This window comes from Pirellulales bacterium, assembly GCA_036499395.1.
Taxonomy (GTDB): Bacteria; Planctomycetota; Planctomycetia; order Pirellulales; family JACPPG01; genus JACPPG01.
Genome location: DASYDW010000063.1, coordinates 173,015 through 288,357 on the forward strand (window position 1 = coordinate 173,015; position 115,343 = coordinate 288,357).

Annotated in this window: 101 protein-coding genes (2 of these 101 running past the window's edge); 40 read left to right on the forward strand and 61 right to left on the reverse strand. The window is 61.0% G+C overall.

The genetic code is table 11. The features are described 5' to 3' along the window. Both polA and VGN12_10010 read right to left on the reverse strand, forming a co-directional pair. Positions 1-464, reverse strand: the 5' end (the start) of a protein-coding gene (polA, locus tag VGN12_10005) for a DNA polymerase I (protein HEY4309771.1). 2,437 nt of this gene lie to the left of the window's left edge; 464 of the gene's 2,901 nt are visible here — the first part of the coding sequence; the start codon lies at positions 462-464; its stop codon lies off the left edge, out of view. A gap of 128 nt (positions 465-592) precedes the next feature. After that, positions 593-1,294, reverse strand: a complete 702-nt coding sequence (locus VGN12_10010) for an NAD(P)H-hydrate epimerase (protein ID HEY4309772.1) — start codon at positions 1,292-1,294, stop codon at positions 593-595. A 193-nt stretch (positions 1,295-1,487) separates the two neighbouring features. Between VGN12_10010 and VGN12_10015 the strand changes: the two genes are divergently transcribed. Further along, complete coding sequence (locus VGN12_10015; GenBank protein ID HEY4309773.1) at positions 1,488-1,718, forward strand: FmdB family zinc ribbon protein; 231 nt, start codon at positions 1,488-1,490, stop codon at positions 1,716-1,718. 91 nt (positions 1,719-1,809) lie between these two features. Here VGN12_10015 and VGN12_10020 read toward each other — a convergent pair whose 3' ends face one another. From VGN12_10020 to VGN12_10045, 6 genes are all read right to left on the reverse strand, one after another. Beyond that, positions 1,810-3,039, reverse strand: coding sequence for a hypothetical protein (locus tag VGN12_10020; protein ID HEY4309774.1), 1,230 nt, complete (start codon positions 3,037-3,039; stop codon positions 1,810-1,812). 7 nt (positions 3,040-3,046) lie between these two features. Then, positions 3,047-4,528: an IMP dehydrogenase gene (gene guaB / locus VGN12_10025; protein ID HEY4309775.1), complete on the reverse strand. Its 1,482-nt coding sequence runs from the start codon at positions 4,526-4,528 to the stop codon at positions 3,047-3,049. Positions 4,529-4,759: 231 nt separating this feature from the next. Next, entirely contained in the window at positions 4,760-5,416 is a 657-nt protein-coding gene (locus VGN12_10030) for a hypothetical protein (GenBank protein ID HEY4309776.1), read from the reverse strand. Positions 5,417-5,446: 30 nt separating this feature from the next. Next, positions 5,447-6,121 (reverse strand): PEP-CTERM sorting domain-containing protein, encoded by a 675-nt coding sequence (locus VGN12_10035; GenBank protein HEY4309777.1) that lies wholly within the window; start codon positions 6,119-6,121, stop codon positions 5,447-5,449. 467 nt (positions 6,122-6,588) lie between these two features. After that, complete coding sequence (locus VGN12_10040; GenBank protein ID HEY4309778.1) at positions 6,589-7,266, reverse strand: class I SAM-dependent methyltransferase; 678 nt, start codon at positions 7,264-7,266, stop codon at positions 6,589-6,591. A gap of 45 nt (positions 7,267-7,311) precedes the next feature. Then, positions 7,312-8,406 (reverse strand): Gfo/Idh/MocA family oxidoreductase, encoded by a 1,095-nt coding sequence (locus VGN12_10045; protein HEY4309779.1) that lies wholly within the window; start codon positions 8,404-8,406, stop codon positions 7,312-7,314. A gap of 416 nt (positions 8,407-8,822) precedes the next feature. On the opposite strand from VGN12_10045, the gene VGN12_10050 reads away from it, so the two are divergent. From VGN12_10050 to VGN12_10075, 6 genes are all read left to right on the forward strand, one after another. Beyond that, the gene (locus VGN12_10050; protein ID HEY4309780.1) at positions 8,823-10,496 is read left to right on the forward strand and encodes a SpoIIE family protein phosphatase; all 1,674 of its coding nucleotides are present in this window, start codon (positions 8,823-8,825) and stop codon (positions 10,494-10,496) included. A gap of 260 nt (positions 10,497-10,756) precedes the next feature. Then, positions 10,757-12,457, forward strand: coding sequence for a prenyltransferase/squalene oxidase repeat-containing protein (locus VGN12_10055; GenBank protein HEY4309781.1), 1,701 nt, complete (start codon positions 10,757-10,759; stop codon positions 12,455-12,457). 2 nt (positions 12,458-12,459) lie between these two features. Further along, complete coding sequence (locus VGN12_10060; GenBank protein ID HEY4309782.1) at positions 12,460-13,386, forward strand: hypothetical protein; 927 nt, start codon at positions 12,460-12,462, stop codon at positions 13,384-13,386. 340 nt (positions 13,387-13,726) lie between these two features. Continuing rightward, positions 13,727-17,344, forward strand: a complete 3,618-nt coding sequence (locus tag VGN12_10065) for a PQQ-binding-like beta-propeller repeat protein (GenBank protein HEY4309783.1) — start codon at positions 13,727-13,729, stop codon at positions 17,342-17,344. 25 nt (positions 17,345-17,369) lie between these two features. After that, entirely contained in the window at positions 17,370-19,742 is a 2,373-nt protein-coding gene (locus VGN12_10070) for an ABC transporter substrate-binding protein (protein ID HEY4309784.1), read from the forward strand. Between the two features lie 41 nt (positions 19,743-19,783). Continuing rightward, positions 19,784-21,208, forward strand: coding sequence for a hypothetical protein (locus VGN12_10075; protein ID HEY4309785.1), 1,425 nt, complete (start codon positions 19,784-19,786; stop codon positions 21,206-21,208). Between the two features lie 16 nt (positions 21,209-21,224). On the opposite strand, the gene VGN12_10080 is transcribed toward VGN12_10075, so the two are convergent. The 3 genes from VGN12_10080 to VGN12_10090 form a co-directional block, all read right to left on the reverse strand. Then, positions 21,225-22,595 carry a serine/threonine-protein kinase gene (locus VGN12_10080; protein HEY4309786.1) on the reverse strand — a complete coding sequence of 457 codons (1,371 nt, stop codon included), beginning with the start codon at positions 22,593-22,595 and terminating at the stop codon, positions 21,225-21,227. Positions 22,596-22,870: 275 nt separating this feature from the next. Next, positions 22,871-23,557, reverse strand: coding sequence for an RluA family pseudouridine synthase (locus tag VGN12_10085; GenBank protein HEY4309787.1), 687 nt, complete (start codon positions 23,555-23,557; stop codon positions 22,871-22,873). A gap of 75 nt (positions 23,558-23,632) precedes the next feature. Further along, positions 23,633-24,295 (reverse strand): DUF1361 domain-containing protein, encoded by a 663-nt coding sequence (locus tag VGN12_10090; protein ID HEY4309788.1) that lies wholly within the window; start codon positions 24,293-24,295, stop codon positions 23,633-23,635. An 87-nt stretch (positions 24,296-24,382) separates the two neighbouring features. Between VGN12_10090 and VGN12_10095 the strand changes: the two genes are divergently transcribed. The 4 genes from VGN12_10095 to VGN12_10110 all read left to right on the forward strand — a co-directional run bounded on the left by VGN12_10095 (position 24,383) and on the right by VGN12_10110 (position 29,905). Beyond that, entirely contained in the window at positions 24,383-24,997 is a 615-nt protein-coding gene (locus tag VGN12_10095) for a Maf family protein (GenBank protein ID HEY4309789.1), read from the forward strand. A gap of 225 nt (positions 24,998-25,222) precedes the next feature. Continuing rightward, positions 25,223-28,069, forward strand: coding sequence for a zinc-dependent metalloprotease (locus tag VGN12_10100; GenBank protein HEY4309790.1), 2,847 nt, complete (start codon positions 25,223-25,225; stop codon positions 28,067-28,069). A gap of 171 nt (positions 28,070-28,240) precedes the next feature. Then, positions 28,241-28,729: a hypothetical protein gene (locus tag VGN12_10105; protein HEY4309791.1), complete on the forward strand. Its 489-nt coding sequence runs from the start codon at positions 28,241-28,243 to the stop codon at positions 28,727-28,729. Between the two features lie 93 nt (positions 28,730-28,822). Next, positions 28,823-29,905, forward strand: a complete 1,083-nt coding sequence (locus VGN12_10110) for an Mrp/NBP35 family ATP-binding protein (protein ID HEY4309792.1) — start codon at positions 28,823-28,825, stop codon at positions 29,903-29,905. A gap of 30 nt (positions 29,906-29,935) precedes the next feature. Here VGN12_10110 and VGN12_10115 read toward each other — a convergent pair whose 3' ends face one another. Continuing rightward, positions 29,936-30,742, reverse strand: a complete 807-nt coding sequence (locus VGN12_10115) for a hypothetical protein (GenBank protein HEY4309793.1) — start codon at positions 30,740-30,742, stop codon at positions 29,936-29,938. After that, positions 30,736-31,506 carry a site-2 protease family protein gene (locus VGN12_10120; protein ID HEY4309794.1) on the reverse strand — a complete coding sequence of 257 codons (771 nt, stop codon included), beginning with the start codon at positions 31,504-31,506 and terminating at the stop codon, positions 30,736-30,738. The genes VGN12_10115 and VGN12_10120 overlap by 7 nt, the downstream gene beginning before the upstream one ends. A gap of 323 nt (positions 31,507-31,829) precedes the next feature. On the opposite strand from VGN12_10120, the gene VGN12_10125 reads away from it, so the two are divergent. The 4 genes from VGN12_10125 to VGN12_10140 all read left to right on the forward strand — a co-directional run bounded on the left by VGN12_10125 (position 31,830) and on the right by VGN12_10140 (position 34,420). Next, positions 31,830-32,591, forward strand: coding sequence for an ABC transporter ATP-binding protein (locus VGN12_10125; GenBank protein ID HEY4309795.1), 762 nt, complete (start codon positions 31,830-31,832; stop codon positions 32,589-32,591). Positions 32,592-32,719: 128 nt separating this feature from the next. Beyond that, complete coding sequence (locus VGN12_10130) at positions 32,720-33,748, forward strand: hypothetical protein (protein ID HEY4309796.1); 1,029 nt, start codon at positions 32,720-32,722, stop codon at positions 33,746-33,748. 25 nt (positions 33,749-33,773) lie between these two features. After that, positions 33,774-34,034, forward strand: a complete 261-nt coding sequence (locus VGN12_10135) for a hypothetical protein (protein ID HEY4309797.1) — start codon at positions 33,774-33,776, stop codon at positions 34,032-34,034. Next, positions 34,010-34,420, forward strand: coding sequence for a hypothetical protein (locus tag VGN12_10140; protein ID HEY4309798.1), 411 nt, complete (start codon positions 34,010-34,012; stop codon positions 34,418-34,420). Before VGN12_10135 ends, VGN12_10140 begins: the two co-directional genes overlap by 25 nt. 40 nt (positions 34,421-34,460) lie before the next feature. On the opposite strand, the gene VGN12_10145 is transcribed toward VGN12_10140, so the two are convergent. The 5 genes from VGN12_10145 to VGN12_10165 all read right to left on the reverse strand — a co-directional run bounded on the left by VGN12_10145 (position 34,461) and on the right by VGN12_10165 (position 39,984). Beyond that, positions 34,461-35,267, reverse strand: a complete 807-nt coding sequence (locus tag VGN12_10145) for a PEP-CTERM sorting domain-containing protein (protein ID HEY4309799.1) — start codon at positions 35,265-35,267, stop codon at positions 34,461-34,463. Between the two features lie 323 nt (positions 35,268-35,590). Continuing rightward, positions 35,591-36,097 (reverse strand): methylated-DNA--[protein]-cysteine S-methyltransferase, encoded by a 507-nt coding sequence (locus tag VGN12_10150; protein HEY4309800.1) that lies wholly within the window; start codon positions 36,095-36,097, stop codon positions 35,591-35,593. 75 nt (positions 36,098-36,172) lie between these two features. Then, a complete protein-coding gene (locus tag VGN12_10155; GenBank protein HEY4309801.1) occupies positions 36,173-37,615 on the reverse strand; it encodes an AlkA N-terminal domain-containing protein in 1,443 nt (480 codons plus the stop codon). A gap of 114 nt (positions 37,616-37,729) precedes the next feature. After that, the gene (locus VGN12_10160) at positions 37,730-38,686 is read right to left on the reverse strand and encodes a TIM barrel protein (GenBank protein ID HEY4309802.1); all 957 of its coding nucleotides are present in this window, start codon (positions 38,684-38,686) and stop codon (positions 37,730-37,732) included. A 173-nt stretch (positions 38,687-38,859) separates the two neighbouring features. Further along, entirely contained in the window at positions 38,860-39,984 is a 1,125-nt protein-coding gene (locus VGN12_10165; GenBank protein ID HEY4309803.1) for a hypothetical protein, read from the reverse strand. A 315-nt stretch (positions 39,985-40,299) separates the two neighbouring features. Here VGN12_10165 and VGN12_10170 point away from each other — a divergent pair, with 315 nt between their 5' ends. The 9 genes from VGN12_10170 to VGN12_10210 all read left to right on the forward strand — a co-directional run bounded on the left by VGN12_10170 (position 40,300) and on the right by VGN12_10210 (position 47,473). Further along, the gene (locus VGN12_10170) at positions 40,300-41,310 is read left to right on the forward strand and encodes a sulfate ABC transporter substrate-binding protein (protein HEY4309804.1); all 1,011 of its coding nucleotides are present in this window, start codon (positions 40,300-40,302) and stop codon (positions 41,308-41,310) included. A gap of 85 nt (positions 41,311-41,395) precedes the next feature. Next, positions 41,396-42,220: a sulfate ABC transporter permease subunit CysT gene (gene cysT / locus VGN12_10175; protein ID HEY4309805.1), complete on the forward strand. Its 825-nt coding sequence runs from the start codon at positions 41,396-41,398 to the stop codon at positions 42,218-42,220. Then, positions 42,213-43,262, forward strand: coding sequence for a sulfate ABC transporter permease subunit CysW (gene cysW, locus VGN12_10180; GenBank protein ID HEY4309806.1), 1,050 nt, complete (start codon positions 42,213-42,215; stop codon positions 43,260-43,262). Before cysT ends, cysW begins: the two co-directional genes overlap by 8 nt. Further along, complete coding sequence (locus VGN12_10185; GenBank protein HEY4309807.1) at positions 43,259-44,335, forward strand: sulfate/molybdate ABC transporter ATP-binding protein; 1,077 nt, start codon at positions 43,259-43,261, stop codon at positions 44,333-44,335. The genes cysW and VGN12_10185 overlap by 4 nt, the downstream gene beginning before the upstream one ends. Positions 44,336-44,478: 143 nt before the next feature. Further along, positions 44,479-44,673 carry a YezD family protein gene (locus VGN12_10190; GenBank protein ID HEY4309808.1) on the forward strand — a complete coding sequence of 65 codons (195 nt, stop codon included), beginning with the start codon at positions 44,479-44,481 and terminating at the stop codon, positions 44,671-44,673. Positions 44,674-44,811: 138 nt separating this feature from the next. Continuing rightward, positions 44,812-45,075 carry a BON domain-containing protein gene (locus VGN12_10195; protein ID HEY4309809.1) on the forward strand — a complete coding sequence of 88 codons (264 nt, stop codon included), beginning with the start codon at positions 44,812-44,814 and terminating at the stop codon, positions 45,073-45,075. A 105-nt stretch (positions 45,076-45,180) separates the two neighbouring features. Next, positions 45,181-45,660, forward strand: a complete 480-nt coding sequence (locus VGN12_10200) for a hypothetical protein (GenBank protein HEY4309810.1) — start codon at positions 45,181-45,183, stop codon at positions 45,658-45,660. Between the two features lie 94 nt (positions 45,661-45,754). Then, positions 45,755-46,891, forward strand: coding sequence for a DUF1559 domain-containing protein (locus VGN12_10205; protein ID HEY4309811.1), 1,137 nt, complete (start codon positions 45,755-45,757; stop codon positions 46,889-46,891). Between the two features lie 351 nt (positions 46,892-47,242). Further along, entirely contained in the window at positions 47,243-47,473 is a 231-nt protein-coding gene (locus VGN12_10210; GenBank protein ID HEY4309812.1) for a hypothetical protein, read from the forward strand. An 83-nt stretch (positions 47,474-47,556) separates the two neighbouring features. Here VGN12_10210 and VGN12_10215 read toward each other — a convergent pair whose 3' ends face one another. Next, positions 47,557-48,975, reverse strand: coding sequence for a DUF1501 domain-containing protein (locus VGN12_10215; protein ID HEY4309813.1), 1,419 nt, complete (start codon positions 48,973-48,975; stop codon positions 47,557-47,559). 247 nt (positions 48,976-49,222) lie between these two features. On the opposite strand from VGN12_10215, the gene VGN12_10220 reads away from it, so the two are divergent. Next, positions 49,223-52,333 carry a hypothetical protein gene (locus VGN12_10220; protein ID HEY4309814.1) on the forward strand — a complete coding sequence of 1,037 codons (3,111 nt, stop codon included), beginning with the start codon at positions 49,223-49,225 and terminating at the stop codon, positions 52,331-52,333. Beyond that, positions 52,330-54,330 carry a hypothetical protein gene (locus tag VGN12_10225; GenBank protein HEY4309815.1) on the forward strand — a complete coding sequence of 667 codons (2,001 nt, stop codon included), beginning with the start codon at positions 52,330-52,332 and terminating at the stop codon, positions 54,328-54,330. Before VGN12_10220 ends, VGN12_10225 begins: the two co-directional genes overlap by 4 nt. A 6-nt stretch (positions 54,331-54,336) precedes the next feature. Here the strand turns inward: VGN12_10225 and VGN12_10230 are convergent, their stop codons facing one another. Next, the gene (locus VGN12_10230; protein HEY4309816.1) at positions 54,337-55,119 is read right to left on the reverse strand and encodes a PEP-CTERM sorting domain-containing protein; all 783 of its coding nucleotides are present in this window, start codon (positions 55,117-55,119) and stop codon (positions 54,337-54,339) included. Further along, entirely contained in the window at positions 55,097-55,333 is a 237-nt protein-coding gene (locus VGN12_10235) for a hypothetical protein (protein ID HEY4309817.1), read from the reverse strand. Before VGN12_10235 ends, VGN12_10230 begins: the two co-directional genes overlap by 23 nt. Before the next feature lie 1,222 nt (positions 55,334-56,555). On the opposite strand from VGN12_10235, the gene VGN12_10240 reads away from it, so the two are divergent. After that, the gene (locus tag VGN12_10240; protein HEY4309818.1) at positions 56,556-58,724 is read left to right on the forward strand and encodes a glycoside hydrolase family 32 protein; all 2,169 of its coding nucleotides are present in this window, start codon (positions 56,556-56,558) and stop codon (positions 58,722-58,724) included. Positions 58,725-58,752: 28 nt separating this feature from the next. Here the strand turns inward: VGN12_10240 and VGN12_10245 are convergent, their stop codons facing one another. Further along, positions 58,753-60,117 (reverse strand): dicarboxylate/amino acid:cation symporter, encoded by a 1,365-nt coding sequence (locus VGN12_10245; protein ID HEY4309819.1) that lies wholly within the window; start codon positions 60,115-60,117, stop codon positions 58,753-58,755. A 207-nt stretch (positions 60,118-60,324) separates the two neighbouring features. On the opposite strand from VGN12_10245, the gene VGN12_10250 reads away from it, so the two are divergent. The 5 genes from VGN12_10250 (at position 60,325) to VGN12_10270 (ending at position 64,436) form a co-directional block, all read left to right on the forward strand. Then, entirely contained in the window at positions 60,325-61,011 is a 687-nt protein-coding gene (locus VGN12_10250) for a DedA family protein (protein HEY4309820.1), read from the forward strand. A gap of 50 nt (positions 61,012-61,061) precedes the next feature. Continuing rightward, a complete protein-coding gene (locus VGN12_10255) occupies positions 61,062-61,457 on the forward strand; it encodes a metallopeptidase family protein (GenBank protein ID HEY4309821.1) in 396 nt (131 codons plus the stop codon). Between the two features lie 67 nt (positions 61,458-61,524). Next, positions 61,525-62,313 carry a methyltransferase domain-containing protein gene (locus VGN12_10260; GenBank protein ID HEY4309822.1) on the forward strand — a complete coding sequence of 263 codons (789 nt, stop codon included), beginning with the start codon at positions 61,525-61,527 and terminating at the stop codon, positions 62,311-62,313. A 164-nt stretch (positions 62,314-62,477) separates the two neighbouring features. Continuing rightward, the gene (locus VGN12_10265; GenBank protein ID HEY4309823.1) at positions 62,478-63,848 is read left to right on the forward strand and encodes a redoxin domain-containing protein; all 1,371 of its coding nucleotides are present in this window, start codon (positions 62,478-62,480) and stop codon (positions 63,846-63,848) included. Positions 63,849-63,935: 87 nt separating this feature from the next. Next, a complete protein-coding gene (locus VGN12_10270; GenBank protein ID HEY4309824.1) occupies positions 63,936-64,436 on the forward strand; it encodes a GNAT family N-acetyltransferase in 501 nt (166 codons plus the stop codon). Here VGN12_10270 and VGN12_10275 read toward each other — a convergent pair. Then, entirely contained in the window at positions 64,433-64,990 is a 558-nt protein-coding gene (locus VGN12_10275) for an NUDIX hydrolase (protein ID HEY4309825.1), read from the reverse strand. The genes VGN12_10270 and VGN12_10275 overlap by 4 nt on opposite strands. 240 nt (positions 64,991-65,230) lie before the next feature. Between VGN12_10275 and VGN12_10280 the strand changes: the two genes are divergently transcribed. After that, positions 65,231-66,457 carry a sialidase family protein gene (locus VGN12_10280; protein HEY4309826.1) on the forward strand — a complete coding sequence of 409 codons (1,227 nt, stop codon included), beginning with the start codon at positions 65,231-65,233 and terminating at the stop codon, positions 66,455-66,457. Between the two features lie 209 nt (positions 66,458-66,666). Continuing rightward, the gene (locus VGN12_10285) at positions 66,667-67,053 is read left to right on the forward strand and encodes a hypothetical protein (protein ID HEY4309827.1); all 387 of its coding nucleotides are present in this window, start codon (positions 66,667-66,669) and stop codon (positions 67,051-67,053) included. A gap of 33 nt (positions 67,054-67,086) precedes the next feature. On the opposite strand, the gene VGN12_10290 is transcribed toward VGN12_10285, so the two are convergent. Together VGN12_10290 and VGN12_10295 are read right to left on the reverse strand one after the other, a co-directional pair. Continuing rightward, positions 67,087-68,697, reverse strand: a complete 1,611-nt coding sequence (locus tag VGN12_10290) for an NAD(P)-binding protein (protein ID HEY4309828.1) — start codon at positions 68,695-68,697, stop codon at positions 67,087-67,089. Between the two features lie 190 nt (positions 68,698-68,887). Continuing rightward, positions 68,888-69,100, reverse strand: a complete 213-nt coding sequence (locus VGN12_10295) for a cold shock domain-containing protein (protein HEY4309829.1) — start codon at positions 69,098-69,100, stop codon at positions 68,888-68,890. Between the two features lie 712 nt (positions 69,101-69,812). On the opposite strand from VGN12_10295, the gene VGN12_10300 reads away from it, so the two are divergent. After that, a complete protein-coding gene (locus tag VGN12_10300) occupies positions 69,813-71,009 on the forward strand; it encodes a DUF1207 domain-containing protein (GenBank protein ID HEY4309830.1) in 1,197 nt (398 codons plus the stop codon). A 107-nt stretch (positions 71,010-71,116) separates the two neighbouring features. On the opposite strand, the gene VGN12_10305 is transcribed toward VGN12_10300, so the two are convergent. Both VGN12_10305 and VGN12_10310 read right to left on the reverse strand, forming a co-directional pair. Next, on the reverse strand, positions 71,117-72,367 hold the full coding sequence (locus VGN12_10305) for a DegT/DnrJ/EryC1/StrS family aminotransferase (protein HEY4309831.1): 1,251 nt from the start codon (positions 72,365-72,367) through the stop codon (positions 71,117-71,119). Positions 72,368-72,595: 228 nt separating this feature from the next. Continuing rightward, positions 72,596-73,891, reverse strand: a complete 1,296-nt coding sequence (locus VGN12_10310) for a lactate racemase domain-containing protein (protein ID HEY4309832.1) — start codon at positions 73,889-73,891, stop codon at positions 72,596-72,598. Between the two features lie 311 nt (positions 73,892-74,202). On the opposite strand from VGN12_10310, the gene VGN12_10315 reads away from it, so the two are divergent. The 3 genes from VGN12_10315 to VGN12_10325 all read left to right on the forward strand — a co-directional run bounded on the left by VGN12_10315 (position 74,203) and on the right by VGN12_10325 (position 80,477). Continuing rightward, positions 74,203-77,718: a hypothetical protein gene (locus VGN12_10315; protein HEY4309833.1), complete on the forward strand. Its 3,516-nt coding sequence runs from the start codon at positions 74,203-74,205 to the stop codon at positions 77,716-77,718. 229 nt (positions 77,719-77,947) lie between these two features. After that, positions 77,948-78,688, forward strand: coding sequence for an MBL fold metallo-hydrolase (locus VGN12_10320; GenBank protein ID HEY4309834.1), 741 nt, complete (start codon positions 77,948-77,950; stop codon positions 78,686-78,688). A gap of 691 nt (positions 78,689-79,379) precedes the next feature. After that, on the forward strand, positions 79,380-80,477 hold the full coding sequence (locus VGN12_10325) for a hypothetical protein (GenBank protein HEY4309835.1): 1,098 nt from the start codon (positions 79,380-79,382) through the stop codon (positions 80,475-80,477). 24 nt (positions 80,478-80,501) lie between these two features. On the opposite strand, the gene VGN12_10330 is transcribed toward VGN12_10325, so the two are convergent. From VGN12_10330 to VGN12_10345, 4 genes are all read right to left on the reverse strand, one after another. Beyond that, on the reverse strand, positions 80,502-81,473 hold the full coding sequence (locus tag VGN12_10330; GenBank protein ID HEY4309836.1) for a glycosyltransferase family 2 protein: 972 nt from the start codon (positions 81,471-81,473) through the stop codon (positions 80,502-80,504). Between the two features lie 274 nt (positions 81,474-81,747). Continuing rightward, positions 81,748-82,689 carry a transglutaminase family protein gene (locus VGN12_10335; protein ID HEY4309837.1) on the reverse strand — a complete coding sequence of 314 codons (942 nt, stop codon included), beginning with the start codon at positions 82,687-82,689 and terminating at the stop codon, positions 81,748-81,750. Beyond that, the gene (locus VGN12_10340; GenBank protein HEY4309838.1) at positions 82,686-85,244 is read right to left on the reverse strand and encodes a circularly permuted type 2 ATP-grasp protein; all 2,559 of its coding nucleotides are present in this window, start codon (positions 85,242-85,244) and stop codon (positions 82,686-82,688) included. Before VGN12_10340 ends, VGN12_10335 begins: the two co-directional genes overlap by 4 nt. Then, entirely contained in the window at positions 85,241-88,582 is a 3,342-nt protein-coding gene (locus VGN12_10345) for a transglutaminase family protein (protein ID HEY4309839.1), read from the reverse strand. The genes VGN12_10340 and VGN12_10345 overlap by 4 nt, the downstream gene beginning before the upstream one ends. 174 nt (positions 88,583-88,756) lie before the next feature. Here VGN12_10345 and VGN12_10350 point away from each other — a divergent pair, with 174 nt between their 5' ends. Continuing rightward, positions 88,757-89,587, forward strand: coding sequence for a 3'-5' exonuclease (locus VGN12_10350; protein ID HEY4309840.1), 831 nt, complete (start codon positions 88,757-88,759; stop codon positions 89,585-89,587). 18 nt (positions 89,588-89,605) lie between these two features. Here the strand turns inward: VGN12_10350 and VGN12_10355 are convergent, their stop codons facing one another. Then, complete coding sequence (locus VGN12_10355; GenBank protein ID HEY4309841.1) at positions 89,606-89,908, reverse strand: hypothetical protein; 303 nt, start codon at positions 89,906-89,908, stop codon at positions 89,606-89,608. Positions 89,909-90,123: 215 nt separating this feature from the next. Between VGN12_10355 and VGN12_10360 the strand changes: the two genes are divergently transcribed. Beyond that, positions 90,124-90,678: a helix-turn-helix transcriptional regulator gene (locus tag VGN12_10360; protein ID HEY4309842.1), complete on the forward strand. Its 555-nt coding sequence runs from the start codon at positions 90,124-90,126 to the stop codon at positions 90,676-90,678. 263 nt (positions 90,679-90,941) lie between these two features. Here the strand turns inward: VGN12_10360 and VGN12_10365 are convergent, their stop codons facing one another. The 29 genes from VGN12_10365 to VGN12_10505 form a co-directional block, all read right to left on the reverse strand. Next, on the reverse strand, positions 90,942-92,543 hold the full coding sequence (locus VGN12_10365; protein HEY4309843.1) for a LamG-like jellyroll fold domain-containing protein: 1,602 nt from the start codon (positions 92,541-92,543) through the stop codon (positions 90,942-90,944). A 54-nt stretch (positions 92,544-92,597) separates the two neighbouring features. Beyond that, positions 92,598-93,080, reverse strand: coding sequence for a hypothetical protein (locus VGN12_10370; protein HEY4309844.1), 483 nt, complete (start codon positions 93,078-93,080; stop codon positions 92,598-92,600). Positions 93,081-93,107: 27 nt separating this feature from the next. Further along, a complete protein-coding gene (locus tag VGN12_10375; protein HEY4309845.1) occupies positions 93,108-95,849 on the reverse strand; it encodes a hypothetical protein in 2,742 nt (913 codons plus the stop codon). 3 nt (positions 95,850-95,852) lie between these two features. Then, the gene (locus VGN12_10380; GenBank protein HEY4309846.1) at positions 95,853-96,716 is read right to left on the reverse strand and encodes a hypothetical protein; all 864 of its coding nucleotides are present in this window, start codon (positions 96,714-96,716) and stop codon (positions 95,853-95,855) included. 49 nt (positions 96,717-96,765) lie between these two features. After that, positions 96,766-97,203 (reverse strand): hypothetical protein, encoded by a 438-nt coding sequence (locus VGN12_10385; protein ID HEY4309847.1) that lies wholly within the window; start codon positions 97,201-97,203, stop codon positions 96,766-96,768. A gap of 127 nt (positions 97,204-97,330) precedes the next feature. Next, positions 97,331-97,750: a hypothetical protein gene (locus tag VGN12_10390; protein HEY4309848.1), complete on the reverse strand. Its 420-nt coding sequence runs from the start codon at positions 97,748-97,750 to the stop codon at positions 97,331-97,333. Positions 97,751-97,762: 12 nt separating this feature from the next. Next, a complete protein-coding gene (locus tag VGN12_10395) occupies positions 97,763-98,152 on the reverse strand; it encodes a hypothetical protein (GenBank protein HEY4309849.1) in 390 nt (129 codons plus the stop codon). Between the two features lie 72 nt (positions 98,153-98,224). Next, a complete protein-coding gene (locus VGN12_10400; GenBank protein ID HEY4309850.1) occupies positions 98,225-98,740 on the reverse strand; it encodes a hypothetical protein in 516 nt (171 codons plus the stop codon). 64 nt (positions 98,741-98,804) lie between these two features. Then, positions 98,805-99,248, reverse strand: coding sequence for a DUF3168 domain-containing protein (locus VGN12_10405; GenBank protein ID HEY4309851.1), 444 nt, complete (start codon positions 99,246-99,248; stop codon positions 98,805-98,807). Beyond that, positions 99,245-99,895, reverse strand: coding sequence for a hypothetical protein (locus VGN12_10410; protein ID HEY4309852.1), 651 nt, complete (start codon positions 99,893-99,895; stop codon positions 99,245-99,247). Before VGN12_10410 ends, VGN12_10405 begins: the two co-directional genes overlap by 4 nt. Before the next feature lie 74 nt (positions 99,896-99,969). Further along, complete coding sequence (locus VGN12_10415) at positions 99,970-100,185, reverse strand: hypothetical protein (protein ID HEY4309853.1); 216 nt, start codon at positions 100,183-100,185, stop codon at positions 99,970-99,972. Between the two features lie 63 nt (positions 100,186-100,248). Beyond that, entirely contained in the window at positions 100,249-100,557 is a 309-nt protein-coding gene (locus VGN12_10420) for a hypothetical protein (protein ID HEY4309854.1), read from the reverse strand. Between the two features lie 148 nt (positions 100,558-100,705). Then, entirely contained in the window at positions 100,706-101,866 is a 1,161-nt protein-coding gene (locus VGN12_10425; GenBank protein ID HEY4309855.1) for a hypothetical protein, read from the reverse strand. Between the two features lie 98 nt (positions 101,867-101,964). Continuing rightward, positions 101,965-102,438 carry a hypothetical protein gene (locus tag VGN12_10430; GenBank protein ID HEY4309856.1) on the reverse strand — a complete coding sequence of 158 codons (474 nt, stop codon included), beginning with the start codon at positions 102,436-102,438 and terminating at the stop codon, positions 101,965-101,967. A gap of 57 nt (positions 102,439-102,495) precedes the next feature. Next, entirely contained in the window at positions 102,496-103,470 is a 975-nt protein-coding gene (locus VGN12_10435; protein ID HEY4309857.1) for a hypothetical protein, read from the reverse strand. A 199-nt stretch (positions 103,471-103,669) separates the two neighbouring features. Continuing rightward, positions 103,670-103,852, reverse strand: a complete 183-nt coding sequence (locus VGN12_10440) for a hypothetical protein (GenBank protein ID HEY4309858.1) — start codon at positions 103,850-103,852, stop codon at positions 103,670-103,672. Positions 103,853-103,973: 121 nt separating this feature from the next. After that, positions 103,974-105,449 carry a phage portal protein gene (locus VGN12_10445; GenBank protein ID HEY4309859.1) on the reverse strand — a complete coding sequence of 492 codons (1,476 nt, stop codon included), beginning with the start codon at positions 105,447-105,449 and terminating at the stop codon, positions 103,974-103,976. Between the two features lie 93 nt (positions 105,450-105,542). After that, entirely contained in the window at positions 105,543-107,234 is a 1,692-nt protein-coding gene (terL, locus tag VGN12_10450; GenBank protein ID HEY4309860.1) for a phage terminase large subunit, read from the reverse strand. Then, the gene (locus tag VGN12_10455; protein ID HEY4309861.1) at positions 107,231-107,677 is read right to left on the reverse strand and encodes a hypothetical protein; all 447 of its coding nucleotides are present in this window, start codon (positions 107,675-107,677) and stop codon (positions 107,231-107,233) included. Before VGN12_10455 ends, terL begins: the two co-directional genes overlap by 4 nt. A 10-nt stretch (positions 107,678-107,687) precedes the next feature. After that, a complete protein-coding gene (locus VGN12_10460; GenBank protein HEY4309862.1) occupies positions 107,688-108,809 on the reverse strand; it encodes a GNAT family N-acetyltransferase in 1,122 nt (373 codons plus the stop codon). Between the two features lie 26 nt (positions 108,810-108,835). Continuing rightward, the gene (locus tag VGN12_10465; GenBank protein HEY4309863.1) at positions 108,836-109,399 is read right to left on the reverse strand and encodes a ParB N-terminal domain-containing protein; all 564 of its coding nucleotides are present in this window, start codon (positions 109,397-109,399) and stop codon (positions 108,836-108,838) included. Positions 109,400-109,486: 87 nt separating this feature from the next. Continuing rightward, positions 109,487-109,891: a hypothetical protein gene (locus VGN12_10470; protein ID HEY4309864.1), complete on the reverse strand. Its 405-nt coding sequence runs from the start codon at positions 109,889-109,891 to the stop codon at positions 109,487-109,489. 152 nt (positions 109,892-110,043) lie between these two features. Continuing rightward, a complete protein-coding gene (locus VGN12_10475; GenBank protein ID HEY4309865.1) occupies positions 110,044-110,646 on the reverse strand; it encodes a hypothetical protein in 603 nt (200 codons plus the stop codon). Positions 110,647-110,649: 3 nt separating this feature from the next. Beyond that, entirely contained in the window at positions 110,650-112,344 is a 1,695-nt protein-coding gene (locus VGN12_10480) for a hypothetical protein (GenBank protein ID HEY4309866.1), read from the reverse strand. Positions 112,345-112,397: 53 nt separating this feature from the next. Further along, entirely contained in the window at positions 112,398-113,294 is an 897-nt protein-coding gene (locus VGN12_10485) for a glycoside hydrolase family 16 protein (GenBank protein HEY4309867.1), read from the reverse strand. An 88-nt stretch (positions 113,295-113,382) separates the two neighbouring features. Then, a complete protein-coding gene (locus tag VGN12_10490; protein ID HEY4309868.1) occupies positions 113,383-114,153 on the reverse strand; it encodes a hypothetical protein in 771 nt (256 codons plus the stop codon). An 80-nt stretch (positions 114,154-114,233) separates the two neighbouring features. Continuing rightward, a complete protein-coding gene (locus tag VGN12_10495) occupies positions 114,234-114,626 on the reverse strand; it encodes a hypothetical protein (GenBank protein ID HEY4309869.1) in 393 nt (130 codons plus the stop codon). A 69-nt stretch (positions 114,627-114,695) separates the two neighbouring features. Beyond that, a complete protein-coding gene (locus VGN12_10500) occupies positions 114,696-115,013 on the reverse strand; it encodes a hypothetical protein (protein HEY4309870.1) in 318 nt (105 codons plus the stop codon). A 214-nt stretch (positions 115,014-115,227) separates the two neighbouring features. Then, positions 115,228-115,343, reverse strand: partial view of a hypothetical protein gene (locus tag VGN12_10505; protein ID HEY4309871.1) — the end only. 730 nt of this gene lie beyond the right edge of the window; only the last 116 of its 846 coding nucleotides appear in the window; the start codon falls outside the window, past its right edge; the stop codon is at positions 115,228-115,230.

A 115,343-nucleotide genomic window follows, 5' to 3' on the forward strand; every position in this document is an offset into this window, starting at 1 on the left:
TGCGGTCGTAGCTCGCTGGGCATTTCGCTGCGCTGCCCCTTGTAGCCGTCATACAACTCGTGGCGAAAGGTCGGGCCTGACATATCGAACGCGCAAAACAAATAGTCGGGCTTCTTCTTTTCGAGCAAGAACAACAGGTCGCGTGTAAAACCGAACACCGCGTTCACCGGCTCGCCGCGCGGACTGGTCATTTCCGGGATCGCGTGAAAGACCTGAAAGATCAGCGAATTGGCATCGATCGCGTAAACGGTCTTGCCTGTCAGGTCCGGCGGCACCGTTGGTCCGTCCGGCGACAGAAGGGAGACCGGGTCACAATCATCTGCGTCAAATGCGCCGTCACCTGTTGCACTCACATCCGCGTCGCTTTCGAACACTGATTGCGGAGCGGTTGTCACTCGCTTCGGCGGCGCATCATCTTCCATTCCTGGTAATGATGCCTGACGTGGAGAACGCGATTTGGCCATGGCAAGTGAATCGAAGGCGGGAAAGGAAAGGCGACATGAACAGCAACCGCGAGAAGCAGTGCCATGCCGTATCGTATGCCTAATCCCGGCGCCCGCCAACCGGGGCAGAAAGGCCGGATGCCGAAGGTTCAATGCGAACGGTTTTCCACTCGCGCCGCGGCCAGGCATTCGTCGATCAATCGGCGCGGGGCGCCAATATCGAGTACGTGAACCTTGCCGGTGTATGCCACGGCACTGGGCTGAAGAAAGCCTGGCTTCTGCGCAACGAATGTGCAGGTGTGCAAACCACGAATGGTATGTCGCGAGGCCAGGCCTGTGTCACAATCGAGTCCGCTTGGTAGATCAACTGCCAACTTCGCGGCCGGATGCGCGTTGAGCTGATCGATCACAGCATCCAGCGGCGGCCTTGGATCACCATGCGACCCCGTCCCCAATAGAGCGTCGACAATCCAGCCCGCCCCTTTGAGAAATGTCGCCAAGCGCCCAGCATCATGAGGGCCAGTAAACACCTCGATCGGTACGTCGCTATGCGCCAAGATCGCATAATTGGCGGCGGCGTCCCCTTGCAGCGTGCCTGGGTCGCACCACAGGCCAACGCGAACCTGATGGCCACGCAGGTCTAGATGTCGAGCGATCACGAAACCGTCACCGCCGTTGTTGCCGCGGCCACAACAGACAACGACCGGGCCCGCGATGCCGATCTGATACAAGACATCAACCACTCCGCGCCCGGCATTCTCCATCAGCACCAGGCCGGTCATGCCATATTCGGCCACGGCGCGGCGATCAACCTCCTGCGACTGGCGGCGATTGAGAGTTGGGATTGGCATGATCGGCATTGTAGCCATTACGGCAACAACACCTACCGCCAGAGCCGATGTACCGCTTTTCGAGCAGCAAATTGCATAGGGGCGCTGACGTTCCTCTGACGGAGCGAGTCGAATTGGCTGCCGCCTGGCGGTCGGCTAAAATACAATCGTCCCCGTTAGAACGGGCGAGAATCCTTTGATCGCGGAGCTAATCATGCCCCTTTACGAATATACCTGCACCGGCTGCGGCGACCATTTTGAGCTGTTGGTGCGTGCCAATGAGAAACCGGCCTGCCCCGATTGCGGTAGCACGCGCGTCGAGAAGCAGCTCAGCGTTCCGGCTGCTCACACAGCGAAGGGGGCGAGCTTGCCAGTCTGCCAACCGCAACCACGCTCGGGCGGTTGCGGCGCGCCATGGTGCGGCACGGGCAGATGTGGGATGTGAAGAAACGCAGAGTGCAAAATGATGAATGATGAGCCGGTGCGATGCAGGGTTCAACCATTCATCATTCTGCAATCATCGTTCTGCAATTCGCTTACGGAACCAGCGCCACGCCTGCTACCCACACGCCGGCCTCGAGCAAGGCACCTCGCAAGCTGATCGGCACCGGCGGGATGATGAACGGAGCACAATCGCCCGGCCGGTAGTAGCCCAGCGGGTAGATGCACTCTAGCGGCGGCTCGACTCCCATCATGTAGGGGAGGATCGGCAGCGTCAGGTAGAACTTCGTAGCCGATATGATCGGCTGCAAGAACGGCGAACAAGTCTGGCCATATCGTTCCAGCTCGACGTCTTCGAAGTACAGCGGCTTGTGGCAAAGCGAGGAAGCTTTCCAGGCGAACAGCGTGCTCTGGAAATTGCGCGGCACGAATTGCTCGTCGCCCAATCCGCACTCGACGGGGAACTCGCCCGGCTCGGCAGCGATGTTCGTGCTGATGTCCGACAGCTTCTTCACGTACTCGCGCGGCGTCGGGCAGTTGTACGGAAGCGCCTGAGCCAGTTCCGTCGGGGGCGTAGGTTCATTGGCCGAATCGCGCTGCGGCGCCAGCTTGGGCACCTGTTCGAGCCGGGGCGCGGCGTCGCCGAACGGATCTTGCACGGCGCTGCGATCCTGCATCGCGGTATGCACCGCTTTTGCACGGGTCGGCTTGCGCACCAGTTCCAAAGTGGGAACCTGATCATCGCCGAACGGGTCGAGTTGCGGCTCGTCGTGCGATGCCAACTTGATCGTGAGGGTGCTGCCATTTCCGCCCAACGTGGTACTTGTTTGCGGCGCTGGCGCGGCATCGGCCAATCGCTGCACTGTCATCGGTTTACGAACGCGAACCGTTTTGATCGGTTTAGCCGCGGGCTCAGCAGGCAGCTCGGCCGGCTCGGTCTTGAAGGACATTTCAGACTGGGACGTCATGGATTTGGACGTTGCTGTTTGGGACATTGCTGTCGTCCCGTTGTCCGCAGATTTTTTCGCGGCGCTCTTCGACACCGGCGCGGCATTCGAGGTCGAACTCGCTTTGGGCGATGCCTTGGCTTCTGCCGTTTTGGGCGCGGCCGGGGCCGCCTCGTCGGCGAACGGATTCAAAATGGCGTTGCTCGAGTCGAGCGTGTCGGTTGTGACCGCCGCTTTGGGCGCTCGCCATTTCAGATTCGAGTTGCTGGATTTGCTAGCGGTCGTTTTCACGGCATCCGGCGTCGTGCCGGCCAGTGTTGGCGACACGGCCAGGGCCAGGGCGGTCACCGCCGCCAGCGGCAGTCGCGCGGCGAGCAACCGCGCGCTAGTTCGAATCGCCCGACGAATACTGGGCGCTGTAGTTCGGTGCTTCCTGCGTAATGGCAATGTCATGAGGATGACTCTCCCGCACACTAGCCGCTGTGACTTGGATAAATCGCGCATCCCTTCGCAAATCCTCGATCCCACGTGCGCCGCAGTAACCCATGCCGGCTCGCAGTCCGCCGATCAATTGATAGACGAACGCGCTTAAGCTGCCTTTGAAGGGGACACGTCCTTCGACCCCTTCGGGCACGAATTTTTCGCTGCCGCGTTCTCCTCCACCTTGTCGGTATCGCTCGCTCGAGCCTTTGACCATGGCTCCCATCGAGCCCATGCCGCGATAAATTTTGAAAGTTCGCCCCTGGTACAGGATCAACTCGCCCGGGCTCTCGGCCAGGCCGGCGAACAATCCGCCGATCATCACCGAGTGGGCGCCAGCAGCGATGGCTTTCGTCATGTCGCCCGAGTAGCGGATGCCACCATCGGCAACGATCGGTATGCCAGCGGCACTAGCAGCCTGGGCAGCCTGATACACGGCCGTGACCTGCGGCACACCGACGCCCGAGATGATCCGCGTCGTGCATATCGACCCAGGACCAATCCCGACTTTGACGGCATCCGCGCCCGCGGCGATCAGATCGTGGCATCCCTCCTTGGTAGCGACGTTTCCAGCAATGACGTCGATGTCCCAACGTTGTTTGATACCGCGGACGGTTTCGACCACGTTGGTCGAATGGCCGTGGGCACTATCAACCACTAGCACGTCGACATCTTTGCTGAGCAGGCTTTCGGCCCGCTCGTACTCGTGAACTCCGATAGCAGCGCCAACCCGTAGCCTGCCTTGCCTATCTTTGCAGGCATTCGGAAACCGGCGCATCTTGTCGATATCTTTGATCGTAATCAGCCCGGTTAGTCTGTTATTTTCGTCAACCAGTAGAAGTTTCTCGACCTTATTTGCCATCAGGATCTTTTCAGCTTCCTCAAGCGTCACATTCCCCGTGGCCGTCACCAGGTGCTGGCTGGTCATGACCTCGGCGATACGCATGTCGCTAGCTTCGAGAAAGCGCAGGTCGCGACGGGTCAGGATGCCGGCCAGCCGGCCCGAGGGTTCGGTGATCGGCAAGCCCGAGACGTTGTGCTGGGCCATGATCTCGCGCGCCTTGCCCACCGTGGCGTCGGGGGGCAGCGTGACCGGATCGAAGATGATGCCGTTGGCGCTGCGTTTGACCTTGTCGACCTCTTTGGTCTGCATGTCGATCGACATGTTCTTATGAATGACGCCCAGGCCGCCCTCTTGCGCCAGGGCGATCGCCATGTCACTCTCGGTGACCGTGTCCATGGGCGACGAGAGCAGCGGGATGTTCAGCTTGATGCGCCGCGTGAGCCGGGTCGAGACATCACACTCACCAGGAATCACTTCGCTGTAGCGCGGCTCGAGCAGGACGTCGTCGAACGTAATCCCTTCGTACTGCAGCTTGTCTTGCATGGCGGCACCTCCAGGATGGTCTACCGGGCACGAAAATCCACCGGAACGACAGCCACAGAGGGGCCTGCGACTGTAGCCCCGTATTATGCGACTTTCGGCGGGATTCGCCTAGGGGCCGGGGCAGTTCCGCCGCCGAACCGCCGTTCGCATCGCGACGGGAAGGCGCCAAGCCTGGGATATGGGCGACAGCTGGCTCGCAATCGGTACGAATTCGCTAGAAGGAATTCTGCGTCACGGGTCAATTTTTAGAAACCCGAAAGCCAAAAGATGACCGTGATGGTCGACGGCGTATGGATATTGCTTCTTTAAGTCCTCAACAAGCGGCAGCGCCAGCTCCCGCTTACGTTCATCACCAACGAGGTAGTGCTTAGCAAGGAGAAAGCGCGCATATGCGCCGACTTGTACGCCATCGCCATAAAAGCAGTCGCTATGCCGACTAATGGCTTGGTTTAGCAGCTTTACCTTCTCGTTCCCAACGGCCATTTGCGCGAGATACAGAACGGCACAGCCTGTGCGATTTAGATCGGGATACTTCTCGACCATTTGTTCCAAACACGCCTTGGCTTCTGGGCTGCGCCAATTCTTGTTGGCAACTTGGTAGAGTTGCTCGGCGGCGAATAACTCTTCCTGCGAATGCTTTTCAATATCCTTCTTCATGCGCGCACGAGCTTCGAGCTGCTGAGCCTCGCGCGCCTTCTCGTTGTCGATCGTCCCATTAGTAGAACCCGAGTCACCTTCGAGCCGTGCAAGCCTCGCCTCAAGATCATCGACGCGTTTCTTCAGAGCCTCGATCTGTGCGTCTTTCGTATCGGGTTGCTGAGCCCAGGCGACACTCTTTGGCAGCGCAAAGGCCAAAACGACAATGACGGCGATGCGCACATGTGACATGAGAGCTCTCCCCTTTTTGAACTGGCTCGATTATCCCACTTTGCACTTTGACGTCTTTCGAAAACGCAGTGCGAGCCCGCCTGCCGCGATGAACGCCAGCAACAGCGTCCCTGGCTCCGGCACCACGCGCATCGAGAGCGTCGCTCCGGCGATATCCGCATCCGCCACGGGGAAAGGCGCCACATTCGGCGCGATCGTGGCGAATGTGTATTGCTCGACGAATACGCTCTGAGCGAAGGGAATTTGCGTCGCGAACGTGATCGGCCCCGCGGCCGTTGCCACCATTTCAATTCGGTCCAACAAATTGGGGCCCACACCCGGTGGACCAACAGGGCCATTCACTGTGACGACAACGGAACCGCCGACCCGCATGTCATCGGGCGTCGGTATCGTCATCCTTTGCATCGTCGGCACCGGATAGGCTACTCCGGGCTGGACGCTTCCGGTGGGCGCGACCTTTGTCGAATCGAACAGAATATCGGTCGCGGCCGACAGCGCGCCGGCGTTGGGTCCCAGGTCAGTCCTCAGATCCAGGATCGAAACATCAAGCCAGAATGTCTGACCGACGACAAGCGGTCCCGTGATCGGCTGATCCGCGTCGTCTGTGATCGCCAGCGACCATGCGACGACAGCGCCGGACGCCCCCGTGGCGATTGTGAACAGCCCCCAAAGAACCAAAATGCCAATTCTCACTGCCTGACGCATGCGCGGCCCCTCTAAGTCACGAAGATATTTCCCTGCTGGCATTCCGACGAAAACTTGCACAAGAGATGCCGTAACGGGTGCGAAGCGGAAGATGACAGAACGGCTGTAGAGCCGCGGCGCGTTATCGAGGAAGGCTTGCTGCAGCCGTATCACGCTTGGAAACCGACCCAAAGGCGTGAAATCAGCGAGAACGAATCAGGAGCAGCGCGGCATTTCGGCTTGCTTCGCTGTCCGACGAGAATCTGACGGCCTCGCAACGCGTGCGCCACGACGCCCCTTGAACACGGGCGCTGGTCCTCTGCTTCCGGTAGTCGCACGCCTACATTAGCGAGCCGAACGGCCGATCAGGCCGCGAAAGAGTGTTAAGCAATTCGACTCGCCGCATCGTAGAGGGCTATTAACGAGCAGTCAACAAAATTTTATGTAACGTGCGGCGTGTCACATTGCGCAAACTGCGACGCCAGAAATCATGTTGCCGCGACTCGCAGCATTTCATGGCCACCCTGCTGAAACTCGTAGGGCACGTTCCGTATGTCTACGCGGTAGCCGGGCGCAGCCAAATGCTCACAGACCGGCGCGACATGCACACTGCGGCGACAGTCAAGGTCCACCAGCGGAAATACTCGCACCTCACGGGCCACCCGCAACATCTCTGCAATCGCCTGGCGATGAAACTCGGCGTCGAAATGCGCCGAATAGAGGAACAAAAAGTGGGAACACAGTGCCACATCGAATGCACGATCTGCAAACGGCAAATTTGGCAGCGCCGCGGCGATGTACCTTTGCTCGGCGCGGCCACGATCGAAATCGGCCAGAAATCGCCGCATCGCCGTCAGGCGATAGTCAACCAGATGATCCGGATCGCGGAAAAAGTCCCAGCGAAAGTTCTGCGGGAGCGCTTTCACCTGCGCAATCATTCCTGGATAGCACTCGTGAACGCGCGACTCGATTTGCGCGCCCGTGAAGGAGTAAATCGGATCGCACGAAACGATCCGATGGCCGAGCACCGTGGCCTCGGCGTTGAAGCTGGCCGGGCCGTCGCCGCAACCGAGAATCCGGCCCGCTAAATCAGTAGCGGTCAAATCGAACATCGCCCGATACTCATCGAGCGATCGTCCCCACGGGATAACGTCGGCGAGCTTCATGACCGCTTCCCGTAATGCGCATTCGATTGATGTAGCGAGTTACTTCTAAGGTCGCCATAAATCGATGGGCTTCTTTGCATCGGTCGTAAACGGCAGTGAGATTTTCTTGCCGCTGCCGGCCGAAGCGTACGCGGCCATGATAATTTCGAGCGTGGCCCGGCCATCTTCGCCGGTGACAATCGGCTGCTTGTTGTCGCGCACGCACTCGACGAAATGGGCCATCTCTTGCGGGAAACCATAATTCCAGTTTTCTTCGTAGATCGTGAAGCTCCAGCCACTGGTCTGGCTGGCTTTCTCCACGGCATAATCGTAGCCGCGTTCGGAGTAGGTATGGATCGAGTTGCCGCGCAGCAGGTCGGCATAGGCATGCCCTTGCGAACCGTAGACTTCGGCGCGATCGTCCATGCCGCCGAGCTTGGCCCAACTCTCCTCGGCCATTCCTACGCAACCGTTTTCGAACTCGACAACGATCAGCGACTCGTCATCGGCGCGCGTCTTGTCGCAATGCATGTACGTACCCATCTGTGCGTAGACACTCGTGGCGCGGGGTCGGTTCGCACAATCGGGGCCGGATAATAACCAGCGGAAGAATTCCACCGCGTGGCAGCCCATGTCGAGCGCGACGCCACCGCCGCTGAGATCGGTGTTATAAAACCAAGGCGTATGCGGCCCGCTATGTTTTTCCATCTGCTTGACAAGATGCGGCTTGCCCAGCGCCCCGGAATCGACGAGTTGCTTCAATCGCGTGTACTTCGGGGCGAAGCAGAGTTCCTCGGCGTAGATCAGCTTCACATTCGCGCGGCGGCAAGCCTCGATCATCTGATCGCATTCGGCCAGGTTCATGGCCATCGGCTTTTCCAGAACGACGTGCTTGCCAGCCTCGGCTGCGGCAACGACCGCCTCGCAGTGCAAGTAATTGGGCAGTCCGAGAACGACGAGCTGGATCTCGGGCATCTGGTACATCTCGCGATAATCGACGAACCAGCGCGGGATGCGGCGTTTCTCGGCAAAGCTGCGGACATGCTCGATCGTCGGCGAGGCCACGGCTAGCACCTCGGCATCCGGCACGTGCTGCAGAGCCTCGTAATGCTGCGTCGTGATGAATTGACTGCCGACCAGGCCGATGCCGATCTTGGCCATGAATGATTTCCTTCCCGGATGAAGCGCCAAGGACGTCGAGCCCCCTCGAACTTTGCCATGAGGGGGACCGATCGGGGCCAAGTCTCACCGTGTGCGGGTCAGCCGTCAAGCTGGCGGTCCAGGCGACGTGTAGTGCAACGACCGCAGCCGCCGCAGAACGTACGTCACGCACTACCGGCTGGCTGACTGCAAAGAGTGGTGCGGCGTAAAGGCAATACGGAAAACCGGGATAGACCGAGGAATGGGTCCAATACCCGACGATTTTCCGGCCCGTTGACGCCCTACGCACGTGCCCCGTAAAATCGCGGGAGATTCTTCCCGCCGGGTTGAACTGGCAATAGATCACGCCGCGGAGATTTCCGTCGCGTGGCGGCCAGCTGCGGGATTACCTGTCGCCTCCGGGCCGCTTTCCCACCATGGCCTCATTACAAGTCCTTAAGGGGATGACACCCGGCGTCCAGTTTCCGCTTGATGGCGATCGCGCCATTCTCGGGCGACATCCGGATTGCGACATCGTGCTCGACGTCGGCGCCGTGAGCCGGCAGCACGCGCAAATCCTGCTGATCGAGGCGGATTTCTACGTCGAGGATCTGAAAAGCCGGAACGGCACGTTCGTGAACGGCCAGCAGATTCACGACCGTCACCGGCTCGAAGATAACGATCGCATCAAGATTTGCGATCTGCTGTTCACCTTCCACCGCGGCAAGCGGGCGGGCGAGCCCGGCGGCGTCGCCCCGGCCCTAGCCGAGGTCGTGGATGACGTGATCGGTACCTCGGGCTCGACCGTGATGACGAAGCTCGAAATGGCCAAGGCCCGCGAATCACAACGATTCTCGGTCAATGCCGAGGCCAAGCTCAAGGCCCTGATCGAAATCAATAACAGCGTCGCCTCGGCCATTTCGGTCGATCAGGTGCTGCCAAAGGTCCTCGACAGCCTGTTCAAGGTGTTCCTGCAGGCCGACCGTGGGTTTATCGTCCTGCAAGAACGCGAGAACGGTCCGCTGATTCCCAAGGCGGTGAAGCATCGCCGCCCCGGCGACGAAGAAACGATTCGCATCAGCCGCACGATTGTCAGCCAGGTGATGCAGGGTAAAGAGGCCATTCTCTCGGCCGATGCCGCCAGCGACGAGCGGTTCGATTCCAGCCAGAGCATTGCCGACTTTCGCATCCGCTCGATGATGTGCGCTCCGCTAGTCGATAGTACCGGACGAGCGCTCGGTGCGATCCAGATCGACACGCTCGATCAGCGCAGCCGCTTTCAGACCGACGATCTGGAAGTGTTAGCGAGCGTAGCCGGCCAGGCGGCCTTTGCGATCGAGAACGCGCAACTGCATGAAGCCGCGATGCGGCAGCAGCAGTTCGAGCACGATTTGCAACTGGCGCACAAGGTTCAGCAAGGATTCTTGCCCAGCGGTCCGCCGCGCGTCGAGGGGTATGACTTCTTCGATTTTTATGAACCGGCCAACCAGGTCGGCGGCGATTATTTCGACTATGTGCCACTGCCCGGCGGACGCATGGCAATGATCCTGGCGGACGTGTCCGGCAAGGGCATCTCGGCAGCTCTGCTGACGGCCAAGCTATCAAGCGAAGCCCGCTATTGTCTGGCCAGCGAGCCAACCCCGGCCGCGGCGGTGACTCGGCTGAACGCAAATTTCAGCGCTAGCGGTTGGGAAGATCATTTCATCACGATCGTCGTGGCGGTGCTGGAACTGGAGACGCACCAGGTATGCCTCGTCAACGGCGGCCACATGGCACCGTTTTTGCGCAGTGCCGAGGGGCGTATTGAAGAAGTCGGCAGCGACGAGGCCGGCCTGCCGATAGGCGTCGACGCCGACTACCAGTATTCGCAATTCCTGTTCGACTTGAAACCAGGCGACTCGCTGACGCTATTCACTGATGGTTTCAGCGAAGCGATGGATGCCACGAACGAGCTCTATGGCATGCCGCGACTGCGGAATCGTCTGGCCGCGCCGGCCAAGGGAGTTCAACAACTGGGCGCCCTCTTGCTGGCCGACGTAAAGACATTTGTCGGCCAGCGGGCCCAAAGCGACGATATGTGCCTGGTCTGTTTCGGCCGGCAAAAAAGCTAGGTTCGGGCCATCCACGGCCGAAGTTCAGCCCTCTTCCGCGCCGTTCGGCAGCGGTTCCTTGACACTCCTCTTCGAGGGGGGCTAGGATCGAAAGAGGTTGCCCATGGCGCGCGCCGTTCGGGCGTTGGCCATACGTCTTTCGAAGCGCCGCGCCGCGGCCTTCGAGTTTTTGGTTTCTTCGTCGCGCTTGCGCGCCGTGAGAGACCGCGCGCGGTTCGGGCAAGTTCGTTGGCTTGTGTCGTCGCGCGTACGAAGGGTTCATGATCACCATGCCTCAGGCCGGCACAAATCGAGACGGCAAACGCTGTTCGGCGACCTGCTCTCGTTGCGCGAAGACCAGGAGCCTGGTTGGGGTTGGCAAATCGTTGCGGCTGCTTCCCGTCGGCTTGCTGGCGATTGTCGTTGCCTACGGAGCGTTACAACCGCAACGGACTCACGCGCAGTTCACGCCAAAATCGCCTAAGGTCATGGAACTGGTCAATTCGGGCGTGAAATTCTTGGAAGAGACCCCCGACTCGCGTGTGGGGGCCGAAGCCTTGATTGGGTTGACGTTGCTCAAAGCCGAGGTGAAGGCCGATCATCCCCTGATTCAAAAGGCGCTAATATCCGTACGGCGCATCCGATCCGATTCGGGCGCCCTGCAAACGCAGGATGTATACACGGTCGGCCTGTGCGTCATTTTCCTGGTCGAGCTCGATCCGGTGGCGTGCAAGGCCGACATCGAAACGATGCTGGCGCACCTGTTGTCGCTGCAAAAAGGGCACGGCGGCTGGGGCTACCCGCAGCGCCCGACCGGCGACACGTCGATGACGCAGTACGGCGTGCTGGCGATGTGGGAGGCCGAGCACGCCGGCTTCAAGGTGCCGCTCGAGCCGTGGGAGAAAGTGGCCAACTGGTTGATGCGTACGCAAGATCCCAGCGGCGCTTGGGGGTATCAAGGAAATGACCCCGGCAATTTCAACCTCGTTACTCAACCCGAGATTCGCCACAGCATGGTGGCCGCAGGACTGGGCAGCCTGTACATCTGCGCGGATCGCTTTCAATATCGGCGAGCAGTGTACGACCCGAACGCCGGCCTGCCGGTGGCGCTGCAACGCGTCAAGAAAACACCGACGCAGCAAGCACCCAAAGCGATCGCCACGCGCATCGATCTGTCGCGCATGGGGCAGGCGCTCGATCTGGGGGACGCTTGGATGCGCGAGCACTACCAGATCGATCCCGGTCAGTACCAGCATTACTTCATGTACGCGTTCGAACGTTATCAGAGTTTTCGCGAGCTATCGGCCACAACGCCGTTTCAGCCAGCGCATTGGTATGACGATGGCGTCTACCTCTTGGAAAGAACCAAAGGGAGCGACGGAGGTTGGACGGGACAAACCGGCCCATCGACGGACACGGCATTTTCCCTGCTATTTCTGCTGCGCTCCAGCAAGAAGAGCATCGAAAAGGCGCATCACCTCGGCCCCGGCACCTTGATCACCGGCCGTGGCCTGCCCGATGGAACCGATATCGAGTTGCGGATGGGCCAGGTGCGGCCGAAGCCGCTTTCAGGTCCGGCCGAGCAGTTGCTGGCCGCGATTGAGGATCCCGGCCATCCAGACTACTTGCGCGCGGTGGAAGGCCTGGAGGACAAAGTCTCGCAGGCGCCCCCGGCCGAATTAGGAAAGCTGGCTTCGAAGCTGCGCGCCCTGGCGGGAGCTGATACGGCCGGTGCCCGGGCCGCCGCAGTTTACACGCTAGGCAAGACTCGCGATTTCGACAGTGCGCCGGTGATCATCGCGGCCCTCTCCGACCCGGATGACGATGTCTTCATCGCGGCCGAAGAGGCGCTAAAATTCATGAGCCGCACGATCAGCGAGCCCAGCGAAGAAGGCATTACCGAAAATCGTCGCGCGAATGCCGTGCGCAAATGGCGCAAATGGTTTACGTCGATCCGTCCCAACGCCCATCTGGACGAATAACCGTGGCCCAGGCAACAACGCAACGCATCCGCAGCCCACGCAAGGAGGTGCGCGTCACGAACTCCACGCTGACGGTGTCGGCCTATGACCGCGTTGCCAGTTTGATTCTGGCGCTGTTGGTGTTGGTCGGTGCTGCCGTGCTGTGCGTGTTCGTGGGCTGGCTTTCCAGCGGCATTTTTCACTATGACAAGCCGGTGCCGGTCGTCATCGAACAATTGGCCAGTGGTGGCGGCTACGAGAATGGCGTCGGCACCGAAGGTCAGCACATCGAAGCCCCGACCGAGAGCGATATCGCGGCCGAAAGCGACATCATGGAGGAAGCGCCCCCCGATACATTGTCGGCCGTGGTCGACGCCGCCGCGACCAGCGACGGCACGCTCGATCGTTTCGACATGCAATTCGCGCGGGGCGAAGGAGTCCGCACCGGCGGCCGCTCGGAAGGGACCGGCAACCATCCGGCCAAGGGGATCGGCGGCGGGTTCGGTGGCGGCGTAGCGCGGCGCACCGATTGGGAGGTGCGTTTTCCGCCAGGCAACACCGTCGAGACTTACGCCAAACAATTGGACTTCTTCGGCATCGAGCTGGGGGTCTTCGGCGCAGGCAACGACATTGTTTATGTCGGCAAGCTGAGCCAGCCGAAGCCGATCGCGCGCACCGGTCCTCGTGCGGCCGAGCAGCGAAAATATATGACCTGGAGCCGGGGCGACCTGGACCAGGCCGACAAGGAATTGTTGCGCGCGGCCGGCATCACGAACCCGGAAGGGCGAACGATCTTTAAATTCCTGCCTCCCGCGGTCGAAACACAACTCACGAATCTCGAACGGCAGTACAAGAATCGCCCGGCGAAGGATATCCGCCGCACCCGGTTCGGCGTCAAAACCGAAGGAGCCGGCTTCGCGTTCTACGTCACGGAACAGACGTACTACTAAATAAACCAGGGTAGACCGTTCCCGGGCCGCGGAGTAACTGCAAAGGCTATCGCCGGAGTCTTGGTTCCGGGAAACAGCACTAATAAAGACCGGCCCTAAAACAGACGGGTTACACAAAACCTGGCGCAACGTGCGGATTTTGCAGGCCGCGGGGACACCCTTCTTTATTTGTGACCAGGACGCCCAGTTGGTAGGCTGGAACGAGGCGTGTTTTCGTGCCGATCGGCACCGCACGTCTGCCGAGCCAGCGGGCAACCAGGAACAGCTCGGGCAGTTCGCAAAGCATTGCTATGCGCTTTGTGCGCGCTTGAGGGGCAGCCGCGGCAAAGCGGTTTAAATCATGACCAGTCAATCGTTGCTGGAAACACTCGAGCGCAGCGGATTGATCGCTGACGACGTGTTGGCTGCGCTGCGCCGCCAAGCCGCCGCTGCCGGGAGCAAACTCGACGCCGCTGCGATTGTTCGCCAGCTCATCGAACAGGGACACCTGACCAAGGCACAAGGTGACCGCCTGATCGGCACTCCCCCGGCCCGGCCCATTCATGCCACGGTCGAAGTCGAGCCGGACGAAGAACTGGAGTTGCTCGATGACGATCAGGCCACGCAGACAGGATTCTCGGGCCAAGCAGGTCGGATGCCGGACGAACTGGAAGTTTTGCCGGACGACGAAGATGACCTGCTCCCGCCACCACCGCCGCCAGCACCGAAAAAATCTCCTGCCCCGGCCCCCGCTCCACTCAAGCCGGCCGCGCCAATCAGCATCAGCCGTAAGGAGACGCGCGCCGCGGACGACGATCTGAACCTGGCGCCGATCGACGAAGATCCGCTGATGACTGCGCCCACGCGCAAGCCAAGCCGCGGAGGGGGCAGTACGAGCAAGAAGTCGACCACCGAGCCCTCGGACAAATCAGCGAAGCGAAAGCGACGCATGTGGCGCAATGAAGTTGCGCCGGCCGCGCCGGAATTGGCCAACCAGGTCGACGATCTGCTCGGCGGCTCCGGCTCCGAATCGCAGGTAGCCACGGCCGAAGGGCGCCCAGGCAAGCGTACGCCGGTGCCGCGAGGCCCGCGCAATGCCTGGGACTCTCCGCTCTTACTGATCGGAGGCGGTTCGCTGATCGGATTACTGATCCTGCTCGCGGTCCTGCTCTTCGTCACGCGCCGGCAAACAGGTGACCAGGCTTTCGACGTCGGCGAGCAATTGTACAAGTCGGGCTCGTATTCGGCCGCGATCGGAGCGTTCGATCAGTACCTGGAAAAGTTCCCGACCCACGGCTCGGTGAGCGCAGCGCGCGTGCATCGTGGCATGTCCGAAATGCGCGCCGCCTCGCAAGGGGCACGTGACTGGACGCGGGCCCTGGCCACGGCGCAAACATCACTGAATCAGATCTCGCCCGAGTTGGAATTTTCCATCGCTCAGGCCGACCTGGCGTCGGTCCTGCCAGCGATCGCCGAAGGATTGGCCAATCAAGCCCATGAGAAGCCCTCGACCCAATTGATTGATCAATCGCGGGAAGCTTTGTCGCTTGTTGATAAGTATGTGCCCGTGACTTTGCAGCCGTCGGAAAAGTTACGTGAGGTCTTGGCGAGCCTGGCACTCACCACGCGCAATCTCGACCGCGATAACTCGCTCGACAGGGCCGTGGTCGAAATGCAGAAGGCTTCGCAAGCCGGCCAGTTATTGGATGTCTACGGCATCCGCCATAAATTGCTGCAAACGTATCCCGAGCTGGTCGAAGATAAAAAGCTGGTAGCCGCGATGGTGGCCGCCGCGGAAAACGAGCGCAATGCCGTCAAGTTCATCGCCGAGGAACGCCCGCCCGAGACCACCGATGGCAGTTCTCTGACATTGGCCTCGGTCGCGCTAACGGCAACCTCGGGCAACGCCGCCCCGATCGATGATATCGACACGGTGATGGTCCTGGACACGGGCTCGGCCTATGCCGTCGATCCTCGCACAGGACGCCCCCGTTGGCGGCGCTTCGTGGGTTACGAAACGGATCTCGTACCGCAAGTCGTGAAGACCGCGGCCGGACGCGCGGCACTCTTGTACGATGCCGTGCAGCAGTCGGTCGCTCTGATCGATGGAGGCACGGGCAAGCTGCGCTGGCGACAGCCGCTCGACGACGGTCCCCCCGCGCCGCCGATCGTGGTGCGTGATCGCGTGCTGGTGGGAGGAAGTTCCGGGAAGCTGCGCGTGATCGACCTGGAGAGCGGTCAATTGCGCGGCTTCGTACAGATTCCTCAGCCGCTGCGTGTGGCGCCGGTCGTCGAACCGCGCGAGCGTATGTATTACCAGGTGGCCGCACAGGCAAACATGTACGTCCTAACGGCCGAGAGTGGCGAATGCCGCGAGGTCGTCTATCTGGGCCATGAGTTGGAGAGTATTGCCGCTCCGCCGATCTTGGTGGGCCGGTACTTGATCCTGGCCATCAATAGCGGCATCGAGGATTCCGTGCTGCGCATTCTGCTGGCGGACGAAGAGGGGCTGAATATCAAGCAAGTCGAGCAGGTATCATTACGCGGCCACGTCTACTCGCCCCCGGTCGTCAGCAACCGGGCGTTGATTGTCGGCACCGATCGTGGCGGATTGTATTCGTTCGAGTTGGGGCCGCCGGACGGGGCTCGTATTCTGACGAAGCTGGCCGAGAAGCCGACGGACAGCAAGCAGCCGATCATCCCTTTCCTGGCGGCCCGCGGTTCCGAGCTATGGCTGGCCGGCTATGGGTTGACGCGTTACGACGTGCAGGCTTCGCGCGGGGCGCTTGCGCCGAAGTGGATCAACGATGACACGGCTGTTGTTCTGCAACCGCCTACGATCGTCGGTCCGTCGGTCGTTTATGCGGCGCGCAGCCAGACGACGCCGGGGGCCGCGGCCTATGGCATTAACGGCGCCGATGGCAATCGTTTTTGGGAAACTCGTCTAGGCGTTCCGCTGGCTGCACCGCCGATCGTCGCTACGGACGCGAACAAAGCCCTGGCAATGACCGCGGCCGGCGCGCTCTTCGAAGTCCCCGCGGCAGGCATGGCCAGTCGCAAGCTGCTTGACTCTCCCGCGGCGGCCACGGGCGAGCGATTGTTCCTCGAACCAGACCAACCGCTGGTGCAATTACAGGACGGGCGGTGCGTCTTCACACCAGCGCGTGCCAACGCCTCGGCAGGCATCGAGGAACTGTTGGTTTACGATCCTCAGGCGAGCAGCGAGAAACTACGACGTCGTAAGTTGACCGATGTCGCCGCCACGCAGCCGGCCAGTTACGCGGGCGGCGTTCTCGTGGCGACCAAAATCGGCCAGGTTTCGGTCATCGATCCCGATACAGGACACAGCCTACTGGCGCCGTTTCAACCGATTGTCGAAACCGGCCGCGACGTCAATTGGACCCCGCCGACGGTGTACGGCGATGGGCAGGTGTTGATCTCGGATGGCGGCACAAAGCTGTATCGGCTGGCGACGGTTGCTGCGCCGCGCCCCCACCTCGAAGCGGCTGCCACGGTCGAGCTGACCGCGCCGCTGTTAACGGCAGCGGCGGTTGCGGGCGACTTCGCCTACGTCGTCGACGTGGGGCATCATCTATCGGCCTACGGCTTACCCGACCTGAGGCCGGGCGACGACTGGGCGCTCGACGCGCGAGCGATCTGGGGTCCAAAGAAGGTGGGAGAAAACGTGTGGGTCGCCACGTTGTCGGGACAGCTCACATGCGTCGACGGCGCCGGAAAGATGGTGTGGCAGGTCACGCTCGGCCCGGGAAACATCGTCGGCAGTCCCTTGGAATCGCGCGGCGCCATCGTGGCGTGCTCGAACTTGGGCACGATCTATCGCGTGGCCCCCGACACAGGCAAGATTTTGAGCCAGGCCGACTATGGTCAGCCATTTGCCCTGGGACCGATTCGCTGGCACGACCGGCTGCTGTGCGCCGGAAGCGACGGCACCTTGCACATCGTCGCCGAGCCCAAGTAATCATTTTTTGCGGGAACGATCGGTCTTGAAGTGTTGCGCACTACAACTCGCTTGCGACCAGCGCCGGGCCGGCATCACGGCCTTGCTGGCGATACTGCTCGCGCTGTTTGCCGATCAACTCGGCGCGTGCCAGGCCGCGGCTGCCGATACGGAGGAGAACAAGGTCTCCGCGCCGGCGGGGCCGTTCTACGAGCAAGAGCCCTACGATCTGATTGTTCTCAATGATTCGACGAAGACAAAGCTGAAGGTGCTTCCGCTGGATCTGCCCGGCGGCAAACTGCCCGTCGCGCCCAAGCCCACGGACAAGCTGCGCATACGGCGGTTCGAGGATCCGGACGACGAGTTCGATATCCAGTGGCAAGACATCCTCGAGGTAAAGCTCTTTGACCAAGCGGTGCTGGAGCAAGCCAAGAAGCTGGTGGCAGCCGGCAAGTTCAACGAAGCGTTCGCTTATTTCGGTTTCTTGCGCCACGAGTATCCGAAGTGCGTCGGGTTGGACGATGCGTTTGCTGACTTCCTCTACGAAGAAGCCAAAGACTGGCAAAGCAAAGGCAAGTACGAAAACGCGCTTGTTCTCCTGCACACGCTGTACGACAAGCAGCCCCAGCGGCGAACGCTGGAGAGGGCCACCGCGACCGCGACCGGCAAATTGGTCGACAAATACCTCGCCGCCGAGGATTTCTCGTCCGTCCGCAAATTGATTCGCGAATTACGCAGGCAATTTCCCTCGGGCGCAGGTTCCGACCGATTCGAGAAGCAATTGAGCGACCGCGCCGAGGCGGTCGTAACCCGCGGGCAGGCCGTGCTCGCCGCGAATAAACCGGAGGACGCGCTTTCGCTCGCGCGCCATGCGCTGGCGATCTGGCCCAAGGTGGAAGGGGGCAAGGCGCTCGCCGAAGCCGCGTTCGCCTCGTTTCCGCACGTCGTGGTTGGCGTGACAAGCCCCCATTCGACCAAGGTCACCGAGCCGATGACTCACTGGTCGGTCCGGCGCACGCAACGCCTGTTCGAACGCGACTTGTTCGAGTTCAGCGGTTACGGCGCCGATGGCGGTGAATACGTGTCGCCATTTGGCACCTGGGAGATCACCGACCTGGGACGCGGCATGGCGATGAACATCACGCCCGGCATCGCCTGGTTGCGGGACGGCAAACTATCAGGCGGCGACCTGGCCAGGCGGCTGCTCGAATTATCGCAACCGGGGCGCGCCGATTATCTGCCGGGCTGGGCCGAGGCATGTCGCAGCATCGAGGTTTCCGGTGTCGACCAGGTGCTGATTCATTTTCGCGAGCCGCAACTGGCGCCGGCCGCGCAGTTGACGATCGCGCCCACCAGCGCCGCGGATGGCGTCCCATCGTCGATCGTGCCATACAAGGTGCGCGACGCGTCGCAAGAACGCACGACGGTGGTTTCGAATCCGGATTATTTCGCCCGCTCGCCGACCCAGCCGCAAGGCATCATCGAGCAGCGATTCGGTTCGCGGGTTGAAGCCGCGGAAGCGCTGCGACTGGGCGAAATCACGGTTGTCGACCGCTTGCCTCCCTGGCAGGTGGGCGCCTTGCGGGGGACGATCGGAATCAATGTCGAGGCGTACAGCGTGCCGACGGTTCATTGCCTGGTGCCGAATCTGGCGAAGCCATTCATGCGCAATCGTGGCTTTCGCCGGGCCTTGGTGTATGGAATCAATCGTCCCAAGATTCTCGCCGAACAAATTCTGAAGCGGCAAGTGTTGCCCGGCTGCGAGGTGCTGAGCGGACCATTTTCGAAAGGCGCGGGGCTGAGCGATCCCGCGGGCTATGCCTACGACGATGACGTGCAACCTCGTGCCTACGAGCCGCGCCTTGCGCTGACACTGTCGGCCGTGGCGTTGCGCGATATCTCGATGGGGATCGAGGTCCCTGCCGACCAAGTGAAGGAATTGCCCAAGCTGGTCCTGGCCCACCCGGCCGATGATGTCGCGCGGATCGGCTGCAAAGGGATTCAACAGAATCTGGAAATGATCAACATCAAGGTCCAGCTTCGCGAAATCCCGGCCGACGAGCCGGCGCAGTTCGCCGAAGGCGATGATTTGCTCTACGTCGAGATGGCCATCGAAGAACCATTGGTGCAGGCGCGGCGTCTCTTCGGCCAGCCTGCCATCATTGGCAACGCCAGCACGTACATGCACCTGGTGCTGCGCCAGGTGGAGACGGCGACCGGTTGGAACGAAGCCCGTCAAGCGCTGCACGATCTGCACCGACTGACGTACGACGAAGTTTCGGTGATCCCGCTTTGGCAGATTACCGAACACTTCGCTTATCTGCGCTCGCTGTCGGGTGTCACGCCACGGCCAGCCACGCTCTATCAAAACGTCGAGAAGTGGGTGCCGACCGTTCCTCTGATGGCGGAGGAACCGTGAGAAACCCCGTTCATTGCAGGCGAAGAATTCGGCATGCCGCCTTGCGTTTTGCTACTGGGATCGCGATCACACTGTCGCTCAGTTTTTTGCTGGGTGTGGCCCGCAGCGCTGCTGCCGCCGAGGCCACGGAAAGTCTGTGGGAGCTAACGCCGTACAACGTTCGAGTGATGATCGGCTTGACGCCGCAAGCGGACCACGTCGGGGCGCGACTTTCCGAAGCGATCGAGCGACGTGCCTGGGCAATCGTGGGGGGGCGCTGGACATGCACGGCCGAGGTGGCCAACGGCGCCGTACGCGAGGCGATCGTCTACGACTTCGAGACTATGAAGGCCGATCAGGCCCTGCCCGCCGCCGGCGAAGATGGCGACAAGGTCATGCTCGTCCGGATAGCGTTTCGCGACGGCGGCTACGAAATCTCGGTTCGCGATTTCGACGTTCGCACGCAACTCTTCAGCGCAACGGTCACAGATCGGGTAATGCACCGGGCCATGCTGCCGGATGCGATCCTGCGGACGCTGTTGGCCGCGTTTGCCCCTCTGACGCGCGTGGAAGAGGTCACCGGTGACAAAGTGACGCTGCGACTGCGCGCCGCGGCGGTTCCGACGCGCGATCCCGCGGTCGAGACGTCGTTCGACAAGAGCATCTTTCGGCCCGTCGTAAGGCTACGGTCTGGCAAAACGCAACGCGTGCAACCGATCGATTGGTCGTACCTGATCGTCGAGTCGGTCGAAGGCTCGCGATTGAGGACCAAGCTCGTGACCGGATTGCACACGCCCTTGGTCAATAAGCGGCGCGGCCGCGCCGAGCAATTGGCACTGTTCGTGCATCCCCCCAGCGGCGACACGACCCTGCAGTTGCGCACCGCGGACAAGCAGGAACGGCCCCTTTCTGGTTATCAGATTTATTCTCATCCCGTCGATTCGAAGGAAACGCTTCTGCTGGGATCGACCGATGTACGCGGCAATCTGCGCATCGAGCCCGATGATGGCGCCCTGCGCGTGTTGCTGGTCAAAAGCGGCGGAGTGATCATGGCCCGCCTGCCCGTCCTGCCGGGGCTGACACCGACGTTGCTCGCGCAGGTTCCCGACGATCAGTTACGTTTGCAAGTAGAGGGCGTGATCAACGGCTTCCAGGAAGAGCTGGTCGATCAGATCGCACGGCGACAGGCGTTGATCACGCGTATCCGGTCGCGAATCAGGGCCGGCAAAATGGACCAGGCGCGGCAATTATTGAACGAACTGCGGCGCCTTCGCTCGCAACAAGATTTTACGCGCGAGCTATTGGTCGAGCGGCAGCGGCGCACCTCGAGCGACCCACGCATGCAGCGGCAGATCGACAAGCTCTTCGACGACACGCAAACCGTGATCAATCGTCATCTCGATGCGCGTCAGGTCGAACGATTGGAGCGGGAAGTCGGTGAAGAGGCCACGGCACAGGCCGCGCCTCCGGCCCAGGACGGCACGTAATCCGGCTGGCAAAAAATTATGCCAGCAGATTGCTGAGAACCACAGCGGCAATCGCCATCACGGCGCCGACCACGGCCACGATCATCATCCAGCGCAGCCAGGGCGGCAGTGAGCTGAGGTCGCTGCGCGGACGCAGCAGGGACGTCTCGGGGCTGAGCATGCGGATCGTTTCCTGATCCAGCGCCACGGCCGGCGCCGTGCCGACCGAGGTCTGGCTGGGACTTTCGACCGAGCCAGACTCCGAGATCGGCTGCATCAGGAAATTTGTCTCGGTGTCGCGCATCTGGATCGGAATCGGTCGCGTCCGCGGCGGCGCTGTGACCGGCGGCGGAAGCGGATCCGACGAGCGAATCTCGAGTGCGGCACCTTCGATATCGGTCCCCCATTGCTCCAGCCGCGCGGCCACTTCCTCGGCGGTCTGAATGCGCTCTTCAACCCGTTTGGCCATCATGTCGGCGATGACCTCGACAAAGTCGTCGGCCAACTCGGGATTGAAGCGGCGCGGATCAATGGGGGGCAACTGGCAATGGGCCCGTGCCTTGTCGCGCGTGGTGCCGCCCGGGAACGGGACCTTACCCGTCACGGCGTAGTACAACGTACACCCGAGCGAGTAAACGTCGCTGGCCGCCGTCAGCCGGTCAGGCATCGTGATTTGTTCCGGTGACAGATAGTCGGCCGTGCCGACGATCTTGCCTCCTTTGGCGTCCGCTGGCACTTCGTCGCTGAAGTAATCGGCCAACCCCAGGTCCGAAACCTTCGTGATGCCGTCGGGCGTGACCAGCAAGTTTCCCGGCTTCACGTCGCGATGAATCAGCCCACGGCTGTGCGCGTGCGACAAGCCGCGTGCCGCCTGGGTCACGACGACCGACGCGGTACACATGCTGAGCTTGCTGCGCCGGCGAATCAGTCGTCGCAGGTCAGTACCCGGGACGTATTCCGTGACTAGGAAATAAACGTTGCCATCGTGCCCTGCATGGTAGGCACGGACGAGATTCTGATGATCCAATTGCGCTTGCGCGCGCATCTCGCGAAAGAAGCTCGCGACGGCCTCGGGCGTGCTTTTGGCGCGGGGCAAAACCTTGACGGCGACGATACGTCCCATCATGGCATGCTCGGCCTTAAAGACCTGGCCCATCCCCCCTTGGCCGATCGAGTCGATAATGTGGTAGTCGCCGAGGTTGAATTTCTTCTGGCCCAGGCGCAGTTGTTCGGCCTGCCAGCGATTCAAGCGGCCCAGTTCGACCAGCTTGTTCGCAAGTTGCTCGTCGTGGGGTACGCCGACCTTCTCTTTTGGCAACGAGGCAACGGCCTCGGCCAATTCCTCCTGCGTGAGGAGGCCACTGGTCAAGGCTGCATGTTGAAATACGCTTTTGGTGTCGCTGGTCACGAAACCTGTCGCTCAAAACATTTGATCTGCGAGCGACCCTGAATGCCCGACGCGTTCCGCAGAAGTGAAATAGATTCAGGAATAAAATGAATCTACGCTTCCTAGTATAAGGTTTGTTCACAAACCGAGACCAGCCTGTCACTGGCGAAAATTCCGCAACTACCCAAGCTGAGGCAGTTTGCCACCGAACGATCCGCTGACGAATCGTGCGGCGTACCCGCGGAAACCGTGGTAAAGCTGGCAATTCGGCTCTCCGCGCCTGCCCCACACGGGGGTCAGCGCCGATCCTGAACACCGCTTTTCAGCCACGGCGGAGGAAGCGGCGCCATAAGCTCGATGCGCTCGTCCCGCGTGGGATGCGAAAAAACGAGGCGGCGGCTATGCAATGCGATTCCCGTGGCAAACGGTTGTCCGCTGCCATATTTTCGATCGCCCACGATGGGCCATCCCCGCCCGGAAAGCTGCAAGCGAATCTGATGCTTGCGCCCCGTTTCGAGCTGAACTTCCAGCAGTGTGCCTGCGGCAACTTCGGTTAGGCGGCGGTACGTCAGACGCGCCTCTTGAGCGCCAGGTTGGTCCGCACGCGTGCGATGCATGCGTCGATGCCGCTCGTCGGCGCGGACGAAGTCCACCAGCCGATCCGCCGGCGGGTCGACGGTTCCTTCGACAAGCGCCCAATACAGCTTTTCGACGGCCCGGGTACGAAACTGCTCGGTCAGACGTGCGGCCGCCTTCGATGTTCGGGCGAACAGCAGTACGCCCGACACGGGAGCGTCGAGCCGGCTCATCGCTCCCAGATAGACATTGCCGGGCTTTTGATAGGTGTGCTTGATGTAGTCTTTGGCGCGTGTGAGCAGACTTTCGCGATCGGCCGCCACGCCCATCGTCGGCAAGCCGGCAGGCTTGTTGAGCGCCAGCAGGTGGTTGTCCTCGTAGAGAATTTCAAGCGTCTGGTTGGGCATGGAATCCGCGTGATGATGCAAAGCTGAAGCTGAACTGAACGACGCGGACAGATTCGTGGTCCAGGATTCTTCGGATTAATGAAACGTCGTGGACAATCGGCCAAAGAGTCGGCGCAGCGGATTTCCGTCGCGCTCGGAACTCGGCAGTACGGCGGCCGTAACGATGGCGCGATTCAGGAACTTCACGATGTAGTACAAGAAAACCAGCACACCAAAGGCGATCGCGACAATGTACCAAGGCGTGACAGTCGAAAAGTCCTCGGCCGTCTGCACGCCGAGGCGCATCGGTTCGCGCAGAATATCCCAACTGTTGAACCGCCGAAATCGTCCCAGGTAGATGCCCATCGCCACCGCCAGGTTCAAGCCAATCTCGGCAGGCATAATCCAGTACGCCAGGCCGAGTCGGCGTAGATAACTTCGCAGGCGCATGATCGAAAGGACATGCGCCTGGAATCCGGCCAGCATGAAGGCCACGTACTGCGGGACCAACACCAGGGCAATCGTCCACACCGGCACGTACGGCTGCTGCCGAACGCGACGCACCAGTTGCACGACATCGGTCAGCACATAGGCGGCATTGGGCAGGAAGAGAAGGAAAACCACGAATGCGAACCACCACACGATGCCCGGGCGACGTTCGCCACGAAACAGCAGACCGGCCAGCACCAAAGGAATGGACGCCAGGAACAGGTTCCACCCCATGCCGGAGAGCGAGACAAAATTGTAAGCTAGTGGCATGTAAAGAAGTCTCTCTCAAGGAGGCGAGCGCGGCGCAGGCGCCCGCTTCAGACAATCCGCGTAGCAATGCATTATCCGACAGAGCCTATGAATGCTCAATATCCGAGTGACTCGTCAGGACCGCAGGTGTTTCCGGCGAAATTAATTCTGGCCAGCAGTTCGCCGCGCCGCCGGCAATTGATGACCGAGGCCGGCTATCAGTTCGAAATCGTGACACCCAGCGAGTATGCCGAATGCGGCGTCTGCAGCGGCGAAACACCCCCTGAGCTAGTCGCGCGCCTGGCCTATCAAAAGGCGGCCGACGTCGCGACTCGCGTCGGCCCGTCCGTGATTATTGCCTGTGACACGATTTGCGAATGCCAGGGTCAGGTCCTTGGCAAGCCGCGCGACGAGGACCACGCCCGCCGCATGCTGGAGATGCTGTCCAATCGGCGGCATCGCGTTTATAGCGGACTGTGCGTGTGGAACGTCCCCTCGGGAGATCCCGTGGTGCAAGTCGACGAAACGACGCTCCGTATGGATCCGCTTTCGACGGCGCACATCGACTCGATCGTCGCCAGCGGGCTGTGGGAAGGGAAAGCCGGCGCTTTCGGCTATCAAGATGGCCTCGATTGGGTCCACGTCGAGCGCGGCAGCGAATCGAACGTCGTCGGACTGCCGATGGAATTGCTGGCCCAAATGCTGAGCGCTGTAAGCAATTGAGCAGTGAGCTAAACGATCAACTTCGATCGTCGACTGCTGCTTTGCTGGCAATGCATTAATTCCTGACGGGAACTCAATGTGAATTGCCGCTGGTTCGAAAACTCTATGTGAAGAATTATTCTTACTCGCCCCCCAAACTATTGACATTGGTTCCCCCGCCTGTAATGTCTGAGGCGCAGGGCTGGGCGTTCCAGTGATACTTTACTTGGAATGGGGAGGTCTCCGATGTTGTGCTTCTTGCAAGCACGTGCGCATCTGTTGCGCGCGCTGCCGGTGATTCTCGCTGCGTCGTTTTCTGGTCAAGCTGCCCGCGCTGAGGATGCGCCAAAGGCCGCTGAAGCAAAGCCCGCTGCAGCGGCGGCGACACCGGCCAAGCCGGAGAGCAAATTTCCGGATTGGAACAAGACCGTCGAAGGGGCGAAGCAAATCGACGGCTTGTTCACGATGTACTACAACGAAAAAGATCAAAAGCTGCTGCTGGCCATTCGCCGCGAGCAGTTCAATCAAGAATTCGTCCTGCCGATCTCGATCGCGCGCGGGGCGGGCATGATGTACCTGGGGGGTGACACGCTCAATTTCGGCGAGCAGTGGATCCTCAGCTTTCAGCGCGCCGCGGATCGCGTGCTGGTCGTACGCCGTGATGTGAAGCATCGCGCCGACGCCGGCTCGCCGCAGGCCGACTCAATCAAGGTCTCGTATAACGACAGCGTCCTGAACGCGATGCCGATCAAGAGCGAAGAGCAAGGCGGCAGCCGGGTGCTCGTGGATCTGGCCGACCTGTTCATGACCGATCTGGCCGGCATGGGCATTAATCCAGATCGAAATCGCAGCACTTGGGCCAAGGTGAAGGCGTTTCCGGATAACATCGAAGTCGAGGTCAGCGCGGTCTTCAATTTTGGGTTCCGCTGGTTCTTTTTCTTCGGCGATTCGGGCATCGTCGATCCGCGCGGCACGCAGGTCGTGATCCATTACGGCCTGTCGAAGTTGCCGGCGTCCAGCTACAAGCCGCGACTGGCGGACGATCGCGTCGGGCACTTCCTCAGCACGGTGCAAGATTTTTCGACCGACGTACGTGATACCCCGCAGGTGCGCTACGTAACGCGTTGGGAGTTGGAAAAGAGTAATGCCTCGGCCGAACGCTCGACCCCCAAGAAGCCAATCCTGTTCTGGATCGAGAAGACCGTTCCGCGCGAATACCGCCCCTATGTTCGCGCCGGGATTCTGGAATGGAACAAGGCGTTCGACAAGCTCGGCTTCATCGAGGCGATCCAGGTGCGCGATCAATCCGAGCTGGATGATTTCGATCCCGAAGACATCCGTTACAACACCTTCCGCTGGATTACCACGTCCGCCGGGTTTGCCATGGGCCCATCGCGAACCAATCCGAAGACGGGGCAGATCCTGGACGCCGACATCATTTTCGACGAAGGGATGATCCGCTACTGGCGTGGCGAGTTCGTGCGCACGCGCGGCATTCCCGAGGCCATGAGCTTGTTGCACCAGGGAAATCGCCAGGCGTTCTTCAAGATATTCGCGGCGCAAGTGCCCGAAATGGCGGTCAACCAGGGCGAAGTGCAGCGACTGTTCACGCAATACCAGGCCGCTCTCAAAGAGAGTCATGCCGATCATCCCGATGCGATGCCGGGTCATGCTATTTGGCAGCCATCCCACATCGGTTGCGATCGCTGCATGATGGGCGAAGGAATGCAGCGCCAGATCGGCTTGATGGCGGCGCTGATGGCAGCCCAGGGAGCAATCGACCCGGGCGGCAAAATCCCCGAGGAGTTTCTCGGCCAGGCGATCAAGGAAGTCGTGATGCACGAAGTCGGGCATACGCTCGGCCTGCGGCATAACTTCAAGTCGAGCACGTTCATCAGCTTGAAAGACGCCAATAATCCCGAGATCACGCGTAAGAAAGGGATGACCGGGTCGGTGATGGATTACGCGCCGGCCAACTTCGCTCCCAAGGGCGAGAAGCAGGGTGACTACTTCTCGGACACGCTCGGCCCCTATGACTATTGGGCCATCGAATACGCCTATAAGCCGACCAAGGATGAGACAACCGAGTTGGCCGCGATCGCAGCGAAAAGCTCGTCAAACGACCTGATTTATGGCACGGACGAAGACACGTTCATGAATCCCGATCCGCGTGTGAATCTGTTCGACTTGGGCGATCCGCTCGAGTTCGCTCAGTTCCGCGTGCAACTCGTGAAAGATTCGCTCGACAAGCTGACCGAGCGCGTCGTGGCCAAGGGGGAAGGCTGGCAGCGTGCCCGGCAGACATTCTCGATGCTGTTGGGCGAGCTCGGCTCGGCCACTTATCTCAGCAGCCAGTACATCGGCGGCGAGTACACGGCTCGCGCCCATCGTGACGATCCGGACGCCAAAACGCCGTTCGAGGCGATCCCGCTGGCCAAGCAGCGCGACGCAATCAAGATCCTCAAGGAAGAAATTCTCTCGGACCAGGCGTTCAAATTCTCGCCCGAGTTGTTAAAGCGACTGGCGCCCGAGCATTTCCACGAAGGTTATTTCTACGGTCAGTACGAATTCCCGGTCTACGATCAGGTGCTCTCGATTCAGAAGATCGTGCTGTCGCGATTTCTCGATCCCTCGGTGCTGCGCACGATCCAGAATGCCGAGCTTCACGCCAGTGACGGTCAGGAAGTGCTGAAGCTGCCTGAAGTGTTCGAAACCTTGAGCGACTCCATTTGGAAAGAGTTGCCCACGCCCGATCAGCCGGCGGGCGAAAAGAAGAAGATCGAGATTTCCACCATTCGCCGCAACCTACAGCGCGAGCACATGAAGCGGTTGGGGACGATGGTGCTTGGTCCGCAGCAGAACAACAATTTCTTGTTCCTCGACGACTTCCTCTTCTTCGGCTTCATGCAGCCAGCCCCGGCAGACGCCCGGGCGCTGGCACGTAAGCACCTGAAGGCGATTGACGACCGCATTGCCCGCGCGCTGGATGCGCAAGTCGCCGAGCCGGACGCATACAGTCGGGCACACCTCGAGCAATTGCACGACCAAATCGGCAAAACGCTCGCGGCACCGTTGAAGATGAACGACTTGTAGAACGTAATCGTTCTTCACAGATCAATCGTCCACTGCAAACCCCTCTCCCCCGCGGGGGAGAGGGCAGGGTGAGGGGGCCGCGTCACCGCCAGTGGGCGTGCAAGCCACGGTACGCACACCCGGCAATTGTTCGCCCGCCACGTCGTGCCTATGATAGCGCCGAGGCCCTTTATGCCCGCGCGCTTCACGCTGATCGTCTGCGAACGCAATAACGACTGGGTGGTGCCGCTGCGCCTGGCCTTGGCCGATGCGGCGCCGCGGTCGGCAATGACAGCCAACGACCGTTTTAGCTCGCCCCTGGTCGCAGGCGTCAATTACCGGCTCGTCGAGACCCGCAACTCGGACGATTGCCTGGCGGCACTGGCAGAGGAACCGCTGGCCGTCGTTGCCCTTCAGCTTTCGCCCAGCAATTGCGACCAGGCATTATCTCTGTTGCGCACGATTGCCGAGCGATATCCGGCAGCGCGAACCGTGGTCCTGGCCGCGCGCGAGGCGGTCGAATACCAGTGGCTGGCCCGCGAGCTGGGAGCGACGGGCTTTGTCAGTTCGCCGCGGCAATTGCAGGAATTCCTGCTAATTGCGCGTCGGCATTGGCAATCGCTGCCGCAGCCCGAGCTGGGGGCTGCCGAAAGTGCCTGGGCTACGCTACCTTGGAAGTGATATTTGGGCTGTCGTGCGACTGCAGCCTGATCGTGTTCTCGGTTCGTGCTCGCCACGAGTCCTCTTTCCGCCCGCTGCCTGCCTGGAGATTGTATGTCACCGGAATCGTTGACCGCCGCCGCCGTCACTCAAGCCTTGGCCGATTTTCAAGATCCGGAGACCGGCCGGCCGGCGACCGAATTGGGGCAGATCAGCGACGTACGCGTGGACGGAAACGGCATTTCGCTCACACTGGCTTTGACGACGTTCGCCGCGCCGTTATGGGACGATTGCCGTAAGGAATGCGTTGACCTGCTGCGGCGCCGCTTTCCCGAGGCAGCCGACGTGACCGTCAATCTGAGCGTCCACGACCGGCCCGCGGAACGTATCGGCGAAATCGGGTTGGCGGCCAAGGCCGTGATCGCGGTCGGATCCGGAAAAGGAGGTGTCGGCAAAAGTACCATCGCCGCATCGCTTGCTTATGGTCTAAGCAAAGCCGGCGCGAAGGTGGGCCTGATGGATGCCGACGTTTACGGCCCCAGCATTCCGCACCTGATCGGTGTGAACCGGCGCCCTGACATTGTCGACGGGAAGATTCAACCGATCGAGGTCGACAACTTAAAAGTGATTTCGATGGGCTTCGTCGTGCCGGCCGGCGAAGCGGTCGTGTGGCGCGGCCCGATGCTGCACGGCGCTATCACGCAGTTTTTGCGCGATACGGCCTGGGGCGATCTCGATTACCTGATCATCGACATGCCGCCAGGCACCGGCGATATCGCGCTGACCTTGTCGCAACTACTGCCGTTGTCAGGCGCCGTCGTAGTATGCACGCCGCAGGACGTGGCACTGCTGGACGCCGTGAAGGCGATCGCGATGTTCCGCAAAGTGAACATTCCGATCCTGGGTATGGTCGAGAACATGAGCTACTTTCTCTGCCCCGATAACGGCAAGCGATACGACATCTTCGGCTCAGGCGGGGCGAAGAAAAAGGCGGTCGATCTCGACATTCCTTTCTTGGGCGAGTTGCCGATCAACATCCAGATTCGCGTCCGCGGGGACGAAGGGCGCATCGCCGGCAACTTTAGCGACGAAACCTGCTCGGCATATCTCAAGACGCTCTATTACAACCTGACCAAGAACCTGGTCGCGGCCCGGCGCGAGCAACCACCATTGCCCAGCCTGTCGGTGCTTGGATAGTGTGTCGGCCGCACTGACGCAGTCGGATCGCTAATAGAACGAGACGACTGTCCCCTCGGACAATCGTCCGCAGGGCTGCGGACCGCGCTGTTCGAGACCGAAAAACCAGCGTTGATCCGGGGTACGCGTGCGCAGATAGAGCATCCGCGACAGATGAGGATTCGCCCGGGCGGGCTCACTCGTCGATTCGCCCCAGCCTGACAGGATCTGATGCCAGATCGTGGGCCAGGAACTGCTTTTCAAATGAATCGGATCCCAGCCGTACCAGGCGGGGCTTTGCTCGACCTGGGTGATGCCGCGCTCGACGGCGATCGCGTGCAATCGGTCGTCCAGTTCGCGCGCTCGGGCTGCAATCGTCGCGTAAGGCAGGCTTCCCCGCGGGAACATGGCGCGGCGCAAGACGCGAAACTTCCATTCCGGTACCTGGTCGATGTTCGCCACTGGCAGCCGGGTCATCACGATGCGCGCCTGATGCCGCGCCAGCTCATCCAGGCAGCTGGTCACCCACGTGACGATCTTCGCGACGGGCGCCTCGTACATCAGATCGTTGCCGATGTCCGTAACCAGGGCCGCGGTGGGAACATCGGGACGGGCGTCCAGGACGTTCCACAGCTCGCAGTGCTGAATGCTTGGTAGCGAACGTCCTAGCACGGTGCTGCGCGTGCCGTATGACCGCCCATGTCCGAGCGCCGCCAGGCAGTCGAGCGGCTGGCCCCACTGCCGATGACACGCATCGACGACCGTCGCGATGCCGCGGGTCAGGTTGCTCGCCCCTAGCAAGACCACGCGGCGCCGCGGTAGCTCCGCCGTTAAGCCGGAATTGTTGTTGTCTACCATCGCCGTCCGCCAAATCCCCCGCCCGACATCTGCTGCAACATCATGAAGCTTTGATAGCCCATGTAGCCGAAAAACATTCCGCCGTACATGGCTTGCCAGCGAAAGACGCACATCACGGCTAGTCCCACTGCCGCGACGACTGACAACATCAGCGATTGTCGTAAACCGTCATGCGGGTTCAATCGTCCCAGCACCGCCCGCGACACCTGGCCGCCGTCGAGCGGAAAGATCGGCAGCAGGTTGATGATGCCCCAGAAAATATTGATGAACTGCATGTTCCACAGCAGGATGTTGACATTCTGAGCATCGAACCTGACCCAGTGCATGTAGACCAGCAGGTGCGGATCGAATTCCAACTGGGGCGATCGCCCACTGAGCACCAGACCGAGAAAAATGACGCCGGCAAAAAGAAATCCGGCGAACGGTCCGGCCAGAGCAATCACGGTATCAGCCAACCAAGTCTCGCGCGAGCGGCCCGCTCCGCCCCATCGGCCGGCCGACGGGATCGCCAGGCCTCCGAATGCATGCAACACGACGTGCGCACTCATTCCATAAAAACGAAACGCGGCGACGTGCCCCAGTTCATGCACTAGTATGCAGACCATGACCGCCACGACCCACAGCAGCACCTGCGTCGGGTCCCCCTCCGAGCCGAGCCCCAACAGCGCGGTCATCAGCCAGAACATTGGGTGGATGCGCACGGGCACGCCCGCCACTTGAAAGTGCAGGTCGTATTGCGTCGGCGGTGGTTCGACAAAAAACACGTGGGCAGTCTCGTTCGTTCGTTGAGTAATTCGGGATTCGTCGCCGAATCTTTTAATTGGTCCCGGCCTGGCAGTTCCCGCGGCCGTAAACGCTTTTTCAGCATACTGTTCGCCACGGCTCGGCGCAAGGGCCGATCGCGCCTGGCCATCCGGCGACAGCGTGTCCTATCTATACGTATCCTGCGGCCTTTCCGGCGGAATTTGACTTGCAAGAGCACCGTCCTATGTTTGCTAAATTGCTCGGCGGCCGAACAATGTTAACAATAGGAATACGCGGCGCCACGTGTGGCATTGATTGCCGTGCTACGCGCCGCAGGCGAACCATGAGCAGGCTTACCCTTCTCGCGCACGACCAGCGGGCCGCATCGCAAGAGTCGCGCACTCGAGAGACAACCGACGCACGCATTGTCCGTAACGAACTAATCGAGTGCGTCGGCCTGTCGAAAACGTACACGGATGGGCAAGTTGCGGCGCTCGCGAATATCGACCTGACGATTCGCCGCCACGAGTTTGTCGTGATCATGGGACCCAGCGGCAGTGGCAAGTCGACGCTGCTGCAAATCCTGGGCCTGCTCGACGCCCCCACCGCCGGCGAATTGCACTTCGAAGGTCACCCGCTTAGCTCGCTGCGTAATACCGACCGGATGCGGGCTGAGAAGATCGGCTTCGTCTTTCAATCGTTTCATCTGCTGCCGATGTTGACGGCGATTGAGAACGTACAGGTGCCGATGTTCGAAAGCTTGCTTCGGCCAAACGAGCGAGTTTCCAAATCGTCAGCCCTATTGGCCCAGGCGGGCATCGATCATCGGGCGCACCATTTGCCGCACAGCATGTCGGTCGGAGAACGTCAGCGTGTGGCGATCGCCCGCTCACTGGCGAATGATCCGCTATTACTGCTGGCTGACGAGCCGACCGGAGCGCTCGACACCAAGACAGGCGAAGAAATTCTCGACCTGTTTGTCGATCTGCACGAACGCTTGGGAATGACCGTGGTGCTGGTCACGCACGATCCACGTGTGGCGGACCGGGCCCAGCGACTGATTCGTATTCGCGACGGGCGCATCGAATCGGACGAGCGCCGCTGATGGCCACGAAGCCACGAGTCACACGCGCGTCCGGCCGTCGAAGACGCTCGGCGCGAGCATTCGATATACTGAGCGGACGCGCGCGGCGCCTTTTGGAAAGGCGAGTTTCGCCCGGGACCGCCCTGCAAATGCCCAAGACTCGCACCAAGGCACTGTTGGCCACGTCGCTGCTGCTGATCGTCGGCGTTGTTGGCGGTGGCACGTATACCGTGTGGATGCGGCTAACTCGCCCGGCGCCCGATCCGCGTCGCGCCACGCTGGCAGCGATGCCGAGCGCGGCAGGCGCGGCACAAGATTCCTCGGCCGAATCGATCGACGTGCGACCGCGCGTGATGCCGCGGATCAAGTCAGGAACCGTGATCGGCAAGGACGGCGCGCGCAACTGGACGGACCTGGTATTGCACGGTGTCCCGCGTGTCGCCGACGGGGACGTAGAAAAAGTCTCGGCGACGCTGTCACGACTTGTCTCTTTGTTTCACCTGACAATCCTCGCCGATGTGGACGTCGTGGCATCGCAACCTCGGAGGTATCGTCTAGGGGATGTGGCCCTCGGCCTGGCCATGAAGATCGACGGCCGAGAGGTTGTGGTTTCATCGAAATCGCAACAGGCTCTGGGGGCGAAGCTAGGCCTGATCGATCGTAACGCGCTCTCCGGAAACGAAGCTTGCCTGGATCAGGCTCTGCAGGTGGCGCGAACTCCGACGATGGTGATCTTCGACGCCACGGCGATCATGCGCCTCGGTGATGAGAACCGCAACGTAATCGATCGGCACGCGCTCGTCGTTTCGCCCACCGATGGTCGCCTGACGACGTTTGTTTGGGCGCTTGACCGAGATTCCGAAGGGAACAACAAATTGGTCGGCGATAAAATACGCATCCTGCCGCGGGGGCTGCGCGAAGATCGCCGCTTGTACGTGGACTCGCGACGATTCGTGTTGGGGCTACCATCGCAAGAGGCGTTTGCCTTGGTCGATCTCCCCCCCGGCGAGACCATCACACCGAGCGATGCGCTGCGCACAGCCGCGGAAAGCACGCTGCAAACACCGACCGACGTTACACGTCTGCAAGAGTTGCTCGGCGCCGCCACGGCACAACACCCCGCAGACTCAGCAGCAAACGAGCAGCGCGCCGCCGCACGGCAGCCGCGCGATCTATAGGAACGTCGCTTGGGAATATCATCGCATGCAGCGGTTTTACTATGCCTGGCGGATGTTCCTGCTCGTCGTGCTGGTCACGGCCGCACAATTCTCGATCGCCGTCGCTGCCGCGTCAGCGGAAACGGTCGAAGAGATTATCGCGCGTGGCGTTCGGCTGGAATCGGGCAACGTCGCTGCGCTCGCGGGGCCGCAAATGCCGGACGGGCTGACCGCGGGCGAACAACAAGCAGCACTGCAAAAGCCGCGAGGGAAGAAAGCTACGTGCTGGTCGACGTGCCGATTTTGAATCGTGTGCACCTGCGCGGCGTCGGCATGGCCCTTCGCGAGAGGCGCGACACTTCGATCATCGCGGCGCTACTGCTGGACGACCGGCTTCACGACGACAAGGAATTTCCCAATACCTGGAGCCCACTCGAACGCGATGCCCAGGGCAAATTAAGCGTCGGGTCGGCCCACCCCTATTCCGGCCTCGGCGGCTATATGAAAATCACCAGCCTCAGCGAGCCCGCCGGTGCACTGTTCATCGAATGCCACATCGCGTTCGATGAACCCGAAGCATGGTTCAACGGCAAGAACTTCCTGCGATCGAAGCTGCCATTGGTCGTGCAAGACAACGTCCGCACGTTCCGCCGCAAGCTCGCCAAAGGCGCCGCTACGGACGATAGCCAGTAGCGTCAGACTTTCGATACGCTCGGCGGCTTCGGCGTTCTCGTCATGACGTTCTGCAGACGCCAGCTCGTTGCCGTCGCCGCATCCAGACGGCTACGAACGTGCCCGCGAGACCAGCTAAACCCAGGGTAGACGGTTCGGGAACTGCTGATGCAACAACCTGACCTGTTGCGGTACCGTTAAGAAAGATCCCACCACCGATCGGAATCGAAAACGGCACCGAGATCGGAATCGTCAATGTCGTCGGGTTGCCGGAAGATCCCAAAACGAAATTACCCATTCCCGTCGCTACGTCGCCTTGAGACAGCCCGCTGAGCGGCGTCAGTTGATTGGGGATGATCGTGCCCAGCAGCGGTACGTTCCCACCTTGGAGGCCAAACAGCGTCGTGCTCAATCCCGTGATCAAAGAATTGCCCACCAGGTTCACAGGGAACTGGTTGGTCACCACGGAAACCGGGTTGGTGGTTTCCAGGTCAACAGTAGAACTCGAGAGGCTGAAATAGGCAGCGTTTGCAAAGGTGGCTGAGTGAACGACCCCGCCATAGTCGGCTGCATGAGGACTGTTGTTGTTGTAATTCGGCACTGGCGCGGCGGAATTAAAGGCCGCTGGATTGGGTCGAAAATTGCCGGACGTCAAGGCGGTCATCGTCGAACTTCCGGCGATGAACTGCACGGAATTGATCGTTCCGCCTGAAAGACTGCCGCCGATGGTCGTCGAAAAACTGCCCGACACGAAAGCCGTATTTCCCGTCGTCGAGCTCCAAGCTGTCGCCAACGGCGCACCATTCGTGCGGTTCTGTCCGTTGAGGTTGAACGACGCCCCGGAGTACAAGAAATTCGGAATCGCCAAGGTCAGATAGCTGTTCGAGCTATCCACGACGAAATCCACATGCTCGGCACGGGTCGATCCCGCGCCAACGAAGACGCCCAGGACAGCGCCGAGCATGCCGCGCGCGCGCCATGAAGATGTACCACTACTCCCGATCATTAGCTGCCCCTTTACGATGTGTTTAGCGAAGTAGCTCCTTGATCACCATACGCTTGTGGCCCCGTTTCCACGTCGCTTAACTTCTATCGAGGCGGCTCGAATGTCAAGGATTTTTCATCAAATCTGTTGGCTCGGCCGAATGAGTCCGGCGGATATCATGGCACAGTTCTTCAAGACGCGGCTTTTTACGAGACGGCGACAGTCGCGCCGCATTCGGCCCCTTCATGGGCGAGCAACCAGGCCTTCACCGGCAGCCCGCCGCCGTAACCCACATGCTTGCCGCTTGAGCCAATCACGCGGTGACAAGGGATCACCAGGCTGATCGGATTGCGACCATTGGCGGCGCCGACGGCGCGGGCCGCCTTGGGCGAACCGATATATCGCGCCAGTTGACCATAGCTCCAGGTGGTGCCGAACGGGATTTCTAGAAGCGCGTTCCAAACTCGCTTTTCGAATTCGGTACCCATTGGCGCCAGCGGCAGATCGAACTGGTCGCGATCACCGGCAAAATATTCCTCAATCTGTATCGCAGCCTGTTTGCAGATTCGATCGGCAGGCAGATTACTCGGAAAGTCCGGCCGATTCTTGTGCTTGGCCAGATAGATTCCAATCACGGCTGCACCGGCAGACACCACGGTCCACACGCCAACGGGGCACGGAATGTCGATTGAATAACGGTAGCGCTCGTCCATTTTTCCTCCTAAGGTTCCACGCGATTAACGTCTCATGATCTGAAATGTGGCGCGACGTCAAATGGTGGTGGTTAATCAGGAAGTGCGCATCATCCAGGCGTACATCGCGCCATACGCGCGCCAGGGACGCCATGCCTCGGCGGCCAATCGTGCGCGGCGCTCGCTCCCGTCACCAAGGAAACGTTTCAAAATTAGATCTCCCGCTGGAAATGCGTCCGGCCAGCGCAGAGCACGCATCGCAATGTATTGGGCGGTCCAGTCGCCGATTCCTGCAACCTCGGCGAGCGCGACAATCGTCTCTTCGGGCGGAACGCCGGCCGCCAGCGTCAATCTTCGATCGGCGACGACCTTTGCCAGTGCCACGATCGACTGAGCACGTCGCGAAGTCAGCCCAAGCCCGGCCAAGCGAGCAGGTGCTGCGCTCACAAGCGTCTCTGCTGTGGGTGTCAGACGATTCACCCCTGTGAACGGAGTTTCGATCGAGTCGCCGAACGTCGCGGCCAGACGTCCGGAGATGGTCGTTGCCGCGCGCACGCTGTTTTGCTGCCCGACGACTGCTCGCACAGCGACTTCGAATTCATCAAAGCCGCCAGGGACGCGCAGTCCGGGATGACGTCGGACTGCCGCGCGCAGGCGAGCGTCCTTCGCCAGCAGCGCCGCAATCACGTCGGGCCGGGCGTTCAGATCGAACAAGCCGCGCAGCCGTACGATAATTTCAGGTAGCGAACGTAACAGCGACGGGGCAACGTCCACGATCAGCGTGGCCCGATCATGGCGCGGCCGAACGCGCACCCAACCCCGATCTCGCCCGATGCTGACCGTCCGCAGGTACGAATCGTCGATGACCTGCTCGACGCCCGGAATGGCGCGCAGGGCGAGGAAGTCGAGCATTTCGCGCCATGCCAATGGCGGGCGGTACGCCAGCGTCAACGTCAGCGGTTCACCCGTCACGTCGTTGCCATTTTTGCGCCGCATATTGCGCGGCGTCATTCCGTAGGACGACCGCACCAACGCGTTGAAGCGGCGCACACTACTGAAACCGCTGGCCAGTGCGACATCGATCACCGGCAAGCGTGTCTCGGTTAGCAACTGCTTCGCCAAAAGCAACCGTTGCGTTTGCGCTAGCTCCACAGGCGAAGCTCCCAGGAACTGCTTCGTGACACGGCGGAGTTGACGCGAGCTGACGCCGAGTTCGTCGGCCAGTAATTCCAAACTACCGCCGGTCAGCGCACCTGCCTGGATACGGGCCGCAGCGCGCCACGCGGTCTGCTGGGGCGCGTCCATGGGCGCTTGCCCCGGCGCCAGTTCCGGACGACAGCGCAGACAAGGACGAAAGCGGGCCGACTCGGCCGCGGCGGCGCTCGGATAAAACGTGCAATTCACCCGGTACGGCGTGCGTGCCGTGCAGACCGGACGGCAATAGATTTTCGTGGTCTTTACGCCAACGAAAAATAGTCCGTCGAAACGCGGGTCGCGTGCGAGTAATGCCCGATAACAGGAGTCATGGTCGAGATTCATGCCCTCATTGTTACCGTGCCCCGGCCGACAGTCTCGCCATTTTCGGACATCAAAGGCGGAAAATTTTGCCGGACATTTTGCTCTTTGAATGGCCGACTTCGCACGGGCCGTTCGTTACACGTCGCACAGGCGAACGCCGCGGCGCAGCGCGCGGATCTTATCCGCGCCCAGCGGAATATACTCCTGGCCGACGTACCCCTGGTAACCGGTCTCGACGATCGCCTGCATGACGGCCGGGTAGTTGATCTCTTGCATCAGGTCGAGGTCGTTGCGGCCTGGGACGCCGGCCGTGTGGTAATGACCGATGTAATCCTTGTACTGCCGCAATCGCGTGATGACGTCCCCTTGCATGATCTGCGTGTGATAGATGTCGAACAGGATCTTCATGCGCGGCGAGCCGATGCGATCGCACACTTCGACGGCCCATTCCACGCGGTCGCATTGATAGCCTGGATGCCCTTTCATCTCGACGTCAACGCGGGTATTGAGCGGTTCGATGCAGAGATTGACTTTCCGCTTCTCGGCCAGCGGCAGAATCTTCTTCAAGCCGTCGACCGTGTTTTTCATCCCCTCTTCCTCACTAATCCCCTCGCGCATGCCCGAGAAGGTGATGACGCTGGGAAATCCGGCATCGGCCGTGGCTTCGATCGCGGCAGTGAGTATCTCGATGCATTCGGCGTGATACTCGGTGTGATTCAAGCCGCGGACAAACCCGTGGCTGGGAGTCATGGCACAAACGAGCCCGTACTTTTTCAGAATGGGCCAGTCCGTGGGCGCCACGATTTCGACCGACTTCAAACCCATCGCCGCCGCCGCCCGGGCGAGATCCTCGAGCGGCATCGGGTTGAAGCACCACTGCACGACCGACTGCTTAATACGTCCGTTTTCGATTTTCCATTCTGGATCATCGGTGGTGGCCGTGGCAGGCGTTTGCGCTTGAGTGGCAAGCGCCGCGGCTGCCACGCCCGTGGCCGCCGACATCGAAAGCCAGGCCCGCCGCGAGACGCCGGGCGACGGGCGTTGCTGGGCAAAAAGGGACGCCAATCTCGGCAAAGCGTGGGCGCGCGACATGCGATGCAACTCCGAAGCAAGTGAAATGCAAAGACGTGCCGTGGCGTCAACCGTTCAGCCAGCGACCGCCATTCAACCGGCAACCACGGCGCCAAGATAGAACGCGGCGCGCCGCGAAGCAAGAAATGGGCACGCACGAGAGCGCTTTGCCACTTCGCAGGTCTGTCGGTGCGCTACAGATCTTTGCGATAGATCCGGTAGCGTTTGTAGATCTTGCCGCCGACGTCCAGGTCGAACTGGTTGATGTCGCGGTTGTCTTCCAGGTTCCAGCCCAGTTCGAGGAACGCTGACCGTTTGCGTGGATCGCGCAGCACGCGATTGCAATAGTCGAAGGCCACCAGCGGCAGACCCAACTTGCGGTATTGCTCCTTGAAGCCGAATACCGTGCCACGCCAGGCGTGCTTGCGACGGCCAAACAACGCGTACTTCAGCAAACCGACGGGCCCGATGCGGCCATTGAACAGCTTGAGCACTGGATTAATATCCGGCAACACGACCACCAGGCCGGCCGGATCCTCGCCGTGGTAGATGAAGAATATCAGGTCCAGATCGGCAAAGCGGAGCATCATTCGCCCCATTTCGTCGATCTCTTCGTCAGTCATGGGGACGAAGCCCCAGCTGCGCTCCCACGACGCATGGTAAATCTCTTTGATCAGCTTCATCTCGCTGGCAAACTTGCTTTTGTCGGCACAGCGCATCGAGATGTTGTTGCGCTTGACGATCACCTTGGCCAGCCGCTCGGTACGCTCAGCCGGCAGATCGTTAGCTCCGACATAGAACGCGACCAGATCCTTCTCTTTGTGAAATCCGCTGGCCTCGGTCAGTTCGGGATAGTAGGGTAAGTTCCAGGTCATCATGATGACCGGCGGATGCTCGAAACCCTCGATCAGCATGCCGATCTCGTAGTTCGTCGACGGATTCAATGGCCCGCGCACGAACGACATCCCCTTACCACGTGCGAACTTCGTCGCCGCATCAAAAAGCGCGGCCGAGGCCTCGGCATCGTTAAAGCATTCGAAGAAGCCGAACGACGCCATCTGCTCGTTGTGGAAACGGTTGTAATTGTGATCCACAATCGCGGCGATTCGCCCCACGGCCCGCCCATTGCGTAGCGCCAGGAACAGCTCGCGATCCGAGAACTTCCAGAAGGGGTGCTTCTCGGCATCCAGCGTGTGCCGGACCTCGGATTTCAGCGGAGGCACCCAATTCGAGCTGCGCGGGTAAATGGACCAGGGGAGGTCAATAAACTTGCGCAGGCCGGCCTTGTCTTTGACCGCAACGACTTCGATTCCCGCCATCAATCGACTTCCTGAGCTTTGAGGGGCCCCGATCCTACCACATTGCCGGGTGCCGTTGCTGCGATTCGCAGGCCGGATGCCCGTTCGCGGCAAAACCCTGCTGCGAAGGGTGTGCCAGCAGCCTTCTTCGACGGATTTCGCAGGCCCACGCGGGAAAAACAGCGAAGCTCAACTTGACAAACAACAGCGAAATGACGATAGTTATCATCATAATCATATTAGTGATGATTAATGGTTTTTACGCAATCCATTGAAATAAAACGACTTGCGAAAACTCGCATCATCAGACATCGGGCAAAGGAAAGCGTTTCAGTCATGATTAAACGGCATTCGACCCTCGCGATATTGGTTTTGGCCCTGGCCGCTGGTTGCTCGCAACAGGCCGGCGAGGTCGAGTTGCTGCACGTCTCGTACGATCCCACCCGAGAGCTGTTCGAAGCCGTGAATACGGCATTCCTCGGGGAGTACAACAAGCAGAACTCACCGGACCTCACGATTCGCCAATCGCACGGCGGTTCGGCCAGTCAGGCCCGTAGCGTGATCGACGGGCTGGAAGCGGACGTCGTTTCGCTGCCGCTATGGTCCGACGTCGACGCGATTCGCAAGGCGGGGTTGATCGACGCCGACTGGGAGGAGCGCTTCCCCAATAAATCTCTACCGTATTTCTCCACGATCGTTTTCGTGGTCCGCGAAGGGAATCCGAAGCAGGTTAAAGATTGGGCCGACCTCGTTCGAGGCGATATCGAGGTCATCACCCCCAGCCCGAAGACTTCGGGTAACGGCAAGCTGTCGTTCCTGGCCGCATGGGGCAGCGTGCTGCTGCGAGGTGGTTCGAAGGACGACGCGGTGAAGTACGTCACCGAATTGTACAAGCGGGTCCCGGTTCTTGACCCGGGTGCCCGCGGATCAACGACCACCTTTGCACAAAAGGAGATCGGTGACGTGCATCTCACTTGGGAAAACGAAGCCTGGCTGGAAATTCGGGAGTCGGGCAACAAGCTCGAAATCGTTTATCCGCCCATTAGCATTCGCGCCGAACCGAAGGTCGCGCTCGTAGATGCGAACGTCAAGCGTCATAACACCGCCAAGGCGGCCGAAGCGTATCTGAACTTCCTCTACACGCCCGCCGGCCAAGAGATCGTTGCCCAGAACTACTACCGTCCCATTCAAGAGGACGTGTTGGCCAAGCACGCCCAGTCGTTCCCGCCGCTCGAGTTGTTCACCATCGACAAGATCGCACCGGGCTGGTCCGAGGCCATCACCGAGTACTTCGAAGAAGGTGCCGTTTTCGATCAGATCTACGAATCTGCCGTCAAAGGCAAGTAGGTCGACGGCAACGCGTCGAATTTGAGCTTCAAGCAACTTTTCCCCGCAACCTCTCCGGTATCAAGGACGACGTTCGGAACCCGCCATGGCTGACAGCAATCGCAACGTACTGCCAGGTTTTCGCCTGAGCCTTGGGTTCACGATGTTGTACCTGGGGGCGATGGTGCTGTTGCCGCTGGCGGCGTGCGCGATCAAAGCTAGTTCGCTTTCAGCGGGCGAATTCTGGGCGGCGGTCTGGACACCGCGTGCCCGCGCGGCCTACGGCCTGACGATCGGCGCAAGCCTTGTGTCGGCCGTCGTCGATAGCGTGCTCGGGCTGTTGGTGGCCTGGGTGCTGGTGCGGTACGAATTCCCTGGCAAGCGCCTTCTCGACTCGATCGTCGACGTCCCCTTTGCCCTGCCAACGGCAGTTGCTGGGCTGGTTTATTCGAGCTTATATGTCCGCAATGGCTGGCTGGGCAGGTTCCTGGTGCCATTGGGAATCGAGGCTGCTTACACACGCCTGGCCGTGGTGCTGGTGCTGGTATTCATCGGGCTGCCGTTCGTGGTTCGCGCTCTCCAGCCAGTTTTGGAAAGCCTGGAAGCTGAGACCGAGGAAGCGGCCGCGCTCCTAGGCGCGACGCGCTGGCAGACCTTTCGCTGGGTGATTATCCCGCTGGTGCTGCCCGCACTGGTGACAGGTTTTTCGCTGTCACTGGCCCGCGCGCTGGGGGAATACGGTTCGGTGGTCTTCGTTTCGGCGAACAAGCCGTTTCAGACCGAGATTGCGCCAATGCTGATCGTCGCGCGGCTCGAATCGTTTGCTTACAGCGAAGCCACGGCGATCGCGGTGGTGTTGTTGACGATGTCGTTTGCACTCCTGGTCGTAATCAACGTCCTGGAGCGATGGAGCAAGCGGCACTATGCATAACCCCCCGCAATTGTCGAGCATCCGCCAAGGTTCGGCCCGCGCCGATCACCCGGCCCTCCGCTGGACGCTGATCGGCCTGACGTTCGCCGTGATTGGTGTATTAGTAATCATTCCCGTGATCAACGTTTTCGCTCAGGCCTTCTCGGCGGGTTGGACAACCTACTGGCAAAGCCTGTTTGCCGATCGCGATACTCGGCACGCCGTGCTGCTGACCTTGATCGTGGCGCCGATTGCGGTAGGAGTGAACACGGTGTTCGGCGTGGCTGCGGCCTGGGCCATCGCGCGTTTCCGCTTTCCGGGGCGCACGCTGCTGACGACGCTGATCGATCTGCCGTTTTCCGTATCGCCCGTCGTGGCCGGCTTGTCGATCGTGCTGATTTTCGGCTTGCAAGGTTATCTCGGTCCTTGGCTGCGCGAGCATCACATCAAGGTGATCTTCGCCCTGCCGGGCCTGATTCTGGCGACCACCTTCGTCACGCTTCCCTTCGTGGCGCGGGAGTTGATCCCTGTCATGGAAGCGATCGGCTCGGAAGAGGAGGTCGCCGCGGTCAGCCTGGGCGCGAACCCTTGGCAAACCTTCTGGTATATCACGCTGCCAAACATCAAGTGGGGTCTGCTGTATGGCGTTGTATTGTGCAACGCTCGTGCGATGGGCGAGTTTGGCGCGGTGTACGTTGTCTCGGGTCACATCGCGGGACGCACCGACACGATGCCGCTGCGCGTCGAGAAACTTTTCCAGGAATACAACACGCCAGGCTCGTTCGCCGTGGCGAGCGTGCTGACACTGCTGGCCTTGGTAACGCTGGCGGCCAAGGTGGCGCTGGAGCGCAAGACGCGTGCCCAACTGCGCGAAGCCACGGCACCAGCCGACGGCGGTGACGACACAACGATCGCACAACCAATCTCCGTTGCCAGCGGCGCTCCCACATTGGTTGCCAAGCAAAACACACCGCAGCCTCGTTTGATGGTCGAGTTCTCGCGGCGACACAGTGCAGTCTCGCTTCATGCCGCGGCACAACATGCCGCAGGGAGCCAGGGATGAGCATTAAAGTCGACAACGTGAGCAAGCGCTTCGGCAGCTTTCAAGCGCTCGACTCGGTCAACGTCCAAGCCGAGGGAGGAGCGTTGTTGGCGCTGCTCGGTCCCTCGGGCTCGGGCAAGACAACGCTGCTGCGCGTCATTGCGGGGCTGGAAACCGCCGACACTGGGTCGATATTCTACGAGGACGAGGACGTCACGGGCCAATCCGCTCGCGAACGTAACATCGGATTCGTCTTTCAGCATTACGCCCTGTTCCGGCACATGACCGTCTTCGACAACGTGGCCTTCGGCTTGAAGGTGCGCGGCTGGTCGAAGCAAAAGGCGCAGGATCGCGTCCGCGAACTCTTGGCACTGGTAAGACTCGATGCGCTTGAACGCCGCTTTCCGTCGCAGCTCTCAGGCGGGCAACGGCAGCGCGTGGCGCTGGTGCGGGCCCTGGCCATCGAGCCGAAGGTGCTGCTGCTGGACGAGCCGTTCGGCGCGCTCGACGCCAAGGTGCGTCAAGAACTGCGGCAATGGCTGCGCCGACTGCACGACGAGATTCGCGTGACCAGTATCTTTGTGACGCACGACCAGGAAGAAGCGTTCGAGGTGGCCGACAAAGTTGTCGTCATGCACGGCGGTCGCGTCGAGCAGGAAGGGACGCCTGAGGAAGTCTTCGAGCATCCGGCCAACGCCTTCGTCATGGACTTCTTAGGAAACGTAAACGTCTTTCACGGCCGGCTGCAAAGTGGGCGCGCCCACGCGGGCGGGTTGGAGTTGGAATACCCCGACTATCCGCACGACCAGGCAGTACCGGCCACGCTTTATGTACGACCGCACGAGCTGGATCTGGACCGCACGGCCGAAGGGCCGGGCAGTTTGCGCGTGCGTGTCGATCGGGTGAATGCCGCTGGCAGCGTCGCCAAGGTGTTTGTGCACTCGCAGGAATTCGGCGTGGGTATGCACGTCGAGCTGAGCGCCGAACGCTATGCCGAATTGAATTTTCGGCCCGGTGATTTGCTGTACGTATCGCCGCGGCGCGTGCGGGTCTTCGTCCCTGAAGGCGCGGACCTCCCCGACTTTGTGATCTAGCTTGCGCATGATGTGGCTAAGAGAAAAGGAAGCTTCCATGTACCTTTGTTGTCGGTAAGCATCGCAACTCCAAGCGTTCGGCGCGCTGTGAAGGCGCAGCCGAATTACAGACAAACATGGCAAAGTGTGCGGGAGTCGTCTTTATGGACGAACAACACAGAATCGACACAACAACGATCACGGCGCGCCCCGATGCGCGCATCGACCAGGTATTAAGCCAGGTGCGCCAGGCTTTGGCAGGTTTGCAATACGGACAAATCGCGATCACGGTCCAGGATGGGGTGGTGATTCAAATCGAGCGAGTCGAACGGGTGCGCCTCGGTCGTGGATCGAAATAAGTACTAGCCCCATCACGACGACCAAACAAATAACGAATCGGCAAAGGCCAGCCATGCTTCACGAATACTGTAGACCGCAACTCCTTGTTTCCGATGTGGCCCAACAACCCATCAATCACGAATCAGGAATTGCGGAACATGATCCAGATCAACGGAGAGTTCGACGAATATTTCGACCAGCACCGCGACGGAGTGATCGAGCAGCAAGTTAGGGCTTTTTTGAACGGGCACCATGTACCGTCGCTGCGGCGACTGGTGGTGTCCGTCGTTGCGGGAACGGTCACTTTGCAGGGAAATCTCAGGACGTTCTATGAGAAGCAATTGTCGCACCAATGCCTGCGGCGCATCGCGGGCGTGCGGCGATTAGTCGACCATACGGTTGTACGCGACCGGACAGCGTAACCATTCGAAGACTACAGGGTGATCGGTCGAACATACGGGGAGTCGGGCAGAACGTGGCCTGAATGGACCACCATAGCACCGTTAGCAAACGGGGAGATCTAAACCATGTTGAAAGCCGAGTCGTTGTTTTCAGAGACTGCGCGCCCGCGACGGGGTGCATGGTCCTCGTTCGCCTGCGGCACCGTCGGCCTTGTGCTGATGGCGACCGCCGTCGGCTGCGGACAATCCGGACCGCCGCGTGCGACTGTCTATCCCGTGCAGGGGAAAGTCGAGCTGAATGGCAAGCCCACGGCCGGCGCGGTCGTGATCTTGCATCCTAAAGAGGGTTCGACGGCCCCGGCGGCACGGGCCGAAGTGAAGTCCGACGGTAGTTTTGCAGCGGGCACCTATGGCGCGACTGACGGCGCCGCCGAAGGGGATTACGTCGTTACGGTCGAGTGGTTCAAGCCCGTCCTGAAGAACGACGACTACGTGATGGGACCGAACCTGGTTCCCAAGAAATACAGCGCGCCGCAGACGTCACAAATCGAAGTGCATGTCGCCGCGCAAACGAACGAGTTGCCGACGATCAAGTTGAAGCGATAAGTGTGCCCGCGGCAGGCGAAAACCGCCTACGCTGCTGACGTCGCGCTTATCGTAATTCCAACACCACTAACTCACGACACGGAGAAAACTAAAAATGACACAAAGCATCACGGCACGCAGTACCAGGGCACGAAATAAGCACGCACAACCGCAGGGATTCACGCTGGTGGAATTGTTGGTGGTAATCGCCATCATCGGCATTTTGATCGGCTTACTGTTGCCGGCCGTGCAGGCCGCGCGCGAGGCGGCTCGCCGCACGCAATGCACCAACAACCTCAAGCAGTTGGGACTGGCGATTACGAATTTCGCTGACACCAAGGGCTATCTTCCCACCGCGATCCGGCCCCCCGTCGGCGCGCGTCTGGCCCTCTACACCGTGGTGCTGCCGTACATGGAAGGGGGTAACCTGATCGCGAACTACGACATCACGAAGAACTGGGACGATCAGAGCACGTTAGCGCCGGCCAATAACCTCACGGTGGCGATGCAGATCGTGCCGAACCTGAATTGCCCCTCGACCGGCGCGGATATGGATCGTTGGGATTCGGATCCCCAGGCGTCGTCGCTGTCGACCGGATACGGCACCGGCAGCCCAACCCAGGTGCGAGTCATGTGCTCCGACTACGGCGCGACGACGGGCGTTGCGACGCAATTGGCTACCCCGCCGTCTGGCCCCGCGCTCGTGCAGTACGCCGGGCCGGGCATGATGCCGCAGGTCGATCCAACCTTGACCACGCTCCCTGCCACCAATGGTCAGCAGAAACTTTCGCCGAAGCTGTCCGATGTGACCGATGGCTTGTCGAATACGATTGCCATGGCCGAATCCGCCGGTCGTCCGTTCGTTTACCGTAAGAACGGTTTGTTGAATGCGGATCAATTGGTTAACCGCGTCAACGGTGGCGGTTGGGCACGAGCCGCGAACGATTTCGCAATCGAAGGCTCGAACCCCGACGGCACGTTCCCCAGCACGCTCTCGGCAACATCTCCGCCCTTCGGAACCTGCGGGATCAACTGCACGAACGGGCAGGACATCGGCACGATTAATGGCGGTGCCACGCCGTGGCCTTACTACAACACGGAAGGAACGGGCGAGGTTTACTCGTTCCATACCTCGGGCGCAAACGCCTTGTTTGGCGATGGCTCGGTGCATTTCCTCAATCAGTCGCTGCCAATCAACGTCTTGGCCGCGCTGGTAACACGCGGTCAGGGTGAACCGGCGCCGTCCTACTAAAACGCGATGTCGCCCATTGAGAGAAGCAAAAGCCCCGGGCCATTGTGGTCCGGGGTTTTTTATTTCGCCTGGCGCAACGCGCCGCTCGGAGGGCGAAAAGCCAGCCGCTTTGCGGTGCGGCAGTGGCACAAGAGGCCTCTCCGACCGGGGTTCCGCTCTGGCAAGAAAGGTTCGGTTTAACGTCTTTATCGGGAAGGCGCTCAAAGCGAGGGGAAAACCTGAAAAACTGCCGACGCTATTATTGAAAGCATGATAAATTTACGATATATAGTATGTTTATCAGTTTAGTGTTCATTCGGCAGTTCCCGACAGCGATAACCGCATCGAGAACCAGAGGAGGACACCCCTGCAATGGCCGTAAATCGTTTGACGCAAATATTTTCGGATCCCACTAACGAAACTCCATCTCAGCCTCATGGCATTCCGGTCGGCTTCACGCTGTGTCCGATCTTCATCATCCAGTTCCAAGGCCAGCAGCAACTGAACTCGCTGCAAGAGCTGTATCGCCAGGCGTATGAGCAGGCCCAGGCGAAAGCCCGGTTGAGCCGCCTGGAGAAGCGGTTCTTTTCGATTTGGAACTAGGCGGGGCGATCGTCTGTCGACGGTAGGGCTAGTCGTCGGCCGACAGGGGTAGAACGATGCCCCGCGGCGGTGTCTGATTCCCCTCACACGAGCAATCGGCGGATCGGCGTGCCCGGACAGATGGTCATGGGCCGCCCCTGCTGATCGTGCAGCAGGCCGTGCGGATCGACCCCCAACGCGTGATAAACGGTCGCCACCAAATCGACCGGCGCCACGGGGTCGAGCGCCGGATAGGCGGCGTGCTTGTCAGACGCCCCGTAGACCTGCCCGCCACGAATGCCTCCGCCAGCAAGCACCGTCGAAAAGCAGCCAGGCCAGTGATCACGGCCATCTCTTCCGGCGCCGGCGTCGCTATTCCGCTGGCCGATGCGTGGCGTTCGCCCGAATTCACCCGTCCATACGACCAGCGTCTCGTCGAGCAAGCCGCGCGACGCGAGATCATCTACTAGCGCCGAAAAGGCCTGGTCGGCCGGCGGCATCAATCGCTCGCGCAGATCGACAAAGTTGCGGTTGTGCGTGTCCCAATAGACGCTGACGTTCTTCTGACCGTCGTTCGGCCAGAACACGGTTACCAGCGGAACACCGCGTTCGACCAGGCGGCGGGCTTGCAGCACGCTCTGGCCGTGTGGGTGACGACCATAGCGATCTCGAAGTTCCGGCGCTTCGCGCTCCAGATCGAAGGCGTCACCGCCAGTAGTGGAATCCAGCAGTTCGAACGCCTTACGATAATGACCGTCTTGCACGCCGAGCGCTTCGTCGCTTTCTAAACGTCGTCGCAGCGTTTGATTCAATTCCCCCAGTAATCGGCGCCGTTCGTCGAAACGGCTCACCGAGATTTCCGGCGGCAATTCGAAATCGCCCACCCGATAGCCGGCCCGACTCGGATCAGCGTCGATCGTCAGCGGGTCATAGGTTTGGCCCAGCCAACCGGCGAATTGGCCGTGGCTCTGTTCGACGAATCGGGGCACCTCATTTTCCAATTTGGGCCGCATCGAGATGAATGGCGGCAGCGGCCCCCGCCCTCGCCCAAGCCGAGCCAGCACGGCGCCAATGTGCGGCCAGTCGCTGCGAAACTTGTTGTCGGTCGGCGGTGGTGCTCCGGTCAGCAGGAAGGACGTCGCTGTGGTGTGATCGACATTCGTGTGCGTCATCGAGCGAACGATGGCCAGCTTATCCGTGCGCAGGGCAAGCTGCGGAAAATGCTCGCTGATTTCGATGCCGGGCACGCGGGTCGCGATCGGCCGGAACTCGCCGCGGATTTCGGCCGGTGCCTCGGGCTTTAGATCCCACGTCTCCTGCTGGGCCGGCCCGCCCCACATGAAGAGCAGGATGCAGCTTTTGGCCCTGCCAAACGTGGCGTCGCTCACCGGCTCGGCCATTGCGCGCCCTGCGAGCAGCTTCGGCAGCGAGAGCCCCAGCAACCCCAGGCTGCCAGCGCGCAACACCTCGCGACGAGTCGGACGGACCGCGGCCAGATAATCAGGGCAAGCAGCCGGCTTCATGGCGTGACACGTGGCGAGCGATGTTAAGCGGTGCGTTATCGTTTTCGCCCTTGATCTTAGCCGCAAGCCGGCCAGGCTCAAAAGTCACCGGCCGTTTTTTCGGGGCAAAAGTCCCCCTTTTCGCACGGTTTATTTCACTCCCGCCCCAGCGTAGACTGGGACTCGACTCAGATTCGTTCCCTCCCCTTGCCGCTGGCGGTCACCGCCACCTGCCCCCGATCCCTCCTTGCGCCCAGACTATCTCTCGATGAGCATCTATCGACTTTCTACCGCCCGGGGTGAAACGCACCGGATCGGTCATACGGCCCGTTGGCGGACGTGCTGGCTGTTCGCGCCCTTCACGGTTGCGATCCTGTCGCTTACGGCGTGCGCGCAGGGGGCTGACGACGACGATGCCATAGCGGTGCGTGTGCCAGGGTTGCTGGCCACCTACGCGCATCCGGCATCGGGCGTGGAATTCACGCGCTACGAGGCCGCCCCAGCGATTCTCTTGGCCGCGGCCGAATCTCCTGATCCGCGTCTGCCTGCCACGGGCTGGCACGTTACCTACAGCGGCGTGATTGAGATCCTGCGGCCCGGCGACTATCGCTTCGACGCCGTCGCTAACGGGAAATTATCGGTATCGATTGCCGGTCGGCCGGTCGCGCTTCGTACGACAAACGACCAGCACGAATCCGCCGACGCCTCGCCCGCCGTGCCGCTGGAGCTGGGCCTGCAACCGTTTGAATTGACTTTCGAACCATCGCCGAATGACGCGGCGCGGTTGCAAATCTATTGGAAGTCCGAAAGCTTCGAACCCGAACCACTGCCGTCACGAGCCTTGGGTCACGAAACGAGTGCGCCCACGCCGAGCGATACCTTCCGCCAAGCGCGGTTGTCGATCGAGGACCACAATTGCATCGCCTGTCACCGCGCAAACGAACAACTGCCGTTGTCGGCGCAAATCGGAAAACGGCCGGCGCCGCGACTGACGGGCGCCGGCGCTCGTTTGAAGGCTGGTTGGATTTATCACTGGCTGGCCGATCCCGCCGCGCTACGCACCGAGGCCGTGATGCCGCGTCTCTTTGCGGCCGCTCAGCATGGCGACGTCGAACGTTACGCGGTCGCGACTTATCTGGCCGGACAGAATGGACCGATCGCGATTGTTCCTGATGCACCGACGGACGTAATTCATCAATCGGCGGCCGAGGGCGCGCAACTGTTCCAGCGTATCGGTTGCGCGGTCTGCCATGAAAAGCAGGGAGAGCGCCCGGCCCGGGTTACGTTGCGAGCGCTCGCTCAAAAAACAACGCCCGAGGCGATCGAGGCTTTTTTGCAAAAGCCCGACGCGGTGGCGCCCGCGGGCCGGATGCCGACCTTTGTGCTGGGGAAGCTGGCGAAACGGCAATTGGCGATGTACTTGATCTCGCACGACGCAGAAAAGTCTTCGCCCCTCGAGTTGCCCGCCGCGCCAACGGCCGACGCGGTACAAGCGGCATACGCCGCGATCGCACCCGATGCCGCCGTGCAGGCAACGTTCGCCAAACTTTCGGCGGACGAGCAACTCACCGCCTTGGGTCGGCAAGTCATGCGTTCGCGCAATTGCGCTGCCTGTCATGAGTTCAAACAAGCGGACGAGAAGAGTCTTTGGGAACCGGCGGCCAGCCGGCATGATTTCCTGGCAATCGCGAAACAGCCGGCAGGCGGGTGCATGACCGACGATGGCGCTACGGCCGATCGCGGCATACCGCGGTTTGGTGCATCGCTCGATCGGAAGCTCGTTACAACATTCCTGCACGACGCGATTTCCGCTCCGGCGACGAGGGCGCCGGCCGATGATGCCGCGCTCGCGCTGGCCAAATTCAATTGCACGGCCTGCCACGAACGGGACGGACTCGCGGGCTTGACCCCCGAATACATCAATCGACTCGGCAGCGGCGAAGATGCCGCGAGCGAACTGGTAACGCCCCCTTCGCTCACACAGGTCACGGCCAAGCTCACTGAAAGAGCGCTGCGTGGCGTGCTCGAAGCGGACGAGCGCTCGCGCCCCTGGATGTCGTTGCAGATGCCGCAGTTCGGCAAAGCGCGATTATCAACACTGCCGCCGCAGCTTGCGGCACTTGATGCCACGGTGCTAACCGACGAGGCGAAGGAGCGTTCGACGCCGAAAGAACCCTCGGCCGATGAACAGGCGGACACGCCGCTAGCCGAAGCCGGGCGCACGCTCGTGGGAAGCCGGGGCTTCGGCTGTACAAAATGCCATGACATGCTGGGCGTTCCTTCGTCCGGCACTCGCGGTCCGGATTTGGCAAACGTCACAGCCCGGGTTCGGCATCCCTGGTATTTGCGCTGGATGCACGATCCGCAACGGATCCAGGCCGGCACGCGCATGCCGACCGTCTTCTTGAATGGCGAAAGCCCTTACAAGGATATTCTTGCCGGCGATCCGGCGCGGCAGCGCGAAGCGATCTGGAGTTACCTGGCGCTGGCCAAGTCGTTGCCGCCCCCGGAAGGTCTCGAAGAGAAGAAGCTGCAAACGCTCGCCGCGGATAATTTCCCCGTCGTGATTCGCACCTTCTTGCCGGGCACCACACCACGAGGCCTAGCGATCCGCTATCCGAACGAAGTCCATGCGGCCTTTGATGCCCAGATGGCCCGCGTGGCTTTCGCCTGGAGCGGCGAGTTTCTGGACCTGGGCCCCGTTTGGAATGGCCGCGGCGGCCATCAGGCACGGATCCTGGGAAAAATCTTCTGGTCGGCGCCGCCGGGCTGCCCGTGGGACATCGTGTCAACGGACACGGCACCACCAACATTCGCCGGACGCGCTGATGACCCGATCTGGGGCGCGCTGGTGAAAGACAGCAAGCTCCATCCTTCCAAAATCTCATTGGCCGGTTACCGCGTCGACAACGCCGGGCCAACGCTGCGGTACAACATCGCCCTGGACGGTGGCGAACGGGCGGCTGTGTCTGAGCGGTTGACAACAACGCGTAAACCCACGGCCGAGAGTCTCGTGCGTGAGCTGAGAATCGCGGCTCCAGCGACGACCAACGTCTGGCTGTTTGCGTCTGAATCCGAGACCGCGCCGCAATCGATCACGGCACAGAATTCCGCGGCCTTGCAAGACGGCGAAGAACGTGCTGCCGATCAAGGTGCCATTCGCATCGAGCAGGATGGCCACCCGATCCTGTTGCATTTGCGTTCATCGACCGGCGGCGCGCAGTGGATCGCGCAGAAATCGTCAGAGCGATGGCATTTATTGCTCAAACTAACGCCGCCGTCGCAAGCGGCAGAACGAACGGCGACGCTATCGATCTCGCGCGCTCCGGACGGAGAGCCTGATGCGTGGCAACGACTCGTGGCAGAGGAATTGAAATGAAGACCGTTCTGACGCGCTTTACCGTAACCATTGCCATGTCGCTTGCCGCCGTCGGTGCATCGCTACAGCCAGCCCGCGCGCAGGATGATTTGGTCTATGTCAAAAAAGATACGCGCGACACCACGCGTCAGGCTTCGCTCGCGGCTAGCGGCGCTATACGCTGGCCCATCACCTGGCAAATCATCGGTCCTTTCGACAATGCCGATGGCAGCGGGCTCGATAAGGTTTATCCTCCTGAGCAAGAGATCAAACTCGACGCGACCTACGAAGGCAAAGGAGAGCAAGCCCGCTGGCGCGGCGTAAATCTGCGCGATGGGCTGCGCGTGAGCCTGGCGAAGTTCAAAACTTCGGACGACTGCCTGTGCTACCTGTATCGCAAGGTAGAAAGCCCGAAGGCGATGCAGGTCCAGGTTTCGATCGGCAGCGAGAACCAGGTCGTCGGCTGGCTGAACGGCAAGCCGCTGATGTTCACCGGCGCCGGGACACGATTGGCCCTGGAGCAAGACACCGCCTCGCTCGACCTGCGCGAGGGCACGAACGAGCTGTTGTTAAAGGTCGCGCATCGCAAGGACAAGTGGAATTTCTACTTCAATCCTCTGGTCTCCGCGCGCTTTCAAGTCAAGCTCGATCGCCTGCTGGATCGCGACTTCCCCACCAAGGGCGAGGCCGAACACTACCGCATCGAGAGCCTGCCGCTTGCGCCTGATACGTTGATCGAAGTCGGCGGCATGGCGTTTCGGCCGGACGGAAAACTCTACGTTGCCACGCGACGCGGCGATGTATGGCTGGTCTCCAACCCCACCGCCGAAGACGTCGATCAAATCAGTTGGAAGCGTTTCGCCGTCGGACTGCACGAGCCGCTGGGCATCCTGGCCGAAGGGAATCATTCACTGTACGTCGTGCAGCGTCCCGAGATGACCGTCCTGCGCGATACGAACGACGACGACGTCGCCGACGATTACGACACGGTCTGCGACGGATTCGGCATCTCGGGCAACTATCATGAGTTTGCGTACGGCCCGGTGCGCAAAGGTACAGGCGATTTCTTCGCCACGCTGAACTTGGGCTTCAGCCCTCCTTTGTCCGAGGTCCCGTTCCGCGGCTGCGTCGTGAAAATTGCGCGCGACGGGCAGATCGCACCGTGGGCTTTTGGCTTGCGTAGCCCTAACGGGGTGACCTACGATCCGGCCGGCCGGCTGTTCTATACGGACAATCAGGGGGAATACATTCCCGTTTGCAAATTGCAGGAAGTTCGCCCGGGCGAGTTCTATGGACACAAGGCCAGCCTGCCGTGGATGCCGAACGTGCCCGCTGGCGAGACGCCCGAAGTGATCCAGCCCGCGATCTGGTTTCCATTCTCGGTATCGCGTTCGGCGGCCGAGCCTGTGTGGGATACGACCGCAGGACGCTTCGGCCCGTTCGCCGGACAGTGCCTGGTGGCCGAAATGACCAATTCGCTGATCATGCGATGTGCGCTGGAAGAGGTGAAAGGGCGACTGCAAGGCGCCTGCTTCGGCTTCCGCAGTGGTTTTCAATCGGGCGTGAATCGATTGGCGTTTGCCCCGGATGGCACGCTGTTCGTCGGCGAAACCAATCGCGGTTGGGGATCGCTCGGCGGACAAACTCATGGCGTGCAGCGCGTACTGTACACGGGCAACGTGCCGTTCGAGATTCTTTCGATGAACATCACGCCCGAGGGCTGGGACCTGAAGTTCACCCGTCCGATTGATAAGGAACAAGCGGCGCAGCTCGACCGTTGGTTTCTCGAGTCGTACACGTACCATTACTGGGACACGTACGGCTCGCCCGAAATCGAGCGGCGCGAGAACAAGATCGCCGCGGTGCAGGTTTCCGACGACGGCCTGTCGGCCCGGATTCTGGTCTCCGAGCGCGACAAGCGTCGTGTGTATCACCTGCAGTTGAAAAACATCCCCTCAGCGGACGGAGCCAAGCTGCTCCATCCGGACGCGTATTACACGCTAAACGAGCTACCTTAAGCGACGCTAACGGATACCGCGCCGGCGCAGGGCCATCAGCCCCGCGACGCCGACGATCAACATTATGGCACTCGTCGGCTCTGGCACGCGCGTATAAAGCGCGAAGGCCAAATCCTTTGAGAATGTGTCGATGCCCGGCACCTGTCCCGGCACACTGGCCGGCCCGTCGAACGGCGCAACGTAGTTCTGCGGCGTTCCGAGTTGCTGAAAGACCAGGCCGGAATCAATCGGCCCCGGGACCGGCGTCGTGAATGGCTGTAAATTCATCGCGCCTGCTACGGCGTCATCTTGAAAGTGATTCACGGTCAGCCCCGAGGGCAAGACGCCCGCGACATGCTCGCCTGGCGAAACGGCCGGCGGACCCGACGCCAACGCATTCGGTATCGACCAATCCCGATCGTGCCAGCCCCAGGAGATCTGACCATCGGTCGATGGGTTGACGATCGCCACGATCTTCAGCCAATAGACGGTATTGGCTTGCTCGGCAAACGGAACCTTCAATTCGGAATTGTATTGATAAAGTGTGTTGCCGTCGGGACTGCCAGGATTGGGTATCGCCGCTTCGGTGAAGGTTCCTGATGCCGGCGCGAGCGCACCAAGCGTCACGATTTGCGACGAAAGCACCTGCCCTGGATGGCTGAAATTGCCATTCGGGCCGGCGGGAACATCCGACTCGAACGAGATCAGGAATTCCTTGACGCCGGTGCCCGTAAATCCTTGCAGATACGATCCCCACCACTGGACATGGACGACCGGTGTATTGAACTTATCGGCGAAATCGTCCGCCATGTACTCGCCTGAGTAACCCAGGGGCGACACTACTCGGATAGATCGTGCTGACTTCGTCATGCCCCGGGAAACCGCCGCCGGCGGCATTCGCTACCAGTGGCAGGTTTTGAAATTTCAATGTTTCGCCGGGCAGAGGATCCGCCTTGACGATCAGATTCGATAGCGACAAGAAAGCGACCAGGACTAGCGTCAGTGAGAGTGCCTGCGACTTCATGATCAGTACCCCTTGTGAGAAACGCATGGTGTTTGCGACCCGCGGACGAACCGTCGCGGCTGAATAGCCGCGCCATGCGGCGCAAGGGAGAAGTCTTCGCGGAAACCAACTAGTGGGCCGGCGCGTGGCGGACAGGTTCGACGGTCATAGACCGCGCACCCTGCCGCTCGTGAGCCAAGCCAGGTTCCCTAGAGAGTGACGCCGCTTGCGACGCGCGACAAATTGTCAGTGGTGTCTGCTCGCATTAGCGCATCTTCCCGTCGGTCAAGATCCGCAGCCGAACGGTCCAACCCGTTTCGCGCGGAATATTACGGATATCGCGCACGCTCAGCCCTCGCGGCTCAAAAACGAAAGCCGCGCAACCAACCGGCGTGCCACGAATGCATCACGGCGAAAACGACGGCCCCGTGGCATGCCCCACACGCCAAATGAATTACTACGCAACCTCTTCCCTGCACGAACCCAAACTGCCGAGCGTGACCGACGGCCAAATCGAGATGCCGTCGTGAGGCGCTCGTACGCGCGAGGACAACTCTCGCCAGTGGCGAGAGACGTAGCTCATGGCGCTGACAGTACCAATGTCGTTGTGGCGCCGTCAAGAAACATCTGGTGAGATTCTGCTCTGAAGTTCAACTTCCGAGTCAGCGGCTCGTTGGCTGTAACATCCGCCGGCGATTCGATTGCGTTACATCGAGCTGGGTTGGTTCTGTATTGCCACTCTCTTGCGTTTGATTGCCAATTGATGGCGCAGCGTGGCAGCGCGATATTCAACTCGTCGAGCCAGTCCGGAGGCAGTGGAGGACTCTCATCGACATTCAAGATCTCAAGCTCCGCGAGTTGCTGTAACTGCTTGAGCCCGGCCAGTGTGTAATTGCTACCAGTGATTGAAAGCCTTCAGCAATACGACGGTCGAGAAATGTATCTGCCGCCGAGGCCGTGCGGTCGAGAGCGGATTTGATTCTTGTAGCGATCGTTACATGGGGTCATTTAACTCAGAATCATTCCGCCGGACGGGATTGGCGTTTGGCCCGACGTATACATCGAAAACGGATGAAACCGCGGATGAATCTCCCGCTTCTAATCCAGGCCGATCGGGGGCTGAATCTTACTCCCTTTCGGCAGCTTGCAGTCGCGGCCTTCGACAGGCAAACTGGGGGCCAGAGGCTCGACAGGTGCGTGCGTCGCTCATGCACCCGGTGCCCCGGAAATGGCTATTCCTCGCATGCGATTTTTGCAAATTGTCCTTCTTCTCCTGGCGTCCTGTAATCTTGCGCGCGCTGAAGATCGCCCCGACATCGTCCTGGCCGATTTCGAGGGGGATGATTACGGCGTCTGGCGCAGCGAAGGCGAAGCGTTCGGCACCGCGCCGGCGCGCGGCACGTTGCCCAACCAGATGGCGGTCAGCGGATTTCTCGGCCAAGGGCTGGTAAATTCCTTTCGCGGCGGTGATGCCACGCAAGGAACGCTCACTTCGCCCCCCTTTGCGGTCGAGCGCCGGTATATCAACTTGCTCGTCGGCGGTGGGCATCACCCCACCGAGACGAGTGTCGATCTGGTGGTCGATGGTCGCGTCGTCGAAAGCGCCACCGGCCCCGCCGCGGGGGGCGGAAATGAACACCTGGATTGGCAAAGCTGGGACGTCCAGGATTTGGCGGGCAAGCAGGCGGTGATTCGGATTGTCGATCGCAACACGGGCGGCTGGGGGCATGTGCTGGTCGATCAAATCGTACAAAGCGATCGTCGCCTGGCTGCCGAGCCCGCCAGCCGCGACATGCCCGTCACAGCGCACTATTTGAACCTGCCGGTGCGGACCGGCGCGCCGCCACGCCACGTACGTTTTACGGTCGACGGACGAACGGTGCGAGAATTCGATATCGAACTTGCCGATGCCATAACGTCGACCACGAAATCGGTCGCCGCGCCGTTGAAAATGCAGCCGAAGATTCCTCCAGGCGCAATATCGCTATGGGGGCCGACCGATGTTTCGGTATTCCGCGGCAAGACCCTGCGTATCGAGGTCGACGCCCTTCCGAAAGGCTCGCAGGCACTGGAACTGGCAACGATCGATGACGAACCACGCGTGCTAGCGCCAATCTATCACGAAAAGCAACGGCCGCAGTTTCACTTCACCGCGCCGCGCGGCTGGCTCAACGACCCGAACGGCCTGGTCTACTCGGCCGGCGAGTGGCATTTGTTCTACCAGCACAATCCCTATGGCTGGAATTGGGGCAACATGCACTGGGGGCATGCGGTCAGCGACGACCTAGTCTCGTGGCGCGAATTGCCGATCGCACTCTCTCCGCGCCGCTACGGCGACTGGTGTTTTTCCGGTAGCGCCGTGATCGATCACGACAATACCTCCGGCTTCAAGAAGGGGGACGGCGACCTGTTGGTGCTGGCGTACACCAGTACCGGCCGCGGCGAATGCATTGCCTTCAGCAATGACGCCGGCCGCACGTGGACGGAGTTCGACGGCAACCCCGTCGTCAAGCATCAAGGGCGCGACCCGCGCCTGGTATGGCACGCGCCGACCAAACGTTGGGTGATGGCCATCTATGACGAGACCGACTCCAAACGCTGGATCGCGTTCTACACGTCCTCGGATTTGAAAATTTGGGAATTCGCCAGCCGCATCGAGGGGTTCTTCGAATGCCCCGATCTTTTCGAGATCGCCAGCGACGACGATGAAACGGTCGCCCGTTGGGTGCTGTATGGCGCCGACGGCAAGTACGTGCTCGGTCAGTTCGACGGTCGCGTATTCACGCCGGACACCGAAAAGCAACAACTGTGGCACGGCAACTTCTACGCGGCGCAGACGTTCAGCGACGCGCCCGATAATCGCCGCGTGCAGATCGGTTGGGGACAGGGAATCACATTTCCCGGCATGCCGTTCAATCAACAGATGACGGTGCCTGTGGAGTTAACATTGCGTTCGACGTCGGCAGGCCCGCGACTATTTGCCTGGCCGGTCGACGAGCTGGAATCGCTGCGGTCGACGTTGCACGCCTTCGGCGATGTCCGCGTGTCGCCCGACGAGAATCCCCTGGAAGACATCACGGGTGAGTTGTTCGACATCGAGGCCGAGATCGATCTGGGGGACGTGCACGAGTGCGGCTTCACGGTCCGCGGCGTGCCGGTAACTTACAACGTTGAACGGCACGAACTGTCGTGCGGTGCCCATAAGGCGCCGCTGCTGCCCGCCGATAACGTGATCCGCGTGCGATTGCTGGCCGACCGTGGCTCGATCGAGATCTTCGGCAACTCGGGCGAGATGGCCCTGTCGAGCGCCGCGGCCCCGGCTGCCGAGAATCGTACCCTCGCGTTCTTCACACGCGGCGGCCGGGCGAGATTACGTTCAGTAACGGTCTACGAACTGCGCTCAGCGTGGTAAGCCAGAACACTGTCTAGGCAGCCAAGATTTAGGAAGCCGGTGGTGCGGCATCGATTGAGATGTCCGCGGTCTCTTCTCCGGCTACGCACGTGGCCAGCACCAAATCGCCCGAGACGTTCAGCACCGTCCGGCACATATCGCACAGACGGTCGACACCCAAGATAACGGCGATTCCCTCGGGCGGGACGTTGACGCTGCGCAAGACGACCATGATCAGCGGGATCGAGCCCCCTGGCACTCCCGCGGTGCCCACACCGGCCAGGATCGACATGAGTACGACCTTGAACTGCTCGGCGACCGTCAAATCCTGGTTGAAGACTTGGGCCAGAAAGAGCACGACCACGCCTTCGTAGAGCGCCGTACCGTTTTGATTGCCCGTCGCGCCAACGGTCAGCACAAACCGCGAAATCTCCGGCGGTAGCCGCAACTTCTCGCGCGCTACGCGCAGCGAGATCGGCAATGTCGCGTTCGACGAAGACGTGCCGAAGGCGGTCAGCGCGGCGTCGGAAATATCACGAAAGAACTGCCAGGGATTGCGCCTCGCTACGCCGACCAGCACGAGCGAATAAACGACGAACATTTGGATCGACAGCCCCAGCACGACCGTCGCCACGAACCAGAAGAGCGTAGCCAGTACCTCGGGACCCTGTCGCGCCGTGATGCCAAAGACCAGGCAAGCTACGCAGTAGGGCGCTAGCTTCATGGCCAATCCGATGATGACCATGCTGACATCAAAAACGCCTTCGAGCACGCTGACCAACGGCCTCGTGCGTTCCGGACTCATCGCCAGGGCAATACCCAGCATGAGCGCGAAGAACATCACGGCCAGCATGCCGTTTCCCTTCGAACTACCGTCCAGGGCGCCGACCATCTCTTGCAGCGGATTCTCCGGAATGATGTCCAGCAACGTGTTCGACAAGGACTTCGCCGCTTCGGCCTTCTTTTCCGCCGATTCGACGTCCTTCGAATAATGCGCGAGCAACTCGATGCGTTGCTCCTCGGAGAGCCGCTTGCCTGGCTGGATAAGGTTCACCAGTCCCAGCCCGATCGCGACCGAAGTGGCCGAAAGAATAAAAGTGAACAGCAACGTTCGCGCGCCCACACGTCCGAGTCGCCGCAGATCACCCAGTTCGAGCACGCCGAGTGCCAGCGCGGAAACCACAAGCGGCAGCACGATCATGAACACCAGCCGCAGGAAGAGGCGGCCGATCGTGTCGGTCCATTCGAGAACCTTGTCCATCGGCAGCGAATCGCGAAAGTAATTCGCGACCGCGCCGCAAACCGCGCCAATCAACAGACCGATCAGAATGCGTGTGTGCAGCGGCCAGCGACGCCGCGCGGCGGTTGGCTTCGTCTCTTCAACCGCGGCCGTGTTAGATTCCTGCGGATTCATCAAGGACAGGCTGCTGCAATAATAGAGGGGTGAATCGGCTTTCCGAGGGCATTTTGCCCGCAGCATTGTAGCCACCCTCCCTCGCAGTCGCACTACCGGCGGCCGAATTCGCGCAGTAGACTTTGGGACCGAGTGGGCCACGTCGCAGCGGCCCACCGTCGCTGGCGCACGCCGCGCGCGAACTACTTCCCAGGATCGTGGTCACGCATGGAATTCCTGAAATATCTGATCGATCTGGTCCTGCACTTTGACGACCATCTGCTGCAATTCATCGCCGATTACGATAAATGGACGTACCTGATCCTGTTCTTGATCATTTTTTGTGAAACTGGCTTGGTCGTGACACCGATCCTGCCCGGTGACTCGCTGCTATTCGCCGCCGGGGCCTTCGCGGCCATGGGCAAGCTGAATATTGCGTTGCTCTTTTTTCTCTTGGGCGCGGCGGCTGTCCTGGGTGACGCCGTGAACTACGCGATCGGCAATTTCATGGGTCCCAAAGTGCTGCAGCGCGACGGACGCTTCTTGAAGCGAAAGTATCTCGAACGGACGCACCAGTTCTACGAACGTTATGGTGGCAAGACGATCATCCTGGCCCGGTTCGTCCCCATCGTCCGTACCTTCGCGCCGTTTTTAGCCGGCGTCGGGAGCATGTCGTATTCGCAATTCGCCAAATACAACATCGCCGGCGCCGTGCTGTGGATTTCCTTGTGCTTGTTCCTCGGCTACGGTTTCGGAAATGTTGAGTGGGTGCAGAAAAACTTCGAAGTCGTGCTGCTGGCGATCGTCGTCATCTCGGTGCTTCCGGCCGCGTTCGAGGCCTGGCGCGTCTGGCGACATGGCGACGGCAATCCGCAGGCGGCCGGGGTGCCCAACGCCCGAGACTCGGAATCCTAAGGGCCGCGCGAGCGCGACCGGAATTCGCGATGAGATCAGCGCATCTTTCCATGCAGGAGTTTGTCGACCTCGCGCAGCGCGTGATCGGCGAACTGGGTGATCCTTTCAAGCACTGGCTGGAAAATGTCGTCGTAGACGTCCAGATCGAGCCCACGCGAGAAATGCTCGAGGACGTCGGGCTCGACCCGGACGAAGAAACGCTGCTGGGCCTGTTCACCGGCCTTGCCGTGACCGAGCAGGAATACGGCGAACATGCCGCGAACCAGATACTGCTGTTCAAACGTCCCATCGAAGAGGTCTGCCGCAGCCGGGCAGAGGTCGCGTACGAAATCCGCCGCACGCTGATTCACGAACTGGCCCATCACTTTGGGTATTCGGAGGAGGACCTGGCGGAGTACGAGGCGCGGCAGAGCCCTTTTGATCACGACGAAGGCGAACCCGGCTGACCCAGCGGTTGTCATGCGGACGGGCGACGCGAATGATTAGTTCCGCTCACAGGATTCACGCCCAAACATGCCTACACCAACCGACGCGACTACTGACTCTTCCCGACCCGCGCAAACCTGGGATGCATCGCTCTACGACGCACGCCATTCCTTCGTCTATAAGGCAGCCGCCGGCCTGTTAGAGCTGTTGGCTCCTCAGCCGGGCGAGAAGATCCTCGACCTGGGCTGCGGCACCGGTCCGTTGACGGCGCGAATCGCGGAGAGCGGAGCCAAGGTGCAGGGGCTCGATGCATCAGCCGATATGATTCGCGAAGCGCAGCGAAATTTTCCCGCGCTCGACTTTCGGGTCGCCGACGCGCGGACTTTCACCGTCGCCGAGCCGCAGGACGCGGTGTTCAGCAATGCCGTCCTGCACTGGGTGCATCCCCCGGCGGATGCCGTTCGCGCGATTGCCGCGGCGCTACGTCCTGGCGGGAGATTCGTCGCCGAATTTGGCGGGCGCGGCTGCGTAGCACGCATGATCGCTGCGGTGAACGAAGCCCTGGCCGGCGCCGACGTGAAGCGACAGTGGTTCTTTCCCAGTGTCGGAGAGTACACGCCGCTACTGGAAGCTCACGGTTTCGAAGTTCGTTTTGCGACGCTATTCGACCGTCCCACGCCACTCGATGAAGGGGGTGAGGGATTGCGCAATTGGCTGCGGATGTTCGCCGGCGCGTATTTCTCGGCCCTCGACGAGACGCGGCGCGAAGCGGCCTTTCAGGCAGTCGAGAATCGTTTGCGTGACGAACTGTGGCAGGACGATCGCTGGGTTGCAGACTACCGGCGCATCCGCTTCGTCGCCGTGAAGCTATCGTGATAGGTACTGCACAAGAGGGGCGAGCTGCACGCCAAGCGCTCGGCAAGTCGTCGCGATTCATCGCCTGATCCCTGCCTTGTCACATCGTCCACCGTGAGGTAAGTTCGCGCTGTGGGGCGGGCCAAACCCGCGACGGAACGTAAATCCTTGAGAGTCAGGCACGCATGGCAACCGGCGCGGTGGTAGGGAACCTTGCCCCCGATTTTGATTTGCCGTCGACGTCGGCCGCGGGTCGAAGCCGTTTGGCCGATTATCGCGGCCGCTGGCTGGTGCTGATCTTTTATCCGCGCGATTTTTCGCTGGTGTGTCCGACCGAACTCTCAGCGATCGGCGCCCGCCTCGCGGAATTCCAAAAGCAAGGGTGCGACGTGCTAGGCCTTAGCGCCGACACGCTCGATTCGCATCGCCGCTGGATCGCTACGCCAAAAGCACAGGGAGGCCTGCAGGGACTGAGCTATCCACTGGCCAGCGATGTCGAAGGGAGCACGTGTCGCAACTACGGCGTGTTCCTGGAAACGCAACACGTGGCCCTGCGCGGCTTGTTCATCATCGATCCCAACGGCGTCTTGCAGTTCCAGGTCGTTCACAATCTCAGCGTGGGGCGCCGGACCGAAGAGATCTTGCGCGTGCTTGCGGCCCTGCAAACCGGTGGGTTGTGCGCCGAAAATTGGAGCCCCGGCGAAACGACGATCGAACCTGCGCAGCGACAGTTGGGGCCAGGCAGCGTGCTGTCGCACTATCGGCTGGAAGAACAGATCGGCAGCGGCGCTTTCGCCTCGGTATTTCGTGCGCTGGACACGACGTTGCACCGTCGCGTAGCCCTTAAAGTGCTGAAGCTCGAAAGCGGCATGACCGTGGGAGCGATCCTGGCCGAGGCACGAATCGCCGCGGCACTAAACCACGTCAACGTCTGCACGGTATATAGCGTCGATAGTAGCGAAGGGGTGCCGGTGATCGCCATGGAGTACCTGGCTGGCCGGCCGCTGGCCAAGATCATCGAAGATGGACCGATGGTCGTCGAGCAGTGTGCAAACCTTGCGCAACAGGTCGCCGCCGGGATGGCCGCGGCACATGCCAGCGGCACGGCGCATGGTGATCTGAAACCGGCCAATATCTTCGTGACCGACACGGGGGTCGTGAAGGTGCTCGATTTCGGCCTGTCGCATCGCAGCCTCCCGCCGTTGAAGCCCGAGGATACGACCGAAATCCTTGGCGCCGGGTCGGGCGGAATGGCAGGCACGCCGTGCTATATGTCCCCCGAACAAGCCGACGGCGAGCGGCCTTCTCCGGCTGCCGACGTCTTCGCATTCGGCGCGACCCTGTACGAGATGCTCGTTGGCGTGCGCGCCTTTGATGGCGACAATGTCTTACAGGTATTGAACCGCATTCGTAACGTCGACGCGGACGCGCTGGCCCAGCGATTAGCGCCACCTTTTTCATCCATCGTGCGGCGCGCGTTAACCCCTGATCCGCAATTGCGCGACATCACAATGCGTGAAATTGCCGACGAGCTTGCGACATGGACGCAGGCGTAAGCCGCGCGCTCGTGAACTCATCGGCAAGAACGCCGCGACAGAGCAAATCCTCTTCTTGCCGCCAGTAGAGAAGGCCAGGGTCAAGCCATGACACCCAAAATCCTTGTTCGCGAGGCGATCATCGACGATGTGGGCAGGATCGTCGAATTCAATCGCCAACTGGCGCTTGAGTCCGAAGAGAAGGACCTCGATCCGGCCATTCTTACGCTCGGCGTTGAGCGCGCCTTGAGTAAGCCGGAAATGTGCCGCTACTTTGTCGCCGTCCTCGGCACCGAGGTGGTCGGCCAGACGATGATCACCTACGAATGGAGCGACTGGCGCAACGGCGTGTTTTGGTGGATTCAAAGCGTTTACGTACATCCGCGCTATCGGGGCGGCGGTGTCTTCCGCGCTTTGCACGATTACATCAGCACGCTTGCCAAGGCCGCCCCGGACGTCTGTGGGCTGCGACTTTACGTCGACCAGCAAAATCACACCGCGATGGCGACCTATCGTCGCCTGGGAATGGCGCCATCAGGACACTTGCTCTACGAAAGTGACTGTTCGGGCGTCGTGAAACCCGTAGCAAAGCCGCACAGCAGCCCCTAGGCCGGGCCGACGTGACCGGTAACAAAGCGCTCGGCGAAGAATAGTCCGGCATAGACCTTGGGGTCGACCAGGCTTCCCTCGTCGCGCCGCTCGTCCAGCCAACGCGGCACGCGCGGCAGTGGAACTGTGTGAACCGTGATCTGCTCGCTTTGCACTCCCCCGCCGGCGCCGCGCCGCTCGAGCCGGGTGGCAAGCAGAAACGTCACGACCTCGGACGCCATGCCGGCCGACGGAGGACCTGAGGTCACCTCGCGCAGGTCCAGCGCGTCGTAGCCGGTTTCTTCCAGCAGTTCACGGCGGGCCGCGCTTTCGACTGTTTCATCGGCGTCGTCTTGCGAGTCGCCGATCAAACCGGCAGGCAGTTCCACCACGCGGCAATGAACAGGGATCCGATATTGCTCGATGAGTACCAGGCAACCGTCAGTCGTGACAGGCACGATGACAACGGCGCCCGGCGAGTTTGTACGGCGAGCGAACTCCCAATGCCCTTCGCGGACAAGCTCGAGGAATTCACCCACGACCAACGTGCGGGGAGGGGCTGATGTTTCGGTCATTCCCGAGAGACTTCTTGTTTCTGGAAATCGGCATCGCCGCGTAGACGGGAAACGACTTCAGCGCAAACCGGGCCCCCGACCAGGCGCTGAACGGAAACTCGCTGCGACGGCGGCACAACGGCTTCAATGGGGAATATAGCTCGTAAGCGCTCGGAAAGTCTTTAGAAAGTTGACACCTGTCCGTCAGCCAACCAAACTACGAGCGAAGCCCGCCGCCCATCCCACCTAGGTTCGCACCCCATGAAATCGCATCGCTGCTTGTCGATTGTCCAAATTTCGGTCACCTGCCTGGTCGTGAGCGGCCTGTCCGCAGCCTGGGCTCAGGCCGCGGACGAAAAGCCCAGCTATCGGGAATCGCTCGTATTCCCCCTTAACCCACAGCACAACCACGCGCCCGGCATTGTCGAATGCCCCAATGGCGACCTGCTGGTCAGTTGGTATCGGGGGGCGGGCGAGCGATCGGCCGACGACGTGGCAGTGTTCGGCGCCCGGCAACGTAAGGGACGGAACGACTGGAGCGAAGCGTTCTTGCTGGTCGATACGCCGGGCTTTCCGGACTGCAACACCACGATGATGATCGACGCGCAAAAGCGACTGTGGCTGTTCTGGCCTTTGATCCTGGCCAATACCTGGGAATCCTGTCTGACCGAATATCGCACCTCGAGCGATTACCAGGGGGACGGTCCCCCGAAGTGGGACTGGCAAGGCGTGATCCCGCTGGCACCGCCACGGTTCGCCGAAAAAATGAACGCCACGCTCGATTCGCTGGGGGCCGAAAAAGAACAGGCCAGCATCCGCGCCAAGGTCTTCACCGAACGAGTGCGCGAAATGCTGAAGGACAAGCTATCGCACCGCTTGGGCTGGCAGCCCCGCTGCAAACCGACGGTATTGCCCTCGGGCCGCATCCTGCTGCCGCTCTATACGGACACGTATTCAGTTTCCGTCATGGCGATCAGTGACGACAACGGAAACTCGTGGCATGCCAGCGAGCCGATCTGCGGTTTCGGTAACATTCAGCCAGCCGTACTGCGTCGGAACGATGGCACGTTGGTCGCCTATATGCGCGAGAACGGCATTCTCGACAAGATTCGCATCAGCGAATCAAAAGACGACGGCGAAACCTGGGGGCCTGTCGGCGTGGCTGACCTGCCGAATCCCGGTGCCGGAATCGATGGCGTCCGTCTGGCGAATGGTCACTGGCTATTGATCTACAACGATACGACCAAGGGACGCAACAGCCTGGCCGTGTCGATTTCCGAAGACGAAGGAAAGACCTGGCCGATCACGCGGCACCTCGAAAAGCACGAAGATGGCAGCTACCACTACCCGGCCGTGATCCAGGGAGCGGACGGCACGCTGCACTTCATCTACAGCTACTTCGTCAAAGGGGGCAAAAGCATGAAGCATATCGCCGCCAACGAAGCGTGGGTCCGCCAATTAGACGCGGCCGATCCGAGCGCGAAATAGCAGCCATCTAGCATTGCATGCTGGCACCCGACTGAACGGCAAGCTTTTTTTCTGTTCGGGGACTGGTCTTCGCGCCGATTGTCTCTACTGACCCGCAAAGTTTGCGCGACCGCCAGTTGCCCCGTTCACGGCAAACGCTCTGTTGTATTTGCCATGACGTGCCGCATTTGGCCGCGCCGTAACGCGTGCGCATTTTTCAGGAGCTTGCCGTGAGATGCTTATCGCTTCCGTTGTTGCTGGCGTTGGCGCTGGTGTCACTCGCGGCTTCGACGGCCCAGGCCGACAACGCCTACGGCAGCTTCGGCCCGCCAGGCGGTTATTACTCGCAATGGCGCCCGTGGTGGGGAGGTTTATGGGGCTGGGGGCCGTACAAGGGTTGCTCCGGCTATCCCGCCTACGCTTGCAAGCAGACCTCGGGCTATCGTTATCGCCCCTGTCTGTATCCGCCGTCGTCCAGCTATTACGGCTATCCGAGCTACGACGGAGGTTACAGCCAATACCCGCGCGAGTTCATCTACGATTGGCGCCCCGATCAAGGGGATGAGCAGCCGGCACGGCCGGGCGTTCGCAGTCAGGCTGATCCGGAACGTCAATAGCGTCGCGCTGCGGCGTGCGCGGACGATAGATTTCTATCGCCGGTCCAGGGGCGCGAATCGCGCGATAATCGACTTGGCCACGCGCAGGCCGTCGAGTGCTGCGCTGATGATGCCGCCGGCATAGCCGGCCCCTTCGCCAATGGGATAGAAACCCTCGACGCCTGTGCTTTCTAGCGTTGCTTCGTTGCGAGGAAAGCGGACGGGTGAACTGCCACGCGCCTCGGGCGCAACAAGCGTGGCGTTGGCCAGGAACCGCCCGCGCCAGCGATGATCCAAGGCCGGCAATCCGGCATGCAAGGCTTTCAGCACCGTCGGCGGCACAAGCGACGTCAGATCGCCCGGCACAAGCGCTCGGGTGTAGCTTGTGGAGATTGTGCCGCGACTGGTGCGGCCCGCCAAAAAGTCTCCGGCCCATTGAATCGGGCAAGCATATTCACCGCGCCCCTCGTCGAAGGCACGCCGCTCGTAGAGGCGCTGCAAGGCCACGCCGGCCAGCACATGCTGCGAGCCAAAATCCGCCGGCTCGAGCGTGACCATCATGCCGCTGTTGGCAAACGGCGACGCACGCCGCGACAGGCTCATGCCATTGGTACAAAAATAGCCGGGCTCCGAGACGCTGGGAATTACTTGCCCACCGGCGCACATGCAGAAGCTGAACAGGTTCACCTCGCCGCGCGCCACCAGGCTATAATCGGCCGCGCCAAGCTGGGCTTCTAACCGCGACTCGCCATATTGCGCGCGGTTCACCTGCTCCTGCGGCTGCTCGATGCGGACGCCGAATTGAAACGGCTTTTGCTCCATCGGTACACCGCGAGCGTGCAGCATCTCGTAGGTATCGCGGGCACTATGGCCAATCGCCAGCACCAACAGCGGGCAACGTATGTATCCGGATGAAGTATGGATGCCACGCAGCCGGGTTCCATCAAGATCGAGATCCTCCAGCCGGCACGCGAAGCGGATTTCGCCCCCCGCGGCAATGATGCTTTGCCGCCACGCCTTCACCACGGCCGGCAGGCGATTACTTCCCAAGTGCGGGCGATGCTCGTAAAGGATCTCGGGCTTTCCTTTGCAATCAGCAAACAGTTGCAAGATGCGCTGCACATCCGGCCCGCTGGCGCGACAGGTCAGCTTGCCATCGCTGAACGTGCCGGCTCCCCCTTCGCCGAACAGATAATTGCTCTCGGGATCGAAGGCACCGCCGTCATCGAAACGCTGCACGTCGCGCACGCGCGCCGACACGGGCTGACCACGCTCGATGACCAACGGTCGGTAGCCAGCCGCGGCTAAGAAATACGCGGCCGCCAGGCCGGCCGGCCCGCTTCCGACGACGATCGGCCGCTCGTCGAGCGCCGCTTCGCCCGGCGGCGGCAGCACGAACGGCGCTTCGCTGAACAGTTCGGCGGTACAACCCGATCGGCCACGAGCGGTCCGCGCGATGAGTGGCGCTTCGTCCGCGGCAACGTCCACCTCGGCCGCGTACACGAAGCGTAAATCGGCCTTATTGCGCGCGTCGAGACTTTTGCGCAAAATCCGCCAGCGGCGAATGTCGGACGGGCGCAGACCGAGCACGCGGGCGGCATGCGCCGGTAGCGCCTGCTCGCTTTCGTCGATGCCAAGACGAATATTCGAAACGCGAATGGACATGCTCTAGTATGCCTGCCGGAAATGCGGGTCAACGCTCCCCGCTTCACGATTTAGCAGCCAGCGGGGGACGTGACCAGCGGGCGCAAAAAATTAGCGGCCTCGCGAGTGCGAGGCCGCTAATGGCTTGTGTCTGCTTGGAACTTAAGCGGCGCTCTGGCCAGCGATGAAGATCGCGGCCGATCGCCTCGCTTTAGACAGGCGTGACCGAAGCCGCGCGCGGACCCTTGCCTTTGGGACCGCCGTTTGAATCAACTGTGTACTCGACGCTCTGTCCTTCAGACAGGTTGTCGAATTGCCGATCCGACACGCTGGAATGGTGGAAGAAAACGTCCGCCCCATCCGAGCCCTGAATGAACCCGAATCCCTTGTCATGCACCAGCTTCTTGATCGTACCCGACGCCATAACTCGCCACTCCTTATCACACGAAACAGAACTTGCGGCGGAGAACTTACTACACCCCGACGCCCACACAAGTGTGCCGGACCAACAGCGATCGCGGCGCACGTATAACGTAAAAAACGGACACGCTTCTCCGACGCAGGACGTCTCCCCCCGATTTGGACGGCAGATTGCCGCCAGGCGATGGATGATCGGCGCCTCAGATCAGCACTACATGAGCGGGTAAGAGTAAGGCAAATCAAGGTTGCTCGCAACCCTTTTGGACTACTTTTACTCCTGGTTGTCCGTGGAACGCTCCCAGCGGAAACCCGTTACTGAAGCCTACCACAGCGCCGGCCAATTGCTGCCAGCACCACGCGCGTCGACCACACTTTGTGTGTCATGTGGGGGGGAGGAACGCGCCTTGGTAAACTTTGCCGGAGGGCGAAATTAATCCGCCGGACGGCCCACGGCCGGCAACTTTCACCACGCGCCAAAGCCTGCCGCATCGTCATAGTTTGCCGCCCATTTTTGCTTGAGAGGACGACGCGTAGGTGTCAATGGTGACGCGACTTGTGCAAAGTCGCGCTGCGGCGAGTTTGCTCGAAATTCGTGTTCTTCCACGTGCGGTCTCCGTGGCGAAGTTGCCGATGATGCCTGTGGCAACGTTTGTTCCACGACCCATCCCGCCTGACGCCTCGCGACCTAATCCCGCAGGTCGCGTGCGCCCCCCACGATGTTTGAATCACGCGCCCATAGTCCGCGCGCTGCGCTGCTGATCGTCGTCGTCATGACGGCGCTGGCACGCACTGCGCCCGCCCAAGACCTGTTCCGGCTCCCCTCCGCGGATCAGGTTGCGCGCCGGCAGGAAGTCGTTCCGCCCGGCGCCGCGGTGCCCAGTGCTCCGCCCGCGGTGAACTTTCCCCCCAGCCCCAGTTCGATCATCAGTGGCGGTGCGCCGAGCAGCCCCGCTCCTGCAGGCAGCACAGCGCCTGGCGCCGCTGTGCCGAATGGCGTGTCGCCGTTTGCCGGTGCGGCAGGGCTTGAAGAATCGGTCGCGCTGGGCGAAGCGCCGCAGCGACCGCCAAGCCAAGGCGAAATCGGTCTCGCTTGGGGTCCGAGTAGCACGCTCCCCTGGTCGTGGCAATGGTTGCCGACCGGGTTGATGTATCGCTCGTACCTGGCGGGCGTGAAGGAACCAAGGCTGGGCACTGCCTGGCTCTCTGACAGCGCTATGGGACCGCACCATGACACGCGCCTGAACACGCCCTTTGTTGGCACGGTCTGGGATTCAACGCTCGGTGCCCGCGTCGGCATCTTGCGATACGGCACGCCCAATGCTTATCGCCCTGAAGGTTTTCAAGTCGATCTAACTGGCTCGGCACAGCCACGATTGAATCCGTACGGTGCCAGCACGCCGCTTCTGTCGTGCGATTACACCGTGGGTCTGCCGGTCACTTACGCACGTGGCAAGTGGCAATACAAGACGGGCTACAACCACCTCAGTTCGCACATGGGCGACGAGTTGATGATCAATAATCCAGCCTTCATCGCCCAGCGCATTAACTATGTGCGTGATTCGGTAATGTTGGGCATTGGCTGCTATGTGACCGACAGCCTGCGCGTGTTCGGCGAATTCGATTACGCCTTCGGAGCCGAAGATGGTGCCAGACCGGTCGAGTTGCAATGGGGCGTCGACTACAGCCCCGCGAAGCCTGGCGGTGCCCCGTTCTTTGCCGTATACGGCGACCAACGGCAAGAGCTTGGGTACGGCGGCTTCTTCGTCGTGCAGGCCGGCTGGCAATGGCGCGGCGGATTGGCGCTAAGCACCTTCCGCATCGGCATGCAGTACATCAACGGCAAGAGCTCCCAATGGGAGTTCTATAACGTCTTCGAACAGCGCATCGGCTGGGGCATCTGGTACGACTTCTAATCATCCATGCGCCGTACGCGCGGATGTTCAGATCGCGGTCCTTCTTCGCTATACGCGAACAAGCAAGCGCGAGCTCTCGACCGATACCCCGCAACCACCATGCGCTGCTAGAGCTGCTTGCGTGTGCTGCGTTCTTCCACGCCTTGGGCGTGCTTGAGAAACTTCGGTGCCGGCACCCGTTGCTGCTGGCCAACGCCGAAGAACGCCGCTATCTTGCTGACGACGAATTGCTGTTCAGGGAACGTCAATTCGGGGAAGATCGGTAGAGCCAACGTCTCGCGCGTGGCCAATTCCGTCTTCGGCAAGCTGCCCGGTCCGTATCCCAAGTACGCGAAGCACTTTTGTTGGTGCAGCGCCACGGGGTAATAGATCTCGGCGCCGATTTTGTGCTGCTGCAAATGTTCACGCAGCGCGTCGCGGCGCCCATCAGGCACGCGAACTACGAATTGATTCCATACATGCCGACGTTCGGGCGCCTCGACCGGCAACGTCAGCACGTTCGCCAGGCCAGCCGCGGTGAACAGCTCGTGATAGCGCCGTGCATGCAGTTGCCGTTCAGCGGTCCAACGATCGAGATGCGGCAGCTTGACGTTCAACACGGCCGCCTGCAGCGAATCAAGACGGCTGTTGATGCCGATCAGTTGATGGTAATAACGCGGCTGCATGCCGTGCTGGTGCAACAGCCGCAGTCGATCGGCGATGTCCTGGCGGCGCGTCGACAGCATGCCGCCGTCGCCGGGACCGCCGAGGTTCTTCGTAGGATAGAAGCTATAGCAGCCGACGTCGCCCATGCTGCCCGCCGGCCGGTGCTTGTATTCCGCGCCAATCGCTTGGGCAGCGTCCTCGACAACCGTTAGGTTGTGTTTGCTGGCGATCGATAGAATCGCATCCATCTCGGCGCACTGACCGAACAAATGCACTGGCATAATCGCTTTGGTACGCGCCGTTCGCACGCTCTCGATCAGCGACGTGTCGAGATTGAACGTGGCCGGATCAATGTCAACGAATACAGGCTTGGCCCCCAAGCGTGCCACGGCCGAAGCCGTAGCAAAGAAGGTATAGCTCGGCAGAATGACTTCATCGCCGGGGCCGATGTCCAATGCCATCAAGGCCAGCAGAATGGCGTCGCTCCCCGACGCGCAGGCGATCGCGTGCGGCACGTGAGCATACGCGGCGATCGATTTCTCGAGCGCCTGGCAATCGGGTCCCAGCACGAAGCGGCCCGAGGCGAGCACTCGACCGACAGCCTCGGTAATCTGTGCGGCCAGCGGCTGGTACTGCCGGTTCATGTCGATCAGGGGAACGCCCGCCGTCTGTGGATCGGGCAACGCTTGATCACCGGCCGAAGCAGCATGCATACCGAGGACTCCTCGACTTCCTTGCCAATCGGGTCGCTGGGTCAAAACCGGCCCAGAGAGTACGGCCCAGAATCGGGGGGCAACGATACGAGGGGTGCCGAGTTGGGTCAATGCCGATCGGCAGGCTAGGAATTGGCGGCAGTTGCACCCGCAGTAGGCGCGATCGAGAACTCTACGGAAAAAACATTCCGCCAGGTGCGCCTTTGCGCTCGTTGCAGTGATAGCGAACTACCGATGTCCGCCGGCCAGTTCTGCCACGTCGTGTACCGACTTCGGCAGGTTCCCTTCGGCGTCGAAGGGGATTTCGCGCAGATCGCTGAGGATTTCCAGGTCAGCCCGACCGCGGGCTTCTTCCAGGAAGACCTGCGAGCATTCCACTTCGGCCACGTCGAGCGTGTTGGCGATCCATAGAATCTTTGCGTCGGGCGGTTCGGTCAGCCCGATGGTCGGTAAGGCTTCGTTCAGGATCTCGCGATCCGTTTCGAAATCGACCGGCAGCATGGCTGCAGCGACGTGACCGCTGGTCAGGCAGTTAATACGCGTGAATGCCACATTCATTTCACGCAGCGTGCGTGAGGTGCAAAACTCCGCCATGCCCAGGCCTGACGCGTTGCCGCTGGTCTCTTCGGTGAGTCCGCGGACCACGATTCGCTTTACCTTGGGATACTCCTCGGGCGCCGCAGTGTGTGACTGAAACTTGCGGCCGACGACGTTGGTGTCCATGCCGGCGCCAGAAATGTTCTTGCCGATTTCGTCAATGAACAGGATGTCGACTACGCGGAACGGCAGTCGTGGCAGCCATTGGCGGGCCAGTACAAGCAATTCCTTTTCGCGTTGCTCGAATTCATGCGACCCGACGGCGGCGATCTTGGCCGTTTGATCGTAGGCGTTTTCCAGGATGGCCAGCCCTGCCAGGATGCGGCAATTCTCTAGCACGCGGGCGCCGACGCTGCGAACGATCTGCCCGAAGCTGTAGTTCTGGATCGCACGGTGATAGATCTTGGCTCCTTCGTGCTTCCCCAGCCCGATGAGCATCATCTTCATCAGGCCGCTTTCGATGTCACCGACGAAATCGGTATGAGGCTTCACGCGCCCGACGACGACAACGTGATCGGCTTCATAGGCAAAGCGATCGAAATGCACGGGAAAGCCCTCGGCCGTCTGGCAGACAATGACTGTCTCCATGCTGGCTTTGATCGGGCAGCCGCAGAATTCTTCGGTGATGCCGTAGCCTTCGATGATATGACGCTGCCCTTCGGCCGTGCCGCCGCCGTGACTCCCCATCGCAGGCACGATAAAGGGCTTGGCTCCCAGCGATTGAAAATGCTCGACCGTGGCCTTGATGATCAGTGCGATATTCGAGATGCCGCGGCTACCGGCCGTGATGGCGACGCTCTGGCCCGGCTTGAGTCGATCCGACAGAGGCAAACGCGACAATTCCTTGCGAACCTCGGCAGCCACGTCCTTGACCGTGGGGGCTTCGAACTTTTGACGTACCCGAAACATCTTGGGATAGTCGGCCATGGTGCCTGGAGCTCCTGAAAAAGTGAGGACGGTCAGCTAGCAGGGCTGGCGCGAGGGATCGAGCAAGTTTGGCAGGGATTGTCGGACGGTCGTATGCCGAACGCGTTTCGACGCCGATACGTAACACAAGACCCGATTAACGACTGTACCAATGCCGGCCCTTCCGCTCTAGGCCGTGCGAGGATTTTGGGGCTAGAATGCCGTGGCATTCGCCCGAGGAGCGTCGCGAATCTCTCAGACCCGCCCCGGTTCGGCCGCCGCATGCCGGTTCTCAAGGGTGGTCTACTTCCAAGTGGGCAAGGAACGCCATCATGGCCACTGCCGCCAGCACGAAGAAAGCAAAGCAATCCGCCAGTCAAGCCGCCGCGGCGGCGCCCGTTCGTCGCCGCCGATGGTGGCTTCGATCGACCGTTCTCATCGGGCTGCCGGCGCTGTTGTGGTTTGCCCCCGTCATCACCGGCTTCGGCCCCGTCTTGAACAGCGTGGTGGGCATCGCGTCGCGCGATTTCAAAGGAACGATCACGATCGGCGGCGCATCGCTGGGCTGGATCTCGCGCGTTGTCCTGCACGATATCGAAGTGCAAGATGCCGACGGCAAACCGATGGCCAGCATTCCGCAAATCGCCAGCGACAAAACGCTATTCGCACTACTGGCCAGCCCTAGCAACTTGGGACGTTTTCAAATCGATCATCCGCAGGTCAACGTCATCCTGCGCGAGCGCGACAGCAACGTCGAAGATGCGGTTCAGGCCTGGTCTTCGCAGAATCCGGATCAGCCGAGTGCTGCCCATCGGGTAGGGTTTTCAGTCGTCGTCGAGCAAGGCGTCGCCACGATCGAGGACACTGTCGCGGGCCGAAGCTGGCAGATCGACGATTTCAATTGCGACATCACGGTGCCGCGCGACCCAGGCCAGGACCTCGCGATCACGGCCGCCGGCCGCGTCGCCCCTGGCGAGCCGCAGGGACAATTTTCACTGCAAGTAAAGATCACGCCCGGCCAACCGCGCGAGCCGGAGAATGACACGACGAATCCGCTGCTGACTGGCCATGGTGAATTCGCGCTGGTCGCTCAGGGCTTCTCGCTCGAGCTGTTAGAGCCGCTGTTGCGCCGCGCCAGTGAACGTGGCGAGCTCGCCGGTGTCTTGGAAGCCAACGTGCAAGGGCAATGGAACACCGAAACCGCCGATACGCCGCGCGGTGAGTTGAACGGACAGATCAACGTCTCGCGGCTGGCCTTGGCCGGTCCTTGGGTGGGGGACGATCGACTGCGCATGGATAGCATCGTCGTCCCATGCACACTGGTGCGCGAAGGCAAACGCCTCGAAATTCGCCGTTGCGATATTCAATCTGATGTCGGCCAACTGACCTGCACCGGCACGATTGACGATCTAGGCGCGCTTAATTCGACCTGGGTCAAGTCGTTGTGGGATGTATTGCCGCACTGCGAAAGCCAGGTACAAGGCGCACTCGACCTGGCAAAACTCTCGCGCGTGCTGCCGGCCACGCTGCGCGTGCGCGAAGGGATGCAAATCGACGAGGGGGCCGTACATGTCGACCTGCGCAGCGGTCCACAAAACGGTCAGTGGGGCCTGACAGGTCGCATCGAAACGACGCGCCTCTTGGCGACCGAACAAGGACGGCAAGTCTCGTGGGACCATCCGCTGCTGGTGACCGTGGCCGCGCATGACACCCCGCAAGGGCCCGTTATCGAGCAGCTCAATGGTCAATCCGATTTCTTGAAGTTTGAAGGTTCGGGCACGCCTGAGTTTTTCGGACTGACCGCCAACTTCGAATTGGGCCGCCTGGCCGAAGAACTCGGCCAGTTTCTCGACCTGGGCGAGTTGAAGCTGGCAGGCGACGGTTGGAGCCGAATGACATGGAAGCGGGCAACTGATGATTCGTTCGAAGCGGATGTCGAGCTCCAGGCAACGAACTTCGTGTTGGCGCGCCCCAATCGGCCCGCGTGGACCGATGCCAAGCTGGGAGTCACGGCCGCCATGCGCGGGCACTTAACGGGCAAGGAAATCACACAGGTCGATACGGCGCGCGTTGAAGTCGTTTCAGCGACAGATGACTTTAATGCTTCGCTGGTTTCGCCCGTCAGCAACACCGGCCCCAAAACGGATTGGCCTGTCGAGGCGCATTTGCGCGGTGAATTGGCGCGTTGGCTGGCACGTGTCGAGCCGTGGTTTGCGCCACCGCCGGGCTGGGATATCTCGGGACAAATCGACGGCGTTTCCACGGTCCATGTTTCGGAAGAAACGGTCACCATTGAAAAATGCCAGGCAGACCTCACGCAGCTTCACGCCTGGGGACCGACGCTGTTCATCGACGAGCCGCGCATGCGGGTGCTGGCCAGCGGTACGATCAAGCCGGCTGTCCAGGCCCTGCTCATTACCGATGCGACTTTGACCTCGGCCGATGTCGGCGGCCGCGTGCAGGATGCATCTTTCGTCGCCAATAGCCCCACGGGAATCGAACATATCGGCCAGGCCGATCTGCAAGGAAATCTGGCCACTCTGTACCGCTGGACGCACGATCCACGTCAGGCGGCTAGCGTTCAGGTCTCGGGGTTGCTGGCATGCACGCTCAAAGCCGACCTCAGCGAACGCTCGCCGGGCTTGGACATGAGTGTCACGGTCGACAATTTGGCAGCCGCGACACCCGGCGGTCAGTCGTGGCGCGAAAAGCAGTTGCGCATGGTGGCCAATGCCACGTACGACGAGCCCAACGACATCGTGCAGCTCGCTAATTTCGAAGTCAACTCCGAAGCGGTTCGGCTAAACGCAACGGGCAAGGTCGAGCGTTGGTCACGCGAGCGCTTGCTGACGCTCAATGGCACCACGCAATATGACTTGGAAAAGATCTCGATTCTGTTGCAGCCCTATGTGAACAACGAGGTGCGAGTCACGGGACGCGAATCGCGATCGTTTTCGCTCGCCGGCCCGATCGGCGCCTTGGCGCGGGCCGATACGACCGCCGCATCGCGAGAACAAGAGCTGCTCGCGTTGGAAGGAAAAATGGACCTCGGCTGGCAAACCGCCTCGCTCATGGGCTTCGATGTCGGCGCGACGAATATGCAGGCGACGTTGTCGAAGGGCATCTTCCAGCTTTCGCCGACAAATCTGAGCGTCAGCGGTGGAACGCTTTCACTGGCACCGATGGTGCGATTGGCGCCGGGGCCGGCACAGCTCTATCTCCCCAACGGACCGCTGATCACGCAAATGCACGTCTCACCCGAGATGTGCCGGCAATGGCTGATGTACGCCGCGCCAATTCTGGCAGGCGTAACGCACGTCGATGGTCTGTTCTCGGTGCAAATGGCCGGTTGCCAGCTTCCGCTGGCCGACCCGCGCGCCGGCGAAGCGGCCGGACAGATCCTGATTCACTCGATCGATCTCGAGCCTGGGCCGCTGGCGCGCGAGCTGGCCACGGTGCTGGGGGCCGCATCGAGCGTAAAGCTGGCGCAGAATTCGAAGGTCGATTTCAAGATGATCCAGGGACGCGTTTATCACCGCGGCCTGGAGCTGCAATTCCCCGAGGTCATGGTGCGTACCTATGGATCGGTCGGTTTCGATCAGACGCTGGCCATCATGGCCGAGATGGCTGTCCCGCCGAAGTGGTTGCGCGACAATGCGCTGGGAGCCGCCATCAAGGATAAGTCGATACGTTTGCCGATTGCCGGCACGCTCGATCATCCAGAGCTCGATCACAAGGCGCTCAATGACGCGCTAGCGCAGTTCATGCGGGACGCGGCCGGTGGCGCGGTGCGCGACGGATTGCAAAAGCAGCTCGATCGGCTACTTGCGCCGATAGCCCCGAAATAGCGCTCGTGCAAATCGTGCTGCCGGCGCAAGAGTGATATAGAATGTCCGCGGCTGGGTAGCCCAGAATATCGTTGTGGCGGACGCTCAAAATGCCATGCGGCCAGCGGTAATTCGGTATCCGCGAAGCCTTTCGGCTTGATGCTAGCGGGAAAGTGGTATCATTGCCGCAGACGGAAAACACCGGCGGCCGCTTCGGAACCCGGTGACCGTGCCCGCAATTGGTGGCGCTATGAAACTGTTGTGCCTGGGGACGACCGGTTACCATCCGAACGACCAACGGCATACCGCCTGTTTCATGCTGCCCGAGATCGGCGTGGTGCTCGACGCCGGGACCGGGATGTTCCGCGTGCGCGATCACCTGGTGACTGACCAGTTGAAGATCTTCATCAGCCACTCGCACGTCGATCATGTGATGGGTCTGACGTTCTTGATCGATGTCCTTAACGATCGGCCGGTGTCGCGTGCGGTCGTTCATGGCGAGGCCGATAAGCTGGCCGCGGTTCGTCAACACTTATTCAACGAACTGTTGTTTCCCGTTGATCCGCCATGCGATTTCGTACCACTCTCGGGGCCCGTCGAGCTGCCCGAAGGGGGACGTTTGACGCACTTTCCGCTCGATCATCCGGGCGGGGCCGTTGGATTTCGGCTCGATTGGCCGGGACGGTCCATGGCCTATGTCACTGACACAATCGCCAGTCCTACCGCGAGCTATGTCAAGAATTTGCGTGACGTCGACCTGCTCGTACATGAGTGTTATTTCTCCGACCAGCAGACGGCGCTGGCCGATCTGACGGGCCATAGCCACATAACACCCGTGGCCGAAATCGCGCGCGCGGCCAAAGCGCGTCGATTGGTGCTCGTGCATCTCAATCCCTTGAGTACCGCCAAGGACCCCGTCGGCATCGACGTCGCGCGTGCGATATTTCCCGCCACCGAGCTGGGTTACGACGGGCTCGAGCTGGAGTTCTGATCGCGGCGATCTGTTGCCGCAGGCCGGATTTCTTCCGATCGCGCTGTGATGCCGTTTGAACCACGTCTCGCTTTGCCGCGTAAAGGGTCTTGTGGTCGCAAACCGCGCGGACGGTTCGCTTGGCCCCTTGAAACCCGTTCGGCACGGGCATTGCATAAACAGTGATCGTGGCCCACCAGGGGGATACGGTAGATCGTCCTAAGTCGTGACCAGGACGCCCTCATCGAACCTTAACGTGGCAGTGGACGGTGGTTTCGATCGGAAGCCCACTGCGTAAGAAACGGGCAGCTCATGGTTTTCAGGCAATTTTCGATGCCGGGTCCTTGAGCAGGTCAAGTACGAGACTACTTTGCCGGTGGGGACTGGAAAAAAAATTTGAGTCGTGCATAATTCCGAAAGAGTTAAAGGGGGGATAGGTACTACTTCTTTCGGTGGGTATAAGCCATTAGTTTGGGTGCCCAACGATTTTAAAACAAAAAAACGAATTTCTCGGATCTTGAGTTCGGGTAGCTGAGTGGGTGTGGCTGTGGCCCAGCCGTAGGAAGCCAAGATCGAGTGCTGTGGGAGCCTCGATCAGCAAGGGCCAGGGACAGTAAGAGCTAAGCGTGCTGTTTCGCAGTTCGTCGCGCAGGGAAGCAACGCCCCGCCCTTTTTTGGGGTGTAGCGCTGCAGCATGTAGGAGACATCGACGATGAAAATGAATCGTTCTTCCGTGGTCGTTGAGTATCGGCTGGTTTCTAATTTCGAAGAGGTGCGCAAGCGATTGCTCACCGGGGAATTCGCCGACCGGCTCGATAAGCCGTTGGCGTTCTGGGCGCTCCCCACCGATCGCTCTTCCCCGATTGCACTAATGGGGAAGACGTTGCGGGAATTGTTCTCGATGCCCTTCGAACAATTGTTCGCCACGCCTGGCATCGGTCAGAAGAAAATCAATTGCCTAATCGAACTACTGCGCCGGGCCGCTAGCCCGAGTCCGCCGGGAGCGATCGAGGCCGTGACTACGGAAGAGCCAGTCCCTGCCATCGACGGAAATCACGTCGATGCCTCGCAGGTTTCCGAGGCATTGTGGGTGCAATGGCAGCAAACGGTGCGCGACAATGACCTGGGAAGCAAAACCCTGGGGCGTCTGGCGCCGTCACTGCAGCGACTGCCACGCGTCATCTGGAATACACCGCTCGATGCTTACACTTCGTTGAGCCTGGCGCAGATTCGTTCGCTGAAGACGCACGGCGAGAAGCGCGTCACCGCTGTGCTCGAGGTGTTCGGCTCACTGCACTCGCTCTTGGCAGGTAGCAACGCGCAACCGCACCTGGCCTTGCAGATCGTGCCTCGATTCGTCGTCAATATTGAGAATTGGGCAGGCGCTGTGATGCGCCGCACGATCGAGGTCGACGCCGAAAGCATTCGCCAGAAATTTGTCGATCCCTTGATGGCTCAGGTGGAAATCGACGCGGGTGAAGATATCGCGAAACTGGCCGCCAGCCGCTTGCGGTTGGATGGCTCGGGCGCAACAGTTCGCCAGGTGGCACGCCAGATGGATTTGACTCGGGCGCGCGTTTACCAGTTGCTCGGCGATGTGGGCGCCGTGATGAGCGTGCGCTGGCCCGAGGCGATGCAGTTGATCCAGAGCCTGCGTGAATCGCTGCACGAACAGGTCAAGGACGCCAAACAGCTCGAGCTTTTCGACGGTGTCGCGGAGCTGTTCTTCCCCAGTCGGTTGAACGATGGCAGCCTCGACGCCGACGAACATCACGGACTGAAGATGCCGGCCGAAGCTCACGCAGTCTAACGGGCCACGAGTGACACAGTTATCCTAGGCGACCTTCGGGGCATTTTGCCGGCGAGGTCGCTGGGGGCGTACCCCCGTCGTGCCACTGTCGACTCGCAAATCGGTTCGTTCGCGGACCGGCGATGGCGGCTCGACTGGCTCGGGCGCAGGTATCGTATACGTAGCGCCGAAGAGCATTCGCTCTAAACAGCCCGCGGCTCGTCCTAACACGCTGCCCACGCGCAGGGGTCGGACGAGGCAACCCGCGAACTCTGCTGCCACGACCGTGGCATGCGCGGCGAGAGTGCGCCCGGTTCCAAAGTGCCTGGCGTGCCGCCAGTACAACCTTTCGGCCAACCAGGCATCCGTCAGTGGGCTGATCGATTGCTTCGGCGCGTCGAGCACCTGCGACCGCGGTTCGAGCACAGCGCGATAGCCGGCGCGCGACAATCGCAATGCCAGGTCGACATCGGCCAGATTGCTTCCAACGGAGGGACAGAACGGCTCTCGCAACAGCGTCAGCGCATTGACGCGATAAAATGCCGCGGACAGCGCCGGGCCGAGCACTGGTGCCGGCTCGGCACTTAGTTCATTGGCTTGTCGCGCACCGTGGCACGCGACGCGTAATCCGCCTGCGCGATAATCAATTCCGGCGGCCACGACGCTTTGGCTACCAGGCGCCAACACCAGGGGCGCCACAGCCGCCACGCGGGGATCGGCAAAGTGGGGCAGTACAGCCGCGGTCCAGCCTTCGGTCACTTCTGCGCCGCAGCGCAGGATATGCACCAACGAGGACTGGCAATGGCGGACCCCGCGGTTCAGCCGTTCGAGCTCGCTGCTCGCGGCCGGCGCCGCGATAAAGCGGACTTCACTCGCCAGTTCATAGGGATCTTGGTATCCCTCGTCATGAACGACGAGAATCTCGCAGTCGGGCGGCCGGTTCTGCAGAACAGAGACCAGGCTCGTTTCCAACAGCGCTTCGTCGCGCGCCGCGATTAAGATCGAGAGTTTGGGCACGTGCGTGCTTCCTTGCCGCACTCGCCACGGTTGATTGATCAATTACACCGCAGCGACGACCAAAAGACACCTTGGACCGATGCTCGACTTCGGCGGCCCATGCCGCATCGTCGAGTCATTGTCCGGGTCATCGCGGCGGGGGCCTGTTGCTTCCCGTGGCGAGCTTGTCGCTTATGGGCCCCTGGGGAAATTACTCGGCACTGCGAGGTACCAGAATTGACTGGTTACCGCAAAAATCCACCGCCGTGCCAGATTCGCGATTTACTAAAGCTTCTCACTTCTTCTCGCGTTTGTCATTTTGTGCTGTCAATGACATGCTAGCAGTCGTGCCCGCGAGATCATCGTCGAGTGGTTCGACATCGGCCGACACCGTCATCACGTGCGCTCCGCCGCCCACGAAGACACCGTTGATGGGGCAGACATCGGAGTAGTCGCGTCCCCAGGAAATTGTGACATGGTGCGTGTCGACCAAGGCATTGTTGGTCGGGTCGACGTCGATCCAGCCCAGCGGGCCACAGAACACGGCCACCCAAGCGTGCGAGGCATCGGCGCCAACCAATCGCGGCCGGCCCGGCGGCGGCAACGTCCGCAAGTAGCCGCTGACGTAACGTGCGGCGAGTCCCAGCGATCGTAAACAGCCGATCTGCACATGCGCCAGGTCCTGACAAACGCCACGCCGATGAGCGAACACTTCGGCCAACGGCGTATGCACGGTCGTGGCCTGCGTGTCGTAGGTGAAATCCTTGTGAATCCGCGCCGTCAGCTCGATCACGCCTTCCAGAATCGGTCGCCCGGGCCCAAACGTCGAGGCAGCGTAGGCCGCTAGTTCGTTACTACCTGCGATGTGCGGAGAATCGAAGCAGAACTGGTAGTTATTGACCGAATGCGCCCCTCGATCGGCAGGGAGCGCATCGCGCACCATTTCCCAGGCGATGGATTCCGTCGTCATTGTCAGCGGCGACGGGCGCACGTCGACTCGGCACATCGACGTGATGCTCAGCTTGCGGTGCCCTTCGCTGATAGAGAAGTAGGAGACGGGATTGCCGAAATAGTCGGTTCGCCGATTGATCAATGTCGGCGTCGGGCGGACTAGCAACCGGTGCTGGTGGCAGGTTTGCCGCAGCACCGCACGCGGTGCCAGATGTACGACGTTCTGGCACGTTGCCACCGTCTCGTTGTACTCGTAGGTCGTGATGTGGCTGATCTGGTAGTTCATCGATCTTCGTCAAAAAAGCCTTCGGCCAATTGCCGGGGAGTGCCCGCATGTACCAGGTACTTGTGGGCAATCAGATCCGAAAGGCGCGGCAACTGATCGGTTAAACGTCCCAGCAACCGATCGAGCTTCGTGCGCTCGCCGCGCCGCGGCAGCTTGCGCAATGTTTCGGCTTCGGCCATCCGCACAGCCGTCAGCAGGCTCAACACGATGCGCTGCTCGGGGCTGCGCAGCGGCTGCGTCCGGTCGCGCGGCAGATTCTCGACATGATCCGCCAGCGTAACCAATTGAAATGCGACCGAGCGAGGATTCGAGTCGTCGGTCAAAACCAAGTCCAGCACCGGCGCCGGCTGCAATGTTGCCAGATAGCGCGAACGATACGTCATCACGCTGTCGGCCACTTCCAAGAATGCTTCCAGCACAGGCGCGTCGTGGGCCGCGATGTCGACCAGGATATTCTGTGCGAGCGTCACCGTGTGCAGGGCTCGCTCCAGCCGGCGGCCGATATCAAGAAAGCGCCACCCCTGGGTGCGGGTCATACTTTCGTCGACCAGCCCGCCAAATGCCGCCAGATCGATAATCATGCGATTGGCCAGCATCAGGATATCGCTCAGACCGACTGACGAGCGGCTCGACAGCAATTGAAATTCTTCGTGAACGCGATGAATAATCCGCCAGCTATCGACTGAAATGCGATCGCGCACGAGTGAACCCAGCCGATGCACGGCAGCCACGATCGACGCCAGGCTGGCCGATTGTGTGGCGTCGAACACCGCGGCGGGTAATGCCCGTTCGATAGCGGGCAACTGCTGGCGAATTTCCTCGATGACGAATCCCGGCTCCAACTGGCCAAGCGCCGCCAAGCAGCGCAGCAGCGGATTCAACTCCGGCAGGCTGGCGATGTCGTGCTCGCTGGTCAAGCGGCCGAGAATCGTGCGCAGCAGTCGCGCCGAACCGTCAGCCCGTTCGATTTGTCGGCCGAGCCAGAACAGGTTATCCGCGACACGACTGGGAAGTTCGTTGCCACTGCGTCGCAATTCAATCGCGTGCCCCGGCGGTGTCAGCAACGTCACTTCGCGTACCGGCCCTTCGGCCAGCACCCAGGCATCTTTGCTCCCTTCACCCCCTAGGACTGAGCGATCGAGCTGCGCCGGATCACGCGAAACGCGCACCAGCCCGCCGGGCAACGTGACGTAAGAATTCCCGGACGCCACCAGATACACCCGCAACGCCATGTAAGCGGGTTCGAATCCAGCGTCGGTCGAAACGGGGACGCACGAACGCCCGAATCGCTCCTGCGCGACGTAGCGTTCAGGGTGCTCGGCAAAACGTGCTTCACTGACGAAGTCACTACTGGGCGACGCGCTCGGATTCGTTGACAAACGTCCGCGGCGAAACGCCGTCGACAATGTAATTTCGTGCAGACGCTGCTTAACGTGCTCGCGTCCGGCCGCGTCGCCGCACCACCAGGTGCCGATCGACGGCATACAGAGATTTTCGTTCAGCAACGCACGGCACAAGTCAGGTAAGTAGCCCATGAAGACCGCCGGCTCGACGAGCGAACTGCCGAGTGCATTGGCCACCGCGACATTCCCCGAGCGCACCGATTCCAGCAATCCGGGCACGCCCACCGCCGGATCGCCGCGCAGTTCCAGCGGATCGGCATGTGCGTCGCTCAAGCGACGAAAAATCACATCGACCGGAAGCAGCCCGCCCAGAGTTTTCAACAGGACGTGATCGTCGCGAACCGCCAGGTCCCCGGATTCGACCAAGGTGTAGCCGAGATAGCGCGCGAGATAGGCATCTTCGAAATAATGCGGGCTTTGCGGCCCCTGACTCAACAGCACAATGCGTGGATTGGTCGTTTGTTTCGGAGCGAGCTCGCGCAAAGTTTCGCGCAGCGCGATGAAGAACGGCGCCATCCGTTCTACCCGGCTGCGCCGAATGACGCTGGAAAGCATCCGCGAGACGACAATCCGATTCTCGAGTGCGTAGCCTGCCCCCAACGGCGCATCGGTCCGATCGGCCACGACCCACCACCGTCCATCGGGCGAGCGAGCCAGGTCCGCCGCGTAAAAATGCAGGAATACGTCGCGCGCGGGTCTCTGTCCGTGCAATTCGCGATGAAACGTCGGGTGCGCAAACAGTAGATCGGCCGGCAGCAATCCTTCGGTCAGCAGGCGTTGCGGGCCGTACAGATCGGCCAGCACGCGATTCAACAGTCGGGCCCGCTGCACAAGGCCCGTACTAATGCGCCGCCATTCGTCGGCCGCGATCAATACCGGAAAGACGTCCAGGTCCCAGGGACGAGCCCCCTGCCCTGGCTCCCCCACGGCGTTGTACATCAAGCCGTTTTCGTGAACCAAGCGCACGGATTGCTCGCGCCGGCGGGCAAACTCGTCGGCGCCGAACGTCGTCAGCGCATCGGCGAACGTGCGCCAGGCAGGACGCAGCAGGCCCGGCGCAGAAAACATTTCGTCGAAAGCGCCAGGCAGCGGCGCGTAGCCGTCGAGCATGCCCCCGTCGCTACCCGTCGTACTGGCCAAAGAAGAGCTCATCTTTCGGCGCTAGACCGGCGGAGATCGAGGGTCAACGGATAATCGGGATTCAACTGCTCGTGCGGAGCGTTCCATGCTCCGCCCGTGTGCCCCATGCGGAAGAATCTTGCCGCCCGACGGCTTTCGGCCTCGTAGGCGTTGATCGGGCTGGTCGTATAGTTGCGCCCGCCCGGGTGCGCCACATGATATTCGCACCCGCCCAAGCTGCGCTTCTGCCAGGCATCCGCGATATCGAACACGAGCGGCGTCTGCACGGGTATCGTGGGATGCAAGCAACTCGGCGGCTGCCAGGCGCGATAGCGCACGGCGGCCACGAATTCCCCTTCGACGCCCGTCGGATGCAACGGCACGCGGCGGCCGTTGCAGGTGACAATATGTCTCGAGCTGGTCATGCCGTTAACACGCACCTGTAAACGTTCGACCGATGAATCCACATAACGCGACGTGCCGCCCCCGCCCTGCTCTTCCCCCAGCACATACCAGGGCTCGATCGCCTGCCTTAATTCTACCTGCACGCTGTCCTGCACAATGGTGCCGATCAACGGAAAGCGAAATTCAAAGTGGGCGTCGAACCAGGACAGCTCCAGCGGAAAGCCGGCAAGCCCGGTTTCCCGGATCACGTCGCGGAAATCCTGCTGAACAAAATAGGGTAAAAGGAACCGATCGTGCAATGTCGTTCCCCAGCGAACCAGCCGATCCCGGTTCGGCCGTTCCCAGAATCTGGCGACCAGCGCTCGCAATAAAAGCTGCTGCGTAAGGCTCATGCGAGCGTGCGGCGGCATCTCGAACGCGCGGAATTCCACCAGGCCGAGCCGGCCTGTCGCACTGTCAGGTGAATACAGTTTGTCGATGCAAAATTCCGCACGGTGCGTATTGCCCGACACGTCCACCAGCAAGTTGCGAAAGATGCGGTCAACCAGCCAGGGTGGGCATTCCTGGCCACTCGCCGCGTGCGGATCGGGCACCTGGGCGCAAGCCAGTTCCAGTTCGTAGATCGAGTCTCGGCGTCCTTCGTCGACACGCGGCGCCTGACTTGTCGGGCCGATGAACGCGCCCGAAAACAAGTACGACAGCGACGGGTGGTTATTCCAATAGGTCACCAGGCTGCGCAGCAAATCGGGCCGGCGCAAAAAGGGACTGTCGATCGGCGTCGGGCCTCCCAGCACGATGTGGTTGCCACCGCCGGTACCGGTGTGCCGACCGTCGTACGCGAATTTTTCCGTTCCCAATCGGGTCTGGCGCGCTTCCTCGTAAAGAGTCGTCGTCAATTCGACCAGCTCGCCCCAACTGCGCACCGGCGGCGTGTTGACTTCGATCACACCGGGATCCGGCGTGACTTTGAAGTTTTGCAACCGATGGTCGGCCGGGGGCGGGTAACCTTCGACCACCACGGGAGACTTCATCTCGGCCGCCGCGGTCTCGATCGCGGAAACCAGGTCGAGGTAATCTTCCAAGCGCTCGACCGGCGGCAAAAAGACATGTAGCGTTCCCTCGCGCGGCTCGACGCACAGCGCGGTGCGGATCACTTCGGCCGCCTCGAGATCGGGCGACGCCGCGCGGACCGTGTTCTGCGGATGCACCTCGCGGCCGTCACGCCCCCGGTCCCGCGCCGGAATCTCAGGCTGCGCCGTTCGGCCGGGATAATCGGGAAGCGGCTCGCGCGGCGCGGTCGGATCGAGCGGATGAATTCCACGGCGGATCGCCGGCGGAACGTAAGGGAGCGCCTCGAGAGGTAACCGCAATCCCAGCGGCGAGTCTCCCGGCAAGAGAAACAAGGCGTCGCTACGCACGGGCCAGGGACCGCTGCGCCAGCGCGGCTTGCCTTGCCACCATTGCCGTTCGAGCGGCAGCACAAAACCGGTGACGGCGCTCAGCCCACGCTCGAAGACGCGGGCCAGTCGCGCGCGCTCTTCGGCGCTCTCCAGCTTTGGATCCCGCGGATCGACATTGACCGGCAGGTGACGCTCCTTGGCCAGATAATGCCAAGGATCTTCGTAGGCCGGCACCATCCAGTCCGACTCGACCTGCAAATGCGCGGCGATGCGGTGAACCAGTTGCTGGGCGTCAGCCACGGTGTTCTTGTATTTTTTGCCTTCTTTGGCGATCAAGCTCGCATCGCGCCACACCGGCTTGCCATCGGCGCGCCAGTAGCACGCCAGCGCCCAGCGCGGCAAGGGTTCGCCCGGGTACCATTTGCCCTGGCCGAAATGCAGCAACGCATCGGGCGAGAACTTCGCCTGCAAGCGGCGCACGAGATCTTCGGACAGCTTTCGCTTCGTGGGCCCCACGGCCGCGATGTTCCATTCGTCGCCGTCCATATCGTCGATCGATACGAACGTCGGCTCGCCCCCCATTGTCAAACGCACATCCCCCGCGTTCAGCCGCTCGTCCACCGCATGGCCGAGGGCCTCGACCCGCGCCCATTCATCATCGGAGTAGGGGCGCGTGACGCGCGGATCCTCATGGATCCGACTGATCGACATATCGAACGAGAACTTCGTTTCACACGCTTCGACGCCGCCTGTAATGGGCGCCGCCGAGGCAGGATCCGGTGAACAGGCCAAGGGAATATGTCCCTCGCCAGCCAACAGACCGGATGTGGGATCCAGGCCGATCCAACCAGCGCCGGGCACATAAACTTCCGTCCAGGCGTGCAAGTCCGTAAAGTCGGCGGCCGCGCCGGAAGGCCCGTCGAGCGGCTTGACGTCCGGCACCAACTGCACCAGGTAACCCGACACGAAGCGGGCCGCCAGTCCCAACCGCCGCAGAACTTGCACCAGCAGCCAGGCCGAATCACGACAACTGCCCGAGCCCAGGGTGAGCGTCTCTTCTGAGGTCTGAACGCCCGGCTCCATGCGAATCAAATAGCGCACTTCCTCCTGCAATCGCTGATTGAGCGCGACCAGCAGATCGACCGTCTTCATCCGCGGGCAACCAACCGCGTCCATGTAGGCCTTGAAGCGCTGGCCTGTCGACTCGAGCTCCAAATAGGGGCGCAACTCGCGCGCCAGCCACGGCTCGTACTCGAAAGGAAACATCTCGGCCGACGCTTCGATGAAGAAATCGAAGGGGTTGATCACCGTCAACTCGGCGATCAAGTCCACCGCGATGTTCAGCGAACGAGTCTTTTCCAGGAAGACCAGCCGCGCCAGGAAATTGCCGTGCGGATCTTGCTGCCAATTCTCGAAGTGATCGCTCGGCTCGACCTTGAGTGAATAGCTCAAGATCGGCGTGCGGCTATGAGGCGCCGGACGCAGACGAACGATCTGCGGCGAAAGAGTGACTAACCGGTCGTAGTCATAACGAGTTTCATGGTGCAGCGCAACACGGATCGACATGGTTCGATAACTGCAATAGTGTGCCTTGTGCGCTCATGGTCCGCCTGCTCCAATTCGCTTGAACCGAGTGTAGCCGATCGCAGCGCGCCCGAGTAGCCGCCAGAGGGTAGAAGGCCGCGTGATTCCGGCACGAAATGGTTGTATTCATGCAGCTTATCCACGGATGAATTCCGCATGGCCGCCACACGTTATCTGATATTCGACATCGAAAGCGTCGCCGACGGTGATTTGGTTGCACGCCTGGTTTACCCTGGCGAGAAATTGAACGCTAAAGCCGCCGTCGCCAAATATCGCCAAGAACTGATGGCGAAGTACGAGAACGACTTCGTGCCGTACACGTATCACTTGCCCACGTCGATTGCCGTGGCCAAGGTCGATGCCGAGTTTCGCCTGGTCGACATGGCGATCCTCGACGAGGCCGAAGCGCGCCCGCACGTGATTACCGAGAACTTCTGGCGGGGGTGGGAAAAGCACGGCCGGCCAACGCTGGTCACCTTTAACGGTCGCACCTTCGATATACCGCTGCTGGAACTGGCCGCCTTCCGCTACGGCTTGAGCGTGCCCGGTTGGTTCAATCTGACGGCCAAGAGCTTCGAGCAAGCGCGGAACCGGTACAACCTCGAAGCACACATCGACCTGCAAGAGTTACTGACGAATTTCGGCAGTACGCGCTTTACCGGCGGGCTGAACCTGGCGGCGAACTTGCTGGGAAAACCAGGCAAGATGGATGTCGAAGGGCACATGGTGCAGGATCTGTTCGATGCCGGAAAGATCAGCGAGATCCACGACTATTGCCGCTGTGACGTGCTGGATACGTACTTCGTGTTTTTGCGTACGCGTGTCCTGCTGGGCCGAATCACGCTCGACGAGGAGCAAGGCATCATCGCCGAGACCAAGACCTGGCTCACGGCGCGAGCCAGCGAGGTGAAGGCTTATCGCATGTATCTCGACCGCTGGGGGGATTGGCATGATCCCTGGCCGAGCACCACGCAGAAGAAGAAATGATCCGTGTTGCGCTGCGTCCTAGCCGTCGGTCGGCGTAAGCGCGATTTTCTCGGGAAAGATGGTCTCCCCCGGGGCCGGATCGCCTTCAAAGGCCAGCGTCACTGGCACGGCGACCGCCCAGCGGCATTCTCCGCGCCCGAGTGCCGCGGAATTGTGCCCTTCGATATAGGCCAGCGCGTCGGCCGCGCTATAACAACCCGGCTCGGCCAACTCGACGGCCACCGCCTCGCGTGGCAGGTCGCGCCACGTTTCCGGTTGCCAGCGGCGAAAGTGTGTAATCCAGATTCTGAATAGCTCCGCTGGGGCGGCGTTTGACGTCATTTCGCGCATGTCCTTACGTGCGTTTATTTGCGTTTCCGATCCGCGTGATCGGAATGTGTCGAAATCTGACGGTCATCCACACACAAGCGGCGCGCCCGATCGCCCCGTCACCATTCGGAACGTCGCCGTGCCTCTTTTGGCTGGCCAAAAATCTTCAGACTTCTGCCAAAAAGCCTGGACCTTGACGTCTGCGGTAAGTATACATTAGTACACTAATGTGGGTCAACATTAAAAGGTTCGAATTCTCGGACAAAACAGTAGCTCCTTGCATCGCGATGCTCCCCTTCGGCCATAATCTCCGCCGCCTGATGGCGCAGTTCAATCTGACGGTCGTCGACGTTGCGCAGCGCACCGGTCTGGACGAACGGACCATCAAGAGCATCCTCAATGGCACAAGTGCGAAACCGCACGCCCGCACGCTCCACCAAATGGCGCGTGGGTTGGGCGTCGAGACAAATGAATTCTTCCAGAGCCCGTTGCTGACGGGGCGCCGACAGTTCGATCGACTGACCAATCCGCTGGTCAAGGAGTTGATCGATACTCGCCCCGAACTTTTCATGGATTGGAGCCAGGGAGACTTCGACGAGTTATATAGCCAGATGGGAACCGGAGGCGCGCTGACCAGCGACGGAGCCTTGCGCGCGGCCGAAGCGATCAATCGCAAACGCGATTTGCACGACAAGCTCGCGCTATTGCTCGAGACCGAACAGGCAGACGTCATCGCCGGGATCCTGGATCTGTTTTATCAGCGCGTAAAAGCTATTTCGTGAGGCGATGCCCGATGGTGTGTGAGCGGCTCGGTAGACGCTTTGGTTCGCACCGGCCATCGCGGCCCTCAAATCGCAACAATCGTGCCGCACGATACTGTCGTCCTATCTCCTGAAACGTCGGACCGATTGGTTGTAAAAGTGACATAGTCTATTTACCACGCGGGTAGAGAAGTTAAAGCGCTCCCACGATTTTTTACACTTCGCGCTTACTGCTCTTGAACCACCTCTAGTGGGAATTCATCTGCCATGAATGTCGTGCGTGATTAGACATTCGCCAGTTGTCGCGCCCAATTCTCGACGGCTAGATTCTGACTATCGCTGAGACTGCCATTAGCTGTCGTGGCACCGTAGATCAACACGGTTGAGAGATAGCCAGCGAAGCGAGCTTGAATCGAGTAAGGCCCTTCGATCGCCATGCCAGGATCGTAATCGAGCCCCCCCAGGATTAAAGAATCGACCCCTTCCAGAGAGGCATACCATTGATTCTGCGTATTGGTTCCGTCCGTGCCGAAATTGCCATAGGTCAAATCAATCGGATTCGCGACACCGTTGACACGATAAGCGAACGAGGCCGCGCCCCCCGCGCCAAATCCGCGCTGATTCGTCACGTAAGTGCTACCAGAGTTGTACGTCGCGGTCCCGCTGATTTGGCCATTGATCGTGGTCGCCGCGTTGCGCCGGATGCGCGTTTGTAGCGCGGCATTGTAGAACATCGGAAACAGATATGTGAAATTGCCGTCGTAAGATTCTTTGTCCGCCGTCAGAATCGCATAGTCGAAGTTAGCAAGTGACAGATCCGTAGGGCGCAAGACGGTAAGGATGTCCCCCGCCCGACAATCGTTGCAAAATCCGGGCGCACTCGCACGCATCCAGTGCTGGCCGCACATTCGCAGCGCCGGAGCGTTATTGATCGGCGACTGCGCGATCCAGGGGGGCGCGTAATTGAATCGGAGCGCGTGGAATTGATAGCCGCGCGGCCCGCGCTCGAACAAGGACCTGCAGAGCGTGGCCTGGCCCAGCGGCCCATTCTGCTCGCTCAGGTGATTCGCATTGGCCGTCGAGTCGAATCGCATGCCGCTCGCCTCGGTTAAATCCCAGGCCGCGACGAGGTTTGTTTTTTGCGCGCCTCCCAAATAGGCATAAGGTGCAGGGAAGCCTCCATTGAAGAGCGCCGGCACGAAACCTGGCGCCAGAGCCTGCCGCCACAGCCGTATCGAGGCCATGGCGCCGTCGTAGAAATTGGTCACCCCCCCGGACGTGCCGAAGTTCCACGCGCCCAATAACAGCGGAGCGGTTTGACCGGTGGGCAGTATGCCGAGCGTTCCTTGTAGCGCGGTCGTCGTCGCCGGAGTCGTCGAACCGTCGAAATACAGGCTGACCGTCGGCACGGTCATGTCGACCGCAATGACGCAGTGCGACCAGTTCGACGGCGCGTTGGTAGTGACGATGGCGCCATAAGCGCTTGCCGAGCTGTTCCAGGACCAAAACTCGACTTGGCTCTCGTGCCCCGCCGTGCCCGAAGCCCGCGCAGCCCAGCCACGCTTGCCCGAGGTATTGAAGATGTCCTTCGAGACGTAGCAACGGCTTGTGCCCGACAAAGTCGTATTGCGCCAGATCTCGATCGAAAATGTGTTGGCGTTGGTACCGGTGCTGAAATCGAGAGACGCGCTATGAGCTGCTTGCAAATATTGTGATTGCGCCAAGTTGAACTGCGTGGCCTTCAAGAAGTTCATCGTGGCCATATCACTGGCGTCGATGAACAGCCGCAGTAAGCTGAGATACTTGAGCGGTGTCGGCACCGAAGGGGCGGACATCGCAGCCGATTGTCGCAAGTTGAGCGCCGAAGTGAGCGGACGACGTCGCATAATAGTTCCTTTTACTCAGGGGGTGAGAGTCGAAATGCCCGACCGGCCGCTGCGCTAACCCAGCACCAGACCGATTTCCGGCGTGTCGCCGCTGGTGCCGGAAACGTCGAGCGTTTTCGTGCTACTGCCGATCGCCGCGAGCGCCGCGGCGTGATAGACGAGCGCAAAGCCTCCGGGCTTGACCTTCACCGGCTGCGGAATCGCATAGCCGTTGACAGCGCCCGTGGCGATGTTGACGTCGCCAACGGACGCGGTCGGATTCTTCACACTGATCGCGACGAGTTTTTTGCCGGTGGCGTTCAAGCTGCCGTTGGTTCCCTGCAGGCTTGTCGCGTCGATCGTATAGCCGCCGCTACTGATCGTGGTTTTGTAAACGCCGAACATGCTGACCGGAGGCGCCGTGGTGGGGGTCAACTGCAGCAGTTGGTCCAGGTCGTTGAAGGTACTCAGCAGAGTTACGCCGGCGGGCTGGCTCCCCGGGTTTTCGGCGACCTGAAATTGCGTCAGGAGCAACAGGTTTGTAATCGAGGCAGCCATAGCGAGGATCCTTTCCCAAAGGCGAAATCAGCCCGTGCGCATGATGTAGCACAGAGCGTAATAGGTGGGCGTGTGATACTTCGCGTCGTGCGTCAACGTGGGCGTCTGATGCGTATGCGACGGGGGCGCAATCGTGGTGGCCACGGCGACCGCCGTGTCGCTGATGATCGTGCCCGCGGGCGTCACGACCGTGGTGGACGGGCTGAACGTAATACCGGTCACCGGCGCGTTAACGGTATGCGTGTGCGGATTCGGAACAAGGTTCGGCTCTTGTGCCTGGTCCTCGGTGACATCGTGCGTGTGCGGATTGGGGTTGATTTCCGCCGTACCTTCCAGGGGGTGGTCGTGCGGATTGGGGTCGATAATGTCGGTCGCTTGTTCAGTGGCCGACGGGGAATAAATATCCGCGTCCGCCCCAATATCAGCCCACACCTTTTCTAGCGGTGTGATTTCGTGATTATGATCCGCGTTGAGGCTTGTATCTCCCACCGTCAGCCCTGAGGTATCGACGGTCAAATCTGTAGGCTCGATGACGATATTCGGGAAAAAGACCTCAACCTCCAGAGGCGTCGGACCGGTCACGCCGGAAGCGATGGGGCTGCCGGTCATATTGGGCGTGATCGTGATCGTGAGCGGCTTGCCCGTGAACTCGGAATCGGTCGTGGCTTCCGTGGTACTCACCGCTGCTAGGCTCGTCGAACTTGTCGCAGCCGGCGCGTGCGGCGCGTGCGTGTGCTTCAGCGTGCCCCCCGTGTCACCAATATCGTTCTGGCTTCCGTTGTCGTCGAATCGACCGTCACCGCCCCCCGGACGCGCCCCCAGGACGAACTTGCCGCACAGGTTTGGCGTGCCGTTCGAGCCGTCGCACAAATCCCAACCGTGTGAGATGTCGACCGCCGCGCCGCTCCACAACTTGATTGTGCCCCGGCAATCATCGAGATAGTCCGTGACGCAGATCTTGTTGCCTGCGCCGTCGACGGTGTAGCCGATCGTCACCCCCGCTTCGACGTTGGGGTCGCTTGCCGCCGAAGGGCTGGGCAGTAACACGTTGAAGTGCGTACCTCCCGCGTCGTAGCCCTCGCCAGAAAGGTCGTCGACAGCTTGGCACTCGACAAAATGCGCATTGCTTTTGCTACTGCCTGCCAACGTATGGCTGGCATACGTGCGCGCGTAACGAATCAAGCCGGCTGTTGCCGGCTTGGCATCAATGATCTTGTACTTCCCATCATGCGAATCCCAGACGACGCGAAACTTGTCGCCCGTGACGGCCGCCGAGTAGAAGTTCAGCGTGTCGAAGATGGTCGTTTCACTCGCCGTCGATTGTCCATCCCAGAAGTTATCGAACGTGCAAGTCGCGGTTCCGCTGGCCATGTTGGCGGTGAGTGTGACATCGGCAAACAACGCTTGCCGTTCCATGTCGAGGATCTGCCACTCATCCTTGTCGGCGAGCTTGATCGCGAAGCCGTAGTAACCGCTCGGCGCCTGGAACTTTCCACGGCCCCCTAACGAACCGTAGAAATCGACTACCGTGATCGCATCGCCGTCGACGTACGCCGCCGCCAGTGCGCTGTAGGTTTGGATTAATGCGCTAGCGGTGCCCCCCAGCAACAAGGTGGTCGTCAGCTTGAAGCGAACGACCTGCACACCGCGGCTGCCCTCCAATGCCACGAGTTCGTAGCGGCCACTCTGGCTCGACAGAAAACAGACGCCGACGTCGCTCGTACTGGCGGGTCCCAGGTTGGACGAATCGAAGACCGTGACGCTCCCGCCGGTCGCGGTCCAGGTGCCAAGCCCTGCGTCCCACTTGCGAATCGTGGCAGCGGCCGAAGCTCCTTGCGCCAAATCGGCATTCAGATAGGCGAGCACCAGGTCGCTTGCGCGCCCTTTGCCCATGTCGATGACGACATACTCTTCCTGGCTTTCATCCCAGGCGGCGATTCCCTTGTCGCCGGCCGCGGCGCTCGTGTAGAGGTTTTGGCGGTCGTTGATAAAACCAGCCCCCGCCCCCGGCTTGCCAGCCCAAGTACTATCGAACGAGGCCACAGCAGACCCGGCGAGGAACGTGCCGGTAAGCGTGAAAGCCACGAAGCGCGCGACATGCTCCATGTACAGAATCTGGTACTCGCTCCGATCCGGAAGCTGCGCGGCGAAGCCGTAAAAGCCGCTGAAGCCTTGCCATTCGCCCGGGTCGCCCAGTGCGCCGAAGTAATCCTTGACCGTGATCGTATCGCCGTCGACATAGGCGCCACTGCCGCCACCGGCCGTCGGATCCCAGCGACGAATCGTGGCCGTCGCGTTGCCGCCAAGCGACAGCGTTGACGTGAGCTTGAACCGGACAACGACCGGGCCGATGAACGGATCGCGCACGATTTGCCAGCGGCCGGTGTCGGCGTCGAAATTCGCCAGCACCCATGTTCCTTCGGCCAGTTGCTTGCTGGCGGCGTCTTTGGCCAGGGGATCGTACAGTTGCACGTGTTGCGGTGACTGCGCGACGTAATCGGCGCTCGTATCCAATCGCAGTCGCGTGGCGTTGTAATAAGGAACATTGTCCGAGGTACGGGGCAGAGAGTCCGGCACCGTTTCCAGACGAAAGAGCCACATCTTCGCCTGCCGCGCGAGGCCAACGCGTACGCCCATCGCATCGCGCGCAATCTCGATCGGATAGCTGCCTGAAATTTGGCCCAGTGCGTTCAGCGCATCAACGACCTCGTTGAACTTGGCCGCCGAAATGAGATCGCCGGGGTTGACCGGCCGAATCGGGACCGCCATGGCCTACTCGAACTGGAAGAGTTGCAGGAAGTCACCCGCCGAATACGGCGGAGCGCCGTCCAGGTTCTCGATCGCGACCCAATGCTCGCCGGCGGCGGCCACCTCCTTGTAGAAATAATTCCAGCCGACCGGGGTCACGCTATCGCTGAGCGTTTTCGTGTTCTCAGCAAACATGTAATCCAAGTTCCAGAACCCACCGTCCTCGACGAATTGAAATCGCCGCGAGACGCGCGCCCCCTGGAACATCACCGTGCCCGCGGGCGCCGACAGAAAAGTGCTGCCATTCACCTTGCCGCGCAGCGCTCGAATCTGCGTCCACGGCGGGTAGGGAACGCGCTGCCAGCGCAACGTGAACGTGCCGTGCGGTATCTGCAGGCCCGGGCTGATGTCGTCGGCGACGCGCTCTGATCCGCCCGACCAGATCCAGGCTCGGCCCGGAACCGTCGTGCGCTCGGAGCCTAGATCCGCCGAATAGGTGAGATAGGTTCCGTCAGGCACGCCCGGCATATCCGGGCGCGGCCGGCTGAACTCGTCGAACATCGTGCGATAGGTAGCCGTAACCTTGGCGCCGCCGCCGGTGTAGGTGTTCGTAAACGCGCCGAGGTTGATGTCGGTCGCGCCGTCGGGATTGTCGGGATCGAACGGTTCGACCTGCACGTCGGTGACAATCAGATTCGGCAAGCCCGGGAATTCGATCGGGGGCACGAATTGCGTCGCCAGCCCTAGCACGCGAAATGTGCCGATCAGCGCGCGCACAAATTCCTGCCAATCGGTCCACGCGACGCGAAACACGCGCACGGCCGATGTCCCCTGCTCGTTGACGCGGATGCGCGGCGAGCCTGCGAGTTCTTCGAACGCGACCGACATGCTGCCTACCTGAATGGTGAAAAACGATCGTTGCGCCGCTGCCGGCAGATTACTCGGGCTGAGTAAAAGTGGCGGGTGACTGCCGCCGCGCCTCGGCAATCTGCCGGAGACGGCGCAGGTTCTCGTCGATGCGCTGCAAGACTTCGATTTGGCGGTTTTGCGATGATTCGGAGTTCTGGCTCGACGAACGCCGCGTTGAGCTATTGCGCGAGCCCGCCCTTGTGTGCTGATGGGGCTCGGCGCCGCCCTGAGTGTTCGTTGTTCGTGACGAGTGCCTTTTGATGTCGCGCGCGATCCTCGAAACCCCTCCTTCTTGCGCCGCCGGCCTGACCGCATTGATCTGAGCCGCCCGTCGGCGGATCAAGCGGATCAGCCGCGCTTTTTCTTTTGGTCCCGGCGATCGGTTTGCGTGGCTCGTCACACTGATGATTCCTGTGAGTTTTGTCTTCTTCGCCAGGCCCTTGCCTCGGCGGGTGTCATCCAGCACATAGCACTGGCAGACTCTGTATCCAGATAAGCGGTCACCTGCGCGGGAGTCAGCTCGGCAATCTGTGCGGCATGCCAACCGTATTCCGCGCTGAGCCGCCGAAACGCGCGACACCAGTCGGTGTCTGTCAGGCCGCCAGGCTCATCGCGGTCGTCGGCCGCCGCAAGGCCTGGCGATATCCGTTTCCCCGTGGCAACCCGCTGGCGCGATCGAGTTCTTGGGCAACGCGTACGACACTGCCGTCGGCTTCAACGAGCGCGCGGCACTCGTCAAGCGTCATCGCCTCATGCTGTTTGCGAATCACAGCCCACAGCACGTACCCCAGACCAGGACCGCACATCCATTCCGCGAGCGCAAGGGGCGTGATCGTTTTCTCGGCTTCGTCCGCTGCCTGAATATCGGATCGCTCGCGATCGGCCGCGCGGTCGGCGAGCATTGCTTGCTCGATCTCGCCATAGTCGCGCAAAGTCAGCGGGCTCCCGAGAAGCACGCGGCCGGCAATCGCCAGAGGTACCAGTGGCGCCGTCATCGTCGATAGAGTTCCCATGAAATGTGTCTCTTACGATGAGTAGTTCGGTTTCGTCCACGCGCCGCTGGTAGAAAACATCGCCGTCCCTCCCAGCACGTCGCCACTCGAGATGTCGACGGCCAATTGGATCGAGTCCATCACGGCTGGCACGCTGTAGAAATGCGTCGCGTCGAGATACAGCAACAACGTCACCGCCGAACCTTCGTCGAAATCGTCAGTGATCGGGTCAGCCGGATCGAGCTTGAAGCCAATGCTGCCGCCGCCGTCTTTAACTCCCGGCACGCGACGCTGAAATCCGCCCGTCGACGAGCTGGCGTACGCGTGATTTAGAGAGGTCGTATGAAACGTCCAGTCCGTGATCTCGGCTAGCGCGGTACTGTCGATCATCACCTTGCCGTTTTTGCCGCTGATCGTCGCCATGTACTGAGCTCCGCTGAAAGTTGGTGTCGAGTTGCGATTGCGCGCACGTGTCGCGCACAATCGAGCTGCGTATCAGGCGCGAACTCCCACGAGGACGACCTTGTATTGAATGTCGTCGCTGCCCGGGTTGGTGACGCGCAGCGTGTCACTCGTGCCCACGGCGACCGTCCAGCCATCGTTCTTGTTCACCAACAGCAGGCAACTACCCGCAGGAACATGCACCCGATCGGTCGCCGTGCCGAACGGAGCGCTCCAGGCGTGGGTTGCCGCGGCGCCTACGAGCAAGTCGTCTCCGGACGTCGTGTTCGCATTGACAATCAGCACACCCTTGACCGTGGCGAAATCGACCGTTACGGCGCTGCCGAAGATCGTTTGGGGGAGCGCCGCGAGCGGCAGGTCGTCATGGCCGCCGGCAACTACCGTGCGCAGGTCATGCCAGATGAGATCAGCCTGCCCGGCTCCTGCTCCGTCGCTCAGTTGTGCGTCGTATTCGAGCCGCGAGGCGTCGGCAATCGTGGTCAGCCCGAGCGTGTCCTGAAACAGCCACAGTAACGACGCGCTGATTTCCGCGGATAAAGCTTCGGACATCTTCGATACCTTGATAGGCGCTTTAGTTTCTTTGTAACCGAACGAGTTTGCGACCATGGCTTCGTCAGCCGAACAGGCCGCTGGGAGGATGCCGCACGATCAAGACGTAGTCGAGTTCCAATTGCCAAGAGCCGTCGTCGGCCTGCGTTTCCGTTTCTTGCGAGCGCTGCATGTTCAATACGCTTCCCTTGTCGAGCGGAAAGTCCACGCGTTCGAAGCGTCGCGCGATCGCTTGAGCGATCTCTTTGCCTTCGTCCAAGTCCGCCGACCAAACGCTAAACCGTATCACGGCGCGATCAATGCAAGTCCCACTGCTGGTGCGCGTGACGACCTCGTTTTCGCGTCGCGACAACACGACATACGGCAGGGACGTCTCCCCCCGCGCGGCGCCGGTCGACAACCGATCGGCGGGCAACACCGTCGCCAGCAAGAAATCTGTGGCCCATCGCTCGTGAATCGCTTGTTCCAGGCTCATGGCAAACGGTTGCTCGTGGGACTCCGTGGTCACTCAATCGCGCCCGTCGTCTGCGCCGCCAGAATCACGAACAGCGCGTCGATGCTCGCAGGCCGCTCGTAACCAAGCACGCGATACGCGTCCGTGCCGGACACGATGCGGTACGTGTGATCAATAACAATGTCGTCCGCAACGAAAATCTTGTGTGTGACGCGCGTCATGCGGCGGTCGTATTCGATCCGGATATCCGCTTGCACAGCCTGGATCCGTGCAGAGAGGTTGATCTGCACGTCGTGCCAACCGGCCACCTGGGCCCCGCTTTGTGTTTTTGTCCACGTTGCTTGTTGCAAGACAACGGCCTGATCCAATCCCCCGACGATGGCCAGATTTCTTGCGCGACATTGCCAACGGGTACCCAAGGTGGCACGCTCGACCTCTAGCACGACGAAACGTGCGCCTGCCGCGTCGGTAATGACGCCGCCGATCGTGGGCGCACTTGCCAATTGTTCGGCCGGTAAATGCCAGACGACGTCGGCCGCCGTATAACGTCCATCGCTCGTATCAGCCTCGCTCAGGCGGGCGTGGCAACGCAGCGCCCCAGAGACGACGCCGGCTGCGGCGCCGGACAATTGCCGCACGTTGACGGTTTCCAGGCCGTCGCAGCAACTCAGATCGCCCGTAGGGTCGAACGAAACGGACATGGTTATTTTAGTTCCGCATTTGTAATGGGCGTTGAATTGTTAGCGACAAGAGAGTGCCAGCCTTTCGTATAGCGTCAGCTAAACCCGCGCATCTGCGTCTCGAACGGCTCGTCCCGGGCAATCTGGTCATCGCACCAGGCGACGGTCTGCCGCAATTGCGCCAGATAATCGCTCCACGCCACCTGCTGACCATCAATGGTGTAGGTCGGTTTCGGGGCGGCAGTCAGGTCGGCGATGATCGCCAGCGCCTGACTTTTGATCGCCTGCAGTTGATCGAGATCCGTGGGCATCGTGTTTGCCTCGGCCCCAATGGGGTGTTCGCCTTGCTTGCGCCCAGTACTATCTTTCGAACGTTAAATCGCGAACCAAAACACCTTTTGATTCACCGCCGTCGATACGACAAAAATCTTGGCGGCATCGTTGACCGGCACGAACAAAGCCTCGCCCGCTTGCAGCGGAAAGCCGTCAGTGGCGTCCGCCGCGTCGGTCGTGAGGCTCGCATGGCCGACGAAGACCGTCGCCGTGTTGCTGTCGGCAGCCCGCAATTGCACGCCTTTGGTCGCCTCGACCGTGCTACCCACGAGTGCGACGGCGCTAGTTCCAATGGCGCTCTTTCGCCCATGGCTGAACGAGTTGACCGTTTCATCGCCGATTCGAGTCATGACGTGGCCGCTGTTGTTGAAGGAAGAATTAATTACGCGTGAATCTCGCGGCCCGCGCCGACGGGCAGTCGCGACACCTGTCCCGGCGTACCTGTCCTCTAACCCATTTCAGGCAAACCACGGAATCGTCGGCGCGGGCCACACTGGCTTAGCCGGTCGACATCACGATGTAACGCGGGTTGATGACGGCCGCGGCGCCGCGCTCGCTGGCCTTGAAGCGCACGACGATGTCGTTGTTGAAATCGGCTTCGCTGTTTTGCGGCGACTGGGTCACCGTGATCGGCCAGTTCTCCATGTAGGCGAATGCGCGGCTGAAATCACCGATAAACCACAGCTTCTTGGCATCGTTGGGGTCCATGCCGCCCGACACCAGGCGGCGATATGCCAGCCGGCTCTCCATCACCTGGTATTGCGACAGCGGATTGGCCGCGACGGTCAGTGTCGAGGCGTCGGTCGGTTGGTAACGAATCTCGCCGGCGTTGAACACCCGCTGCGCCGCGTGCCGATAGGCAGGCATCACCAGCACCGTCGTCGGCGACACCAGCACCGGTTCTCCGGTATTCGGATCGACAATGTCGGCGAATAGTTGCTCGGCCGTGTCCACATCGGTCCAGTCGACCAGTTCGTTGCCGGTGGCGATATTCACCCACGGCGTGGTCGTTTGATACGTGTCGTACGCGGTGCCGCGCCACAGGTAATTGTTCGTCGATCCGATTGCCAGGTCGACTAACCGCTTCTCTTTGTTCAGCCCGAGAATCTCGCCGACCTCGGCCGCGCGGCTGAGCACCAAGTTCGTGCGGTCGAAGAAAATCGCTTCCTTCGTCACGGGCACGATGAACCCGCGCTTCGTCGTCGAGGGCGTTTCGATGTAATCCTCGCCGAAGCCGAGGCTGGGAAAGGGCATACCAGGGGGCACTTCATCGATCTGGTCCTGAATGCGCGAGATGCCGGGGATCTTCTCGCCATCGAGCCGGGTGGAAATCGTTTGCACCAGCTTCGAGATGACAAACGCCTCTTGCGTGTAGGCGTCCATGATCTTCGAATAAATCACTTGTCCGGTGATGTTCAAGAAGGCGGTCACGTCGACGCCGTCCCCCGCCTCCAGGATTCGCGAGCCCCCTGCCGAGCGCGGATCAAGGGCGCGGACCCACTCGCGGCCGTCGGGCACCAAGGCCTCGGCCAGGTCACGCAGGCTGAAATCCTCGGGCTTGACGTGCCTTCCGCGCAAAGCTTCGCGCAGGCCCTCCACGGTCCGATGCGGGCCGTCCAGTTCGTACTGCCGTTTCAACTCGCGATATTGGATCGTCACTTCGGATCTCCTCACGAATAGGTCAGCCCTGATAGCCGTCTTTCAATCAACGGTGGGCCTGGGAAGTAATGTGATGGCTGCCGTGAATGCGGATTGCATCAAGCCTTGGCCTGTGGGCCGCCGTGAGACACGGTACCGACGATTTCGACCAGCACGCTGGTATCCGCCGGATTGACGCGCTTCGCGCAGCGACCGACGGCCAGATTTTCGGCACCGACGCCGACCAGAATCTGATCGCTGAGCGGCGGTCCGGCGGATGGCTGGTTGATGCCGACCAGCGCGCCGATTTCGAACGTGGCGCTGGCACAGTCGTAGGCAAAGACACCTGTCGTGGCGACGCGAATCGGATTCGTATCTCCGCTACGCGATTGCTGCATCGCGACGCCGGCGAAGTTATTGTGAAACAGTTGTTGATTGGCGGCCTTGCTCCCCTGATCCGCTTGCGACGAGGCCGGCAGCGCATGGTCGGTACTGAGATACACCAGGTCCCCGATTTCAATCACGGTCGCGGATTGGACCGGAAGCATCACCGGCGACGTCTCGCCATATCGCCATCGCATCAGATTGGCCATCTCATCGGTCTCCTACAGAAATAAGGATTCGCCCGCTATTTGCGGATTGTTCGCTGATTATGTAATCGATTTCGCGAAGGCTGCGCCGTCGACCTTGGTGTGCCAGGGAGTGTCGACAAGTTGCTGATCGCGCGCCACGGGTCGGCCGGCCCAGGCCGGTCGATGAGCGTGCAAGCCGGCGGCCGCCGAGACCAGCCGGGCACGCTCTTGCACCAGGCGGCGCATCGCGTCTTCGTCCGGCGCGCTGAGGAGCGAGTCGAAAAACGTTTCGCTCACGATCTCCCGTGCCCAACCGCTGTCGGACGTCACGTCTGGCAGATGCGCCTCGGCCAGCAGGCGCTGCGCCAAGACGCGCCGCGCAGCCACCGCGTCGGCCACTCGCACGTGGTCGAGCTGCGCACGCAGTTGAGCGTTCTCGCGAGTCAACTCCGCTGCGAGCGCCGCGACCAGATCGGGCCGGCGGCGTTGCAACTCGGCTGGTGTTAGCTCTTCCCACAAGATCGCCGTGGCCGCACCGTCGTTTTGTCGCTCCCAGCCCGGCGTCAGCGCCGCTTCGAACAGCCCGCGCGTCGTGGCCGGATCTGCCACGAGATCGACGCTCTGCACTTTCGTAATTCCTTCGACCACGACCCGGCCGTTACGATGCGAGGTTTTGGCCAGCACGTTGTGAGAAAAGCCGACGTTTTCGGGCGCGTGCTCCGCATCCCAAGTCAGTTGGCCGGCCAAGGCGTGTTGTGGATTGAAATGAAAGTCGGCGAATAGCCCTTCGCCGGAACGCACGACCATGTTGTGAATGGCGCCAATACGATCTTGGTAATCGCGCGGGGAACCAGGAGCGGACTTGGGATGATTGACGTTGACCTTCGCCCCTTCGTACAAGGGAGCCGCGGCCGTCAACGCCTCGGGCAGGTAAGTTCGGCCGTTCTGGGATTCGGTCCCCAGGATCTTAGCGCCGCGGATGATGCCCGCCTCTCGGTCGACGCGCAGCGCCAGACCACGGGAATTGATGAATTCTTGCAAGGGCTCGGACATCGGATCTCTCCTCGCGTTGTCGTACGGCAACAAAAAAAGCCCATCGCTCGAACCGTCGTTGGTTCGCGATGGGCTCCTGTGGATACCTGCCTGGTGGCGGGCTCTGCGGATACCTTACGTTGTGCTACTCGTTATGCTGCTGCCGGCTGCCACACTGTCGCGATGGACTGTTTGCGCGAGACGTGCAGAAGCTGTGCGATTACTTTTCGATCTTGTCGATGCGACGGCGAATGTGCTGAATCGATCCGTCTTGGACGGCAACTTCGATCTCGGCGGTGCCGTAAAAGCCCCGCTTCAACACGTCGCCCAGCATTTCTCGCAACGCGGCACACGCGTGCGATACTTTACTCTCGTTAGATGGTGTTAGCGGTTGTGTAATCATTAAAGACCATCGTATCTTTTCATGTACTTATTTCAAGGGTAACTTTTGGCCACTCGTTCGACGATATTCTTTCTTCGGCGCACAACATCTTCCGCGCACGCACCTTTCTTTTTCTGCGCGGCTAACCGCGCGGTGGCACAGCGCCAGTTTGCTGCCCATCGTCGATGCTCGCTTGCCGATGGCTGAGCAGGTTGGCCTGCTCTTGCGCATAGTCGAGTCGCCGACGCTGACTCCATGTTTGTGGCGAAAGAATGCCTGATTGATATTCGATGCGCGCTACCTGCGCGTCCTTCAGTGCGTCGCGCACAGCCAGCGGCGGCGCCACGGCCTGAATGTCAATAGCCGTCAGCGAATCGGACGAAGTACGGCCCGCGCGCTCGGCCACCGCGATAACCCTGCGCATCACCTCCAGATCTGCCTCGACCTGTTCCGCCTGCAAACGTTCGAACATTCGCACGGCGGGACTTTCCGCCACCATTGTCGACGCGTAATTGGCGTTCGAGGCATCGCTCGACAACATGAACTCGGGCATGACCAGCCGGGCCGCGATCGCCCGCAACTCAGCCTGCAGCACTGCGACGTAACTAGCGGCGTTGAGTCCCTGAGCCGGAAAATCATATTCGACGCCGGCGTGTGTATCGAGAATGGTGCCGGGCGCGAAATGCTTCCAATTCGTCGTTCGGCCGCCCGGCCCTGTCGTCGTGGCGTCGGCCTGACCGGTGACGAACTGCTGTACGGCGGTGCGAGTGGCTCCTTGATGGCGGCGCACCAGCGCGATCGCCGACTGAATTTCGGCGACGACGCTCATGTTGCGCAGCAGTTTTTCGGCGCGGCGCAAATTCTTTCGCACGGGATAGAACAGCGGCAACCCGCGCTTCACATTTCCATCGACATTTTCCTTGCGATGTTGAATGTCGCAAGCGTCGATAAAGGTCCCGTCGACGTAGTAGCCCAAAACTTCCTCGACATCGTGCGGATCGGTCACGATGCCGAAGCTGGCCGCGGGATCGCTCGAGGCGTTGGGCGGCGTCGAGACTTGCCCCGGCTCGACGAAGCGCACCCGCAGCGTACCGTCGGCGCCGACGAAAAATCGCAAGAACGCTTCGCCGTCACGGTCGCGGCGGCGCACGATCTCTTGTTGGCGGCGATGCCATTGATTCGTGACGATGAATTCGTCGATCAACGCCTGAGCCGTCGCCAACAACTCGGGGCTTGCTTCCTGTCCGTTCTTGCGCACTGCCCGGTAACTGTGCCCCGGCCCAATCACGTAGTTGATCCGATTTTCGTGCCCGTTGATCGCGAACTCGTTCGTCATCGCTAGTCCACGACACTCGATGCGAATCTGCCGATGCTCGGTTTCTGTCCAGAACGGGGCGACGGCGGCGCCGCCCCGCTGCATTTCATTGCCGATGAGCTGCCAGGCCCGGCCATCGTCGTCCCACAGAGCGTCGCGCGGATCGACCAGGCTATCCCACAGTCCTTGGCAGGCCTCCTGCAGCCGGCGTTCCAAGCGTGAAACCGGACCAGGGTCCGTTATCGCAGCCGCTTCCTGATCGCCGTTACCATGATTCAGATTGTTACCGTTGGTCGATTTCATAATCGTGTCTCCCTAAAAAGGCGCCGGGTGACAGCCACGAACAGCATCGCTCGGCAAGTGTCGTTGATTCATTTCTGCGACCTGCCTGGACGGTCAGGACGAGAGCGGCAATCGATCTCCAAAGCCATCGTCGAATGTTGGCCGCTCGGAAAGCTCGCAGGCCATGCGGATGGCCATTTCCAAGGCGTCCGGTCCGTCGTCGTGGTCGCCGATGGGAAACTGCTGCAATTGCTCGACCAACATTCGCGTCGCCGGCGAATTTCGGAAACGAAGTTGCCGTTGCGATAAAAACGGCCCCAGCCGGCGAATGCGCACCAGCTTGTTGACGCGGTTGTCGATCGACCAGGGCTGCACGCCCACGATTCCTTGCCTGCCGAACTCCGCGGCAAACTCGCGGCCGAGCAAATCTTGAAACTGATTGGTTTCGATCGCCAGCGCGTCAGGCCGAAACAGTCGGCACCATTCGACGCCATCGGCCACGATTTGCGGTGTCGCGCGACGGGCCAGGTCCGCGTCGACGTAGAACACGCCGTCCGTGCCGACCCCCAAAATTACAAATGCCGAGTAATCGCCGCGGCGTGCGTCGTTTCCTTTACTCGGATCAAGCGCGATAACCTTCAACGACAAACGTTCCGGCCAATCGTCGAACCAGATGCCGGCGTGGAAGTAATCTTCGGGCCATTCGCAAGCCTCGGGGTTGATCGGCGAGCCTTGCTTCTCGCGCTCGAAAGCCGTGCGGCCACTCTCGACCCGCATCCGCATCAAAGTGTACAGATCCTCTTGCTCTGGCCACAACAACACGGCGCCCGCCTGCATCGTGGCCGCATGCGATTCATAGAAGTCGCGCGCCATCTGCCGGCAAGCGGGATTATCGAGCGCCGTGTAAAGCTCCTCCCACCTCTGCCAGGCCAGCATGTCGTCCGGCCAGCGCTCGATGGCGCGAAAAATGCGAGACTCCCAACCGGGAGTCCGATGCAGTTCGAGCCCCAGCGCGTCGTGATGCAAGGCCGTGGCCAGGTGGAAAATATTCGTCGTCGCGGTGCCGGCCTTGATCAACGTGCCGTGGAACCAGTTGCGCGAATGCTCGCGCTGCAAGGCCGATTCCATATGTCCGTCATTTTGCAGGTCATCGCATATAATCAGCGTCGGCCGATGCTCACGACGCCGGCGGCCGCGAATACGCTGACCCGTTCCGAATGCTTCGATCGTGACGCCGTTACGCAAGCCAATCGCCGCCGCACGCCAGACGGTTCCCTTGCCTGTCGCGTCGGGATAATCGGCGGCCAGCAGCTCGTTATCCAGCAACTCGGCCCTGATGTTCTCTAGGTGGCTGACGGCCTGGTCCTTCGTATCCGATACGATCCAGATATACGGCTCGGTCCCCTCGACGGCCATTCGCAAGGGGCAAGCCAATGACGCGACGGTCGATTTCGCGGCCCCGCGCGGCCCGATAACGTTGATCTTCTGGCCGCGCGTCGACCGCGATTGCTCGATTTGTTCGCCCAACCAGCGGTGCATCGCCGATGGCGGCAATTGAAAATGGGGCGACAGATAGTGCTTCGCCCAATCGAGCAGGCTACGCGCGCGATTGTCGACTTCCTGGGGCGATCGCAACAGCCGGCGAAGATTGTGCGCCAGCGCGGCGAGCACGAATTCCTCTTGTTCGGCCAGCGAGGATCGTGGATCGTACGGCAGACAGCCACGGGCGTCGTCGTAGGCTGCAGAAGAGGCTTCGGCGACCGAATCATTGCGGACCTCCACTTTTTTCCGCTTGGCAGGCGTCACTTGCGCTTCTTCTTCCGCTTGGGTTCGGCCGCCAGGTTGGCTAGCAGCTTTGTCACGCGATCCAACAGGCGTTCGCAACGTTCCGGGTCGGCCACCTCGTGCGTAATGATCGTGGCCAGGTGTTCGAACACGTCATTTAATTCCTCCACAGGAATCGTACCGGGACGACGTTTCGCAAATCGCTCGGGAAAGATGCGCTCTAAGAGCCAGGCCGAGGCGTTCCAGGACTTCTTGCCCGCTTGCTGGATATTCGAAAGCAGAATTACTTCGAAGTCCGACTCCGCGCGCTTCAATCGCTGGGCGAACTCCCGACTGCGATCGGCGCGCACACGGATCGCCGATACGGTGCAGCCCACGTGCTTGGCGGCGGTGCGCAGGCTGCCGCCGACGGAGACGATCGCACGAATCTCGGCTTCTTTGATCGCATCGATCGATGATTTCATGCCCTTGCTTTCACGCCACGTTGCTCGCACCGAGATATTCGAACGAAGCCACGGCGCGGCCGCTCGAACCGCGGTAGTTGTGAATGAAGCGGCGAGCGCTGCGCGAACCGGTCTTCAGCACGCGCACCGTTCGCCACCGGGGCGACTTCGTGCAATGTGCCAGCACCGACGGGTGGCTGGCCGTAATGTTGATGCGCAATCCCTCGTCGCGATGCTGTTGCGCGACGGCCTCGGTCACGCGCATGCCGATGCCGATCCCTTGAAAGTCGGGCAGTGTCACGACGCGGCTGATGCGCCAATGCCCGCGCCGCCCAATCAAGGGAAACGTGGCACAGAATGCGACCGCGGCATCGCGCCAGGTGGCAAGAAAGCAGCGCGCCGTCGGCGCCAGATTTCCATTTAAATAGTGATGGCGCGCAAACAAAGTCCACGCACGACGGTGGCAACGAAAGAGTTCGAGTTGCACGGGCGGACGCCGAAGACTCCTCCATTGGCAGATCCCGGTCGCCATATCGACGATCCAATCCGGCGTCAGCCACTCAGCAACGTCGTAATGGCAGGTGATCGCCACGAAGCGACATTTCAGCCGGTCGTCGTGAATGGCTCGCGCCACGGCCGCCGAACCAATCTGCGCGACATTCCTGTCGACCACGCTGGTAAATTCATCGAAGGCCACGATCGGCACAGCCGCATCGTTGAGTAACATTGAATGTTCACTCGCGACACCGACCGACAAAGCCCGCGCCACGTCGCAACGAAACCGCTCGCCATTGCTCAGCACCGAGTACGGCTTTACCCAGGAAGGGGGCGAGCTGAATCCGACGGCCGTCAACAATCCGGTGACATCCTTGATCGGCAGATCGCCAAACGCGTCCACCATCGCGCGATCGACAGGCCAGGCATGTCCCTGGTAAAGCACGTCGCCAAACGCCTGTCGGGCGACCGTGGTCTTGCCGCTTCCTGATGGCCCGACGATGAGTCCGATCCTCCACGGCTCGTCGGTACCGGGAATCTCCGCGCGAAATGTCGATACCGATTTTTCCGCCAGCGGCACGTCGAACATGCCCGCGACCTGCCGCACGCGAAACGAATCGTGGACCGGGCAATCGGCGGTGACTTCGATGATCGGCACGCTCGGGCCTCCGGCGTTCGCGATTGTTACAGCACAAGCACACGGCACTTGAAGCCTTCGCCGCTCAGCCGCTCGAACAGCGCGCGCTGCGCAGTTTCGTCGCCACATTCCACGACGAGCTGATAGAGTTCTTCGAGCGCACTATCGACTTGTGGGCTAAGCGGTTCTGGCAGCGCGAAGCCGCGGCGCGACTCATCGGCCAGGTTATTCAACAGCGATTGCACGGCTTCGCTTTGCGTTTCAACCTCGGACACCAGCGAAGCAAGCCGCTCAGCATTGGTTTCGGCCAGCGCCGCCAGTGGATCCAATACGGTCAGCAACTTGGCCGCTTCGTCAGCCGATAGATCGAGCACGAGCACAGGCACCTCGGCGTCGGGCGTCGTTTCGGCGCGCAAATGGCCATCGATCAGCTCCAGTGTGCCGTCGTCCAGTTCGCGCGCCAGCAGCGCGCCGGCGTAACCGATCTCGGCCAGCACGCCGCGCAAGGCGTCGCGCTGGGCGTCGGGATGCATGCGCCAGTTTCTGGGATGCGGACGAAGTTGTGAGGCTGGCACGCGGCGCAGCTCACGGATGCGATCGCGGATCTGCATGACGGTTACCTCGAAATATCATTGCTGCAGAAACGTGGAGCGGCGGTCGCCGGCGCCGACGACCGCACACACTCCACGCGCCTTGGTTCAGCGCACCACGGCTCGGGCCACCGAGCGCTGACGCGGCAACAGCGTGCGACGCACGCCTGCCCCGCCCACGCGCGCCGAAGCGCGAGCACAGGTGCCCCCGGCACAGCCGGCGTTTGCCACCGCTCCCAGCGGTAACAGCGACGCCGACTGCGCCACGACTAGCGGTTGCGTAACCGTGACCGGCAGCGCCACGGTGGCCTGGGATGCCGTCCCCGGCAGCGCGTATGCACCGCCGACAAAGGCTTGCGCAAACGGCGCCGCAACAACCGCCGATGGCGCGACCGGAAGCGCCGCCGCCTGCGCGGTCGCCACTTGCGGACATGCCGCGCAATAGGTTGCCGGCGCAATGCTGGCAAATCCCCACAACGCCACGAGCACAATGACCCCATAACATCGATTCATACGTGCCTCCTCTCCAAGTTCCAGAAACAGAGTTCACTTGCCGACGCGGGCAAGTGCTAAATCAGCAAAATGGCTATGTCATGGCGCAGCGTCAGACACGAGTCCGTCGCATGCGCGAACGACCAGATGTCAAGGCCGTGTAAGTGCCGCCGCTAATCGATCGCGTTGGCGGCCGGCGCCGGAGGAGCGCTCGTACCATCGGTCGGCGCCGGCCGAGCGGCCAATTCCTGAATCAACTGCCCCAACTCGCTGGGAGAGAGCTCCGTCCCTTTTGGCATGCGCACTTGAGGATCGTCGGCAAGCACGCGGGCGATCGCTTTCAAACGTGTCGCGTCGTCAAGTGCTCTGGTCAGATCGAGCCCCGCCTTGGGCTGTGTCGCACCGTGGCATCTCGTGCAACGCGCGGTGACAAGTGACGTCGCCGGAACCGCGCCGTTTGACATTTGAGCAAGTGCGTTACCCGTTGTTTGGACAGTGCCGCAAACGACCGCAGCTTCCGTGGCATGGACTTCTGTCGAATACTGGATCCCGGCGTTCGGCGTATAAGCGGAGTACTGCACATAGCTGGGCATCGCCACCGGCACCGCGAAGGGAACCGCAACGACTCCCGCGGAAACGGTCGCCACGCTCGTCGCCGATACTTGCACTTTGGTCGACGAACGGCACGGAGGACGCGCGATTGCAAAGCTGGTAATTCCCGCGTTAAACACGGCTAGCAGTAACACGGAGACAATAAACAGGCGTAGACGATTCATAGGTCAATGCCTCCAGGATGAGTTCGTGAGCAGCATGAGTTCGGGAAAGCTGGCCTCGTATGTGGCACGACGAATCTCGCGCCCCGCGCGTAAAGCCAGGATCGCCGGATCCGTTGAATGACGAGTCCCCATGACGAATTGCTCTTCGCCAACGCCGCATTCGGCCGCAGCCACGACGCGGGTTACCGGCCGATCGACGAACCTCGCAAAAGTGCGCGACAGCGCGTCGGCTGCGTCGTGCGTTGTCAGACCGGTCGCGTCGAGCACGGCTTGGGCGTAATCTTCGCGATCGCGTGCCTGATCGCGTGCCAGGCGAGCCGGGTCGTACAACTCGGCGACGCGCCGGGCCACCTCGGGCAGGTAGCTTTGCAAGATTGCGACTTGGCCTGTGAGCAGCGGGTGCTGATCGTCGACAATCGGTTGCATGCCAGCCCCGCCGCCGTTCAGCTCGTGGCACCGCACACAGGAAATTAATGGCCGCACGATACCGTCGTGAGCCATCGTGTCCTTTGCGATCACGTCCTTCACGGCGTCCTGACGTTGACCGCGACCGTCGAAGACCGCCGTGAGCCAGAATTTATTTTCCTTCTGAGCAAACCATTCCGACGCGTCGTAGCGCAGCACCTGCGCGCCGGCCGTGCCTGTATAGTTGATCGGAATTCGCAGCGGATCGCGATCGGGCGTCTCGGTCTCGATATCGCGGCTGAACCAGGTTCCCCCTAGAGGTCCTGGCAAGCGCACGAGTCGCCGCGGCTTGTTCGTAACGTGCGAAATAAACAAATTGGCGGCCGTGTCGGCGGACAGGCGGTCCACCGATTCGCGATCGATGCCCAGCCGCCCGAGCAATTCCTGTTCGGCGCTTGGGATGCCCGCGAAGTCGTAATAGAGCGGCGCGTTAACGGCATGCGCCACGAAAAAGTCGCCGCGCAGAACCGGTCCTGCCGAAAGCGTGGCCAGCTTCAAATCGCGCGCGACGTCGGTGGGAATCCAACCACCGTCGATCGTGACGGTTTCAATCTTATTAGTCGTCGAATGTGTGGAACGTCGAACGTTATTTTTCGACGAATGCGGTGTGGCCGCGGCGACAACCGTTTGCAAAGGCAACACCTGCGTTCGCAGATGGAAGTATGGGTCGATCTCGACGAGCTTTTCCCAGGCAGCGCGAAGCTCTGCGTAGGACGCCGGCTCGCGAGGGTTTGCACAGGCCGCCAGATCGATGCGCAACAGCGTCGGCGAGACCCGTTCGGCATGCACAATCAAACGGCTGCGGCTGACGGCATTTAATACATAGTCGATAGCCACAACCTGCTCGGGCCCGTCGACGGCGAGATAACGCAGTTGCGACCGCCTTTCAACGGGTTGCGTTTGCAAGTCGGCAAGCGCCGCGCGCGCCGCGGCTGGTGGATTCTCGGCCATGGCAACGGTTGCTAGGGCCAGTGCCAGCGTGGCATTGCTCAACCAACTCAACATCCAGCGCCCTAACAGATGAGAAGCCGAAAAGCCGGCCGCCAACAATTCACAAATGTGAAAGTCATTAAGAAATTGCTTCACCTGGCGCCGCGCTCGGGCTTCGGCCGCCTGCTCCATTCGGCGACGACCATACGCCACGAACCGGCCGCGCCGCTGCGGCGTGCGCCATACACAGGCAGCCAGCAGCAAAAAGGCGACGATCGACAGATGAGTTACGACTTCGTTCATTCGACGTGGCAGTTTTCGAAAGTTCGTGAAAACAGAAAATCGGCGGTTAACGATTACTTGGACGGTTTGCGGTCGTAGACGCGCACGTAATCGATCAACCACGACTGCGTGCTGCCGTCGGGCTTACCGATCCAGGTGCCGTTGTCTCCCACAGCCAGGCTGAGCATCAGATACATCCGCATAGCGGTGCCTGCGGGGGATGGCTTTGTCATGACGACGGCACCATCCAGGTACCAGGTCATCGTTGTCTCCGTCCATTCAAAGCCGTAGGTGTGCATGGCCGCCGAAAGGTCGGACTTGGCCGTGATGAATTCGCCGGCTTCGATCACTTTCTTCGACGTGCCCGACAGCACCGCGGGGTAGTTCTGATTGTTGATGCGGCTCGAGGCTTGATAAATGTCGATCTCCGGAGGCCACACGACTTTGCTCCAGTCCCCCTTCCACGGCATCATCCAGAAGGTCGGCCAGAAGCCGCTCCCCTTAGGCGCCTGACCGCGCATCTCGGCATAGCCGTATTGAAAGGAGAAAATGCCCGCCGTCGACAAACAGCCCGACGTGTAAGTAAAGGGTTTTGGCAAGCCGGGCGTGGGCGTCGCCGTGATCGACAAGACCGAGTTGCTAACCTTGAAAGGGTTCTGTCCCCACTTGTCCCCCTTCTGATAGTCGACATAGATTTCGACTTCGCCCGGCGTCGCAGGGCTCGTAACGCCGGCCCCCAAGGGCCAGCCGGTGCGCCACAGATGGGCCGCCGTCTTCAGTTCGTCCTCGGAATCGAACTCCGAGGCGAAGAGCAGCTTGGCCCCATTGCTCGGCGCAGGGGTTGGGCTCGGTGCGGGAGCAGGATTCGGCGCCGGCGGGTTCGGCCGTGGCGGCTTCCTCTCCTGTGATAGCGCGCTCGACGCGAGCAACACGAGACCAAGCACTACCAAGACGCGTAGGCGAGATTTCATCAACGACCTCCATGCAGGAAACGATTCGCTGTTCGAATAACGATGCTTGCCAATCGCGTCCTAGTTTACTGATTGCGCTCGTTTGGCGTTACGCCGCTTGCCCAATCGCGTTCAGATCTTGCACCAGCGACGCCATATCAAAACCATTGGGCGCCTTGGTCGTGTCGTTGACCCACTCGGGCGCGACGATGCCATACGCCTCTTCGACGTACAGCGGAAAGGCGGCCCATTCGATCTTCACCAGTTCGCCCCAAGTGACGCAGGTCGCGAATTGCGAGTCGTAGTCGACAACGAATACGGCATGCCCGCCCCAGGTGCCCGGCTGCCATGCGGCATGGCCGAAGTCGAAGCGGAAATGGGGCGCCTTCCAGATCGATTGATTCTGCCAGGCCGCCGGCAGGGAGATGCCGATATAGACTCCGCCAAAGAGATAAATGCCCTCTTGGATCTCTCGCTTGTCGCGCGGCTCGAGCGACACGTAGGCGCCGATCTTGCGCCCGGCCACGCCCGTGTTGCGCCAATAGTTCAAGACATCGATCTCGACGGCCCCGTTGTCGTTGGCGCCCGTCTTCGGATCGTAACCGCTGACGGCTTCGTAAGTGGCCAGGATATCGCTATCCGGTAGTGTGACTTCCTGCCCGTGATTGGCCGTCCAGGTCTGGATTGCATGCCCCACGCTGGCACACGTGCAATCGCCGATGCGATCGTTGAGCATCATGCCCCACGGCGCCTTGGCGTTTTGGCTCCAGCGCACGTAAGAAGGAAGCGGTGGTAGCGCCGCGGGGACAAAGTATCGCGCCGCCCGCAAGGTGCGCGGGTCGAAGCGTGGCGCTAAGCGTCCGAGTTTGCGTGTATCCATGAGTCGCTTCGCTGGCCTTATCCCCAGCGCTCCTGTATTCGTTGATTCGCCTGTGTTGCTGACCCTAAGCTACTGCGGCCCTAAACCGTGATGCCGGCCAGCTTCAGGATCAGCTCGATCAGCGCCAGCGTCTGGGGGTTCGTGAGCAACGTCACGATGGCGTTGATGATGTGACCGTCGCCGATGGCCGTCAGCGCCAGGTCGACATCAGCCGCCGATGCCTGAACCGGACCAACCACGGGGCTCGGCGCGGGTGGATTTACTGGCGCCGGAGACAAGCCCGGGAAGTCCGACAGATCGGCAACGACCAGATCGCCGAGACTTTTGAACGCGACCCATTTGTCTTGCAAGGTCGAGGCCGCGACGACGTTCTCCGCTCCGGCCAGAATTGCCGGCACATCGCTGGCATGCTTCGCCAGCCACGCGACCAGCGTCAAATTGATTCCTGCAGATTGCATCTGGGCAGCATTCATGATCGGCTCCTGGTTGTTGTGAAGTTCTGTTGAAACGTCGCCGATCCGCGACCGGCGATCTCAAATGGTTTATCTGTCGCGTGCTGGTATTTGCGGCCCTGAATTGCGCGCAAGTGGCGCTTCGTGCGTTGACCTCAGTCGTGCAGCCAATTCGTGCAAGGCTTCGACGATGGCCATGTGATCCGAATGCCGCTCGATGCGCTCGGCGTTCAGTTCGTCACGTAACGTTTCCCGTTCATACCGAGATTCTTCGCGCGTCGTCGCCAATTCCTCGCGAAACGCCGTGAGCAAATCGGGAATCGTCCGTGAGGCGGTGTGCCAGGCGTACCAGCCCAAAATGGCCGTGGCGGTGAGATTACCGAGATCGGGTGAAAAGAAATCGGTCATTGGGTTAAACACCCTAAATGGACTGGTTTGATGAGCGGCGGAAACAAAAAAAGCCCGCCTTCGGATCAAGGTCCGAAGACGGGCTCTTGTAGATACCTGTTGTCGTCGCTCAGGCTCTTAGGATACCGCGTACATGGGCAATGTTAGCGAACTGCGTGGCCTGATTTCAAGCCTCGATTCGAGAATCGGTCACACGGCGCGCCGCAATGCGCTATCAGAACTCGCGCGGACCGTTATTTTCGTGCAGCCCGGGACGCGGCTTCTCATTGCCGGGATTACCGCCATCGGTTTCCGCGGCTTGCAATGGCGCGAGCAGAGCACTCGCCAGCC

What these genes read in the sequence shown, in the direction of transcription:
- VGN12_10410 (HEY4309852.1), bottom strand. Translation starts at nt 99,895, where the DNA reads ATGTCCGTTTCGTTCGACCCTACGGGCGATCTGAGTTGCTGCGACGGC.
- VGN12_10065 (HEY4309783.1), top strand. Translation starts at nt 13,727, where the DNA reads ATGACCAGTCAATCGTTGCTGGAAACACTCGAGCGCAGCGGATTGATC.
- VGN12_10155 (HEY4309801.1), bottom strand. Translation starts at nt 37,615, where the DNA reads ATGAATCTCGACCATGACTCCTGTTATCGGGCATTACTCGCACGCGAC.
- VGN12_10360 (HEY4309842.1), top strand. Translation starts at nt 90,124, where the DNA reads ATGTGGGTCAACATTAAAAGGTTCGAATTCTCGGACAAAACAGTAGCT.
- VGN12_10035 (HEY4309777.1), bottom strand. Translation starts at nt 6,121, where the DNA reads ATGCGTCAGGCAGTGAGAATTGGCATTTTGGTTCTTTGGGGGCTGTTC.
- VGN12_10270 (HEY4309824.1), top strand. Translation starts at nt 63,936, where the DNA reads ATGACACCCAAAATCCTTGTTCGCGAGGCGATCATCGACGATGTGGGC.
- VGN12_10150 (HEY4309800.1), bottom strand. Translation starts at nt 36,097, where the DNA reads ATGGACGAGCGCTACCGTTATTCAATCGACATTCCGTGCCCCGTTGGC.
- VGN12_10345 (HEY4309839.1), bottom strand. Translation starts at nt 88,582, where the DNA reads ATGTCGATCCGTGTTGCGCTGCACCATGAAACTCGTTATGACTACGAC.
- VGN12_10310 (HEY4309832.1), bottom strand. Translation starts at nt 73,891, where the DNA reads ATGGCCGACTATCCCAAGATGTTTCGGGTACGTCAAAAGTTCGAAGCC.
- VGN12_10350 (HEY4309840.1), top strand. Translation starts at nt 88,757, where the DNA reads ATGGCCGCCACACGTTATCTGATATTCGACATCGAAAGCGTCGCCGAC.
- VGN12_10170 (HEY4309804.1), top strand. Translation starts at nt 40,300, where the DNA reads ATGATTAAACGGCATTCGACCCTCGCGATATTGGTTTTGGCCCTGGCC.
- VGN12_10445 (HEY4309859.1), bottom strand. Translation starts at nt 105,449, where the DNA reads ATGAAATCGACCAACGGTAACAATCTGAATCATGGTAACGGCGATCAG.
- VGN12_10295 (HEY4309829.1), bottom strand. Translation starts at nt 69,100, where the DNA reads ATGGCGTCGGGTACGATCAAGAAGCTGGTGCATGACAAGGGATTCGGG.
- VGN12_10085 (HEY4309787.1), bottom strand. Translation starts at nt 23,557, where the DNA reads ATGCCCAACCAGACGCTTGAAATTCTCTACGAGGACAACCACCTGCTG.
- VGN12_10335 (HEY4309837.1), bottom strand. Translation starts at nt 82,689, where the DNA reads ATGAACTACCAGATCAGCCACATCACGACCTACGAGTACAACGAGACG.
- VGN12_10275 (HEY4309825.1), bottom strand. Translation starts at nt 64,990, where the DNA reads ATGACCGAAACATCAGCCCCTCCCCGCACGTTGGTCGTGGGTGAATTC.
- VGN12_10010 (HEY4309772.1), bottom strand. Translation starts at nt 1,294, where the DNA reads ATGCCAATCCCAACTCTCAATCGCCGCCAGTCGCAGGAGGTTGATCGC.
- VGN12_10045 (HEY4309779.1), bottom strand. Translation starts at nt 8,406, where the DNA reads ATGGCCAAGATCGGCATCGGCCTGGTCGGCAGTCAATTCATCACGACG.
- VGN12_10030 (HEY4309776.1), bottom strand. Translation starts at nt 5,416, where the DNA reads ATGTCACATGTGCGCATCGCCGTCATTGTCGTTTTGGCCTTTGCGCTG.
- VGN12_10415 (HEY4309853.1), bottom strand. Translation starts at nt 100,185, where the DNA reads ATGCCCACGGATCTCGATCAACTGCAGGCGATCAAAAGTCAGGCGCTG.
- VGN12_10190 (HEY4309808.1), top strand. Translation starts at nt 44,479, where the DNA reads ATGGACGAACAACACAGAATCGACACAACAACGATCACGGCGCGCCCC.
- VGN12_10365 (HEY4309843.1), bottom strand. Translation starts at nt 92,543, where the DNA reads ATGCGACGTCGTCCGCTCACTTCGGCGCTCAACTTGCGACAATCGGCT.
- VGN12_10300 (HEY4309830.1), top strand. Translation starts at nt 69,813, where the DNA reads ATGTTTGAATCACGCGCCCATAGTCCGCGCGCTGCGCTGCTGATCGTC.
- VGN12_10220 (HEY4309814.1), top strand. Translation starts at nt 49,223, where the DNA reads ATGAGCATCTATCGACTTTCTACCGCCCGGGGTGAAACGCACCGGATC.
- VGN12_10195 (HEY4309809.1), top strand. Translation starts at nt 44,812, where the DNA reads ATGATCCAGATCAACGGAGAGTTCGACGAATATTTCGACCAGCACCGC.
- VGN12_10480 (HEY4309866.1), bottom strand. Translation starts at nt 112,344, where the DNA reads ATGAACGAAGTCGTAACTCATCTGTCGATCGTCGCCTTTTTGCTGCTG.
- VGN12_10340 (HEY4309838.1), bottom strand. Translation starts at nt 85,244, where the DNA reads ATGAGCTCTTCTTTGGCCAGTACGACGGGTAGCGACGGGGGCATGCTC.
- VGN12_10390 (HEY4309848.1), bottom strand. Translation starts at nt 97,750, where the DNA reads ATGGGAACTCTATCGACGATGACGGCGCCACTGGTACCTCTGGCGATT.
- VGN12_10165 (HEY4309803.1), bottom strand. Translation starts at nt 39,984, where the DNA reads ATGGCGGGAATCGAAGTCGTTGCGGTCAAAGACAAGGCCGGCCTGCGC.
- VGN12_10125 (HEY4309795.1), top strand. Translation starts at nt 31,830, where the DNA reads ATGAGCAGGCTTACCCTTCTCGCGCACGACCAGCGGGCCGCATCGCAA.
- VGN12_10465 (HEY4309863.1), bottom strand. Translation starts at nt 109,399, where the DNA reads ATGCAGATCCGCGATCGCATCCGTGAGCTGCGCCGCGTGCCAGCCTCA.
- VGN12_10210 (HEY4309812.1), top strand. Translation starts at nt 47,243, where the DNA reads ATGGCCGTAAATCGTTTGACGCAAATATTTTCGGATCCCACTAACGAA.
- VGN12_10315 (HEY4309833.1), top strand. Translation starts at nt 74,203, where the DNA reads ATGGCCACTGCCGCCAGCACGAAGAAAGCAAAGCAATCCGCCAGTCAA.
- VGN12_10290 (HEY4309828.1), bottom strand. Translation starts at nt 68,697, where the DNA reads ATGTCCATTCGCGTTTCGAATATTCGTCTTGGCATCGACGAAAGCGAG.
- VGN12_10305 (HEY4309831.1), bottom strand. Translation starts at nt 72,367, where the DNA reads ATGCATGCTGCTTCGGCCGGTGATCAAGCGTTGCCCGATCCACAGACG.
- VGN12_10235 (HEY4309817.1), bottom strand. Translation starts at nt 55,333, where the DNA reads ATGAAGTCGCAGGCACTCTCACTGACGCTAGTCCTGGTCGCTTTCTTG.
- VGN12_10430 (HEY4309856.1), bottom strand. Translation starts at nt 102,438, where the DNA reads ATGGCCAATCTGATGCGATGGCGATATGGCGAGACGTCGCCGGTGATG.
- VGN12_10490 (HEY4309868.1), bottom strand. Translation starts at nt 114,153, where the DNA reads ATGGATACACGCAAACTCGGACGCTTAGCGCCACGCTTCGACCCGCGC.
- VGN12_10050 (HEY4309780.1), top strand. Translation starts at nt 8,823, where the DNA reads ATGGCCTCATTACAAGTCCTTAAGGGGATGACACCCGGCGTCCAGTTT.
- VGN12_10495 (HEY4309869.1), bottom strand. Translation starts at nt 114,626, where the DNA reads ATGAATGCTGCCCAGATGCAATCTGCAGGAATCAATTTGACGCTGGTC.
- VGN12_10440 (HEY4309858.1), bottom strand. Translation starts at nt 103,852, where the DNA reads ATGATTACACAACCGCTAACACCATCTAACGAGAGTAAAGTATCGCAC.
- VGN12_10435 (HEY4309857.1), bottom strand. Translation starts at nt 103,470, where the DNA reads ATGTCCGAGCCCTTGCAAGAATTCATCAATTCCCGTGGTCTGGCGCTG.
- VGN12_10355 (HEY4309841.1), bottom strand. Translation starts at nt 89,908, where the DNA reads ATGACGTCAAACGCCGCCCCAGCGGAGCTATTCAGAATCTGGATTACA.
- VGN12_10250 (HEY4309820.1), top strand. Translation starts at nt 60,325, where the DNA reads ATGGAATTCCTGAAATATCTGATCGATCTGGTCCTGCACTTTGACGAC.
- guaB (HEY4309775.1), bottom strand. Translation starts at nt 4,528, where the DNA reads ATGCAAGACAAGCTGCAGTACGAAGGGATTACGTTCGACGACGTCCTG.
- VGN12_10280 (HEY4309826.1), top strand. Translation starts at nt 65,231, where the DNA reads ATGAAATCGCATCGCTGCTTGTCGATTGTCCAAATTTCGGTCACCTGC.
- VGN12_10115 (HEY4309793.1), bottom strand. Translation starts at nt 30,742, where the DNA reads ATGGTAGACAACAACAATTCCGGCTTAACGGCGGAGCTACCGCGGCGC.
- VGN12_10105 (HEY4309791.1), top strand. Translation starts at nt 28,241, where the DNA reads ATGCCCGCGCGCTTCACGCTGATCGTCTGCGAACGCAATAACGACTGG.
- cysW (HEY4309806.1), top strand. Translation starts at nt 42,213, where the DNA reads ATGCATAACCCCCCGCAATTGTCGAGCATCCGCCAAGGTTCGGCCCGC.
- VGN12_10135 (HEY4309797.1), top strand. Translation starts at nt 33,774, where the DNA reads ATGCAGCGGTTTTACTATGCCTGGCGGATGTTCCTGCTCGTCGTGCTG.
- VGN12_10200 (HEY4309810.1), top strand. Translation starts at nt 45,181, where the DNA reads ATGTTGAAAGCCGAGTCGTTGTTTTCAGAGACTGCGCGCCCGCGACGG.
- VGN12_10040 (HEY4309778.1), bottom strand. Translation starts at nt 7,266, where the DNA reads ATGAAGCTCGCCGACGTTATCCCGTGGGGACGATCGCTCGATGAGTAT.
- VGN12_10160 (HEY4309802.1), bottom strand. Translation starts at nt 38,686, where the DNA reads ATGTCGCGCGCCCACGCTTTGCCGAGATTGGCGTCCCTTTTTGCCCAG.
- VGN12_10215 (HEY4309813.1), bottom strand. Translation starts at nt 48,975, where the DNA reads ATGAAGCCGGCTGCTTGCCCTGATTATCTGGCCGCGGTCCGTCCGACT.
- VGN12_10095 (HEY4309789.1), top strand. Translation starts at nt 24,383, where the DNA reads ATGAATGCTCAATATCCGAGTGACTCGTCAGGACCGCAGGTGTTTCCG.
- VGN12_10055 (HEY4309781.1), top strand. Translation starts at nt 10,757, where the DNA reads ATGATCACCATGCCTCAGGCCGGCACAAATCGAGACGGCAAACGCTGT.
- VGN12_10090 (HEY4309788.1), bottom strand. Translation starts at nt 24,295, where the DNA reads ATGCCACTAGCTTACAATTTTGTCTCGCTCTCCGGCATGGGGTGGAAC.
- VGN12_10130 (HEY4309796.1), top strand. Translation starts at nt 32,720, where the DNA reads ATGCCCAAGACTCGCACCAAGGCACTGTTGGCCACGTCGCTGCTGCTG.
- cysT (HEY4309805.1), top strand. Translation starts at nt 41,396, where the DNA reads ATGGCTGACAGCAATCGCAACGTACTGCCAGGTTTTCGCCTGAGCCTT.
- VGN12_10485 (HEY4309867.1), bottom strand. Translation starts at nt 113,294, where the DNA reads ATGAAATCTCGCCTACGCGTCTTGGTAGTGCTTGGTCTCGTGTTGCTC.
- VGN12_10015 (HEY4309773.1), top strand. Translation starts at nt 1,488, where the DNA reads ATGCCCCTTTACGAATATACCTGCACCGGCTGCGGCGACCATTTTGAG.
- VGN12_10470 (HEY4309864.1), bottom strand. Translation starts at nt 109,891, where the DNA reads ATGAATCGATGTTATGGGGTCATTGTGCTCGTGGCGTTGTGGGGATTT.
- VGN12_10320 (HEY4309834.1), top strand. Translation starts at nt 77,948, where the DNA reads ATGAAACTGTTGTGCCTGGGGACGACCGGTTACCATCCGAACGACCAA.
- VGN12_10420 (HEY4309854.1), bottom strand. Translation starts at nt 100,557, where the DNA reads ATGACTCGAATCGGCGATGAAACGGTCAACTCGTTCAGCCATGGGCGA.
- VGN12_10380 (HEY4309846.1), bottom strand. Translation starts at nt 96,716, where the DNA reads ATGTCGGTCGCGTTCGAAGAACTCGCAGGCTCGCCGCGCATCCGCGTC.
- VGN12_10240 (HEY4309818.1), top strand. Translation starts at nt 56,556, where the DNA reads ATGCGATTTTTGCAAATTGTCCTTCTTCTCCTGGCGTCCTGTAATCTT.
- VGN12_10265 (HEY4309823.1), top strand. Translation starts at nt 62,478, where the DNA reads ATGGCAACCGGCGCGGTGGTAGGGAACCTTGCCCCCGATTTTGATTTG.
- VGN12_10500 (HEY4309870.1), bottom strand. Translation starts at nt 115,013, where the DNA reads ATGACCGATTTCTTTTCACCCGATCTCGGTAATCTCACCGCCACGGCC.
- VGN12_10185 (HEY4309807.1), top strand. Translation starts at nt 43,259, where the DNA reads ATGAGCATTAAAGTCGACAACGTGAGCAAGCGCTTCGGCAGCTTTCAA.
- VGN12_10400 (HEY4309850.1), bottom strand. Translation starts at nt 98,740, where the DNA reads ATGTCCGAAGCTTTATCCGCGGAAATCAGCGCGTCGTTACTGTGGCTG.
- VGN12_10375 (HEY4309845.1), bottom strand. Translation starts at nt 95,849, where the DNA reads ATGGCGGTCCCGATTCGGCCGGTCAACCCCGGCGATCTCATTTCGGCG.
- VGN12_10205 (HEY4309811.1), top strand. Translation starts at nt 45,755, where the DNA reads ATGACACAAAGCATCACGGCACGCAGTACCAGGGCACGAAATAAGCAC.
- VGN12_10110 (HEY4309792.1), top strand. Translation starts at nt 28,823, where the DNA reads ATGTCACCGGAATCGTTGACCGCCGCCGCCGTCACTCAAGCCTTGGCC.
- VGN12_10395 (HEY4309849.1), bottom strand. Translation starts at nt 98,152, where the DNA reads ATGGCGACGATCAGCGGCAAAAACGGCAAGGTGATGATCGACAGTACC.
- VGN12_10230 (HEY4309816.1), bottom strand. Translation starts at nt 55,119, where the DNA reads ATGGCGGACGATTTCGCCGATAAGTTCAATACACCGGTCGTCCATGTC.
- VGN12_10225 (HEY4309815.1), top strand. Translation starts at nt 52,330, where the DNA reads ATGAAGACCGTTCTGACGCGCTTTACCGTAACCATTGCCATGTCGCTT.
- VGN12_10100 (HEY4309790.1), top strand. Translation starts at nt 25,223, where the DNA reads ATGTTGTGCTTCTTGCAAGCACGTGCGCATCTGTTGCGCGCGCTGCCG.
- VGN12_10455 (HEY4309861.1), bottom strand. Translation starts at nt 107,677, where the DNA reads ATGAAATCATCGATCGATGCGATCAAAGAAGCCGAGATTCGTGCGATC.
- VGN12_10255 (HEY4309821.1), top strand. Translation starts at nt 61,062, where the DNA reads ATGCAGGAGTTTGTCGACCTCGCGCAGCGCGTGATCGGCGAACTGGGT.
- VGN12_10260 (HEY4309822.1), top strand. Translation starts at nt 61,525, where the DNA reads ATGCCTACACCAACCGACGCGACTACTGACTCTTCCCGACCCGCGCAA.
- VGN12_10245 (HEY4309819.1), bottom strand. Translation starts at nt 60,117, where the DNA reads ATGAATCCGCAGGAATCTAACACGGCCGCGGTTGAAGAGACGAAGCCA.
- VGN12_10475 (HEY4309865.1), bottom strand. Translation starts at nt 110,646, where the DNA reads ATGAATCGTCTACGCCTGTTTATTGTCTCCGTGTTACTGCTAGCCGTG.
- VGN12_10325 (HEY4309835.1), top strand. Translation starts at nt 79,380, where the DNA reads ATGAAAATGAATCGTTCTTCCGTGGTCGTTGAGTATCGGCTGGTTTCT.
- VGN12_10370 (HEY4309844.1), bottom strand. Translation starts at nt 93,080, where the DNA reads ATGGCTGCCTCGATTACAAACCTGTTGCTCCTGACGCAATTTCAGGTC.